Genomic DNA, 113,646 nt, shown 5'->3' with positions numbered 1-113,646 from the left:
CGGCTACCACCGACGACCCGTTGTAGAGCCAGTCGGCGGCGGCGTCGTCCGAGACGATCTTCGCGGCCTGCGCAAGCAGGTCGGCGGCCTGCGCTTCATCGGTCGCGCCGAGCGACTGCTGATAGAGCGCCTGGACCTCCGGATTGTCGTAGGTGAAGTAGTAGTCCGGGTTCGCCCAGTTCTCGAAGTCACGGGCCTCGGTGTGCAGGACGAAGCTCAGGTCGTAGTTCTTGTTCACGTACACGTCGTTGATCCAGGTGGGAAACTCGACGGCGTTGACCTTGAGGGTGATGCCGACGGCGTCGAGGTCGGAGACGAGGATCTGGGGGATCGTCGTGCCGTAGAAGGACGGGATCGTGAGGGTGAGCGTGATTTCGCTCGCCCCGGCGTCGGCCAGGAGCTTCTTGGCGGCGGCCGGATCGTACGGCGCGACGCCGGTGAGGTCTTCGTACCCGGGGTCGAGCTCGGGGATGGGGCCGTACAGCGTCTGACCCGACCCGAGCGCCTGGATGATCGCGTCGTGATCGATGGCCTGGCGGATCGCCTGCCGTACGCGCTTGTCGCTCAGGGGCGCCTTCGTCGAGTTCATCGCCAGCGTGCCCTTGTCGGTGGATGCCCCCACGACGAGCGAGAAGTTGCCGCCCGCCTCGATCTGGCTCTTGAGGTTCGCGTCGAATCCGGTCACGACGTCGATCTCGCCGGCGAGGGCGCCGTTCAATGCCGCCTGGTTGTCGGGGATGTAGGCGAACACGACCTGCGCGACGGGGGCCTTCGGGCCCCAATAGCCGTCGTACCGCGCGAACGTGATGCTGTCGCCCTGCTTCCAGGCGGTCAGCGAGTACGGGCCGGTGCCGTTCGCGGCGGTCTTGTAGTCGACCGTGTCGTTCTCTTTGAGGATCAGGCCCGCCCGGCCGGTGAGATTCCACAGCAGGCTCGAGTCCGGCTCGCTCAGCGTCAGCGTGATCGTCTGCCCGTCGGCGGCGATCGTGGACACACGCGACAGACGGGCCGAATCGCTCCACGCCGGGGTGTTCTTGCGCGTCGTGAGCGACCAGACGACGTCCTGTGGGGTCAGTGGCTGACCATCCTGGAAGGTCACTCCTTCGCGCAAGGTGAAGGAGTAGGTGAGTCCGTCGGATGAGACCTTCCAATCCGACGCCAGCGAGGGCACGATGTCCTGCTCGGGGGTACGCGCCACCAGTCCCTGGTAGACGTTGTCGATGAGGATCTGGTCCAGCGATGATCCGGCCGTCTGGCGGATGTCGAGGTTGCCCGGTTCGGCGACCAGCCGGATCGTCACGGACGCGGAAGGATCGGGTGTGCCCGATGCCGTCGGCGAGGCGGTGCCGCCCCCCGAGCAGGCCGAAAGGAGCAGGGCGCCCGCGGCGAGCACGGCCGCGGCGGCAAGGGCGGTACGGCGGAACATGGGGGGATCCTTTCGCAGGGCCGCGGAATCGCGGTTCGGGCCGCGATGCCGCATCGTGATGGTGAGTCACGATGGTGAGCCACGATGGTGCACCACGATGCCGGCGAGTTCGACGACTCGGGTGCGATAGACAAGCCTAAGGTCGCCGCGACGGGGGAGCGGTCCGCGTTACCCCGAACGACGCCGAAGCGTTAGGCGCTCGGCACCTGTGCGCGAAGGCGCCGGCCGAGCGCCACCGGCTGTTCCTCCTGCACGTTGTGACCCGATGCCATCACTTCGACGGATGCTGCCGGCACGCGCCGCGCGAACTCTTCGGCGTCCGCCGCGGTGACGTATCCGCGGTCGCCCCTGATGAGCGTGATCGGCGCGGTCACACCCGCGAGATCCTCCCAGCCGGACTCGCCCAGGACGGCCGTGACGGCGTCGGGCGCGGCGGGGACCTGATCGGACGGAGCATCGGCCATCGCGGCGGCGAGGTGTGCGAAGTGGTGCTTCCACTCGACGCGCCCATCGGATCGCACACGCGAGTTGAGGTAGACCCCCCGCTCCGCCGCCGCACGCGTTCCTCCGAGCCCGAAGGCCAGGGCCCGATCGACGAGCTCGTCGCGCGAGGCCCAGTCCGTCGGGCCCGCGAAGAACTCGCGGATCTGCGTCGGCCCCGCATCGGGATCGACGCCCGGCGTGATGTCGATCACCACCAGTTCGGCGACCAGGTCGGGGCGCGATGCGGCCACGGCGGCGGCGGTGAGGCCGCCGAGCGACTGACCGACCAGGAGCTGCGGAGTATCCGTCCACTCCTGGATCGCGGCCACCACGTCCGGCGCGAGCACGCGCGCCGTATAGGCGGCGTCGTCGCGCCACGACGAGTCGCCGTGACCGGCGAGGTCGATCGCAAGGGCGGGCAGGCCGAGCGCGAGGACCGTCGTGTCCCACGTGTGGGCGTTCAGCCCCGCACCGTGCAGGAGAGTGACCACCGGTGCCGGGTCGGTGGTGCCGGCCGGGGTGGAGCGGAGCGCGCTGAGTGCGCGTCCGTCGGGAAGCGTCAGGGTCAGACGCTCCGCGTGCGGGAGCGGCCCTTCGATCCCGGCGTCGGCGGCCTGCGCCGCGCGGAATGAGAATTCGTCGAACGTTGTGTCGGTCACGGATCCATTCTGTCGTCACGCCGCCGGCCCGGGCTCTTACCTCGTGCGCTGGCTAGGCTGGGCGCATGACCGATGAACGTCGTGTGCATCTCTCGCGCTCCGCACCGGAGGCGTACAAGGCCCTCGAGGCGTTCTCCAAGACGGTCGGCGCGCTCGCCGCGTCCCACGGGATCGACGACCGGCTCAAAGAGCTGATCCAGATCCACGCATCGCAGCTCAACGGCTGCGCGTACTGCGTCCGCGTTCATGTCGACCGGGCGGTCGCCGCGGGCCTCGGTGTCGACGAGATCGCGCAGCTGGCCACGTGGCGCGAGTCGGGCGTATTCAGCGAGCGCGAGCGGGCGGCGCTGGAGCTCGCCGAGGCCTTCACATTCATCCACGACGACGGCATCCCCGACGAGGTGTACGACCATGTGGGCGGCATCTTGAGCGAAGAGGAGTACGTCGCGCTCAGCTGGATCCTCATCTCGATCAACGCGTTCAACCGGGTGGCGATCGCGGGCCGGTACCCGGTTCCGCCGCGCCCGTCCGCATGACTGCCGGCTCGCTCGTCTCCGGCGCATACAACTTCCGCGATGTCGGCGGGCTTCCGGCCGGAAGCGGGCGCACCCGGTCGGGCGTCCTCTATCGCTCCGGCAATCTCGCCCGGCTCGACGACGCGGGGGTCGCGACGATGCGCGAGCTCGGCATCCGGAGCATCGTCGATCTGCGCGACGACGACGAAGTCGCGAACGCTCCGAGCCTCGTCGACGGGCTTGCCGTGACCACCGCGCGCGTGCCGCTGGTCCTGGGATCGATCGGATCGTTCTTCGAGAGGGACGCCTCGCTCGCCGACTTCTACCGGGAGCTCGTCGACGAATGCTCCGCCCAGGTGATCGCCGTCGTCCGGGGCATCCTCGTCGAGCAGCCCGTCCTGGTGCACTGCACGGTCGGCAAGGACCGCACCGGTGTCACCGTCGCCCTCGCGCTCGCCGCCGCGGGAGTCGACGAAGAGTCGGTGGTCGCGGACTATGCGCGCAGCGAAGCGCTGCTGCCCCCGTCGCGCAATGAGATGGTGGTCGCGAAGATCCGGGCGCGCCATCCTGACGCGGTGCATCTCGAGGAGCTCGCGACGCGGTCGCCGGCGCCCGTCATGCGCGGCCTGCTGGCCGATCTCACCGACAGGTACGGTTCGCCCGCCGAGTATCTCCGCGCGCACGGCCTCCGCGACGAGGAGCTCGCCGAGCTGCGCCGGGTGCTGATCGCCGTCGACTGAGGTCCAACGCACAGGTTAGGCAACCCTTGGTGAGGGTATACTGACTTCGTCATGACCACCTCCTCTCCGCTCGCCTCTACCGAGCACAACGCCAGCGTGTGCCGGGCGTCGCGTCATACCCGCGTACAGCACCTGATCACCGCAGACGAGACCTCGCTCGCCGACCTCGAGGTGCTCCTGGCGACCCTGCCGATGTGTTCGACGGGCCGCGTCTTCATCGAGATTCCGGATGCCTCGTGGCAGGCCGAGCTCGACATCCCGGCACGCATGACCGTGACCTGGCTGGATCGCTCGACGCGGTCGGGCGCCCCCGGCACCGGCCGGGGCTGCATGCCGGGCGAGGCGCTCGCTCGCGCGGTCACCGCATGGTCGGACGAGATGCTCTGCGGCGACGCGAGCCACACGCCCGGGGCGGCCCCCGGGGCGGCGACGCGCATCTTCCTCCTCGGCGGGTATCTCGGCACCGCCGACATCGTCGACCACCTCACCGACTCGCTCGGTATCGCGGCGGAGGGCATCCACACCCCCGAACGGTTCGGCCTGTCGACCGCGCGCTGAGCGGCCTTCCCACTACTCTCAGGGCCATGAGTGCCCCCCTCACCTCCGTCGAGACTCCTCGCCTCGTCGACCCGCGCGACCTGCGGCTTCCCACCTGGATCTTCGTCTGGCTGACGATCTCGGCCCTGATCCAGACCTACGACGCCTGCTACGTCCTCCTCGGACCGCTTTCGCACGCCGGCGGGCCACTGGCCGGATTCTGGCCCGGTCACGTCTTCTACTCGAGCTTCGACCACCGCTACGCAGGCTTCGACGCCTTCGGCAGCGCGCAGAGCTGGGCGAATCTGCTCGAGGTCATCGTGATCGTCTGGGCGCTGACGAGGGCGAGGCGCTACTCGGGTGTCGTGCTCGCCCTGATCGTCTCGGTCGCGACCTTCTGGAAGACGGTGATCTACTTCCTCGTGGAGGCCTCGAGCGGGCTCGAGATGACGCGTCAGTCGCTCGAGAGCGGCAACCTCGTCGGGTTCCTGATGGTCGCGATCCTGCCCAACCTGATCTGGATCGTCCTTCCGCTCGCGGTCGTGATCGCGCTCGGCCGGCAGGTGCACAGGGTCGGGACGGCTCAGGCTCCGCGCGGGACGTAGTTGCCGTCGGCCAGACCCGCCTCGATCTCGAACCTGTTGCGCAATGCATCCCGGCCGGCGAGACGGTAGAGCACCGGCATGAGGAATCCGTAGCGGCGCCACTGGCGCATGTGCGTCGCCTCATGCCTGAGGAGCGCGTCGGTGATCGATGCGTCACCGGTGAGGAAGCATCCTCCCGCGCACACCCCGCCGCGGGGGAACGCCCAGCCCGGCATCCCGCGGAACACCCACATGCCTGCGCGCCTCTCGATCCGGCCCGTGCTCCAGATCGACCCCCACACCCAGCCGACGGCGGTGCCGTACCAGTAGCCCACGAGACTGATCCGCGAGTCGAGCAGGAATCCGGGGATGAAGCGGTCGATTCGCTGCCCGCGTTCCACGGCGCGCTGCGCGACCTCGCGCCAATCGGCGGGGGGCGTCGGTATCTGGCTCATGCGAGCGCCCCCACGACGCGCAGGAGCGCGCCGAGGTCATCCTCCGCCGACGCGGCCGACGCGGGCGAGTATCCCGCCAGCGAGGAGCCGACCAGGGGGAGGGCGGCGCGGACGCGGGCGATGGATGCGGTGAGCTCGGCGACCGTGAGGCCGAACGGCTCAGGGTGCGCGTTGCCTGCCAGCTCGGCGGGGTCCAGGACATCCACATCGACGTGCACGTAGACGGCATCCGCTCCCGTTGCGCGCACCGCCGCGGCCAGCGCGTCGGGGTCGCGCAGGTCGTCGACACCGACGGTCGTGATGCCCGCCCGCTCGATCGCCTCGAGTTCGGCGTCGTCGAACGACCGCGCGCCGGCGATCACGACACGGGATGCCGGGACCGCCCCCGGCGCCAGCGACAGACGGGGTTCGCCCTCGCCGACGATGGCGCGCAGCACCATGCCGGCGAACGCTCCTGAAGGGGTCGCGTCGGGGGAGTTGAAGTCGGGATGCGCGTCGAACCACACCACCGCGACGGAGGAATCGCCGCCGACCACGTGCTCGACGGCGTGGTCAACGGCGGCGAGCGCGACGCCGCAGTCGCCGCCGACGGTGAGCACGGGCTCGGTACGGCCTGTCAGAGCTTCAGCGATGTGGTCGCGGATGCGCACGAGCGAGCTCAGCCGGTGGACCCCCGTACCCAGCGACTCGCCCGCCTCGGCGGGGATCTCGAGCAGCGTCGTCGCCGAACGCGGCAGGTCGCCGGCGATCGCCATCGCGCCGTCGATGAGCTGCATCGCCCGAGACGACGGGCTGCCCTGCCACTGGGGGACCACGAGGTAACGCGTCATGCCCCCTATCTTGGCCCAGCATCTCCGCGCGCGCCCCGAGGCACGTGCGGGGCTCCACGGCGAAGGGCGCCGCACCCGTGAGGATGCGACGCCCTTCGCTGCGATCGTGCTCTACGGCGTGTACGGCGCCCCGGGTGCATCGATGGCGACCTGCGGCGTGGTCGAGCCGCTCTTGAGCGCGGCCAGGCGCGCCTCGACCTCGGTCAGCTCGCCGAGATCCTCGAGGCTGTTGAACTGCGCATCCAGGCTCGACGCGGCCAGCTCCTGCTTTCCGGCGGCGAGGGCCTCCTGGCGACGGATCTTGTCTTCGAACCTGCCGAGCTCGCTCGTCGGGTCCATGACGTCGATCGACTTCACGGCGTCGACGACCTTGTTCTGCGCTTCGGCGGTCTTGGCCCGCGCGAGCAGTTCGGCCCGCTTGGACTTCAGCTGCTCGAGCTTGACCTTCATTCCGTTCAGGCCGTCCTTGAGCTGGTCGACGACCTGGGTCTGGGCGGCGATCTGCGGGGCGGTGGCCTTGGCCTGGTTCTCTTCGCTGATCTGACGCTGCAGCGCGATCTTGGCGAGGTTGTCGAACTTGTCGGCATCGGCGGTGCTGCCGGCCCTGCGCAGTTCGTCTGCCTTGCGGCTGGCGGCGATGGCCTTGTTGCCCCATTCCGCCGCCGCCTGCACATCTTCGGCGTTGTCGCGTTCGAGCAGGCGGAGGTTGCCGATCGTCTCGGCGATCGCGGATTCGGCATCGGCGATGTTGTTCGTGAAGTCGCGGACGAGCTGGTCGAGCATCTTCTCCGGGTCCTCCGCGGAGTCGAGCATCGCGTTGATGTTCGCCTTCATGAGGGTCGAGATGCGGCCGAAGATGGATTGCTTTGCCATCGTGGTTCCTTCCTATCGAGAGGGGTGTGACGTCGTCAGGGATGTTGTGTGCAGGTGCGGGTCGGCGGGCGTCAGAATCGTCCTCCTCCGCGCCGGCCGCGGGTGCCCCCGCCGCCGAAGCTCCCGGGGCTGAGGCGTCCGCCGCCACCGGAGCGGGATCCGCCGCCGAGCATGCCGCCCAGCGAACCGCCCGACGACCGCCCCCCGCCGCCCAGCATCGAGTTGATGACGATCCCGCCGAGCACGGCTCCGAGCATCCCGCCGCCGTTCGATCCGCCGCCGAGCATGCCGCCCGCACCGGGGTTCTGGAACGACCCGACGTCAGTCTGCGCGTACTGGATGGCCTGGCCGGCCAGCTGGTTCGCCCGCTGCGCCTGCTGCAGCGCCTGCGTGGGGTCGGACGCCTGCAGCTGCTGCGCCTGCACGAGGGATGCCCCGGCCTCCGCGAGACGGGTCCTGGCCTCTGCGCCGACCGCGCCGCGGCGGGCGGTGATGTAGTCCTCGGCCGCGGAGACCTGCGCCTGCGCCTGCATGATCGTCTGGCCGAGCATCTGCTGAGTGCGCTGGGCCTGGGCCGCAGCATCCCGCACACCCTGCACGACCCCGTCGATCTGGGCGTTCGCGGCCTCGAGCGCCCGCAGGATCGCGAGCGGTCGCTTGGCCGTGGAGGCAAGACCCGCCTTGGCGGCATCCACCTGCGCGCGTGTGGACGCGATCGTGGCAGCCACCCGGCCGTCGGGGTCGGGGAGCGCCGCGGCCGCTGCCATGTCGCCCTCCAGCTCCGCGATCAGCGCGGTGGCGCTGCGCTCGCCCTCTTCGAGATCGGCGCCGAGCTTGTCGACCGCCTGCTCCAGAAGCCCGGCTTGAGCAACGGATTCTTCCGCGGCACGGATGCTGACCGCCGCCGCTCCGCCGTCACCCGCGGTGATCGCCGTCTGCGCCTGGGCGAGCTGGGCGTCGGCGAAGGCGATGCGCTCGCGTGCCTGCGCGGGATTGTCTGCGACGGTCGAGAGGGCTTCAGGGGCATAGCGGGTCGACAGCTCGGCCAGACGTGCGTCCGCGGCGTCCAGCGCCGCGGACACGGTGACACGCTGCTGCTGCACCTGGGCGAGCGCCTGAGGTGCGTTCTTCTCCAGTTGGCGCAGCTCGTCGAACGCCGCGGCCTTCTCGTCGAGCCCGGCGTTGGCCTGCTCGCACAGCTGCAGGATCTGGACGTTCCACGCGCGCGTCTGCTCTTCGGTGTCCGGCACCGAGTCGTCGAGCTGCTGCTTGAGTGTGAACGCGTGGTTGAGGCTCTCTTTGGCTGCGGCCAGAGCCTGCGCGAAGTCGGCGGCCGCGGCATCCCCGAACTGGGCGCTCGCGAAGCCGAGCTCCTGCTCACTGGTCTTGACCGCGTCGTCGGTGTCGACGAGCGCGGAAGAGGCGCGGCGGGCGAGCTCGGCGGTGTCGAGCTGGTCGAGGGGGGAGCCCGGTCCGTCACCCGAGCGGACCGCGCCCGGCGCCTTGCGGCGCCGTCGGATGATCAGCCAGATGATGACAGCGGCGATGACGACGACGGCGATGACGACCACGATGGCCACGGGGAAGCCGCCCCCCGAACCTCCGGACCCGCCCAGGGCCGATTGAAAGCCGTCGGCGGCGGTCATGGCCGCCCCCGCGTAGTCGCCGGAGGTGAGTGCGGGCTTGATCGCCGCCTCGACATCAGCCAGCTGCTGGTCGCTCATCGGGCCCGCGCCGTCGGAGGAGATGTAGTACTGACGGCCGTCGACGGCGACCGCGAGGATGTACTGGGTCACGCCCAAGCCGTTGCTCTGCGCCACCTGATCGGCCCACTGCTGCCTGTCGGCCGGATTCGTGAAGGCGTCCACGTAGACGACGTACAGGTCGACGCCCGTGGAGGAGTACAGATCGGACATGCGCTGCTGGACCGACGCCTCCTGAGACGGGTCGAGCACGCCCGCCTGATCGAGGACGTAGCCGGATCCGAGCTGCACGGGATCGGTCGCCCACACCGCGGTCGGCGCAGCCATCAGCCCCACCGCGAGAGCCGCCGCGACCGCCATCCCCCATCGCGTGCGCATCGAACCCCTTCTCGGCGCAGAGAATCCTGCCCCCGTCCGAGTCTATTCACGCCGTCGCCTGCGGGCATAGGGCGAGGACATGTCGTGCACTTCCTGGCCGCCGCGCCCGGTGCGGCGGGTCGCCGCGGAGCGCGCCCGGCCTGCGCCTACGCTGGCCGTCCGGGAGGACACATGGACGATCGATACGGCACCGACGTGCTCGCCGCCGGATGGCGCGAGGCGCGCCGGCGCGAGATTCCCCGCGTGGAGGCGTCGCGCGGCACGGTCGTCGAGGTCGCGGACGACGGATTCTGCGGCGCGGTCATGGGGCTCACCTCGGGCCTGGTCGAGCTCGAGGACAGGGTCGGCCGCCGACGTCTGTTCCCCCTCGGACCGGGGTACCTCGTCGACGGGGCCGACGTCGTGCTCGTTGCACCCGCCGCCCCGACCGTCCGCGCGGCCCCAGCGCGCACGGCGTCGGGGTCGTTCGCTCCCGTGGAGGAGCGCGCGAGGGTCGCCAGGGCGAGCCGCATCTGGGTCGAGGGCAAGCACGATGCCGAGCTCATCGAGAAGGTGTGGGGCGACGACCTCCGCGCCGAAGGCGTGGTCGTCGAGTTCCTGCAGGGTGTCGACGTGCTGGGCGCCGCGCTCGCCGAAGATCCTCCGTCGGCGGAGCGCCGGTACGGCGTGCTCGTCGACCACCTCGTGCCCGGCTCGAAGGAGACCAGGATCGCGCAGGCCGTCGCCGCCGGCCCCCACGGCCGGTTCGTGCGCATCGTCGGACACCCGTACATCGACGTCTGGCAGTGCGTGACGCCGAAAGCCGTGGGGATCGCGCGCTGGCCCGAGGTTCCTCGCGGCATCGAGTTCAAGGCAGGGGTGTGCCGGGCGCTCGGCTGGCCGTCGCAGACGCCCGCCGATCTGGCGCGGGCGTGGCAGCGGATCCTCGGGTCGGTGTCGTCGTACCGCGATCTCGAGCCCGCGCTGCTGGGCAGGGTGGAAGAGCTCATCGACTTCGTCACCTGACCGGCACCGTCACCTGACCGGCACCGTCACCTGACCGGCACCGTCACCCGGTCGGCGCCCTTCCGTGTCGTGCGCCGTCGGTAGCCTGGGGTGGTGTCAGAACCGCGTCCCTTCCGTGACCGCCCCGTGTCGTTCGTCCGCCGGAGCGGCCGCATGACCGACGGGCAGGAGCGGGCGTGGGCAGACCTGTCGGACCGCTACGTGCTGGATGTGCCGAGGGATGCGGCGGTGACGAGCATCGCGCCCGGCGCCGCGATCGAACCGGTGGAGGTCTGGGGGCGACGCGCGCGACTCATCGCCGAGATCGGCTCGGGCCAGGGCCACGCGATCGTGCACGCCTCCTCGTCGCGTCCGGACGAGGATTTCCTCGCGATCGAGGTCTTCACCGCGGGCCTGGCCCGGACGATGCTCGAAGCCGACCGCGCGGAAGTGCGCAATCTCCGCCTCGTCGAGGCGAACGCGCCCGAAGTGCTGCAGCACCTGCTGCCACCGGCATCCCTCGACGAGCTGTGGGTGTTCTTCCCCGATCCGTGGCATAAGAACAAGCACAACAAGCGCCGCTTGGTGACGGCGGAGTTCGCCGCGCTGGCCGCGCGGAGCCTCACCGACGGGGGAGTGCTGCGCCTGGCCACCGACTGGGAGGACTACGCGAGGCAGATGCGCGACGTGCTCGACGGTGCCTGCGGATTCACGAGGGCTTTCGAGGGCGAGTGGGCGCCGCGTTTCGAGGGGCGGATCCTCACGGCGTTCGAGCACAAGGGAGAGCGGGCGGGTCGCAGCATCCGAGACCTGACCTATCGACGGATCCCCGAGTGACCGAGCCCCTCGAGCGGCAGACCGGCACGGCATCGCGGGATCCGGGCCCTGGCGACGCGAATCGCCGCCCCCGCGGGCGATTCGTGCGTCCGCTCCGGCACCGCGACTTCCGCATCCTGTTCGCGGCGGTCGTGCTCTCGATCCTCGGCGCGGGGATGTGGGCCGTCGTCATGGTCTACGCCGTCATCGGAGCAGGAGGCGGGCCCCTCGAGCTCTCGCTCGTGGCGTCCGCGAATGCCGTCGGCCTTCTGGCCTGCGCCATTCCGGGAGGGATCGTCGCCGATCGCGTGTCACGTCGCTGGGTGCTGCGCGGCATCGAGCTGATCAACGTCCTCGCGGTGTCGTCGGTGGTGGTGGCCGGGTGGTCGGGTCCCGTGCCGATCTGGCACCTCGCGATCGTCGCGTTCACCGTCGGTGCCGGCGCCGGGTTCTTCTATCCCTCCTACAGCGCGATCCTTCCGCGCATCCTGCCTCCCGAGCAGCTGCTGGCAGCCAACGGCCTGGAGGGGGCGATGCGCCCCGCACTGCAGCAGGCGGCCGGCCCCGCGGCAGCCGGGCTGCTTCTGGCGGCGCTCATCCCCACGCACGCGGCCGGAGTCGTCGTGCTCGCGCACCTGATCGCCCTCGTTCTGCTCATGTTCCTGCGGCCCGAGCCGGCGGCCGACCATGCCGCCCGTGCTCCGACGAGCGTTCTGCACGACCTCACCGAGGCCGTGCGATTCACGGTGCGCACGCCGTGGCTGCTGTGGACGCTGCTGTTCGCGACAGGGTGGGTGCTCGTCTCGATCGGGCCCGAGGAGGTGCTGCTGCCCTTCATCACCCGCGAACGCATCGGAGACGACCCGCGGTGGTTCGGCTTCCTGCTCGCCGCGCTGGGGCTCGGCGGAGTGCTCGGCTCGATCTTCGTCTCGTCGCTCCGGCTGCCCCGTCGATACCTCACGACGATGAACCTCGTGTGGGGCATCGGCACACTCCCCTTCGTGGTCATCGGGCTCACCGACCAGTACTGGCTGATGCTCGTCTCCTGCTTCGCGATCGGCTTCGCGTTCAGCTACGGGAACGTGATCTGGGGAACGCTGCTGCAGCGCCGGGTGCCGACCCATATGCTCGGGCGGGTCTCGAGCCTCGACTTCTTCGTCTCTCTCGCGCTCATGCCCGTGTCGATGGCCCTCGCAGGTCCCGTGGCGGAAGTCGTCCCCATCCCGGTGATCTTCATCGCCGCCGGCGTGCTGCCGTTGTGCTTCGGTGTCGTGGCGATCCTCGCCGCGCGGATGCCGCAGGACGAGCTCGCACATCCACTGACTGACTGACGCCTTCAGGCGCCTTCGTTATGCTGGGTCGTCCGGCGCGACGCACCCTGCCGCTCCTCGCAGGGTTCGTTCACCAGTCTCTCCACCCGCGTGTGCCAAGATCCGATCAGGGCGCCCGCACCGCGTCGCCGACACGGAAGGTGCCAGTGACCACGCAACCACAGCACGACCTCGACACCGCCCCGCGTCCGCGAACCGGCGACGCGGCCGTCTCCGGCGCCCTGGCGCGCGTCCGGCGCGCGGCCCACGGGTTCCGCACGATGCTGGTGGCTCTGCCGACGCCGCACCGCGACGTCGAGCCGATCGCCAGAGGCACTCTTTCGAAGGTGCTTCTGCTGTGGGCCGGGGGGCGCGCGATCAACCTGGCGCTGCTCGGGATCTTCTACCAGATCGCGCGGGTGAGCGGATGGGGGTTCGGCCCGGATAAGAATCCGATCACGACGTTCCTCAACTTCCTCTCCGATTGGGACGGCGCCCGCTACGGGCGCATCTCGCAGATCGGCTACCCGCCATCGCTGCCCATGAACGTGGCGGGCGTCATCCAGCCGAACGACTGGGCATTCCTCCCGGTGTTCCCCGGTCTCGAGCGCGCAGTGTCGGATCTGCTGGGAGTCCCGTGGCAGCTCGCGGGCGTCGCGATCAGCATCGCGGCGAGCGCCGGAGCCACCCTTCTGCTCTACATCCTGCTGCGCCGGGTCACGAGTGCGCACGCGTCGTGGTGGGCGGTCGTGCTCTTCACGCTGAGCCCGCTTTCGTTCATCTTCGTCCTCGCCTACGCCGAGTCGCTCTACCTGCTGATGCTTTTCGGGATGCTGATCCTCGCGGTCGATCGCAGATACGGCTGGATCGCGCCGATCGGTCTGATCGCGGCGTTCACCAGACCCGGAGTCCTCGCTCTCTCGCTCGGACTCGGCATCGTATTCGTCGTCCGCTTCGTCCGACGGCACATCGATCCGTTCCCGCTCCGCCAGATGATCGGGCTCATCGTCTCGGGCCTCGTCATGGCGATCGCGGGGCTGGCGTGGCAGTACATCGCCGAAGCGGTCACCGGAACCCCGCACGCGTACGTCCGCACCGAGACGGCCTGGTGGATTCCTTTCATCGGCCCCGGCGACTTCGTGCCGATGACCCCGTGGTTCCGCCTGTTCGGCACGTACATGGGATTCCTCGGCGTCCTGGTCGTGCTCGCGCTCATGATCGGATTCGTGCTCTGGATGCGCTCGCCACAGGTCCGCCGCCTCGGGCTCGAGATCGTCGCGTACTCGGCGAGCTACGGACTGTATCTGTTCGCCGTCTTCCTTCCGCAGCAGAGCGTCTTCCGGCTCGCGGTGCCCCTTGCGCCGCTGCTCGCGGACGAGCGACTGTCGAGTACGCCCGCGCGGCGCGGGTGGGGGATCGCGATCTGCCTGGTGGGTCAGGTCGTCGCCATCCTTCTGCTGTGGACGACCGGCTGGCCGTAGCCCCGGCTCGAGTCTCCGAGACGGCATGGCCACAGCACAGGGGCTGCTACCGTGATCACGCGCGGCCAGCGCCGGGCGTCGGCGCCCTCCTGAGGCCGCGGAATGCGCGAGCTGGTGGAGAGGAATATGGGAAGCCAGCACGCCGAAGCGGACGAGGCTGACGCATTCGCCTCCGCCCAACCACCGCGGTAACGGCGTGAAGCCGCCGTCTGCTCATTCCCGTTCTTGCTCCTCACGATCGAACATAACGAGCATAATGGTAGTTCGTCGGGTGTCCGAGCGGCCGAGGAGCGACTTCGCGCGGTGATATCCTCGGTCGGTACGCCTCCGTAGCTCAGGGGATAGAGCGTTGGTTTCCGGTACCAAAGGTCGCTGGTTCGATTCCAGTCGGGGGCACCAATCGAGACAAGGGGTCGCGGGTCATTCAGACCTCGCGGCCCCTTTGTCGTGACAACACTTTGACAACACTTGCCGCGCGCTTTGCCTCGTCGAGTCGGGTCGCGACATCTTCAAGGTCGTCGTCGAACAGGTCCGCGTAGACGTCTTGCGTATGAATCGGCCTGACTCTCGTTCCTATCGGGCGGTAGTTCGACCCATGATCGGCGTGATGGATCAGCCCGTCCGGGCGCCCGCCAGCGGCCCACGCGGCCATATCGAGTGCCCGGAGCGGCAGGATGTCGGATCGGAGCGTCGACGCGACGTTCCAGCCCACGATGCGACGCGAGTACACATCGGTGACGAACGCGGCGTAAGCGAACCCAGACCAAATCGCGACATATGTCACGTCGGCGACCCAGAGTCTGCGCGGGCCGGGAGCGGTGAACCGGCGCTGCACGAGATCCTCCGGCTTGTCCACTGCCGGATCGGACTTCGTCGTGAACACCCGCTTCGAGCGCTTCACGCCCTCCACACCGGCGAGCCGCATCAGCCGTTCCGTCTGATCGCGGCCGACATCCCACCCCTACCGGCGCATCAGGGCATGCATCGTCCGACGCCGTAGACGCCGTAGTTCTCCGCATGCAACCGCGCGACCTCCAGCAGCAGCAGCTCATCCTTCATCTGCCGCGCGGACGGAGCACGACCCACTGCGGCGCGATACCCGCGGGCGGTGAGGAACCCATGAACTGAGGAACTGAGGACCCGGCAGATGAGCTCGACCCCGAAACGATTCCGATGTTCGTTCATGAACAGGATCATCTCGGTCAGGGCCGGTCGAGCTCCTTCGCGAAGAACACGCTCGCAGCCTTGAGGATCTCGTTTGCCTTTCGTAGCTCAGAGACCTCCTTCTGCAGGCGCTTGATCTCCGCCGCGGCCTCGGTCGTGACACCGGGCTTGACACCTGCGTCGATCTCGTATCGGCGTTGCCATAACCGCAACGTCTCCGGGCTCATCCCCAGCAGTCCGGCCACATGCCGGACCGCGCTCATCATCGTGGGCGCGGGCGCGTCTCCGCGAGCATCCTGGGCGCGCGCTCACGCATCTCCGCCGAATACTTCCTGTTCATCGTGTTCCGCTCTTACGTGAAGAACGGAACGAAAGTCAGGCCGATTCAAGCGACGTCGACGTCGTCGTCGTCGTCATCGTCATCGTCATCGTCGGCGCCGTCCTCGTCGTCCTCGTCGTCATCCGCGTCCTCAAGGTCGTCATCTACGTCGTCGTCATGGGCATCGTCGATTGCATAGGCATCGGCAGCGACGCCCCAGGTGGATCACGGACTGAGGCTGGGCCAACAACCATCCCAAACGCGCACAAGCGCGGTGTTCAACTCAATGCGGCTTCCGCAGCCTTGAGTCGTGAGGTCATCACTTCAAGGGAGAAGACGTCTGCGCCGTGGGCTGCTGCAAAGCGGGGTAGCGCAGCCACCACCGGACGCAGATCTTCCAGGAAGGCGTTTGCGACTGTGGGCCTGACGCCGAAGAGGTCGAGCGCATCCTTCCCCGTGAAAGAGTCGAGCCCGAGTTCGCTGTTGCCCAGTAGCGCCAGCTGATGGTCATTCCCGTCGCCAACCGGCTCCGGGTTGACGTCGAACGCTGGAGAGAGCGCCCAAGCTGTCCCGCGGCGAAGAAAGCCATGGTTCCGCAGGTGGTCGTCGAGATTACCGACCAGTGCCCCGAACACAGCTCGTCGCCACAGCTGAGTCGGATCGGAGCCGGCAAGCTGCGCAAAGTCGACGACGTCAACCCAATCTCCGCCCTCACCGTCGGTGGCTTCCAGTGCGGTCATCGCGGAAATGTAGGGGATGCGTACACCGTCATCCGTACGATCGAATCGCCTCAGAAATAGCACGGTGCGTTCAGAGCCGTCGACCAGCACCCGTTTCGTCAAGTGCTGGGGGACGTCGATTCCTACCGTCCCCATGGCATCGAGCATCGCCGCTTCCCAGGCCATTACGTTCCAGTCGTCGCCGACCGGCTTGGGGAATTTTGCTAACCAGAGATCACCGCCGATCTTCACGTTCGCCTTGGGGCGGGCACCACCCAACGAGCCGGTCGCCCGGAATAGACGACGAACCGCGACGTCGTCGATCTCCGTCTCGCCGCGTTCGATCTGATCTGCAACGTGGATGATGTCAGCCAGATCCGCCTCAACTGGCACACCATTGCCAGACGTTACGGCGGCCCCGTCGCCCCAGAAACGTGTCGCTCCCTGACGACCCTCATCGTTGACACCAAACATAAGAGTGAGCTCGTCGAGCTGTCGGCCCGCCGCGCGATTCTGCACCTTCCGGCCCCATGTATCGGGTGCCGAGTCGCTAAATGGGTTAGTGGGCTGCAGCGGTTGTGCGCCCGGAAACAAGCCCAGGGCCGGAGCGAGCTCGAAGGCGTCTCGCCTGCGAAGGTAGTCGGAGTCGTACTCGAACGCGCCGGACGTTCTGGTGCGGTAGATCCTGCCGGCGAGTAGTTCCTTGCGACCGACTACCGTGGTCACCTCATAGACGTCAGTCATCGCTACGAACGCGCACTCGTTCGGGAAGCCTTTCGTCTACCATCAGTCGGCCACGCTCGGTACTGAACGGATCGCTGGCGGCTACGACGGCATCCATCAGCCCCAGGACTCGCATGACGCGTAGCGTGATCTCAAGGGTCGTGCCGTCGCCGTTCTCAAGCTTGCTTATCGTCTGCGGCGTGGTTCCGGCGCGCTCAGCAATCATTCTCGCGGTTAGTCCCAGCAGCTTTCGCTGGCTCGCAAGGTTCTGTCCGATCGTTCGCATAGACCGCTTGACGGGGATGGGAGTGATTGACATAAATCAATGTTAGATCAAAGAAGCTTGATCTAAAGCCTATTTAGATCAAGTTTCATTGATTTAATGATGGGCGCAGCCGGGCGACGACGCGCGAAGCAGCCGTGACGAATGTGCGGGCAAACGATCTGAACGACCCGGCTGGCCCCGGCCTTGCGGTTCCGACATCACTCGAGTCCATGACCTCAGCGCGAGGACCCGTGCTGATCCGCATAGTCAGGACGGGAGCGTTGACCGTGGCAGTTCTACATCGGAGTCTCGCCGTCCTGCCCTCCGTCCGCCGCTGCCTGCCACCCGCTCACCCGTCACCATGCGCCCTTCTTGAGTGCGGCGGAGGGCGTGTCGCGTCGGGTGGGCGGTGCGACGTCGGCGGCGTGCGGCATCACCGATCGCGCCCTTCTCGTGGCGGGCCCACCTGCATACGGTGGATCGATGGAGAACGCAGAGAACCACTGACCGGTCCCGCAATGGCTGGGGCCGTCGCACATGAAGAACCAGCGAGGGAGGGGTGACCGTGGGCAAAGCGGCAGCATCTGAACCGACAGCGGGCGACGTGGTGACCGCCGCGTTGCGCGACCTGGTGCAGAGTTTCGACCAGACCGAATCGGCGGCGCTGGCGGGCGAGCTCGACGGAGTGCATCAGCACAGGACCATCGTGCGCCGACTCCGCAGTGTGCTCGGCGTCTTCCGCGACCTGTTCGATCCCTTCGCGGTGAAGGAACTGCGCAGGTCCCTACAGGAATGGGGGACCGCGCTCGGCGTCGTGCGTGACCACGAGGTCGCCGCTCAGCTCGCCGATGCGCTCGTCGCCGACGTGGATGCCGCCGCCTCGGATGCGCGCGTGTCCACACGCCTGGCAGCGCCCGTGCGGGATGCCACGCTCGCCGCACACCATCGTGTCGTCGAGATCCACGATCTGGAGAGGCTGAGGCAGATGCGCCGACGGCTGCATGAATTCGCCGCCGACCCACCGCTCTCGGCCGCCGCGGCGGAGCCGGGCACGACCCTCCGGATTCTTCTGATCGACGAGGCCGAGCGGGTGGTGCGGGAAGCCAAGCGACCGACGGCGTCATTGCACGTGCAGCATGCCGTGCGGAAGCGGGCTCGGCGGGTGGCGCACGCGATCGAGGGCGCGATGACCGATCCGCCGGGGATCTTCGGCGATTCCCTGCGCGCGGTCGCCAAGGCTGCGCACCGCATCCAGTCGGCACTCGGGGATCACCGGGATGCCGTCTTGCTCGCCGACCGCATCGATCAGGCCCGCACCCTTGCTGGTCGAGCCGGCGAGGGCACGCTCGTCTACGACGAGCTCGACGCTCGTGCCCGCGCCTTCGCTGACGAGAGATTGCGCGCCGTGCGTCCAGCCCGTAAGAAGCTCGCGACGGCGATCGAGCGCGCCGCCCCCTAGATCCCTCGGCTCGACGGCACCGCGGAGGTGAACCCGATGAGGCCGATCGTGTTCAGGCCGACGAGGTCGAAGGGTCCACTTCGAGAAGAACTTCATTGTGACGCAGGAACGCGGGCATGAAGGGCGGATCGAAGCGGGCGGAGATGTCGGGGCCTATCGCCGTCAGGCCGGCCGCTCGCACGTCTGCGCGCAGCTTCTCCCGGTGAGCGCCATAGCGGGCTGCGCTCCAGCTTCCGCTGAACCGCGCCGCGGCGACGACGGATTCGGGCACGGTGCGCAGCTGAACCGTCGAGTCTGCGGGGACGGGAGCGGAGGCTGCCGTCAATGTCGCGGGGAGCACGAACGCGACCCGGTAGCGCTCGGGCCCCGAAGGAGCCGAAACGTCCTCGATGTCCGGCGAGCGGCGGACGCCGTCGATCATGAGATCGCTACTGCTCTGGAGAACGGGCGCGGTCATGGCGATCTTCGTGCGCGTGGCGTTGGCTCCCGTGATGTAGCCGAAGAGAAGCCCGAACGCACGATTTCCCGCCGACTCGAACGGGCCTTCCACTGTCACCTCCGCGAGGACGTGCTCCGGATAGCGACGCGTCTCGAACGTGCCGTAGTCGCGGACGACGTCGTAGGGCTGCTGCTCGGTCATCGGGATCTCGATTCTCTGGATTCGGCCGGCTCAGATGCCCACGTCACGTCACGTCCTGGGATGGGATGGGATCGACTAGGCGATGCCGGTCGCCCCGAGCAAGGTGCCGATGCCATATGTCGCGACAAGCGCGATCGCACCCCCGATCACGACGCGGAGGACTGATTTGGCCGTAGAGCTGCCGCCGAGGCGCGCAGAGATCCACCCGGTCAGGGCCAGCGCGACCAGCACAGCGATGAACGTCGCAGGGACCCGCCACTCCGCCGGGGGGAGGAGGATCGCCAGGAGGGGGAGCAGGGCACCGATCGTGAAGGCGACGGCCGATGCTCCGGCGGCATGCCAGGGGCTGACGACGTCTGTCTCGTCGATGTTGAGCTCGGCGGACAGGTGCGCGGCGACGGCGTCATGCGCGGTGAGCTCGACGGCGACCTGGCGGGCCGTCTCGGGGCGAAGCCCCTTCGCCTCGTACAGGCCGGCGAGTTCCTCCAGCTCCTCGTCGGGCATCTCCGCCAGCTCCCGCTTCTCCTTGGCGATGAGGGCGCGCTCACTGTCGCTCTGACTGCTCACCGAGACGTACTCGCCGAGGGCCATCGAGACGGCGCCGCCGACGAGCCCGGCGACGCCTGCCGTGAGGATGGGAGAGATGTCGCTCGTCGCACCGGCCACGCCGACCACGATCGCGGCGACCGACACGATGCCGTCATTCGCGCCGAGCACGCCCGCACGAAGCCAGTTCAGGCGCTGCGCGAGCCCCTCTCGATGCGGTTCGCCGACGTGTGCAATCGGAACGGGGTCGCTCATGATCGGATCTCCATCTGCGAGGTCGGGCGGTAGGACAATTCAACAGGACGAGCGGTCCGGCCACGAGACCGCCTCACGAGGGAGGCTGGTCTCCTTAGAGTGGTCTGGGAACGGATCGGCTGTGATCAACGGGTGCAGACGACCGACGGAATGGGGGCCGACGTGAGCGCACGGCGGAGCCTGCTGCCACGACTCCTGTATGTCGAGGATGACGCGGAGATCGCCGGCATGGTGACCGAGGTCCTTTCCGAGGTCTACGACGTCGATCATCTCGCAGATGGTGCGGCGGCTCTCACCACTGCGCTGCGAGAGAACTACGACGTCATGGTGATCGACCGGAGGCTCCCCGGGATGGACGGAGTCGCCCTGGTCGCGGCGGTGCGCACCGCGCGCATCACGACACCCATCCTCCTGCTCACCGCGCTCGGCGGCGTGAGTGACCGGGTCGAGGGGCTGGATGCCGGGGCCAACGACTACCTCGTCAAGCCCTTCGACTTCGAAGAGCTCCTGGCCCGACTCCGAGCGCTCGTGCGCGGATACCGCGCCGAGGGCGAGCGGCGCCACCTCGGCGACTGGCTCTTCGTCCCGCGCTCGGGAGTCCTGCATTCGCCGACGGGCCTGCGCGTCGCGCTGACCCCCACGGAGTCGTCGCTGCTGGATGTGCTCAGTCGCAGCCCGGAACACGTGTTCTCGCGGGAAGAGCTCGTCGGCGCCGTGTTCGCTGCGGGAGACTCGCCGGGGTCGGTCGACACGTACGTGCACTACGTCCGCCGCAAATCGGTGCCGGAGATCATCGAGACCGTCCGCGGAATGGGATACCGGATCGGCGTTCCGACGTGAGCGACGTCGACGACGCCCATCGGGTGCGTCGAACGGCCAGACGCATCGGGCTGTGGGTGGGGGCGGCCTCGGCGGTCGTCATCGCCGCGGGGGTCGCGATCCTCGTCGGCGTCATTCTGCTGACGTCCCGGCCCGAGCGCGATGGCGGCGGAGGAGCGGGTGGAGGAGGGGGCGAACGCGTGCCCGACGGGGACCACGTGATCGTGGACGTCGATCGCGTCGTGCCGGTCGTGATCGTGCTGGGCATCATCGGCGTGGTGCTGCTCGGGGTGGTGGCCTGGTTCGCCGCGCGACGCTCCGTGCGCCCGCTCGCGGAGGCGCTGACCCTGCAGCGCAACTTCGTGTCCGACGCCAGCCACGAGCTGCGCACACCTCTGACGGCGCTGACCAGCCGCATCCAGATCCTGCAGAGACGGCACGCACGCGACGAGCCGATCGACGAGACCATCCTCGATCTGCGTCGCAACGCGGCGCAGATGGACGATGTGCTCACCGACCTCCTGCTGTCGGCGGAGGCCGACTCGGCGCCGGTCGGCGAGGCGGCCGATCCCGCCGAGTGCGCGGCGACCGCGGCCAGATCGCTCCAGCCGATCGCCGCGGACCGATCGGTGGTCATCGATGTCGCGCCGGCGAAGGGAACGGCGGGTGCCGGCGCGACGGCGATGATTCCCGCCGTGACACTCACGCGGCTCTGCGTGGCCCTCATCGACAACGCGATCCAGCACGCGCCGACCGGGAGTGCCATCGAGGTCACGGTCGCTCGTGCCGACCACCGCGTCGAGATCCGGGTGAGCGATCGCGGCGGGGGCATCCGGCCGGAGGACCTCGAGCGGATCTTCGAGCGGTTTGCGCGTTCCGGCGAGACGGGCAGACGCCGAGGGTTCGGTCTCGGCCTGTCGCTCGTGCGGGAGGTCGCGACGCGCTACCACGGCTCGATCGCCGTGGAGCAGACATCCGCTGAGGGCACGACCTTCCTGCTCACGCTGCCCTCGAGCTGAGCGGCATCGACGTGAGGTGAGCGCGACCCGCGTCCACCATCCCGACCTCGATCTCGGTGGCACCGGTCCAACGCCGGACGGCGCCCGACGCTGAGATCACGATGCCCGTGCGGGTCGACGCATCCGCGATCCACGACAGGTCGTCGGCCCCCGCCACGACGGCGACCGTCGCCCAGACGTCGGCGGCGGTGAGCGAATCGGCAACGACGGTGGCGCTCGCGACCGAGGTCGCGGCAGCGCCGGTCCGCGGGTCGATGATGTGCGTGCCCCGTTCGGCGGTGCCGGACGTGGCGACGGCACCGTCGACGACCTCGAGCGTCGCGACGATCGTGCCGGGGCGGTGCGGGTCGGCGATGCCGACCGACCAGCGCCAGTCCGAGGCATCCGACGTGAACAGCTGCATGTCTCCGCCGGCGTTGATGCCGGCGGCGACCACCCCGGGGGTCGCGATGAGGGGCGCCAGGTGCTGCCGGGCGGCGGCCTCGACCGCCCAGCCCTTCACGTACCCGCTCGGGTCGAACGAGTGCCCCGCGTACGCGGTGAAGCGCCCCCGCGACGCGATCTCCCACGCGTCGCACGCGTCGGCGACGTCGCGCACGCGCGGGTCGAGCTCATCGAGGGGTGCGCCGCCGCGCAGGCGAGACACGTCCGACTCAGATCGGTAGGTCGAGAACACGCGGTCGATCTCGCGTAGGTGGGCGAAGCATGCCCTCGCTGCCTCCGATCCGGCCCGTGGCGATCCGGCTCGCGTGATCACGTGGATGCTCACGGTCGTTCCCATGATGTCCTCCGCCCATGCCCAGCGGGCGAAGCCCTGCCCGCTCATGCCTTCGCCCGATCGAGGGCGCTCTGGAGCGACTGCACGTAGCCCTCGCTCGTGTAGGTCGCTCCGGAGACCATGTCGATCTGCGCGTTCTGCGCGCTGAGGGTCTCGGACACGAGCCGCGGCAGCGCGATCGAGTTGATCTGACGATCGCGTGAGTCGCCGTTCGGGTACTCCGGCACCTGCACATCGGTGATCGCGCCGCCCGACACGGTGATCTGCACGGCCACCGGCCCGTAACGCGTGTTGACGGCGGAGCCGGTGAACGTGCCGTCCTTCAGCCCAGAGGCCGACGCAGCCGGCGCGGATGCCGATGCGGATGCGGACGCGGATGCGGACGCGGATGCCGATGGTGTCGACGATGCGGACGGCGACGGCGACGGGGCCGCGGACGTCGTCGGTGCGGGCGTCGGGGCAGCGCCGGGCTTCGCCGTCGTCGTGGTGGATCCCGATACCGGCGCGATGTCGGCCGCGACCGTCTCGCCGAGCGAGGTCCGGTAGCTGAACAGCAGCACGAGCCCGCTGATCGTGGCGAGGATGCCGTAGATGATCTTCTTCATGTCGCCTCGTTCCTAGACGGTGAATGCTTCGGTGTGGATGCGCTCGGCGGCGACGCCCGCATGACGGAGGTCGGCGCGCAGGCTCGCCATCCACGGGATCGGTCCGCACACGAACACGTCGTACGCATCGATGTCCCGAGCGAGCTGCCTGATCAGGTCAGCTCCTCGCCATTGCGCGTGCGTGGCAGGGAGCCACGACGACGCGCCTCCGGAACGGGGTCCGTTCAGCGTGTAGTACTGGACCCCCCGGGTGCGCATGAGGTTGTGGATCGCCCCGAGCCGCAGCACGTCGGCGTCCTCATGGTCACGCGTGAGCAGCGTCGCGGCGCCGGGGGCGTAGGCCTCCGACTCCAGGAGCGCCACGAGGGGGGCGACGCCGGCGCCGGCGCCGATCATGAGGAGCTTCGTCCCCGTCCGGACAGCCCCGGTCATCTTGCCGTAGGGCCCCTCGAAGACGACCTTCGTCCCCCGGCGGAGGGTGGTGAGGCGCCGCGTGCCATCGCCGACCAGCCGCGCCGAGATCGTCAGCTCGTTGCCGATGGGGGCCGCAGCGAGTGAGAACGGGTGCCCCCGCATCCATCCGGGCCCGTCGAGGAAGCGCCACACGAAGAACTGTCCCGCGGCGGCGCCCAGCCGCTGGATGTCACGGCCCCGCATGCGCACCGCGACCCCGCGCTGCCCGTCGCGCTCGACCGCGACCACGCGCACATCGTGCCGCATCGATCGCCACAGGGGCACGCCGATGCGGAAGACGAGGACGGATGCGGCCACCAGCGCCCACAACCCCCACCAGTACACCGTCGCGAGCGTCGAGGCGGTGAAGTCCGCGCCGGTCCACAGCATGTGGGGGATCGCGAGTCCGACGCCGAGGTAGCCATAGAGGTGCAGGAGGTGCCACGACTCGTATCTCAGGCGGCGCCGCGCCCGGCGGAGGGAGGTGATCACGACGAGAACCAGGAGGATCGTGGCCGCCGTGGCCAGCAGCATCCCCGGGTAATCCCAGATGAACTGCCACAGCTGCACGAAGGGGTTCAGGTCGGCCACGGCGGCATAGCCGAGCACCTGCAGCACGATGTGCACGAGGAGCAGCCAGAAGGACCAGAACCCGACGAGCCGGTGCATCCGCGTGATGCCGTCGCGGCCGAACCCGCGCTCGAAGACGGGCACCCTCGCCATCAGCAGCACCTGGTAGAGGAGGAGGTTCGCTGAGATCAGGCCGCTGAGGCGGCCGAGGGTGTTGAGGGTCTCGGCGTTGTGCGCGAGGACAGCGTCCACTCCACCGCCGTGGACCCACAGGGCGACCACCACCAGGCTCGTGAACCAGATCACGGTCGAGGCGGCGAGGTTCCAGGCGACGGCTGGACGGGAGCGCACCTCGGGATCGAGCAGGCGCCCGACCGGCTCGGGAGCACCGCGCGTGGCGCGGCGGGCGCCGGGGGGCGACACGGAGGTGAGAGAAGCCATGCTCCGATCGTGGGCATTCGATCCCCAGACAGGGCCAAGAATCCCGTGTCCTCAGGATTCGCATAGCCAACCCATCAGCTCGCAATCGCGATCCGTCGCCAGGCGTGCCGCACGATCGGCACGAGAGCGTCATCTGGTGCGTTCCAGGGGCACGATCCGGCGTGCGAGGATACTTCGGTGCAACGCGTCGTCACCGCCGAACTCGACCTCGAACTGGGGTCGTCCGTCGACCTCATCTTCTCGATCACGGCGGCCCAGCCCGTGCCGTTGTCGAGCGAGACGCTGACGTTCACGCAGGGCGATCGCGAATACACCCCGACCGAGATCGTCGACCAGTCCGGCAGCCGGCTGCACCGCCTCACGGGTGAGGCCGGGCTCCTGGAGGTCAGGTACGAAGCGACCGTCGAGGGCGTCGCGACCACCACCCGTACGAGCGACCTCGAGGCGATCACCTACCTTCGTCCGAGCCGCTACTGCCAGTCGGACGAGGTCTTCTCGCAGGCGCGGCGCCAGTTCCGCGGTCTGCACGGCGATGACCTCATCTCAGCGGTGACCGAGTTCGTCTCGTCGAGCGTCACCTACACGCCCGGCCTCAGCCTCGGGACCGACAGCGCCGTGACCACCCTCATGACCGGACAGGGCGTCTGCCGCGACTACGCGCACGTCGTGATCGCGCTCCTTCGGGCGATGGACATGCCGGCGCGGTACGCCGCGTGCTTCGCGCCCGGGCTGCAGCCGATGGACTTCCACGCGGTCGCCGAGGCCTACCACGACGGCGCCTGGTACGTGATCGACGCGACCCGCTTGGCCGACCGCCGGTCACTGGTGCGGATCGCCACGGGTCGAGATGCCGCCGATTGCGCGTTCCTGACGTATCACGGCGGCCACGTCGGTCTCTCGCGCATGCGGGTGGACGCGTGGACGATGCCCGAGACCGCTTCAGCGGACGGCATGGTCGGGGATGACAGCGGTACCGACGACGACCACCTCTCGCTGGTGCAGATCGCCTGACCCATACATCTCGAAGGATGCCCGGGGCTCGGGTCGACCCCGGGGGGCCAGGAACGGACGATGTCGCCCCCGCGATCCTTCGAGATGTTCGGTGATGCTCGGAGAACTCACCGGCACGACCCAGCCGAGCGCGGCCGCACCGGTCCCGCACCGGTCTGACCACAGCGGGCGGACAGATCCGCCGAACTAGACTGGTGCGGCTATGGATCCCGAAGAGCTCTCCGCCGCCCTGCTCACCGTCGTCGCCCCGCTGGTCGAGGCCCGACGCGAGGGCGCGAGCGCAGCGCTGACGGCATCGGATCTGCCGATGGAGCGCCCCAAGAACCGTGAGCACGGCGATTGGGCCTCGAACGCGGCGCTCAAACTCGCCAAGATCGCCGGGGCCAACCCGCGCGAGCTCGCCGCCGAGATCGCCGAAGGGCTTCGCGCCGTCGATGGCGTCGCCAGCGTCGAGGTCGCCGGTCCCGGCTTCATCAACATCCGGCTGGATGCCGCGGCCGCCGGATCACTCGCGCGCGCGATCGTCGAGGCCGGCGCCGCGTTCGGCACGAACTCGTCGCGCGTCGACGAGATCATCAACCTCGAGTTCGTCTCCGCGAACCCGACGGGTCCGATCCACCTCGGCGGAACCCGCTGGGCTGCGGTCGGCGACTCGCTCGCGCGCATCCTGTCGTCGCAGGGCGCCGCGGTCACCCGCGAGTACTACTTCAACGACCACGGCTCGCAGATCGACCGCTTCGCCCGCAGTCTCGTCGCCGCGCACGAGGGTCTTCCCGCCCCCGAGGACGGCTACGGCGGCGGGTACATCCTCGATATCGCGCGGCGGGTGGCGCTCGCCTACGACGGCGACCTGGCCGCCCTGAGCCCGGAGGACAGGCAGGAGGTCTTCCGCTCGATGGGCGTCGCCTTCATGTTCGACGAGATCAAGGCGAGCCTTCACGACTTCGGCGTGGACTTCGACGTGTACTTCCACGAGAACGATCTGCACGACTCGGGCGCGGTGGAGCGCGCCGTGACGCGGTTGCGCGATCTCGGGCACATCTACGAGTCGGACGGCGCGATCTGGCTGCGCACCACCGAGTTCGGGGATGACAAAGACCGGGTCGTCATCAAGTCCGATGGTCAGCCCGCCTATATCTCCGGGGATCTGGCGTACTACCTCGATAAGCGCGAGCGCGGCTTCAACCGGTGCATCATAATGCTCGGCGCCGACCATCACGGTTACGTCCGGCGTCTCATGGCGATGACTGCCGCGTTCGGCGACGAGCCGGGTGTCAACCTGCAGATCCTCATCGGGCAGATGGTGAACCTGGTCCGCGAGGGCCAGCCGATGCGGATGTCCAAGCGCGCCGGCACGGTCGTCACGATGGAGGATCTCGTCGAGATCGTCGGGGTCGACGCCGCGCGGTATTCGCTCGCTCGCAGTTCCGCCGACTCCAATCTCGACATCGACCTCGACGTCCTGCAGAAGCGTACGAACGACAACCCCGTCTTCTACGTGCAGTACGCGCACGCCCGCACGCACAACGTCGCGCGCAATGCCGCGGCATCCGGGGTCGACCGCTCCGAGTTCGCACCGGAACTGCTCCAGCACGAGACCGAATCGGCGCTGCTGGGCGCCCTGCAGGAGTATCCGCGGACCGTCGCGTTCGCCGCAGAGGTGCGCGAGCCGCACCGTATCGCCCGCTACCTCGAAGAGCTCGCGGGGCTCTACCACCGGTGGTACGACAACTGCCGCGTGATCCCGCTCGGCGACGATCCGATCGAGCCGGTGCACCGCACCCGGCTGTGGTTGAACGACGCCACGGGGCAGGTCCTGCGCAATGGCCTGGATCTGCTCGGCGTGAGCGCTCCCGAACGGATGTGACATGACCGACACGCAGCCCACGCAGCCCCTGCCGGACCCGGCGGCGCAGTGGGTGCTGTCCTCTTCGGGTGAGCCCCGGCGACGGCGGCGGGCGTGGCCGTGGATCGTGGCGATCGTCGTGATCGCTGTGCTCGCGGCGGCTGCGTGGTTCGCCGGCGAGTGGATCGCGCGCGACCTCGTGAGCAAGACGATCCGGCAGCAGGTCATCACGAGCCTCGCGCTCCCCGCCGACCAGCCGATCGACGTGACGATCGAAGGTGCGGTGCTGCCGCAGCTCATCGGCGGTCGTCTCGACGACGTGACAGTCGCGTCCGACGACGTCTCTCTCGGGCAGCTCACGGGCGATGTCTCGGTGCACGCGCAAGGGATCGGCCTGGGCGATCCGCCCACGGCGCGCGCAGCGACGGCGACGGTCTCCCTCGACGCGGCGCAGGTGCAGGCGCTCCTGACGAGCACTGCGGGCGGCAACACCACGATCTCCATCGATTCCCTTGCGCTGGCAGAGCCGAACGTGACGGCCGGCACGTCCCTCAGCGTGCTCGGCCTCCCACTGCCTGTCGCGCTCTCCCTGACACCGAGCGCGGCCGAGGGACAGCTCGTCCTGACGCCGGCTTCGGTGCAGGTCGCCGGGGCTGAGCTCAGCGCAGCGGACCTGCGAAGCCGGTTCGGCGGTGTCGCCGATACGCTGCTCGGCGGCTGGAACATCTGCGTCGCGAAGTACCTTCCGGTCGGACTGACCCTGACAAGTGTCGCGGTGCAGGGCGACATGCTCGTCGCGGGCCTGAACGTCGATCCGGCGATCGCCACCGATCCGGCCCTGAGCGCGAAGGGCACGTGCGCCTGAGTCGCGTTGTGCACAGCGCAGAAGCGACGGGATGCCGGTGCCCTAGACTGCTAGGACTGCCCGGCGCGTGAGCACACCGGCCCTGGCACCCCGCAGATCCCGGGCGAACCCCGGAAGACGCCGCGCCGAAGCATCCACCGATTGGTTCCCCACCGTGTCTGCCGCTACGTCCGCCGCTCCGTCCGGCCCGGTCGCGATCCCCTCGTGGCTGGTCGAGCCGGGCGACGCGAATGGCCTGGTCGACGGGGTCTGGCCGTCGTCGGCGGTGCGCGATGAGGACGGTGCGATCCGGATCGCCGGCGTCGCGCTCACCGCGCTGCGCGAACGCTTCGGCACCCCCCTGTACATCTTGGACGAGGACGAAGTGCGGGCCCACGCGCGAGCGGCGCTCGCCGCCTTCCGCACTGCCACCGCGGCGTACGGCGTCGGGGCACGCGTCTACTACGCGGGCAAGGCCTTCCTTTCGACCGAGGTGGTGCGCTGGGTGACCGACGAGGGCCTCGCCGTCGACGTGTGCTCCGAGGGTGAGCTCGCCGTCGCACTCGCCGCGGGCGCCGACCCTGCCCGGCTGGGCTTCCACGGCAACAACAAGTCCACCCGCGAACTCGAAAGCGCCGTCGATGCCGGTATCGGCTCGATCGTCATCGACAGCCATGACGAGATCGATCGGCTCGAGTCGATCATCGCGCGGCGGCGCGCCGCCGTGCCGCACGCGACCCAGGCCGTTCTCGTGCGCGTCGTCAGCGGTGTGCACGCAGAGACCCACGACTTCCTCGCCACGGCGCACGAAGACCAGAAGTTCGGCTTCGCTCTGGGGGATGCCGCGGCCGCCGTCTCCCGCATCCGCTCGATCCCGGGTCTGGTCTTCACGGGGTTGCACTGCCACATCGGCTCGCAGATCTTCGGCACGTCCGGCTTCGCCGAGTCCGCCGCGCGGGTCGTCGAGCTGCACGCCGCCCTGCTCGAGGGCGGCGACGTCCCCGTGATGAATCTCGGGGGCGGCTTCGGCATCGCCTACACCTCTGCCGATGACCCGACCCCCATCGCGGCACTGGCCACGGGCATCGTCGACGCCGTTGCACGGGAGTGCGCCGAGCGCGGCATCCCGATCCCGAATCTCGCTTTCGAGCCGGGGCGCGCGATCGTCGGTCAGGCCGGTGTGACTCTGTACGAGGTGGGCACGATCAAGCCGGTGCTGGTGTCGGACGACCTGGTTCGCACGTACGTCAGCGTCGACGGCGGTATGAGCGACAATGCCCGCCCCGCCCTGTACGGCGCGCAGTACTCCGCGCGCATCGCGTCCCGTGCGAGCGCCGCGGCGCCCACGCTCTCGCGCGTCGTGGGGCGCCATTGCGAGTCGGGCGACATCGTGGTGGACGCGGAGTACCTGCCTGCGGACATCGCACCCGGCGACCTTCTCGCCGTGCCCGCGACGGGGGCGTACTGCTTCTCGCTGGCGAGCAACTACAACTTTGTGCCCCGTCCGGCGGTCGTCGCCGTCCGCGGGGGAGAAGCGCGCGTGATCGTACGCGCCGAGTCGATCTCGGATCTGCTGGCCCGCGACACGGGCGCGTCCGGGGAGGGGAACACGTGACTGACTACCGTCGCCTCCGGGTGGCACTGCTGGGCGCGGGGGCCGTCGGGTCTCAGGTCGCCGCACTGCTGCTGCGTCACGGAGCCGAATTGGCCGATCGTGCCGGAGCCGAGCTCGAGCTCGTCGGGATCGCGGTGCGCGACCTCGACGCCCCGCGCGAGACCGACCTGCCGCGCGAGCTCTTCACCACCGACGCCGAGACGCTCATCATGGGCGCCGACATCGTGATCGAGCTGATGGGGGGCATCGAGCCGGCCCGCACCTATCTGCTGCAGGCCATCAACTCGGGCGCCGACGTCGTCACGGCCAACAAGGCGCTCCTGGCCACCCACGGCACCGAGATCTTCGAGGCCGCCGACCAGGTCGGGGCGCAGGTCTACTACGAGGCTGCCGCCGCTGGTGCGATCCCGATCATCCGCCCGCTGCGCGACTCACTCGCCGGCGACCGCGTGCAGCGCATCATGGGTATCGTCAACGGTACGACGAACTACATCCTCGACCGGATGGACACCGAGGGCGCCGACCTCGCCGACGTACTGGCCGAAGCACAGGCCCTCGGCTACGCCGAGGCCGACCCGACCGCGGATGTCGAAGGCTTCGATGCGGCCCAGAAGGCGGCGATCCTCGCGAGCCTCGCCTTCCACACGACCGTCCCGCTCTCCACGGTGCACCGTGAGGGCATCACGGGCATCGACGCGTCGATGATCGAATCAGCGCGACGCGCCGGCTACGTCATCAAGCTGCTGGCGGTGTGCGAGCGGCTGCAGGGCGAATCGGATGCCGCGGCATCCGGTGAAGCCATCTCGGTGCGCGTCTATCCCGCCCTCATCAGCCGGGCCCACCCGCTTGCGAGCGTCCACGGCGCCCACAACGCCGTCTTCGTGCAGGCCGAGGCGGCGGGCAGCCTCATGTTCTACGGGGCAGGGGCCGGGGGCGTGCAGACGGCGTCCGCCGTGCTGGGCGACATCGTCTCGGCGGCGCGCCGCCACATCGCCGGCGGTGTCGGGGTGGGCGAGTCGACCAGAGCGAATCTGCCCATCGTGCCCGTCGGCCGTGTCACGACCCGCTACCAGATCACGCTCGAGGTCGACGACCGGCCCGGAGTGCTGGCCACGGTGGCCGGCACTCTCAGCGACGGCCGCGTCTCGATCGCGACCGTCGAGCAGACCATCGTCGACGACGCCGACACCGCCGATGCGGTGGGCGTTGCACGACTGGTCATCGGAACCCACAAAGCCCGGGAGCAGGACCTGAGCGAGACCGTCGATCGGCTCGCGGCGAGCGGCGTCGTGGAGCGCGTCGTCTCGGTCCTGCGCGTAGAAGGAGACTGACAATGGCACACGTCTGGCGCGGAGTCCTCCGCGAATACGCTGATCGACTGGGAGTGACGGATGCCTCGACCGTCGTGACCCTGGGCGAGGGCGGCACGCCGCTCCTGCCGGCACCGGCGCTGTCGCGTCTGACCGGGGCCGACGTCTGGGTCAAGTTCGAGGGCATGAACCCGACGGGCTCTTTCAAGGACCGCGGCATGACCGTCGCGCTGTCGCGCGCCGTCGAGCACGGTGCGAAGGCGGTCATCTGCGCCTCCACGGGCAACACGTCGGCATCGGCCGCCGCGTATGCCGCGCACGCGGGCATCACGGCCGCCGTGCTGGTGCCCGAGGGCAAGATCGCGATGGGCAAGCTCAGCCAGGCGGTGATCCACAATGGTCAGCTGATCCAGATCCGCGGCAACTTCGACGATTGCCTCGAGATCGCCCGCGAGCTCGCCGACCACTATCCGGTTCACCTGGTCAACTCGGTCAACCCCGATCGCATCGAGGGTCAGAAGACGGCGGCCTACGAGGTCGTCGAGGTGCTGGGCGACGCTCCCGACTTCCACTTCATCCCGGTCGGGAACGCCGGCAACTACACCGCCTACTCGCGCGGCTACCGCGAGGAGGCCGAGCGCGGCGTGGCCACGCGCGTGCCGCGGATGTTCGGGTTCCAGGCCGAGGGCAGCGCCCCGCTCGTGCGCGGCGAGATCGTGAAGAACCCCGAGACGGTCGCCAGCGCGATCCGCATCGGCAATCCCGCATCGTGGGAGCTCGCCCTCGAGGCGCGCGACGCCACCGACGGCTGGTTCGGTGCGATCGACGACGCCCGCATCCTCGCTGCCCAGAAGCTTCTCGCCGGTGAGGTGGGCATCTTCGTCGAGCCTGCCTCGGCGATCAGCGTCGCGGGCCTCCTCGACCGCGCGGAGGCGGGGATCGTCCCCGCAGGTGCCCGCGTGGTGCTGACGGTCACCGGTCACGGGCTGAAAGATCCGCAGTGGGCGTTGCGCAACGCCGACGGCAGCGAGGTCGCTCCGACCGTCGTGGACGCGACGACCTCCGAGGTGGCGTCGGTGCTGGGCCTGGTGCCCGCGGTGGAACCGGCGTGAGCGCATCCGATCCGTCGCCCGCGTCCCCCGGGCGCACGGTCGCGGTTCGGGTACCGGCGACAAGCGCCAATCTCGGTCCCGGTTTCGACACGCTCGGACTCGCGCTGAGCGTCTACGACGAGCTGCTCGTCACGGCGCTCGACGATGATCGCGTCGAGATCGAGGTGACCGGCCAGGGGGCGGATGCCGTTCCGCTCGATGCCTCCCACCTCGTCGTACGGTCCATGGCGCACGCGTTCGCCTCTGTGGGGCGCCGCATGCCGGGTGTGCGACTTCGTGCGCACAACGTCATTCCGCACGGGCGCGGCCTGGGGTCGTCGGGCGCGGCGGTGGTCTCGGGCCTGCTCGCCGCGAAGGGTCTGCTCGAGCTCGGTACCGATCACACCGACGGAGTCGAGCTCGGCGACGAGGCACTGCTGCGGCTTGCGACCGAGCTCGAGGGGCACCCCGACAACGTCGCACCCGCGTTGTTCGGCGGCCTCACGATCGCCTGGATGGATGAGACAGGCCCCCAGCACAAGAAGCTCCTCGTGCATCGGGGTGTCTCGCCCGTGGTCTTCGTGCCCGAATTCACGATGTCGACGAGCGTCGCGCGCAGCCTGCAGCCGCTCCAGGTGCCTCGCGAGGACGCGGTCTTCAACGTGTCGCGCTCCGCACTGCTGATCGCCGCGCTCATCCAGAGCCCTGAGCTGCTGCTGGCTGCCACCGGCGACAGATTGCACCAGGATTACCGCGCTCAGGCCATGCCCGAGACCGATCGCCTGGTGCGCGCACTTCGTGCGCAGGGTTTCGCCGCGGTCATCTCCGGGGCAGGTCCCAGCGTGCTCGTGCTGGCCGACGGGCCGGGCCGGCGTCTGGAAGCGGCGGACGTCGCGGCATCCGTCACCGACACCCCGTGGGACGCGCTCATGCTGGCCGTCGACTTTAAGGGTGGTACAGTGAAAGAGTACGCGGAGGGTTCCACGTAACACGTGAATCTGGCCTCCGTCGCAAATCTGCGAAAGCACCGCATCACCCCCCACCCTTGACGCTCTTCGAGTGACCATCCGGTCCCTGAGTGCGTCGAATCGCGGTGGGGACCGGGTCCGTCCTGCACGGATCGGATGCGGTCGTGCACATCCACACGTTTCACAAGGGAGAACTCGTGGAGTCCATCTCCGAGATCAACACTGCCGATGCCCAGGCGGACGAGCGCGTCGACGCGCCCGCGTCCGGAGAAGGCGCCGCGCAGTCCGACGACACCATCGCCGTCAACACCGATAACGCCCCCGATGTCGCTGAGGCCGAGGCGCCCGTCGCCCAGGAGCCTGGCGACGAAGAGCCCGTCGCGCAGACACCTGGCGAGCAGCAGGCAGAGGTCGCAGCGGATGCTCCGGCTGACGCACCTGTCGACGCGACGCCCGCCGCGGCCGAGGCTCCGGTCGAGCCGGCACCCGCCACCGCGCCGCGCAAGCGAGCGCCGCGTCGGGCGAAGAGCACCGACGCCCCGGCCAAGGCGTCTCCGAAGGCGGCCGCCGAGTCCGCGGTCGATGCGCCCGCCGCAGAGCAGACGCCCGCCGCAGAGCAGACGCCCACCGCAGAGCAGACGCCCGCCACGGAGGCTGCCGTCGAGGCGCCAGCAGCGGAGACGCCCACTGCGGAGGCTGCCGTCGAGGCACCCGTCACGGAAGAGACCCCCTCGGCTGAGGCGCCGTCCGAAGCCGGTGCCGCGGAGGCACCTGCGCAGGACGTATCCGTCACCGACACCACCGCCGGGGCCGACACCACCGCCGGGGCCGACACGACCGCCGAGGCCGACACGACCGCCGAGGCCGACACGACCGAGGGCGGTGCCACAACCGAGGGCGAGGCCACGACCGAGGGCGAGCCCGGCACATCTGCGCGCAGCCGCAGCCGGAGCCGCAATCGCAACCGCCGCAACGGCCAGACCGCGCAGACGGGTCAGGGGGCGCAGCCCCAGGGCAACGCTCAGAACCAGAATCAGCCGCAGCAGGCCGAGACCGACGACGAGCCGGCACCGGCCGCAGGGCGCGGGCGCCAGCCCCGCAACGCCGCGCGTGAGAACAACCCCCGCGACAACGGTCCGAAGCGCCGTGGCCAGCAGGGCGCCGACGAGTTCGAGACCGAGATCAACGAGGACGACGTCCTCATTCCGATCGCCGGCATCCTCGACGTGCTCGACAACTACGCTTTCGTCCGCACGAGCGGCTACCTGCCGGGCGCAAGCGACGTCTATGTGTCGCTCGGCCAGGTCAAGAAGTACAACCTCCGCAAGGGCGACGCGGTCGTCGGCGCGATCAAGCAGCCGCGCGAGAACGAGCAGTCCAGCCGCCAGAAGTACAACGCGCTGGTCAAGGTCGACTCGGTCAACGGCCTGTCCGTCGAAGATGCGGCGACCCGCGTCGAATTCGGCAAGCTCACTCCGCTCTATCCGCAGGACCGCCTGCGCCTCGAGACGGCACCCGAGAAGCTGACCCAGCGCATCATCGACCTGGTCGCTCCGATCGGGAAGGGCCAGCGAGGCCTCATCGTCGCGCCGCCGAAGGCCGGCAAGACGATCGTGCTGCAGCAGATCGCCAATGCGATCGCGACGAACAACCCCGAAGTGCACCTCATGGTCGTGCTCGTGGACGAGCGTCCGGAAGAAGTCACCGACATGCAGCGCACGGTCAAGGGCGAGGTCATCGCCTCGACGTTCGACCGTCCGGCCGAAGATCACACGACGGTCGCCGAGCTGGCGATCGAGCGCGCCAAGCGCCTCGTCGAGCTCGGCCGCGACGTGGTCGTGCTCCTGGACTCGATCACGCGCCTCGGCCGTGCGTACAACATCACCGCGCCCACGTCCGGCCGTGTGCTCACCGGTGGTGTCGACGCATCGGCGCTGTACCCGCCCAAGCGCTTCTTCGGCGCCGCCCGCAACATCGAGAACGGCGGGTCGCTCACGATCCTCGCCACAGCGCTCGTGGAGACCGGTTCGAAGATGGACGAAGTCATCTTCGAAGAGTTCAAGGGCACCGGCAACAGCGAACTGCGCCTGTCGCGTCAGCTGGCCGACAAGCGCATCTTCCCGGCCGTGGACGTGAACGCGTCGAGCACGCGTCGTGAAGAGATGCTCCTGTCAGCTGACGAGGTCAAGATCACCTGGAAGCTGCGTCGTGCCCTCGCCGGCCTCGACCCCCAGCAGGCTCTCGAGGTCGTGCTCGGCAAGCTGAAAGAGACCTCGTCCAACGTCGAGTTCCTCGTGCAGATGCAGAAGTCGATCCCGGCGCCCACCGGCGGAAGCAGCCACGGGCACGAGAACAACATCCGCTGACCTCTGGCGGGAGCCACCCATCGTGTCCGACTCCGGCATGTTCGAATCCGTTCGCGGACTGATCGAAGAGCACAAGGCCGTCCAGGAGGAGCTTTCCGATCCTGCGGTGCACGCAGACGCGGCGCGCGCGAAGCGCGTCAACCGCCGCTACGCAGAGCTGTCTCGCATCGTGGCGGCCAATGACGCGTGGGTCGCAGCATCCGATGATCTCGAAGCCGCGCGCGAGCTCGCCCGTGAGGACGACGCATTCGCGGAAGAGATCCCGGGGCTCGAGGAGCGGGTCGCCACGACGCAGGAGCGTCTGCGGCGCCTGCTGATCCCGCGCGACCCCGACGACGCGCGGGACGTGATCATGGAGATCAAGGGCGGCGAGGGTGGCGCCGAGAGTGCGCTGTTCGCGGCCGACCTCCTGCGGATGTACCTGCAGTACGCGGCGTCGAAGGGCTGGAAGACCGAGCTCCTGGAGCGGACGGAGTCCGACCTCGGCGGATACAAGGACGTGCAGGTCGCGATCAAGGGATCATCCGCCGACCCCGCGCAGGGCGTGTGGGCGCACCTCAAGTACGAGGGCGGCGTGCACCGCGTGCAGCGTGTGCCGGCCACCGAGTCGCAGGGGCGGATCCATACGTCCACGACGGGCGTTCTCGTCTTCCCGGAGGTGGACGAGCCCGACGAGGTCGAGATCAACCCGAACGATCTCAAGATCGATGTCTTCCGATCCTCCGGCCCCGGCGGCCAGTCCGTCAACACGACCGATTCGGCCGTGCGCATCACCCACGTACCCACGGGGATCGTCGTGTCGATGCAGAACGAGAAGAGCCAGCTGCAGAACCGCGAGGCGGGCATGCGCGTTCTTCGCGCCCGCCTGCTCGCGAAGCAGCAGGAGGAGCGGGATGCCGTGGCCTCCGACGCCCGCAAGTCGCAGATCCGCGGGATGGACCGATCCGAGCGCATCCGCACGTACAACTTCCCCGAGAACCGCATCGCGGATCACCGCACCGGGTACAAGGCGTACAACCTCGACCAGGTGATGGACGGCGCGCTCGACCCGATCATCGAGTCGTGCATCGCCGCCGACGAAGAGGAGCGTCTGGCGGCGCTCGGCGCGGACTCCTGACCCGCTGCGCCCCTCACCGGCCCCGCAGGACGCTCACCTGTCGCAACACGCCCTCGCACGGCGCGCCGCCGGGCGTGTCGTGACAGGTGAGCGGATCGCCGAGTCCTCCCCCTGTGGAGAACTCCTGCACTTGTGCGGGCCCTGTGGCAGGTTTCAGGGATGCCGCGGCACGATCTCCCTGAAGACCTGGGTGACATGTTCCCCGTCCATCTCGCTCGCGCGAAGGGGGTCAGTCAGAAGCGTCTGCGCGGGAGCGACCTGGAGAAGCCGTTCCACGGCGTGCGCTCTCGTCTCCCGACGTCGGGAGACGTCGATGACCTCGAGGCGGCGTCGCCGCACGAGCAGCAGCGTCGCCGCATTATTCGTGCCGCTCGGCAGTATGCGCAACGGATGGGTCCCGGTGAGTTCTTCACCCACTCGACCGCCGCCGTGATCTGGGGCGCTCCGGTTCCGCTGCTGTCCGACGAGCGTCCGCATGTTGCCGTGCTGGCGCCCCAGCGGTTGGTGCGTTCCGCGGGAGTGCGTGCGCACGAGACACAGCCGCACTTGACGCGTGTCGCCATTCATCCGGATCACCGGCTACCGGTCGCCAGTCCGGCGACGACCTGGGCGTCGCTGGCCGCAGAGCTGCGCACCCTGTACGACCTCGTCGCGATCGGCGACTACTTCGTCCGGATCCCGAGGATGCCGGGCGGCTTCGACAAGCTGATGAAGCCGCCGTTGACGACTCTGGTCGCGCTCGAGGCAGCCCTGATCGCGGGACGTCGGATCGGTAAGCCGCTGCTCAGAGAGGCATTGCCCCGAGTGCGGACGGGGTCGTCCTCCCGGCCAGAGACATGGATGCGATGCCTCGTGGTGGATGCGGGTATGCCCGAACCCATCCTCGATCACGATGTCTACGACGCCGACGGCACGTTCGTCGGCTGCCTCGACGGCGCCTACCCGGACGTCAAGGTCGCGCTCGAGTACGAGGGCGACCATCATCGGACGGACCCGACGACCTGGAACCGCGACATCCGTAAGCATGACGCCCTGGCGGCGCTCGGGTGGCGCGTCGTCCGGGTCACCCGCGCCGATGTCTTCGCGGATCCCGCTGCGTTCCTTCTTCGCGCCAGCACCGCACTGCGGGCGCGTCGATGACGCCCTCTCCGGGCCCGCTCACCCGACGCGACACGCCCATCCAGGCCGCGTCGAAGGGCGTGTCACGCCGGGGGAGCGGGTTTGGAGCGGGCGAAGAGCATGCCGATATGATCCACACGTGATCACGTTCCTCATCCGCGCCGCGATCTTCATCGTCTCGGCCGCACTCGGCCTCATCGCCGCCGACCTGATCCTGCCCGGCTTCCGCATCGATTGGAGCGACTGGTGGGGATTCGTGCTCGCCGTCGTGATCTTCGCCGTCATCCAGAGCGTGCTCGCTCCGTGGGTCTTCAAAGTGACACGGCGTCATGCTCCCGCGATGCTCGGCGGCATCGGCATCATTTCGACGTTCGTGGCGATCGTCGTCGTCGTGCTCATCCCCGGCGCCGGTATCGGCATATCGAATGCGATCTCGTGGGTGCTCGCGCCGGTGATCGTCTGGCTGGTGACGGCGCTGGCGACCTGGCTGCTGCCGCCCCTGTTCATCAAGAAGAAAGTCAGCGACGCGAGGTCCTGACGGCGCCTCAGATGATGTATTCGGGGGCGGTGAGCAACGCGCGCGTGTCGATCCCCTCGCGTCTGGTGCGCGGCTTCGCCGGGACCCCGACGAGGATGCTGTCGGCCGGGGCATCCCGTGTGACAACGGCGTTCGCACCGATCACCGTGTCGGAACCGATCGTGATGGGGCCCAGCACCTTGGCACCGGCGCCGACCGCCACGCGATCGCCGAGCGTGGGGTGGCGTTTGCCGCCTTCTCTTTGACGGCCGCCGAGCGTGACGCCGTGGTACAGCATCACGTCGTCACCCACCTCGGCGGTCTCGCCGATCACCACGCCCATGCCGTGGTCGATGAAGAACCTGCGCCCGATCGTCGCGCCCGGGTGGATCTCGATCCCGGTCATCCAGCGAGTGACCTGCGACCCCGCACGAGCGGCGAACCGGAACCCGCGCACCCAGAGCGCGTGCCAGACGCGGTGCGCCCAGATGGCGTGTAGCCCCGGGTACAGCAGAGCGAGCTCGATCGAGGAGCGTGCTGCGGGGTCGCGGAGCTTCGCTGCTGCGATGTCCTCGCGGATCCGTGCCGAGGGCCGCATCGATCAGTCCTCCCGCAGGTGCTCGTACAGGGCGGTGCTGAGGTAGCGCTCTCCGGCCGACGGCACGATCACGACGATGTTCTTGCCCGCGTTCTCAGGCCGCGCCGCGACCTGCAGAGCCGCCCAGATCGCCGCGCCGCTGGACATGCCCACGAGGATGCCCTCGTCGGTCGCGACCTGACGCGCCACGCGGATGGCGTCGTCGAATTCGACGGCGATGACTTCGTCGAGGATGCTGCGGTCGAGGATCGCGGGGACGAAGTTCGGCCCGATGCCCTGGATCTTGTGCGGCCCGGGGTGCCCTTCGCTCAACACGGGTGAGTCCTTGGGCTCGACCGCGATGATCTGCACATCCGGGTTGCGTTCCTTGAGCACCTGGCCGACGCCCGTGATGGTGCCGCCGGTGCCCACTCCCGCGATGAAGATGTCGACCTTGCCGTCGGTGTCGCGCCAGATCTCTTCTGCGGTGGTCTTGCGGTGGATGGCGGGGTTCGCCTCGTTCTCGAACTGCCGCGCCCAGATCGCTCCGGGGGTATCGGCGACGATCTGCTTCGCGATGCTCACCGCCTCCGACATCCCCTTCGTCGGGTCGGTGAGCACGAGCTCGGCGCCGAAGGCTCTGAGCAGGAGGCGCCGTTCCTTCGACATCGACGCCGGCATGGTCAGGATCACCTTGTAGCCGCGCGCCGCGCCGACCATCGCGAGCGCGATGCCCGTGTTGCCGCTCGTGGATTCGACGATCGTGCCGCCGGGCTTCAGCTCGCCGGAGGCTTCCGCTGCGTCCACGATCGCGATCCCGAGGCGGTCCTTGACGCTCGAGACCGGGTTGTAGAACTCGAGCTTCGCCAGGACCGTCGCCCCCAGGCCAGCGGTGACACGGTTCAGCTTGACGAGCGGAGTATTGCCGAATGCGCTGGTGATGTCGGAGTGGATGCCGGACATGGGAGGGCCTTTCGGGAGACGGTCTGCAGGACGCCGATCCAGCCTAGGCGAGTGGACCCCCCGTCGGGGCTGTGTGACTTGCGGCTCGTCTCGTTGCCCCTAGGTGGCCCTGATGAGGCGCGGGGATCCGAGGTCGCACACGCGGAACTTCTGCGAGGCGAAGCCCGGGCCGTAGACGAGTGTTCGCGCGTACACCGTTCGAGACGGGTCGGCAGAGCATTCCCACCTGATCGTGGGGGTTCCGGTGCAGAACGCCGTCAGGTCTCCGCCGTTGGTGCGGTATTCGACGCATCCCCCCGCCGCATTCGCCGCTCCTGCGCCCGCCAGCGAAATACCTGCGGCGAGGAGCACCGCAACAGCTGAAGCTGACAGTGTTCTTCCGAGTCTTCTCATTCTTGACTTCCCGTTTCTCATGTCTTCCCTCAGCGTCGATGGCGCGCTGTCAAACCAATATATAGGAATATCAAAATGGCCGCACGCTCGATCGTGAGTGTGGGCGCGGCGAGATAGGCTGGCAGCCCGCGCTCGTCTATCTCTGGCGCGCCTCGATCGCTAGGAATCGCGTTGCTTCTTTCTGAGGCCCTCCACCGCTGCGTTGATCGGCTGGCCGCGGCCGGCATATCCGATCCGCAGGTCGACGCAGAGCTGCTCGCCGCCCATGTGCTGGGCGTCCGGCGCGGAGCAGTTCAGGCCGGCGCCATCCGGGGCGACCGGGTCGACGCCGCGCAGGCGGCGAACCTCGAAGAGCTGGTGGCGCGCCGTGCGGCGCGCGAGCCGCTTCAGCACCTGACCGGGGTGGCCCCGTTCCGGCACCTCGAACTCCGGGTCGGACCGGGGGTGTTCGTGCCGCGACCCGAGACCGAGATCGTCGCGCAGTTCGCTATCGACGCGCTCGCGGCCGCCGCATCCCCTTCTCCCATCGCCGTCGACCTCGGTACGGGGAGCGGCGCGATCGCGCTCGCACTGGCGACCGAGGTGCCTCGAGCGCGGGTCTTCGCCGCCGAGAACTCGGTCGACGCGTTCGCCTGGACGAAAGAGAACTTCGTCCGGGTGGGCGCCGAGAACGCGCATCTGGCTTTCATCGATCTCGAGCGCGCATTCCCCGAGCTCGACGGCACGGTATCGGTGGTCGTGTCGAATCCTCCCTATGTTCCGGATGCTGCCATCCCGCGCGATCCGGAGGTCCGCCTCTTCGACCCGCCGGTGGCGCTCTACGGCGGCGCCGACGGACTGGATGTCGTACGGGTGCTCAGCAGGGTCGGTCTGCGTCTTGCGCACCCCGGCGGGCTGCTGGTGATCGAGCACGGTGAATGGCAGGGTGCGCAGATCCGCGACATCCTCACTGCGGATGGATGGCGCGCCGCCGCGACGCACCCCGATCTGACCATGCGCGACAGGGCGACCACGGCGCTGCATCCGTGAGAGCATCCGCGCCCCCGACGTAGACTGGGGCCGATATGTCTGCCGTATTCGACTGCCGCGACGAGGCACAGCTGCTACCCGGAATGAGGCAGGCGCGTCAGGCGATCGGGCGCGGTGATCTCGTCGTGCTGCCGACCGACACCGTGTACGGCATCGCTGCCGACGCGTTCAACCCGCGCGCCGTGCAGGCGCTGCTGGATGCGAAGGGCCGTGGGCGCCAGTCGCCCCCACCGGTGCTCGTGGCAGGCGTCACAACGCTCCGCGCACTCGTGGCCGAGGTACCCGAGCCGGTCGAGCGGCTGATCGAGGCGTTCTGGCCCGGTGGTCTGACGATCGTGCTCCCCGCTCAGCCCTCGCTCTCGTGGGACCTCGGCGACACGCACGGCACTGTCGCGGTGCGCATGCCCGACCACCGCCTCACACTCGAACTGCTGGAGGACACGGGCCCGCTCGCGGTGTCCAGCGCGAACCTCACCGGCCAGCCGGCCGCCGTTCTCGTGCACGACGCGGAGGCGATGCTGGGCGAATCGGTGGCCGTGTACCTCGACGGCGGTCCATCGCGCAGCGGCATCTCGTCGACGATCATCGACGCCACCGAGCTGGTCGGCGATGTCCCGAACCCGATCGTGCGCGTGTTGCGCGAGGGGGCGATCGACCGCGTGGCCCTGGCCCGCGTCCTGGGCGACCTGCTCGAGCCCGATCCTCGCATCCAGGCTGCGGCCGACGACGCAGCCGCAGCCCAGGACGATTCAGCCGCGCAACAGGCCGTCGAGGGTGCGCCCGAGTGAAGCAGTACGTCTTCACGATCCTGCTGACGGCGACGATCACTCTCGTGCTGTCGTGGGCGGTGTGGCAGCTGAGCCTCAGATACAAGCTGTACCCGGGCATCCGTGAGCGCGACGTGCACAAGATGCCCACTCCGCGCCTCGGCGGGATCGCGATGTTCCTTGCGGTGGTGGCGGCCTTCGTCGTGTCCTCGCGCAATTCCTTCTTCTCGATCTTCTGGGAAGATCCCTCCGCTGTGCTGTCGATCCTCGTCGCGACCCTCATCATCGTCGCGATCGGCGTCGCCGACGACCTGTGGGACCTGGACTGGATGATCAAGCTCGCGGCGCAGTTCATCGCGGCGGGAATCGTCGCGTGGTTCGGCGGCCTGCAGATCTATTACCTTCCGATCGGGGGGTACACCGGGTTCTCGAGCGGGGTGGGCATCGCGATCACGGTGATCTCGATCGTCGTGGTGATGAACGCCGTGAATTTCATCGACGGACTCGACGGCCTGGTGGCCGGGGTGTGCCTGATCGCCAACGCGATCTTCTTCGCCTATTCGTACCTTCTGGTGCGCGACACGGGCTCGAGCACGTACTTCAACCTGTCGTCTTTCATCGCCGCCGTCTTGGTCGGTGCCTGCCTCGGATTCCTCCCGCTGAACTGGAGCCCCGCCAAGCTCTTCATGGGCGACTCCGGTGCGCTCATGCTGGGTCTGCTCATGGCGTGCTCTGCGATCGCCATCACCGGCCAGTTCCCGCCCGCTGTCCTCGATCCGAACCAGATCGGCCGCTCGCAGCTGGTCGGTGCCTTCATCCCGATTCTGCTGCCCATCGTCGTCGTCCTGCTTCCGCTCCTGGACTTCGGGCTCGCGGTCCTCCGACGCGTGCGTGCGGGCAAGTCGCCCTTCTCTCCCGATCGCAAGCACCTCCATCACCGGATGCTCGACATGGGCCACTCCGACCGCACCTCGGTTCTGATCTTCTACGCATGGGCGGCTGTGATCGGTCTTTCCGTCCTGTTGATGTACCTCGGCACGCGCCAGGACTGGTTCGGCCAGTACTGGATCGGCGTCGTCTTCGGAATCGTCGGCGCCGGCGCATGCCTCGTCGTCACCCTGCTCCCCGCCCGGCCGACCGTCCAGGCGCCCGAATCCGCCCTGAAGGAGTCTTCATGAGCACGCCCCCGACGCCGGATGCTCCGGCCCCCGCGAACCCGGGAGCGAGGATCTCGAGCACACCGATCCTTCGCACCACTCTGGTGTGGTCGGCGGGCGTCACCGGCGCGCTCGCGGTCGTCGGCGCGGTGGTCGGCTTCCTCGTCGCCGGCCCGAACGGTCTGTGGAGCGCCCTGGCCGGAGTGCTCCTCGCGGCGGTGTTCCTCGCGATCACCGGTGCCAGCATCCTGATCGCCAACCGCTGGTACGGTGACGCTCTCTACGTGCCGGTGTTCTTCGGAATCGTGCTGGGTGGATGGATCCTCAAGTTCGTCGTCTTCATCGTCGTGCTGATCGTGCTGCGTGGTCAGCCGTGGGTCGACACGACGGTCTTCTTCGTCGCCGTGGTCGCCAGTATCGTCGCGTCGCTCGTCGTCGATGTGGTGGTTCTCACCCGGATGCGCGTTCCGCACGTCAGCGATATCTCACTGCCGACGGAAGTTGCGGACGATGAGGCACCTTTATCTCGACGTCGAGACAATAAAGGGGTCTGAACGGATTTTCCGCACCCGCGAGTTTGCTAGGGTAGGGGGTGCGCCCGCCTGCTCGACCCGAGCAATTTGCGGAGTGACTCTCATCGACCATCGTCGCATCGGTTAACGCCGGAGCCCCGAAGCTGGAGCCAGCGCTGTTTACTCAAGCCGCGAGCCTGATCGCCATTGCCGCCGAATCGGACGATAGCGGATTCCACGCGCCGTCGATCTCGGAATTCTTCCCCGACGCCATCCTCTTCGAGGGCACCTGGTTCGAGATGACTCGGATCAATGTGATCCAGATCATCGCCACGATCGCCGTCGTGCTCATCTTCTGGCTCGGGACCCGACGCATGCGCATCGTGCCGGGGCGTTTCCAGAGCCTCGTCGAGATGGGGCTTGACTTCGTCCGGGTCAACATCGCGCACGACCTCCTCGGCAAGAAGGACGGCGATCGCTTCCTGCCGATCCTCACGACGATGTTCTTCATGATCCTGTTCATGAACCTCACGGGCATCATCCCGTTCATGAACATCGCAGGAACGAGCGTCATCGCCGTCCCGCTGCTGCTGGCGATCGTGTCTTACGTCACGTTCATCTACGCCGGCATCAAGAAGAGCCCCGGCAATTTCTTCAAGAACTCGCTGATGCCCCCGGGCCTGCCGTGGTTCCTGTACATCCTCATCATCCCGCTCGAGTTCCTGTCGACCTTCATCATCCGGCCCGTCACGCTCACGCTCCGACTGCTGATGAACATGATCGTCGGGCACCTCATGCTCGTGCTGTTCTTCGCCGCGACGCAGTTCTTCATCTTCGGTCTGAGCGGTTTCTGGTCTCTGCTCGGTGTCGGAACTCTCGCCTTCGGTTTCGCCTTCACCCTGTTCGAAATCCTGGTGGCCTTCCTCCAGGCATATGTCTTCGCAATCCTGACAGCGGTCTACATTCAGCTCGCTGTCGCAGACGAGCACTAGCGGGCCGGCGTCAGCCGCCCACAACGAAAGGAAAATCCCGTGGATGCAACTACGGTTCTCGCGCAGGTCACCGGCAGCATCGCGACCGTCGGATACGGTCTCGCCGCCATCGGCCCCGCTATCGGCGTCGGCATCGTCGTCGGCAAGACGATCGAGGGTGTGGCTCGTCAGCCCGAGCTCGCCGGCCGCCTCCAGGTCCTGATGTTCATCGGTATCGCGTTCACCGAGGCGCTCGCCTTCATCGGCATCGCCACCGGCTTCATCTTCGGCTTCTGATACCCACCACACGACGTAAGGAGACAGGATGCTGAACGCTCTTGTCACATTCGCCGCCGAAGGCGAGGCGGCGCCGAACCCGCTGCTGCCCGCCGTCTACGACATCGTGTGGTCGGCGGTGTGCTTCGTCGTCATCCTCTTCATCTTCTGGCGAGTCGCGCTGCCTCGCATGAAGAAGCTGCTGGACGACCGCTCCGCGGCCATCGAGGGCAACATCGCCAAGGCGGACGAGGCGCAGCGCAAGGCCGAGGCGGCACTCGAGGAGTACACCGCCCAGCTGGCCGAAGCGCGCAAGGAGGCCGGCGAGATCCGCGAAGCAGCCCGCGAGGACGGCAAGAAGATCGTCGCAGAGGCGAAGGATGCGGCCACCGCCGAGGCTTCGCGCCTCACCGCGACCGCGCACACGCAGATCGAAGCCGAACGCCAGACCGCGCTCGTGTCGCTCCGCAGCGAAGTGGGCACACTGGCGCTCGACCTGGCGGGTGGAGTGATCGGCGAGACCCTCTCCGACGACAAGAAGGCTCAGGCCGTCGTCGACAGGTTCCTGGCCGAGCTGGAAGCATCCGAGACCGCAGCACAGAAGGCGACGAACTGATGGGCAGCGCGACCACTCAGGCGCGGGCGGCAGCGGCGACGGTGCTGGACGCCGCCACGGCTGTGGATCTCCAGGTCGCCGGCGAGCTGTTCGCCGCCGGGCGTGCCATCGGAGACTCGACGCATCTGAGCGGCGCGCTCGCCGACTCGGCCGCACCGGCGGCTGCCAGGGCACAGGTGATCGCCGACATCTTCGGCAGCGCCGTTTCGCCCACCGCCCTGTCGCTGTTGACGATCATCGTCGAACAGCGCTGGTCGTCCGCATCGGATCTGGTGGAGGGGATCAACGAGGTCGCGATGCGCGCCGCGGCGATCGCCGCTCCGGACGCCGACATCGAGGAGGAGCTGTTCCGGTTCTCTCGCACAGTGGCGGGCAACCCTGAACTCGAGCTCGCACTCGGCAGCCGTCGTGGCGATTCCGCCGCGAAGGGCGCTCTCGTCGAGACGCTCCTGAGCGGCCGGGCGAGCGACGCGACGACCCTCATCGTGAGCTCGATCGTTCGTCAGGCGGGTGAGCGGCGCGTGCGTCAGCTCCTGACGTGGGCGATGCAGGCCGTGGCCGACCAGCGTGACCGCAAGGTCGCCACAGTCGTCTCGGCGGCGCCGCTCAACGACGCCCAGATCGAGCGGCTGGGTGCGGCCCTCGCGAAGAAGTACGGCACGCGCGTCTCGCTCAACTCGGTGATCGACCCCACGGTCGTCGGCGGGCTGCGGGTGCAGATCGCCGACGACGTGATCGACGCGAGCGTTTCGTCGCGTCTCGCCGACCTCCGCCAGCGACTGGCGGGCTGACACAGACTTCCCGCCCCGCAGGGGCGGAGTATTCGGGGCCTCGTCCCCACCGAACGAAGGAAGACAATGGCAGAACTATCGATCAGCCCCGACGTCATCCGTGACGCGCTGAAGGATTTCGTCGCCGCGTACGAGCCCACGGGCCCAGCGGCCACGGAGGTCGGCACAGTCATCGACGCGGCCGACGGCATCGCCCACGTCGAAGGACTCCCCGGCGTCATGGCCAACGAGCTCGTGAACTTCGCCGACGGCACCCAGGGCCTCGCCCTGAACCTCGACGAGCACGAGATCGGCGTCGTCGTCCTCGGTGAATTCTCCGGGATCGAGGCCGGCCAGGAGGTCACCCGCACCGGCGAGGTGCTTTCCGTCGCCGTCGGCGACGGCTACCTGGGTCGCGTCGTCGACCCGCTCGGCAACCCGATCGACGGTCTCGGCCCCGTGGCGACCGAGGGCCGCCGTGCCCTCGAGCTGCAGGCCCCGGGCGTCATGCAGCGCAAGTCGGTGCACGAGCCGCTGCAGACCGGCATCAAGGCGATCGACGCCATGATCCCCGTCGGTCGTGGTCAGCGCCAGCTGATCATCGGCGACCGCCAGACCGGCAAGACCGCGATCGCGATCGACACGATCATCAACCAGAAGTCCAACTGGGAGTCGGGCGACCCAGGCAAGCAGGTCCGCTGCATCTACGTCGCGATCGGCCAGAAGGGCTCGACGATCGCGGCCGTGAAGGGCGCACTGGAAGACGCCGGCGCGCTGGAGTACACGACGATCGTCGCGGCACCGGCATCCGATCCCGCGGGCTTCAAGTACCTGGCCCCGTACACCGGCTCGGCCATCGGCCAGCACTGGATGTACGACGGCAAGCACGTCCTGATCATCTTCGACGACCTGACCAAGCAGGCGGAGGCCTACCGTGCCGTTTCGCTGCTGCTGCGCCGTCCGCCGGGCCGCGAGGCGTACCCGGGTGACGTCTTCTACCTGCACTCGCGCCTTCTGGAGCGTTGCGCGAAGCTCTCCGACGAGCTCGGTGCCGGGTCGATGACGGGTCTGCCGATCATCGAGACCAAGGCCAACGACGTCTCGGCGTACATCCCGACCAACGTGATCTCGATCACCGACGGCCAGATCTTCCTGCAGTCCGACCTGTTCAACTCCAACCAGCGCCCCGCTGTCGACGTCGGCATCTCGGTGTCGCGCGTCGGCGGTGACGCCCAGGTGAAGTCGATCAAGAAGGTCTCGGGCACCTTGAAGCTCGAGCTCGCGCAGTATCGCTCGCTCGAGGCGTTCGCGATGTTCGCCAGCGACCTGGATGCCGCGTCCCGCCGTCAGCTCTCGCGCGGTGCGCGTCTGACCGAGCTGCTCAAGCAGCCGCAGTACTCGCCCTACCCGGTGGAGGAGCAGGTCGTCTCGATCTGGGCCGGCACCAACGGCAAGCTCGACACGATCGAGGTCGAGGACGTGCTGCGGTTCGAGCGCGAGCTGCTGGACTACCTGCGCCGCAACACGACGATCCTCGACACGCTTCGCGACACGAACGTGCTCGACGACGACACCGCCGCAGAGCTGGCCAAGAAGACCGACGAGTTCCTCCTCGAGTTCCAGGCCGGCGCCGACCAGGCGATCGACGCTCCCGGGCGCCAGGAGGTCGCAGCGGCGGATGCCGACGACATCAACCAGGAGAAGATCGTCAAGGGCCGCCGCTAGGCAGCCGAGGACTGAACCATGGGCGCACAACTGCGGGTCTACAAGCAGAAGATCAACACTGCTCAGACCACCAAGAAGATCACGAAGGCGATGGAGCTCATCGCCGCGTCGCGGATCCAGAAGGCGATGGCGCGCGTGCGCGCGTCCTCTCCGTTCGCGCGCGCCGTGACCCGCGCGGTCTCGGCGGTCGCCACCCACTCGAACGTCGAGCACCCGCTCACCCGGGAGCGCGAGGTCATCCGGCGCTCGGCCGTCGTGATCTTCGCCTCCGACCGCGGCCTCGCCGGAGCGTTCAATTCGCAGATCATGCGCGAGGGCCTCGAGCTCTCCGAACTGCTGCGCTCGCAGGGCAAAGAGGTCACGTTCTACCTGGTCGGACGCAAGGCGGTGGGGTACTTCCAGTTCCGCCGTATGCCGAGTGCCGCCGAATGGACGGGCGACACCGATACGCCGCACTTCCGCACGGCGGAAGAGATCGCCGACGTACTCCTGGATGCCTATGACCGAGGCGGCGAAGACGGTGGCGTCGACGAGATCCACCTCGTGTACAACCGCTTCGTCAGCATGATGACCCAGTCGCCCGAGCAGGTCCGCCTGCTCCCGCTCGAGGTCGTCGAAGCCGAGACGACCGCCTCGGCCCAGGTGTATCCGCTGTACGAGTTCGAGCCGGATGCCGAGACGGTCCTGGACGCGCTGCTTCCGGTGTACATCCAGAGCCGCGTCTTCAACGCTCTTCTGCAGTCGTCGGCCGCCAAGCACGCCGCGACGCAGAAGGCCATGAAGTCGGCCAGCGACAACGCCGACAAGCTCATCACCGACTACACGCGCCTGCGCAACAACGCGCGGCAGGCCGAGATCACACAGCAGATCGCCGAGATCGTCGGCGGCGCCGACGCGCTCTCGTCGGGCAAATAGACCTCAACCGAAAGACAGAACAATGACTCTCATCGCTCCCGCCGAGACGGCCGAGACCACGGCCGTCGGCCGCGTGGCTCGCGTCACCGGTCCGGTCGTCGACATCGAGTTCCCGCACGACTCGATCCCCGACATCTACAACGCGCTTAAGACCACGATCACGATCGACGGCGAGTCGAACGAGATCACCCTCGAGGTCGCCCAGCACCTCGGCGACGACCTCGTCCGCGCGATCTCGCTGAAGCCCACGGACGGCATGGTCCGCGGGCAGGAGGTGCGCGACACCGGTGACCAGATCACCGTTCCGGTCGGCGACGTCACCAAGGGCAAGGTCTTCAACGTCATCGGCGAGGTCCTCAACGCCGAGCCCGGCGAGACGATCGAGATCACCGAGCGCTGGCCGATCCACCGCAAGGCCCCCAACTTCGACCAGCTCGAGTCCAAGACGCAGATGTTCGAGACCGGCATCAAGGTCATCGACCTGCTGACGCCGTACGTGCTCGGTGGAAAGATCGGCCTGTTCGGCGGCGCGGGTGTGGGTAAGACCGTCCTCATCCAGGAGATGATCCAGCGCGTCGCGCAGGACCACGGTGGTGTGTCGGTGTTCGCCGGCGTCGGTGAGCGCACACGTGAGGGCAACGACCTCATCCACGAGATGGAAGAGGCGGGCGTCTTCGACAAGACCGCGCTCGTGTTCGGGCAGATGGACGAGCCGCCGGGAACCCGCCTCCGCGTGGCTCTGTCGGCCCTGACGATGGCGGAGTACTTCCGCGACGTGCAGAAGCAGGACGTGCTGCTCTTCATCGACAACATCTTCCGTTTCACGCAGGCCGGCTCCGAGGTCTCGACCCTGCTCGGTCGCATGCCCTCCGCCGTGGGCTACCAGCCCAACCTCGCTGACGAGATGGGTGTGCTCCAGGAGCGCATCACCTCGACCCGCGGTCACTCCATCACGTCGCTGCAGGCGATCTACGTCCCGGCCGACGACTACACCGACCCGGCCCCGGCGACCACGTTCGCGCACCTCGACGCGACCACCGAGCTCTCGCGCGAGATCGCGTCGAAGGGCCTGTACCCGGCCGTCGACCCGCTGACCTCCACGAGCCGGATCCTCGATCCGCGCTACATCGGCGCCGATCACTACCGGGTCGCGACGAACGTGAAGCAGATCCTGCAGAAGAACAAGGAACTGCAGGAGATCATCGCGATCCTCGGCGTCGACGAGCTGTCCGAAGAAGACAAGATCGTCGTCTCGCGCGCTCGCCGCATCCAGCAGTTCCTCTCCCAGAACACCTACATGGCGAAGAAGTTCACCGGCGTCGAGGGCTCCACGGTCCCGATCAAGGAGACGATCGAGTCGTTCGACGCGATCGTCAAGGGCGACTTCGACCACGTGGCCGAGCAGGCCTTCTTCAACGTCGGCGGCATCGGCGACGTGGAAGAGAAGTGGGCGCAGATCCAGAAGGAGAACGGCTGACATGCCGCTCCACGTGAGCCTGGTCTCGGCAGACGCCGAGGTCTGGACGGGAGAGGCCACCCTCGTGGTCGCCAAGACCGTCGAGGGCGAGATCGGCCTCATGGCCGGTCACGAGCCGATCCTGGCGATCCTGGCTGAGGGTCAGGTGCGCATCACGCGCGCCGACGGCTCGAAGATCCTCGCAAACGCTCAAGACGGCTTCCTGTCGATGGAGAACGACGATCTGACCATCGTCGCGGGAAACGCGGCTCTCGTCGCCTGACGTCTCTCTCGATCTGAGCGCAACCGACCGAGACAGGACCATTCCCCGGAATCTCCTCGTCTCGGTCGGTTCTCCTTTCCGATGGGTCCCTCGTGCTGATCCTGCTTCCCCCTTCCGAAACGAAGCGCGCCGGGGGCGCGCGTACTCCGCTGGCCGTCGGGGGGCTGAGTCTGCCCACTCTCGCTCCACAGCGCGAGACCGTCATCGACGCGCTCGTCGCGCTCTCCGCCGACGAGGATCACGCGGCGCGGGTGCTCAAACTCGGGCCTACGCAGCGTCACGAGGTGGCCGCGAACGCCCGCCTGCGCGACTCGGCGACGATGCCCGCCGTGGATCGGTACACCGGCGTGCTCTATGACGCCGTGGATGCTGCATCCCTCGACGGCGCCGCCCGCCGCTGGCTCGCCCACCATGTCCTGATCCACTCCGCCCCGTTCGGGCCGATCGGGGCGATGGACCGGATCCCGGCCTACCGACTCGGTGCGTCGGCGTCGATTCCCGGCATCCCGGCCCTGCGGGCGCTGTGGTCGGATGCGGTGAGCGCCGCCCTCGCGGAGGCGCGACCCGATTTCGTGCTCGATCTGCGTTCTGAGGCGTATGTCGCACTCGGACCCGTGCCGGACTCGCTCCGCTCGATCTACGTGCGGGTGGTGTCGGAGTCGTCCGATGGGGTCACGCGCGCGCTCAACCACTTCAATAAGCACGCGAAGGGCGCTCTCGTTCGTCGCCTGGCCGAGGAGCGTCCGCGCGTCGCGTCGCTCCCCGCACTCCTGCGCTGGGCCGACGGGGCGGGCATCGTCCTGCGTCCGGGCGCCTCCGGCGAGCTCGACCTGCTCGTCTGACCCCCGCCCCCCGCCCCCCGCCCCACGCCCCCGCCCGCCCGGCGCCCCCCGGCGAACCGCGAAACCGTATGGGAGCGACGAGACCGCAGGTTTTCGCTACGGTCTCGTTGCTCCCATACGGTCTCGCGAGGGTTCGGGGAGGGTTCGGCGAGGGTTCGGCGAGGTCAGCGGCGCGTGTTCTCGGCGGTGCGTTCGGTGTTCTCGGCGATCGCGATCAGGGCGACGATCGCTTCGATGAGGAATCGCAGCACGACGATCGCCAGGAAGGTCACGAGCGGCACGATGATGATCGTCACGATGAGGAGCGAGATCCCTGCGCCGGGGTTGTACCAGAGCGCGGCGATTCCGCCGACGATGCCCTGCACGAAGTACACGATGAAACCGATCGCGATGGCGATCAGTCCGACCAGGTAGAAGACGCTCGCCAGACGTCGCGTGATGAAGGTGCGGAACGAGAGATCGAACAGCGCGCGGAAGAATCCGCGCCCGATGTCGGCCGGATCGGCCTCCAGCGCGCTGGGGACCCCGGTGTCGTCAGGGTCGGTCGCCGCATCGTACGCGGCCGGCGTCGGCTGCCGGGCGGCTTCCGCCGCGGGTTGTGCGGGAACGGGCGGCACAGGTGTGGTGGGGGGAGTGGTGTCGCTCATCGGAATGTCCTTCGATCGGGGTCTCTGTCTGTGGTCAGGCTAGCGAAACGACACGCACCGGCGCGTTACGACGCGGTGGCAGACAGCGAGGCATCCGGCTCGCTAGCATGTGGTCCGTGGGTCGCCGTGACCCCCCGATGCCCATGCGAGCATCGACGACAGTTTCTGAGGGGACCTCATGTCCGACTACACCGACCCGGGCGTTGCATATGCCGTCGCGTGGCTCATCTTTCTGCCGTTCCTCCTGATCTTCGCGCTCGCGGGATACCTGCTCACCTCGTGGTTCCTGATGAAGATCTTCGACAAGGCGGGAGTGCAGGGCCGCTGGCGTGCCTGGGTGCCCGTGTACAACACCCTGATCTTCGTGAAGCTCGGCGATCTGAACCCGTGGTGGCTGCTGATCCTGTGGGGCGCCGGCGCCGTCCTGAGCTGGATTCCGGTGCTCGGCCAGCTCATCCTGCTCGCCGCGTTCGTCTATACGCTTCTCGCCGCATGGCGGGTGGGCCTGAAGCTGCAGAAGGAGGCCGTCTGGCTCATCCTCTACTTCTTCCTCTCGATCGTCTGGCTCGGCATCAACGCGTTCGACAAGTCGCGCTGGAACACCGCCATCCCGGCAGCGCCGTGGGCGACCAACTTCCTCGCCGACAAGACAGTGTGGCAGGGCGTGCCCGTACAGGCGCCCGCGGGCGGTTACCCCGCCAACCCCGTCACCCAGCCGGCTCCGGGTGCCTACCCGCCGCCGCCTGCCGGGTATCAGGCACCCCCGGCTCCGCCCGCCGGCTACACCCCGCCGGCACCGCCGGCAGGCGCTCCGGTCCCGCCGCCGGCAACTCCGCCGAGCACGCCTCCTGCGGCGACCCCGCCCACCGCTCCTGAGCCGCCCGCGGCTCCGCCGGTCGATCCGGACGCTCCGCGGATCTGACCTCGTGTGCACGAAGAGCCCCTCGCCCCGGCGAGGGGCTCTTCGTGTTGCATCGCGGGGGTTAGCGTGGAGGGGTGACATCGCATACTCGCCGGGTCGGAGCATCCGGACTCCTCGTCTCATCGGTCGGTCTCGGCTGCAATAACTTCGGCAGGCCCGGCACTCGCACCGAGACGCTCGAGGGCACGATGGAGGTGATCGACGCCGCGATCGACGCCGGCGTCACCTTTTTCGACACGGCCGACATGTACGGGGCCGAACCGGGGCTCAGCGAGAGCCTCATGGGTTCCGCCCTCGCCGGGAAACGCGACCGCGTCGTGCTCGCGACGAAGTTCGGGCACTCCGGTCGAGACATGGGCTACCCGAGCGCCGGGGCGAAAGGGTCGCGGTCGTACATCCGGGTTGCGGTCGAGGCATCTCTCGCCCGGCTTCAGACCGACTGGATCGACCTCTATCAGCTGCACACGCCCGATCCCGGCACACCGATCGACGAGACGATCGCGGCGCTGGACGATCTCGTGCGCGACGGCAAGATCCGGTACTACGGCCACTCGAACCTCGCCGGGTGGCAGCTCGCCGAGGCCGACGCCGCTGCATCCCGCGGCAGCCGTTTCGTGTCTGCGCAGAACCACTACTCGCTGCTTGCGCGAGGCGCTGAGCGTGAGGTTCTGCCGGCGGCGCGCCGCTTCGGGCTCGGTTTCTTCCCGTACTTCCCGCTGTACAACGGGCTTCTGACCGGCAAGTTCACCCGCGACGGCGGTCCAGAAGGCAGCCGCATCATGGCTCAGCGACCGCATCTGTGGCGGGATGCTCCCTGGGATGCTCTGGAGGAGTATCAGCGCTTCTGCAACCAACGCGGGATCACGATGCTCACCGCGACATTCGGATGGCTGCTCGCCCAGGACCCGATCTCGAGTGTGATCGCGGGTGCGACGTCGCCCGAGCAGGTCACAGCGAATGCGGAGGCCGCGCGGGGCTGGTCGCCGACCGCCGACGACCTCGCGGCCATCGACGCCATCTTCCCTCTCCCGGCCGATCCGGCCGCCTGAGCGCGGCACCCGCCCGGGCGAGCGAGGAGCCGTCCACTAGGATGAGCACGTCGCGCACTGTCGTGCGCGCGGAAACTGACCGCGAGCGGGAGGATGAGGGCGTGCCCGAGGTGTCCACCCGATCCCAGATCGTCGCGACGGCCAGTGGTGACATCGAACTCCGCTGGGCCGAGGTCACCGACACGGGCCGACGACGTGAGGCCAACCAGGACGCGGTTCTCGCCGAGTATCCACTCTTCGTCGTCGCGGACGGAATGGGCGGCCATATCGGCGGTGAGATCGCCAGCGCGAGCACGGTGGACCGGCTGCGCCCCGTCGCCGAGGCCGGGAACGTCTCGGCGAAGGCGATCGAGAAGGCCCTCTCCCGTGCGGTGAAAGACATCGCCTCCCATCCCGAGACGACCGACGACGGCACCGGCACCACGGTGACCGGTGTGTACCTCGACGTGAGCGGCCCCGTGCCGCACTGGGTCACCCTCAACATCGGCGACTCACGCGTCTACCTCTCGCGCGACGACTCGATCGTGCAGATCACCACCGACCACTCGGTCGTGCAGGAGCTCATCGCGGCCGGGCGGTTGAGTCCGGAGGAAGCGGAGAACCACCCCTACGGCAATGTGATCACGCGCGCCGTGGGGCCGAGCGACGGCGTCACCCCGGACTACGTGCGGCTCGACGTGCTCGACGGCGATCGCTTCGTGATCTGCTCGGATGGGCTCACCAAAGAGCTGACCGATTACGGGATCCAGCACTTCCTGGGCGAGCACGATGATCCGGCCGCGGCGGTCGAGGCGATGCTCGATGCCGCGCTGGAGAACGGTGGCCGCGACAACGTCACGATCATCGTGTTGAATGCCCGTCTCCGAGGGGCGGCGGGTGAGGCATCCGTCTTCGATCAGGATGCGGCCGTCACGGCGCCCACGACCACGATCGCTGGCGGCGTCGCCTCCTCCCCAGCCGCCGACTGAGCTCGCGCGTCCACAGTTTCGTGCCCGTGCGGTCTCGGCAGGGCGCGCGACCGGTTGAATCGGGGGATGCTCTCGCATCGACCCCTCTCGCCGCCTCCGGCGACTCGGGCCTGGGCGAGACCGCCGGCTCATGTGGACGCAGAGCCTCTCGTGCTCCCCGCCGCCTGGGTCGCACCCCGCCGCGCCGGGATCCCCTTGCTCGCGTCGCTCGTACCCGTGCTCGGAGCGGTCGCGCTGTGGCTGGTCACCGGGTCGGTCCTGTCGTTGTGGCTCGCGCTGCTGGGCCCGCTCATCGCCGCGGCGACGCTGCTCGACGCATCGCGCGGAACCCGTCGCGATCGGCGCCGGGCCCAGACGGAGGCTGACGTAGCCCGCGAACGAGTCATCGCCGAGGTGGCCGTCAGACACGAGAGCGAGCGAGAACGGCTCCGCGCCACGCATGCGGATGTGGCGACGCTGGCGACGTGCGATGACGAAGTCTGGCGGGCCGTTCCCGCCCGATCCGAAGCGCTGGTGGTCGGGGCGGGTGCTCGCGCGAGCGGCGTGCGCGTGACCGGCGGCGAGGGTGACGCTGCCTCGACGGCGGTCCGAGCGCGTGCCGCGACCCTCGAGGCTGCTCCGATCACGGTGCCGCTCGGGGCCGGCGTCGCCGTCGTGGGAAGGGCTCCCGTCGCACCCGCCGTGGTACGCGCGCTCGTGATCCAAGTGTGCTCGGCGCTCCCGCCTGGCCGCCTGCGCATCGTCGGAGCGCTCAGCGACGAGAACGCCTGGGCCGAAGAACTGCCGCACCGCCGCGCGAGAGAGGGCATCGCTCTAGGTCTGATCGGGCCGGATGAGGCTGTACCGGCGGGTTGCGACATCGTGATCGCACACGCGCGCGTTCCCGTTCCCGCGCGATGTGCGGCGGTCCTGAGTGTGACCTCACCCGTGCACGCACAGCTCGACTACGGCGGCGAGATGGTCGAGCTCGAGGTCGAGGCGCTGAGCGCGGTGCAGGCCGCCGAGATCGCGCGCGCGCTCGCCCAGAGGGCTCTCACGGTGCTCGATGAGGGTCAGGGCCCGTCCGGGCCCGTCCTGTTGGGGCCGCTGCTGGGCGGCGCGTTGGGCGACGCACGACAGGCGCACGAAGGTCTCCGCGCGGTGATCGCGACGCGTGCGGGCCGCTCGGTCACCGTCGATCTCGTCTCGGACGGGCCGCACGCCGTCGTGGCAGGCGTGACGGGCTCGGGTAAGAGCGAGCTGCTCATCACCTGGATCCTTTCGCTGTGCGCCGGCCACTCCACCGCCGAGGTCACGTTCCTTCTCGCCGATTTCAAAGGCGGGACGGCGTTCGACGCACTCGCAGAGGTCCCTCACGTCACCGGCGTGATCACCGATCTTGACGGCTCGGGTGCGCGCAGAGCGATCGAGAGCCTTCGGGCCGAGGTGCGGTGGCGCGAGGGCGAGCTGGCGCGTGTCGCAGCCCGCGACATCCGTGACCCGCGGGTGCAGCTGCCCAGGCTCGTGATCGTGGTGGACGAGTTCGCCGCGCTGGTGGGGACGCATCCGGAGCTGCAGGCCGTGTTCACGGACGTGGCCGCGCGCGGTCGTGCCCTGGGCATGCATCTGATCCTCGGGACGCAGCGCGTGGCCGGCGTGATCCGCGAGGCGCTGCTCACGAACTGCCCGCTGCGGCTGAGCCTTCGCGTCATCGATGAGGCCGACAGCAGGGCGGTGGTGGGGTCGCCGGAGGCGGCGGCTCTGCCGGGGGGGCCTGACGGCCGGGGGTTCGCGCTCGTGCGCCGCGCCGGAGACACCGCGCCCGAGGCGGTTCGGGTCGCGCTCAGCACGCCCGACGACATCGCGACGGTGTGCGATCGCTCGAGTGGCGCGCCTCCGCGCCGCCCCTGGTTGCCCGATCTGCCTGCGACGGTTCCCCTCGCCGAGCTGCGCAGTGAACATCGCCGCGTGCCGGGTGAGATCCTGCTCGGACTGATCGACGAGCCCGACCGCCAGCGTCAGCACGCGGCCGTGCTCGCCCTCGATGATCGCGGCCTTCTCGTGGTCGGCGGAGCCGGCACGGGCAAGACGGCCCTGCTGCGCACGATCGCCGCACAGTGCGCCGGCGACCTGTTCAGGATCACGAGCGCGGGCGAGCAGGCGTGGGACGCGGTGGCGCGGTTGGCTGCTCAGCCGGCAGCGCGCGGATCGGTCGTGGTCATCGACGATCTCGACGCGCTCACCGTGCGGCTTCCGCAGGACTATGCCCACGTCATCCTCGAACGCATCGAGCAGCTCATTCGCGGCGCAGGGGATGCGGGGGTCCTCGTGGTGGTCTCCGCGCGTCGATTGACCGGCGCCGTCGGTCGCGTCGTCGAGCTCGTGCCGCGGCGTGCGCTCCTGGCGATGTCTTCGCGCGCCGAGTACATCGGGGTCGGCGGAGACCCCGCACACCACCTCCCGAGCCCACCGCCCGGACGCGGGCGGCTCGACGGTCAGGCGATCCAGTTCGCCTGGTGCGACCCATCCGACGTCGGCGTCGGATCCGAGCCCGGCATCCCGCCCGAGCCGCCGGTGGGGTGGATGCCGGCGGCCCCGCTCACCGGATTCGTCGCACGACGCTCGGCGGCGACGCGTGCGGTGCTGGCACGGTGGCAGGACGCAGGCGCTGCAATCGTCAGGATCGACGACGCGCCACATGTCGGCGATGCCGCCACGGCAGGCATTCCGGTCGCCGTGGTCGGCGAGCCGGACGAATGGCAAAGGCACTGGGGCCTGCTGGCGCGCATCCGCGGCGAGCACGATCTCGTGATCGATGCGGCGTGCGCGCAGGAGTATCGCATCGTCGCGGGCGAGCGCGACCTGCCGCCGTACTGCGAACCAGGGCGGCGACGCGCATGGCTGCGACGGGAAGACTGCGCGGCGCAGCGCATCGTGCTTCCGTGCGCCGACGCCGCTGGGGGTCGGGCCGGTGACGAGTATCGGGGTGAAGCCACTTGACCGCTGATCATCGCTCACCGTACGTTCAGCATGTGTCTACCACTCCGATCGATCTCGCCCGCCCCGAAGGCAAGGGTCTCGCAGCCGGAACACTCGGCCTCTGGGGTTCGACCGTCATCGGTCTCGCCTCGACGGCTCCCGTCTACTCCCTCGTTGCGACGCTCGGCTTCGTCGTTCTCGCGGTCGGCGCACAGGCGCCGATCGTGTTCGTCCTCGCCTTCATCCCGATGCTGTTCATCGCATTCGCCTATCGCGAGCTCAACAACGCCGTCCCGGATTGTGGAACCACCTTCACATGGGGCACGAAGGCGTTCGGTCCCTGGGTGGGCTGGATGGGCGGCTGGGGCGTCGCGGTGGCCGGGATGGTGGTGCTGGCCAACCTTGCGCAGATCGCCGCGATCTACTTCTGGGCGCTCATCGACGGCATCGTGAGTTCGCCGGAAGACGCGTTGCTGTCGGACAACGTCCCGCTCGTCACTGCCACAGGCGTCGTCTTCATCGCCCTCATGACCTGGGTCAGCTATCGCGGGGTCGAGATCGGCGAGCGGATCCAGAACATCCTGCTCGGCATCCAGTATCTGGCGCTCGCGATCTTCGTGGTGGCGGCGCTCTGGCAGTTCTTCGCGGGGACCGCGCCCGGCGCGACGCCGTTCGACTGGTCGTGGTTCAACCCGCTGGCGTTCACCGATTGGGACGCCTTCATCCAGGCGATCCTGCTGGCGATCTTCATCTACTGGGGCTGGGACACGTGTCTGTCTCTCAATGAAGAGACCAAGGATCCCAAGCGCATCCCCGGTCGCGCTGCCCTCCTGACCACGATCGTGCTCCTCGTGACGTACGTGGGCGTGACCGTCGCGGCGATGATGTACGCCGGACTCGGCGACAGCGGCACGGGCCTGGGCAACGAGGCGAACGCCGATGACTTCTTCCTCGCCATCAAGGACGGGCTGCTGGGCCCCGTGGGATGGGTCCTCGTCGTGTCGGTGATGATCTCAGCGATCTCGTCCACCCAGACCACGATTCTGCCGACCGCGCGCGGCACCCTCGCGATGGCCGCCTACAAGGCGCTCCCGCGCCGCTTCGCCGTCGTGCACCCCACGTTCAAGACGCCGTCGTTCTCGACGCTCGTCATGGGGATCGTCGCTTCGGTCTACTACGTCGGCATGACTCTGATCAGCGACAACATCCTGCAGGATTCGATTCTGTCGCTCGGCCTCGCGATCGCCTTCTACTACGGCATCACCGGGTACGCGTGCGTCTGGTACTTCCGCAGAGAACTGTTCAATTCGCCGCGCAACTTCTTCTACCGGTTCCTGTTCCCCCTCTTGGGCGCCCTCATGCTCACCTACGCGTTCGTGCAATCGGCGATCGACATGTACGACGTCGACTACGGCAACACCGTGCTCCTCGGGGTAGGCGGCACGTTCGTCGTCGGGATCGGCGCGCTCGGCGTCGGCGTCGTCCTCATGCTCATCTGGTTCGCGTTCCCGCGATCCAAGGCGTTCTTCCGCGGCGAGGCGCTGAATCGCGATACCGAGGTTCTCGTCCCCGAGGACCCGGCGGACTTCGGTCGGTCGATAGACGGTGGACTGGCCTGACGCCGGAGGCGGCCGTACGGCCTCCGCGTCGCGCCCGTCTCAGGCGAGGACGTCCGCGAGGGATGCGGCAGCCAATCCATGTGCCGCGGCCACGCCCGCATTGACCACGGAGCCGCCCGACGTGTTGAGCCCGGCCGCGAGCGCGGCATCCGTCCGCAGGGCGTCCCGCCACCCGAGTCGGGCGATCTGGCGGATGTAGGGGAGGGTCGCGTTCGTCAGGGCTGAGGTCGATGTGTTCGGCACGGCACCGGGCATGTTCGCGACGCAGTAGAAGACGCTGCCGTGCACAGGGAACGTCGGGTCGGCGTGTGTCGTCGGATGCGTGTCCTCGAAACACCCGCCCTGGTCGACGGCGATGTCGACCAGGACGCTGCCGGCACGCATGCGTGCCACCATCTCGTTCGTGACCAGCTTCGGCGCCTTCGCCCCGGGGATGAGTACGGAGCCGACCACGAGGTCCGATCCGACGACCGCGCGGTCAAGATCGAGGGGGTTGGAGGCGGCGGTCTTGACCCGCCCCTGGAAGTGATCGTCGAGATAGCGCAGGCGCTGCACGTTCGTATCGAACACGGTCACGTCGGCACCGAGGCCGACGGCGATCACCGCCGCGTTCGCGCCGGCGACACCGCCGCCGATCACCGTCACCTGCGCGGGCCGGGTGCCGGGCACCCCCGACATGAGCAGGCCGAGTCCGCCCGCCGAGCGCATGAGGGTGGCAGCTCCGACAGTGGGTGCCAGGCGCCCGGCGACCTCGCTCATGGGGGCCAGGAGCGGGAGCCCGCCGCCGACCAGCTGCACCGTCTCATACGCGATCGCCGTGACGCCGTCGGCGACGAGCCGGTCGGTGAGCGGTCGATCCGCCGCGAGGTGCAGATAGGTGAAGATGAGCAGGTCGTCACGGAAATAGCCGTACTCGCTCGCGATCGGCTCCTTGACCTTGAGGAGGAGCTCAGCCCGAGCCCAGATCTCGGCAGGATCGTCGAGCAGCTGTGCACCGGCTTCCGCGTATTCCGAGTCCGTCATGGACGAACCGGCGCCGGCGCCGCTCTGCACGAACACCTCGTGCCCGGCGCGTACGAGATCGTGCACGCCGGAGGGGGTGAGGGCCACCCGGTACTCGTTGTTCTTGACTTCGGTGGGTACGCAGATCCTCATCGACTGGTCCTTCCCGCTCAGTGTGCGAGCGCTGTTCAGAAAGCGGGGCGGATCGCGCCCACATCGATCCCCCCGCCGGAGACCGACAGGGGGAGTGACGCCATCGCGTCGGCCACATCGCTCGACGCGAGCGCGCCTGCCCGCTCGAGCAGGCGCAGCGCGACCGCGGTGGCGGCGCGGCCGCTGCCGTCGAGCATCTTCAGGGCTGTCGTGGTGCCGTCGGGGGCGACCATCACCATGACGCCCTCGGCGCCGCCTTTGGCGAAGACGCCGAGACGCTCGATCACGATCGTGTCGGCGCGGCCGGGCCCATCGATCGTCCACGGGTTCTCGCGCACCGCGCGCACGAGCGCACCGGCGCTGCGGTGCAGGGCGAAGGGCGAGGTCTCGGACGCCGTGCCGATCCGGTGGATCGCCCTGGCGAGCCCGGCCAGGCTGGTCGTGTGCACCGGTGCGCCGCAGCCGTCGATCGCGGTCGCGACCGCCTTCTCGCCGGTGAGGCGCTCGACGAGTTCCTTGATCTGCACCTGCAGCGGATGCTGCGGGTCGAGGTAGGTCGCTGCATCCCACCCGTTCGTCACGCAGGTGAGGAGCATGGCCGCGTGCTTGCCGGAGCAGTTCATCCGCACGCGTGCGGGGGGCAGACGCTCGCGGATCAGCTCATCGCGTGCGTCGGAGTCACCCGGCCAGGCCGGCGGACAGCGGAGGGCCTCTTCGGTGAGGCCCGCCGAATCCAGGATGTCGCGAACCACGCCCACGTGACGATCGGTGCCGGAGTGGCTCGCCGTCGCGAGGGCGAGGCGCTCGCCTTCGAGCGGAGCGCCGGCGGTGAGGCACGTGAGGGCCTGGAGCGGCTTGAGGCTCGACCGCGGGAGGATCGGAGAGCTGGTGTCGCCGAGCTGCGTCGCGACCGTCCCATCCGGATGGAGCACGATCGCCGCGCCCGCGTGCCGGGACTCGACGAACCCGCTCCGCTCGACGACGGCGAGCTCCACGGCATCAGAGACGGTGAAGGTCTGCGGCACGACGCAAGCCTACCGCCGTGCCGGCTGAGCGCCGGGCGGCGCGTGTCAGACTGGGGATATGTTCGGCGAGCATCTCTACGCGTTGCACACCGTGTGGACCGGGGACCGGGGCACGGGCACGAGCGGGTACCGCGACTACGACCGCGCTGTGACGATCTCGATCGAGGGCAAGCCTCCGCTGGAAGCATCCGCCGACAAGCCGTTCCGCGGAGACGCGGGTCGCTGGAACCCGGAAGACCTCCTGTTGGCCGCCCTCAGCGAGTGCCACCTTCTCTCCTACCTGCACGCGTGCGTGCAGACGGGAGTGGTCGTGGTCGGCTACGAGGACGACGCGAGCGCAACGATGGTCGAAGACGGCAGGGGAGGGGGCGCCTTTCGCGAGGTCGTGCTGAGGCCCGTCGTCACGGTGGCGGACCCGTCGATGGTGGATGCGGCGGCCGCCGCGCACGCCCAGGCGCGAGAGTGGTGCTTCATCGCGAACTCGGTCAACTTCCCCGTCCGCCACGAGCCCGTCACCCGGGTGGCGGGCCGAGACGGCTAGCGCCGCTCGTGCGGAAGCACCTGTTTGATGCGTTCGATCGGGGTGCTCGCGGGCGCCTCGTTGTAGGCGCCGGCCAGCTCTTGGCCGGACAGGCCGTGGATCGCATCCATGATGTCGTCGGTGGCGAGCCGGCGCGCCTTGCCCGAATCTGCCGAGCCGTGCCGGGACAGGTCGAGCGGTTCTCCGAACCGGACCGTGATCTTCGCATTCAGCGACGGCATCCGCGCGCCGACCGGCATGGCCTTGTCCGTGCCGATCAGACCGACCGGGACGACGGGGGCGCCGGTCTGCAGCGCGAGGAAGGCGACTCCGGTACGCCCCTTGTAGAGTCGCCCGTCGAGTGACCGCGTGCCCTCGGGGTAGAGCGCGACCGCATTGCCCTCCTCGAGGAGCATGCGCTGCTGATCGAGCGCTGCGAGGGCTGCTTGACCGGCACCGCGCTGAACGGGAACCGCTCCGATCGCGGTGAAGAACTCTCGGGACGCCCATCCCGACACGCCCGTGCCGTCGAAGTAGCTCGACTTCGCGAGGAAGTGCACGGGGCGCGGGGACGCGATCGGGATCGCGATCGAGTCGATGAACGAGAGATGATTGCTCGCGAAGATGACCGCGCCGGAACGCGGGACGTTCGCCTTGCCTTCCACCCTCGGCCGGTAGATCAGACGGGCCAGCGGAGCGAGCACGAAACGGCCGAGAGCATATGTCGCACCCATGCGCCGCACGGCGGGGGGAGGATCGGATGCCTCGGCTTCTTCGGGGTCGGGATTCTCCTCGGAAGTCACCCGTCGAGGGTACTCCGCTTTCTATTCCGCCCCGTGCATGGCCCGCTCCCAGCCAGGACAGAGGAAATGTACGCGAGGATGGGGGTTCTCCCCTTCGCAGCCCAGTGCTTATCTGATGAGGTCCGTCGTGCGCATTCGTCCTATCGTCACTCTCTCCGTGATCGCCGCCGCAACGGCGCTCGTCCTGTCCGGATGCAGCGCATCCAGCACTCCCGACAGTTCCGCGAGTCCGTCCGCAACGGCTGCGGCCGATCTCTGCGCGGCGGCTGCCCCCTCGGGTCCCGCGTCGGAGTCAGTCAAGGTCGACGGTGCATTCGGGACGGATTCGGCCGCGACGTTCAGCTCGCCGCTCACGATCGACTCGATCCAGCGCACTGTCGTGACCGAGGGGAGCGGTACGCCGATCAAGGCGGGCGACCTGGTCGCCTACGGTCTGTCTGCGTACTCGGCAGATACGGGCGAGAAGCTCGGTGCGGTCGGCTACAACCCCGGTGAGGTCCTGCCCGCACAGGTGTCGACCACGAGTCCTCTCGGTCAGGTGCTCGGCTGCGCGACCCCCGGTACGCGGATCGTCGCCACGTTCCCGGCAAGCGAGAACTCCGCCGGCGAGGTCTACGTGTTCGACCTGCTGTCGGTCGTCCCCAACGCCGCGTGGGGCGCCGACCAGCCCCCGGTCGCCGGCATGCCCACCGTCACGCTCGATGGCACCGGAGCACCGACCATCACGCTCCCCGGCACCGCCGCACCCACCGAGGTCCAGCTCGCAACCCTCAAGAAGGGCGACGGGCCGGTCGTGGCATCCGGTGATCAGGTCCTCGTGCAGTACACCGGCGTGAAGTGGTCGGACGGCAGCGTCTTCGACTCGAGCTGGACCAAGGGTGCGCCGGTCGCGTTCGCGACGACAGGCGTCGTCGCCGGCTTCCAGCAGGCGCTCGAAGGGGCGACCGTCGGCTCCCAGGTTCTCGTCGTGATCCCCCCCGCTTTCGGCTACGGTGCGGATGCAACCAGCGAGCTGAAGGACGAGACGCTGGTGTTCGTCGTCGACATCCTCGGCGTGCAGCACGCCGCCGCTGCGCAGTAGCCCGCTGACACGCGACACGACGCGGCGCATGCAGTCACTAACATGACTGCATGCGCCGGCCGTGCCTTTCCGCGGCTTCGCGCGACACGACGCGGCGCATGCAGTCACTAACATGACTGCATGCGCCGCGTCATAGTTCTGGGTTCCACGGGTTCGATCGGCACGCAGGCGCTCGAGGTCATCCGCTCCCACCCGCGCCGCTTCGAGGTCGTCGGGCTGTCGGCGTTCACGAGCCGCGAGGCGATGGCCGCGCAGGCCGCCGAGTTCCAGGTCGATGACACCGCGATCGGGGCGGTCGAGGCCGAGCAGCTCGTGCGCGACATCGATGCCGACGTCGTCCTCAACGGGATCACCGGCTCGGTGGGGCTCGGTCCGACGCTCGCCGCGCTCGAGTGCGGGCGCATCCTGGCTCTGGCGAACAAGGAGTCGCTCATCGTCGGCGGCGAGCTGGTCACCGCGATCGCGCAGCCGGGGCAGATCGTACCCGTCGACTCGGAGCACTCCGCCATCGCGCAGGCCCTGCGCTCCGGCGAGAAGGCCGAGGTGCGCAGACTCGTGCTGACCGCCTCCGGCGGACCGTTCCGTGGCCGCTCGCGAGAGTCGCTGGCCGCGGTCACCCCCGCCGAGGCACTCGCCCATCCGACATGGGACATGGGCCGCGTCGTCACGACCAACTCCGCAACACTCGTCAACAAGGGGCTGGAAGTCATCGAGGCGCACCTCCTGTTCGATGTCGACTACGAAGACATCGACGTCGTCGTGCACCCGCAGTCGATCGTCCACTCCATGGTCGAATTCATCGACGGGTCCACGATCGCCCAGGCCTCACCTCCCGACATGCGCCTGCCGATCTCGTTGGGCCTGGATTGGCCGCAGCGCATCGGCGGCGTCGGTCGTCCGCTCGATTGGACGACGGCGTCGTCGTGGACGTTCGAACCGCTCGACCAGGTCGCATTTCCCGCAGTCCGGCTCGCCAAGAGCGTAGGGCGGGCCGGGAGCACGTACCCGGCCGTCTTCAACGCCGCCAATGAGGAGGCCGTGGACGCGTTCCATGAGGGTCGGCTCGCCTTCACCGGCATCGTGGAGACGATCGAGCGTGTCGTGGACGCGCACGAGCCGCCGGAGCAGCTCACGCGCGAGGCGCTGACGGCGGCGGAGGAATGGGCGCGGAGGGCCGCGGAGCGCGTGATCGCCGCATCCGACTGAGGCGTTCGTCTCTCGGAGACCTGCACTGAGCGAGCGTACTGACCCACCGGTCGTCGAGCGACGAGCGAAGCGAGGGGACGAAGCGCTCTATTCCGGGTAGACCGGGCGCAGCGGATCGGATGCGGGGGTCTCGTCGTCGGGGTAGGGCACCGGCCAATGCGGCTCGGGTACGGGCCACCCCGCCTCGCGCAGTGCGCGCCGCGACAGCTCGCGGGCGGAGTAGGGGGTGCGGACGCCGCGGATGTCGCGATAGTCCTGGTGTCCTGGCCCGGCCCAGAGGATCGCATCCCCCTCGCCGACGAGGGCGACAGCCTCGATGATGGCGCGCTCCGGGGGCGAGTACTCGTGGATCTCGGCGTCCGGACGCGCGAGACGCGCTCCCTCGATGAGGGTGGCCCTGATCGAGTCGGGATCCTCGAACCGCGGGTGGTGGTCGGTGATGACGAGGATGTCGCTGCCCTCCACGCCGGTTCGCCCCATGTCGTGCCGCTTCGTGGCGTCGCGATCGCCGTCGGCGCCGAACAGCATCACGACCTTGCCGGGCGTCACACGACGGACGGCGCCGAGCGTCTTCTCGAACGCGTCGGGGGAGTGGCCGAAGTCCACGTAGACGGCCGGGCCGTGGTCGCCCGAGACCCGTTCGGTGCGGCCGGGGAGGTACGCCTCGATCGCGCCGTCGCGGGCGAGCGCCGATGCGATGTCGTCCCACGCGTAGCCCGCCTCGAGCATCATGACGATCGCGAGACCGGCATTGGCGGCCATGTGCCGCCCAATGACGGGCACGATCGTGGTCAGCGAGCGGCCGTCGACCGATGAGGCCAGCGTGAACTCGGTGCCGGTCTGTCGCTCGGCGACGATCTCGACCGTCCAATCGGCTGCGGCCGCAGCGACGGGATCCGCCGCGATCGCCGGCGCTCCCACGGTGACATACGGGACCTCGCACCGGGCGACCACCTCGGTGCCCGAGGCGGAATCCAGCGATATGACGGCACGCTTGGCGCGGTCGGGGCGGAAGAGCGGAAGCTTCGCCTCGAAGTACTCCTGCATGTCTGCGTAGTCGTCGAGGTGATCGTGCGTGAGGTTGGTGAAGCCCGCGACATCGAAGAGGATGCCGTCCACGCGGCGCCGACTGAGCGCCTGCGCGCTCACCTCCACCGCGACGGCCTCGACTCCGCGCTCGCGCATGAGCGCCAGCAGAGCGTGCATCTCGGACGCCTCGGGCGTCGTGAGGCGTGACACGATGACCTGGCCGGCGATATGACGTTCGGCCGTCGAGGACAGGCCGGCGGTGACGCCGATCTGCGTCAGGATGCCCTCCAAGAGGTGCGAGACGCTCGTCTTGCCGTTCGTGCCGGTCGTGCCGAACAGGAGCGGCAGATCGTCGCCGGGTCCGGTGCCGTAGACCCAGGCCGAGAGCTCGCCGAGCACGCCGCGCGGATCTCCCACGACGATGATCGGGATGCCGGCCTCTGCCGCGATGTCCGCTCCGGCCGCGTCCGTCACGATCGCGACGGCGCCCTTCTCGGCCGCGGCAGCAGCGAAGTCCGCTCCGTGGCGGTTGGCGCCTCGGATCGCGACGAATACCTCACCCGGTCGCAGATCGGCGGTCGCGAGGGTGACTCCGCTGACCTTTCGCCCGGCCGTCTCACCGCGCACCTCCTCGGCGAATCGCGCGGCGAGGTCGTCGAGCGCGCGCACGGGCGGTGCGTCGGGTCGCAGGACGGGCGGGAGGTTCGAGGGCGCGGCATCGGTCGGCATGGCCCGTCCATCCTCTCATCCACCGGTCCCGGCCAACGGTTCGGCGAACTCAAAGCCAACCGCGAGTACCGTGAGCTTGTGACCGTCGTCGCCTACATCATCGGCTTCGTCCTGCTCTTCGTGGGACTCGGGGTCTCGATCGCGCTCCACGAACTCGGTCACCTCTTCCCGGCCAAGAGATTCGGCGTCCGGGTCGGTCAGTACATGATCGGCTTCGGTCCGACGCTGTGGTCGCGTCGGATCGGCTCGACGCAGTACGGCTTCAAGGCGCTCCCGCTCGGCGGATACATCTCGATGGCGGGCATGTACCCCCCTTCGCCCAAGGAGCGGGCGGCCGCAGCCGCCGGATCTGCGTCGGGGCGCGCGGGCGGCGGATTCTTCGCCACGATGGTGCAGGACGCGCGGGTCGTCAATGACGAGACACTGATCGCGGGCGAAGAGACCGGCGTGTTCTACAAGCTGCCGGTCTGGAAGCGCGTCGTCATCATGCTGGGCGGGCCGATCATGAACCTGCTGTTCGCGATCGTCCTCTTCGCGATCCTGTTCAGCGGTATCGGTGTGCAGACCGCATCGACGACAGTCGCGAGCCTCAGCGCGTGCGTGATCCCCGCCGACGCCGGGCGCACCGACTGCGTCGCGAGCGACCCGACCGCCCCGGCCGCCGCCGCGGGCCTTCTTCCCGGTGACACGATCGTCTCGATCGACGGCACCGCGGTGACCACCTTCGATGAGGCATCCTCGATCATCAAGGCTTCCCCCGGGCGCACCCTCACCTTCGTGATCGATCGGGGCGGCAACGAGATGTCGATCGCCGTCACGCCGCTGCTGGCGACCCGGCCCGTGCTCGATGCCGACGGGAAAGCTGTGCTGAACCCCGACGGCACCCCGCAGACCGTGGATGTCGGTTTCGTCGGCATCAGTCCGCAGTCCACTCTCGTGCCGCAGCCGATCTGGGCGGGTCCCCAGGCGGCGTTCGAGAATGTGGGCGCCGTGGCGGGGATCATCTGGCAGCTCCCGGTCAAGGTGTACGACACGGCGGTCACCCTCATCACCGGTGGGGAACGCGACCCGAACGGGCCGCTGAGCGTTGTGGGTGCGGGAATCATCGCGGGCGAGGTCGCCGCTTCCGACGCGCCGATCCTCAATCGCGTGTCCGGATTCCTCGGCCTGCTCGCCTCGCTGAACATCGCGCTCTTCGTCTTCAACCTCATCCCGCTGCTGCCCCTGGACGGCGGTCACATCGTGGTCGCCGTGTGGGACGGCATCAAGCGCGCGTGGGCGAAGCTCTTCCGGCGCCCGCCGCCCCGGCCGGTGGACGCGACCAAGCTCGTGCCCGTGACCTTCGTCGTCGTGATCCTCCTCATCGGGATGGGGGCGATCCTGATCCTCGCGGACATCATCAACCCGCTGTCGATCCTCAGCCCGTAGCCGCGGCATCCGGTGCGCCGGGAATCTTTTTCCGGGCCAGTGTCGATTTCGGGCTTGCCCGTTCGCTGTGGGGATGAAACGGTTCCCATGACGAAAGGACACGACCGTGAAGTACGTCATCATGTTCACCTCCACACCTGAGCTCGACGCTGCGGTGTCGCCCGAGCACGCCGAGCAGGTCTACCGCCGGGTCTATGAATGGTTCGGAACACACGGCAGCGTGATCTCAGACGCCGGGGCCGAGCTGCAGCCCGTGACCACCGCGACCACCGTCCGGCAGGGCGACGGGGCGCCTGTGGTCGTCGACGGCCCGTTCTCCGAGTCGAAAGAGGTGATCGGTGGATTCAGCGTGCTGGACGTCGCCGATCTCGACGCTGCCATCGCGATCGTCAAGACGTGGCCGATGCTCGAGCTGCCCGGCACGTCGGTCGAGATCCGCCCGATGGTGGTCGACTACAGCCACATGGAGCAGTGAGCGGAGAGGATGCCGCGGCGCCAGGTCGCCCAGATGACCGGGCCGCGGCATCCGATCGCCTCCTCGCCCGTGTGCTGCGGGAGGAATCCGCACGTATCGTCGCGGCGCTCACGAGCTGGTCGGGCAGTCTCGACGTCGCCGAGGAAGCGGTCGCGGGCGCGATCGAAGTCGCCCTGCGCGAGTGGCGGGTGCGCGGAGTGCCGCCGAACCCGGGCGCGTGGCTCACGCAGACGGCCCGGCACGACGCACTCGACCGGATGCGGCGCGAGAAGCGCTATCGCGAGAAGCTCGTTCTTCTCGCCGAGCCCGAGGATATGCCTTCCTCGGCGGCCGACGCCGGGCCCGACGAGCGACTGCCGTTGCTGTTCGGATGCTGCCACCCGGCCCTCTCGCCGGACGCCCAGCTCGCGCTCACCCTGCGTGCGATCTGCGGGTTGACGACCGCACAGATCGCCCGTGCGACGCTGACGCCCGAGGCGACGGTCGCTCAGCGGATCGTCCGTGCGAAGCGCAAGATCGCCGCCGCGGGGATTCCCCTCCGGATTCCGGAGGGCACGGAGCGGGCGGGACGCCTCGACATCGTCTTGACCGTCGTCTCGGTGATGTACAGCGAGGCGCACCTGGTCGCGGGCGGCGATGCGGCGGCCGATCGCGATCTCGCGGAGGACGCGGTCTGGCTGGCGCGGGTGGTGGCCCACGAACTTCCGCAGGAGGCCGAAGCGCAGGGCCTGCTCGCGCTGCTGCTGTTCCACCGGGCGCGCGAAGGCGCCAGGGCCGTGGACGGAGAGCTCGTGCTGCTCACGGACCAGGACCGCAGCCGCTGGGATCCGCGTCTCATCGCAGAGGCGCAGCGCGCGCTCGAGAGGGCGGCGATGCTTCGTCGCCCGGGGCGTTGGCAGCTGCACGCGGCGATCGCCGCGTGCCACTCGGACGCTGTGAGCGACGAAGCCACCGACTGGCTCCAGGTGCTGACCCTCTACGACATGCTCCTCGCGTACGACCGGTCGCCGATCGTGCTGCTCAACCGAGCGGTCGCCGTCTCGCGCGTAGACGGCCCCGCTCGCGCACTGGTGGAGGTCGACGCGCTCTCCGAACCTCTCTCCGGGTATTACCTCTGGCATGCCGCGCGCGCCAGGATGCTGCACGCAATCGGTCGGGCAGACGAAGCGCTCGCCGAGGACCTGTGCGCCCTCGAGCTCACCGCGAACGCTGCCGAGCGGCGGCTCCTGGAACGACGGATCGGCGAACGCTAGGGACCTCGTCAGGCCTCGACGGGGGTCAAGGCGTGCGTGACGAGTCTCTCGAGGGTCGTCATGCCGTCGCGGGACAGGATGGACTCGAGGTGACCCTGCACAGACGCGAAACCCGGCCCGCGCAGCGCGTAGACGTCGCCCGATGCGTCGGCGGCGACGTCTGCGACCCCGACCCGCGTGGTCCCTGCCGGCACACGGGCGGTGAACGTGTTGTAGAACCCGATCGAGGCCGGTGCATCGAATACGTCCACGGTGCGCTGCAGTCCCTGATGCGGCGAGGCGAGCGGTGCGAGCTCGATGCCCAGGGAGTCGGCGAGGATCTGATGACTCAGGCACACTGCCAGCAGCGGGCGGCCCGCTGCCCTGCGCCGTGACACGACCTCGCGCATGCGGCGCATCCGCTCGCTGTCGGGGTCACGGGGATCACCCGGCCCCGGGCCGCACACCACCAGCTCGGCATCGTCGACCTGCTCGTCGGTGACCTCGCCCCACGGCACGATCGCGACGTCCAGCCCGAGGTGGCGCAACTGGTGCGCCAACATCGTCGTGAACCGGTCCTCGGCGTCCACCACGATCGCCCTCCGGCCCTCCAGGGGTCCGCCGGTATCGGCATCCTGCGGATTGAGCCAGAACGCCGCCAAGCGCGCGTTGCGCGATTCCAGGAGCGCTGCGATCGCGGGATCGTCGGCGAGCCGCCCCGCGGGTGCCGGCGCGTCGGGATCCGTCGCGCGGACATCTCCGGCCGCGTCGCGTGCGACCGCGCCGATCGCGCCGAGCACCCCGGCCGCCTTGCCGTGCGTCTCGCCGACTTCGCCAAAGGGATCGGAATGGCGCACGAGCGTCGCTCCGACCGGCACCCGCAGCCGGCCGTCCTGAAGATAGGCGGTGCGGATGAGGATCGGCGCATCGAGGTCGTGCGTGGGTCCGTCCGTGTCGGCGGCGGGGGTGAACAGCGCCGCGACGCCCGAGTAGTAGCCGCGGGGCGTCGTCTCGTGGCGGGCGATCACCGTGCACGCGTTCTGCATCGGAGACCCCGTCACGGTCGGCGCGAACATCGTCTCGCGCAGGATGTCGCGCGGATCGAGCCGGCTCCGCCCCCGCAGCACGTACTCGGTGTGCGTCAGGCGCGACATCTCCTTGAGGTGGGGCCCGGTGATGCGGCCGCCGTCCGAGCAGACCGCGCTCATCATCTTGAGCTCCTCGTCGACGACCATGAAGAGCTCTTCGGTCTCTTTCGTCGACTCGAGGAACTCCGTCAGCGTCTCGACCGTCGCGCCTCCGGCAGGATGCCGGAATGTGCCCGAGATCGGGTTCATGCTCACAACACCCGCGCGCGCGCTGACGTGCGCCTCAGGGCTCGCGCCCACCGCGACGTGCCCGGGGGTGACGACGGCGAACGTCCAGTACGCCCCGCGTTCGTGCTCCAGCAGTGCGCGGAACCACGTCAGCGCGGTGACGCGCTCGTCGGCGTCGACCGTCGCGGTGTAGTCGCGGCGGATGACGAAGTTCGCTCCCTCGCCGTGCCCGATCTCGTCGGCGATCACGCGGCGGACGATGGCGGCGTAGTCCTCGTCGGCGATGTCGAAGCCGGCATCCTGCAGCGCAATGGGGGTGGTCGGGAGCTGCGCGAACGCCTCCGCCCGGCTGATCGACTCGTGGCGGTCGACGACCAGGCAGCGCAGCGGCGCCCCGTCGTCGTGGCACACGAAGCCGCGCTCGCGCACCTGTCGGAACGGAACGAGCGCGAGCACCTCACGGCGGTTGCCCGCGGCATCCGTCAGCGGGATGTCGGCGAGCAGGTCGACGTCCACCACGTCGCCCGTGAGGATCTCGACGGTGTCGCGATCACGGGCGATGAGGGCGAACGGCGCGTCGCCGATGGCGAGAGCTGTGAGCGAGAGGGGGGCGGTCATCGTCGTCTTTCGTCGTGGGGCGGTCGCCCACAAGCGAAGAAGACCGCCCGGAAGCGGTCTGTTGCGTACGAACACACACCGCGTTATGCGCAGTGCCACCAGGTGCGGTTCGCGGACATGGGGCCGAACCTACCACACGCTCCGAGGGCTTCGTCCGCCTCGTCCGGCGTCCGGCGGCGTAGGCTGGATGCTGTGCCAGCAGTGAATCTCGGGATGCCCAAGGTCGCCCAAGTCCTCGCCCCCCGACGCAAGTCCCGGCAGATCCGCGTCGGCAAGGTGCTGGTCGGCGGTGACGCGCCGGTGAGCGTGCAGTCGATGTGCACCACGCCGACGACGAACATCAATGCGACGCTGCAGCAGATCGCCGAGCTGACCGCATCCGGGTGCGAGATCGTCCGCGTCGCCGTGCCGTCGCAGGACGACGCCGACGTGCTGCACATCATCGCGAAGAAGAGCCAGATCCCGGTGATCGCCGACATCCACTTCCAGCCGAAGTACGTCTTCCAGGCGATCGATGCCGGCTGCGCCGCTGTGCGAGTGAATCCGGGCAACATCCGCAAGTTCGACGACCAGGTCGGCGCGATCGCGAAGGCCGCGAAAGACGCCGGTGTGTCGCTCCGCATCGGCGTGAACGCCGGCTCGCTCGACCCGCGGCTGCTCGAGAAGTACGGCAAGGCCACACCCGAGGCGCTGGCCGAGAGCGCGCGCTGGGAGGCGAGCCTCTTCGAGGAGCACGATTTCCACGATTTCAAGATCTCGGTCAAGCACAACGATCCGGTGATCATGGTGCAGGCCTACCGCCTCCTCGCCGAGATGGGCGACTGGCCGCTTCACCTGGGGGTCACCGAGGCCGGTCCCGCGTTCCAGGGCACGATCAAGAGCGCGACCGCCTTCGGCATCCTCCTTTCCGAGGGCATCGGCGACACCATCCGGGTCTCGCTGTCGGCGCCCCCGGCCGAAGAGGTCAAGGTGGGCCTGCAGATCCTGCAGTCGCTGAACCTCAGGGAGCGCAAGCTCGAGATCGTCTCGTGCCCCTCGTGCGGTCGCGCGCAGGTCGATGTCTACTCGCTCGCCGACAGCGTCACCGAGGGCCTCAAGGACGTCACCGTGCCCCTGCGCGTCGCGGTCATGGGCTGCGTCGTGAACGGCCCCGGCGAGGCCCGCGAGGCCGACCTCGGTGTGGCCTCCGGTAACGGCAAGGGCCAGATCTTCGTCAAGGGCCAGGTCGTCAAGACCGTGCCCGAGTCCGAGATCGTCGCGACGCTGATCGAAGAGGCCCGCCGCATCGCCGACGAGATGGGCCCGGACGCCGCGCTCGGCACGGCCCAGGTCGTCACGGCCTGAAGTCGTCCCTTCGCACGTCGGAGGATCGGGCTCGGGTCGGAGGATTACGCCCGGATCGTCCGACATCGGGCACATCCTCCGACGTTCCGATTGACCCGGTGGAGCCGGCCGGTCAGTCCGCGACGTAGCTGAGCGAGAGCCAGTTCTCCCGGCTCAGGGTTGCGGCAGCATCCGCGTCGCCTGCACGCGCGGCGGCGATGATCGCCGCGTGTTGCGCGACCGAGTCGCGCGCACCGAACGACGCGAACCTCAGGCGCTCGACACGGCGCAACAGGGGAGTGGCGATCTCGAGGACCTCGGCGACCATGGTGTTGCGGCCGACGCGCACGAGCACCTCGTGGAATCGGTCGTCCTCGTGGAGCGCCGCCTCGGTGTCTCCGTCTGCGAGCGCCCGCTCGAGTGCCGAGTTGGCGTGCTCGAGCTCGGAGAGTTCGCTCTCGGTGAGCAGGGGGACGGCCAATCGCGCGGCGAGCTCGTGCATGGATGCGGCGACCTGCTGTGCACTGACGGTCGAGGCGGCATCGAACGGCGCGACGGTGGTCGAACGACCAGGTCGCGAGACGACGAGGCCCGCGCGCTCCAGTCGCAGGAGTGCCTCACGGATCGGGGTGCGACTGACCCCGAGCCATGACTCGATCTCGGTGTCGCGGAGGCGCTCTCCTGGCGCGAGCGTGCCGTCGACGATCGCGTCGCGCAGCGACATGTAGACGTTGTCGCGCAGGAGCTCTCGCGGCTGCACGCGCACGGCGGACGGGATCGGCATCTGGCTCCTCGAGGTTCTGCGCCCAGACTATCCGAGGTGCGCGATGAGATATGCAATATCCAACATGTTGCGATAGCGTGGCGCACACGATCTCGCCCAGCGAAAAGGACGACCATGGCCATCACCGACTTCGAGCGCTACCCCCTCACCTTTGGGCCGAGCCCGATCCAGCACCTGCCTCGGCTGACGCAGCACCTCGGCGGCGCCCAGGTGTGGGCCAAGCGCGAAGACGTCAACAGCGGCCTCGCGTTCGGCGGCAACAAGGTGCGCAAGCTCGAGTACCTGGTGCCGGATGCTCTGGCCCAGGGCGCCGACACGCTCGTGTCGATCGGCGGCTACCAGTCCAATCACACGCGTCAGGTCGCCGCGGTCGCCGCCAAGCTCGGGCTGAAGGCGCGCCTCGTGCAGGAGAACTGGGTCGACTGGCCCGACCCCCTGAGTGATCGGGTGGGAAACATCCAGCTGTCGCGGATCATGGGCGCCAAGGTCACACTCGACTCCGCCGGTTTCGACATCGGCATCCGCTCGAGCTGGCAGCAGGCGATCGACGAGGTCATCGCCGAGGGCGGAAAGCCCTACGCGATCCCCGCCGGAGCATCCGAACACCCCCTCGGTGGCCTCGGCTTCGCCAACTGGGCCTACGAGGTGGAGCAGCAGGAGCGCGAGCTGGGCGTCTTCTTCGACACGATCATCGTCTGCACCGTGACGGGGTCGACGCACGCCGGCATGATCGCCGGCTTCGCCGGCCAGGATCGCTCGCGTCGCGTGATCGGCATCGACGCGTCCGCCACGATCGACAAGACCCGCGCCCAGGTGGAGCGCATCGCCCGGCACACCGCCGAGCTGATCGGCCTCGGGCGCGACCTGCGTGACGACGAGATCACGATCCTCGAGGGGTGGGCGGGTGATCTGTACGGCATTCCGGTCGAAAGCACCCTCGACGCGATCCGCCTCGGCGGCTCGCTGGAGGCGATGATCACCGACCCCGTCTACGAGGGCAAGTCGCTGGCCGGCCTGATCGACCTGGTGCGCTCGCGCGAGATCCCGGCGGCGAGCAACGTGCTCTACGCCCACCTGGGCGGCCAGCTCGCCCTCAACGCCTACAGCGGCCTGTTCCGGTAGCCGCACGCATCGCCTGCGTCGATCGGTCGGCGTGGAGTGCGTAGGCTCGGCCCATGGGAAAGACCTTCGACGGGATCGATGACACACTCGCCGGCTGGATCACGGCGCAGCACATGTTCTTCGTGGGCACGGCGCCCCTGGCGGCCGAGGGACACGTCAACATCTCGCCACGCGGCCTGGACTCGCTCAGCATCCTCGATCCACACTCGGTGGCATGGCTCGACCTCACCGGCAGCGGCGCCGAGACGATCGCGCACGTGCGCGAGAACGGGCGGATCTGCCTCATGTTCTGCTCTTTCGACGCCCGGCCGCGCATCGTGCGTCTGCATGGGACGGGCCGGCTCGCCCTTCCGGGTGACCCGCTTTTCGAGCTGGTCCAGGCTGAGCATCCCGATCATCTCGGCGCTCGAGCGGTCGTCGTCGTCGACCTGGACCGCATCTCGGACTCGTGCGGCTGGGGCGTGCCGCAGATGGACTTCGTCGCCGACCGCGACATCATGCGACCGTGGGCAGAGAAGAAGGGCCCGGATGGCCTCGAGCGCTACCAGGCACAGAAGAACGCGCGGTCGATCGACGGGCTGCCCGCTCTGGTCCCGGATGGCGGCTGAGCCGAAGGAGCGTGACTCCGCGACGTTGGCGAGCGTTTGTGTCATCTGTTGTGTACTGATATACTACTGACATGAACGCGACAAAGAAGGTTATCGCCCTCGGGCTTGGTCTCTCCCTCAGTGCAGCCGCTGCGGTGGCATGCGCCGTGCCCGCATCCGCGGCTACGGCGGCCCCCGCCCCGACCAGCAGCACTGCCGAAGGAACGACCAGCGAGTCCGAGGGGCTCATCTCGATCGCCGATCTCGAGCGCCGTGCGGGCCAGCCGCTCGGGGTCTCGGTCGGCACGGACGACTCGGGCGGGGTATCGTTCGACTTCCTGCCGCAGAGCCTCGAGGGCAACGTGAATCTCGTGTGGACCTCCGACCTGAATCAGGGGTATCTCCAGGACCCGGCAGGCTCCGATGAGGTGACTCCGTCGACGGGGGTCACTCCCACGTCCGCGGCGCCCACCCCGAACTAAGGCTCCACGATCACGCTCCCGCGGTGGGCGCCGGTCCGACCGCGGGGGCGTGATCCCCGCGGTCGGACTCGTCCTGCCGCCGTCATCTTCTGAGTACTGCGCCGTCTGGGGTGTGGGCGAGGCCCTCGATCGAGTCGCAGCGCGCACTCGCCGCATCCGTAGACTTGGCTCTTGTGGTTACCCGTCTCTCGCACTTCTTCCTCCGCACGCTCCGTGAGGACCCCTCCGACGCCGAGGTCGCCTCGCACCGGTGGCTCGTCCGCGCCGGCTACATCCGTCGCCAGGCGCCGGGGATCTTCGCGTGGCTGCCGCTCGGCCTGCGGGTGAAGGCCAAGATCGAGACGATCATCCGCGAAGAGATGACGAACGCGGGGGCGTACGAAGTGCACTTCCCCGCGCTGCTCCCGCGCGAGCCCTACGAGGTCACCGGCCGGTGGGAGGAGTACGGCGACGGCATCTTCCGCCTCAAGGACCGCAAGGACGCCGACTACCTCCTCGCGCCGACGCACGAAGAGGTCTTCACGCTGCTCGTGAAAGACCTGTACAACTCGTACAAAGACCTGCCCCTGTCGATCTATCAGATCCAAGACAAGTATCGCGATGAGGCGCGTCCGCGCGCCGGTCTCCTGCGTGGCCGCGAGTTCACGATGAAGGACGCCTACTCGTTCGACTACACGGACGCGGGCCTGGATGCCTCGTACATGAGTCAGCGAGACGCGTACGAGCGCATCTTCCAGCGCCTCGGGCTCGAGTACGTGATCGTGCAGGCGGATGCCGGGGCCATGGGCGGATCGCGGTCCGAGGAGTTCCTGCACCCCACCCCGATCGGCGAAGACACCTTCGTCCGTTCGGCCGGCGGCTACGCCGCCAACGTCGAGGCGTTCACGACCGTCGTGCCGGAGCCCATTCCGTTCGACGGGCTTGCGGAAACCGTGATCTTCGACTCGCCGAACACTCCGACGATCCAGACGCTGGTCGACCACGCCAACGCGGTCCTCAGCGCTCCGGAGGGCGGCGATTTCACCGCTGCCGACACGCTCAAGAACGTGGTCCTCGCCCTCACCCACCTCGATGGAACCCGTGAGCTCGTCATCGTGGGTCTTCCCGGTGACCGCGACGTCGACGACAAGCGGGTCGAGGTCGCGTTCGCCCCGGCAGAGGTCGAGCAGGCGACTCCCGAGGACTTCGAGCGCAACCCTCTCCTCGTGAAGGGGTACATCGGGCCCTGGTCCGAGACGGGTGCGATCCTCGGCGAAGAGTCGGCCACCGGCATCCGGTATCTGCTGGATCCGCGGGTCGTCGACGGCACCTCGTGGATCACGGGTGCCAACATCGACCAGATGCACGTGCACTCGCTCGTCGCCGGGCGCGACTTCACGGCAGACGGGTACGTCGAAGTCTCCACCGTGCGCGCCGGTGACCCGGCGCCCGATGGGTCCGGGCCCGTCGAACTCGCGCGCGGCATGGAGATCGGGCATGTGTTCCAGCTCGGCCGCAAGTACGCCGAGGCGCTGGGACTGAAGGTGCTCGACGAGAACGGCAAGCTCGTCACCGTGACGATGGGCTCGTACGGCATCGGCGTGACCCGCATCCTCGCAATCATCGCCGAGCTCAACAACGACGAGAAGGGCCTCATCTGGCCCGCCTCGGTCGCGCCGTTCGACGTGCACATCGTGGCGGCGGGGAGGGATGCCGTCGTGTTCGACGTCGCCGAGGCGTTGTCGGCCGAACTCGAGGCAGCCGGGCTCGACGTCCTCTACGACGATCGGCCGAAGGTCTCGCCCGGCGTGAAGTTCGGCGACGCCGAGATCGTAGGCGTGCCGAAGATCGTCATCGTCGGCCGCGCAGCGGCCGAAGGCCAGGTCGAGCTCTGGGACCGCCGCACCGGCGACCGCGAGGTCGTCCCTGTGGCCGAGGTCGCGCAGCGCCTGAGGGCGCGCTGACCCACTGTGCAGCATCCGTACGTCGGAGAATCAGCCGCATGTCGGAGGGTTTCCAGGGAAATCCTCCGACATTGCCGTGATCCTCCGACGTACGACCGGACGCCGGCGCCTCAGCAGCTGATCTTGCCGTGGTTCATGATGTCGTCGTCGGGCGTGTCCTTGGTCACGAAGGCCTTCAGCATGCCGGCGGCCATGGCCACCTTGCCCTTGGACGGCTCCCAGAACTCGGTCTCGACCGGTGTGACCTTGAGCAGGGCGATACCCGGGGTCTCGAGCCCCTCCTCGAACCAGATGTCGAGCGAGGGCGTGTAGAGCTCTTGCATCTTCGCGGTGTCGTGCACGACGCTCGCGCGTCCGGCCACCGAGACGTATCGCATGCCCTTGGCATCGCAGTACGACAGCCCGACGTCGCGGTGGGACGTGGCCTCTTCGACCTTCTCCGAGTCCTCGGCAGTGAAGAACCAGATGTCGCCGCTCGCGTCCATCTGGCGTGTGCTCATCGGGCGGCTGACGAGGTTGCCGTCGTCGTCCTGGGTGGTGAGCATCGTGAAGTCGATGTCTTCGACGAGCTCTTTCACGCGGGCGAGCGCGTCTGTTCCGGTCAGTTCAGTCATGACACCACGTTCGCCCCGCGAGGCTCGGAACGGCAGGGGATTGACAGTGCGGATGTCACGCCATAGATGGCGAGCGCCGGGAGGGCGGACAGAGTCAGAGCCGGGCGAACCGGGCCCGGAAGAAGCAGAACACCCCGTAGGCGATGAGCCCGACGCCCACAGTGCCCGCGAGCCATGGGCCGTAGGGGAGAGCGAGCAGTGCATCGAACGCGGCATCCAGCCCGCCCGCCGCGTTCGGGTCGACCTTCACGGCGGCCACGAGCAGCAGGATCCCGACGATGGCCAAAGCGATCCCCTTTGCGATGTACCCGACGATCCCCAGTCCTTTCACCGCCGGGCCGATTCCACCCGAGGGGATGCTCATCTTCTTCTCGAAACTGCGCATGACGCCCATCACGATGAACGCGATCCCGCCGATCCCGATCCCGAGACCGATCAGCCCCAGCACGAAGGGGCCCCCGGGAACCGAGAGCAGACTGCGGCTCGCATCCTGGGCGGACTGGTCACTGCTATTCACCTTCGCTCCGAGGGCGACCGATGCCGCGATGACGCCGAGCGCGATGAACACCAGGCCCTGGCCCCATTCCGACAGTCGACGACCCCACTTCGAACCCTGCTTCTTCGCCGTCTCGGACGCCCCACCACCCGCGCCGGGCGCCGCACGCACGAGGAAGCCTTCCAGCGCGTGCCACAGCCCGAGCGCGCCGAGCGCGACAGCGAGCACCCACAGCGCGACGAAGCCGAAGGGGGCGCCGGCGATCGCCTTCAACGCTCCGGATTGGTCGCTCTGGCCCTCACCGCCGAGTGCGAGGGCGATCACGATGACCCCGATGAGGATGTGCACAACGCCGTTCGCGGCATACCCCGCGCGCGCGGTCACCTCGAAGGCCTTGCTCGACTCCGCCGTCCGCGCGGCATTCTTGGCGGTGTTCTTCACAGAGTCCAGAGGGGCCACGACGTCACCCTAGACCGACGCGCCGTCCTGGGCGGGGGCTTGACGTGGATTCGATCCGGGCTCGACCCGGCGCACATCCGGTAACGTAGGGGGGATGCCGGCGGGTAGGACGCGCCGGCGAGAGCTGAATATGGAGGGCCACTGTGGACATCGATCTCGGATTGCTGAGGACGGTCGAGCGTGAGAAGGAGATACCCTTCGACGAACTCGTCCGCATCATCGAACAGGCGATTCTGACCGCCTACGGCCGGCACACCTCCGCCACCGGTGAACTCCCGGAGGGCGCTCGCGCGAAGATCGACCAGAAGACCGGCCATGTCGCCGTCTTCGTGCCCCTCCTCGATGACGAGGGCGCGATCATCGGCGAGGAGGAGACCACTCCCGACGACTTCGGCCGCATTGCGGCCTTCGCCGCGAAGCAGGTCATCAGCCAGAGGCTGCGCGACATCGCCGATGACGCCGTGCTCGGAGAATTCCGCGGCAAAGAGGGCGACATCGTCGCAGGCATCGTGCAGCAGGGTCCGAACCCTCGCATGGTGCACGTCGACCTCGGCACGGTCGAGGCGATCCTTCCCCCCGAGGAGCAGGTCGCGGGTGAAGACTACCCGCACGGCTCACGGCTGAGGGTGTATGTCACGTCGGTGTCGAAGGGCACGAAGGGTCCGCAGATCACCGTCTCGCGCACGCACCCCGGTCTCGTCCGCAAGCTCTTCGCGCTGGAAGTGCCCGAGATCGCATCGGGCCTCGTCGAGATCGTCTCGCTCGCCCGCGAGGCCGGCCACCGCAGTAAAGTCGCCGTTCGCGCCACCGACCCGTCGATCAACGCCAAGGGCGCCTGCATCGGCGAGCTCGGCCGTCGCGTGCGCGCCGTGACGGAAGAGCTCGGCGGCGAGAAGATCGACATCGTCGACTACAACCCCGAGCTGGCGAAGTTCGTCGCGAACGCCCTCTCCCCGGCGAAGGTCACTTCGAGCTTCATCCTGGATGCCTCGTCGAAGGCCGTTCGCGCGCTCGTGCCCGACTACCAGTTGTCGCTGGCGATCGGCAAGGAGGGGCAGAACGCCCGCCTCGCCGCCAAGCTCACCGGTGCGAAGATCGACATCCAGCCGGACTCCATTCTCGAAGAGGGCTGAGCGCTCCACATGCCACCTCCTCGCGGAGTCGGCACGGAGGAGGGGTGTAACATGGAACCTGTACGAACGTGCGTCGGTTGTCGCGCCCGTGCTTCCCGCTCCGCCCTGCTCAGGGTGGTGGCCATCGATTCCCACCTCATCCCCGATGAGAAGGCGACGATGCCCGGAAGAGGCGCGTGGGTGCATCCGACGCGTGAGTGCGTGGATGCCGCCCTTCGGCGCCGCGCCTTCGTGCGAGCAATGCGCGTGTCGGGTCCTCTCGATTCGCAGACGTTAGAGAACAGGCTGAACGGCTATGGAAACAAAGTGAACGGCTCGAAATGAGTCCCTTCAACTAACGGTCTGCCCTGCCTGGGTAGACCCCAGACAGGAGAATTGTGGCAAACGCCAAACCCCGCGTTCATGAGATCGCCTCCGAGCTCGGAGTCGACAGCAAGATCGCCCTCGCCAAGCTGAAAGAGCTCGGCGAGTTCGTGAAGAGTCCTTCATCGACCATCGAGCCCCCCGTGGCTCGCAAGCTTCGGGCCGCCCTCGAGGCGGATGGCGCGGCCAAGCCCGCCGCCAGCGCCCCGGCCGCGTCCGCTGCTCCCGCGCGCCCGGCGGGTCGCCCCGGCCCCGTGCGCCCGTCGGCTCCGGCCGCCCCGGCTCCGGCAGCGCCCGCCGCCCCGGCGACGAGCGCTCCGGCACCCGCGGCTCCCGCTCCGTCGGCTCCTGCTCCGTCCGCTCCCGAGCCGGCCCGAGCCGCCGCATCCGCTCCCGCGCCCGCTGCACCCGCCGCGCCGGCCCCCGCTGCTCCTGCTGCTTCCGCGCCTTCCGCCCCCGCGGCGGACGCAGCGGCAGGAGCGCCCACTCCCGGTGCTCCCCGCCCCGGTGGTGCACCGCGTCCGGGTAACAACCCGTTCGCGAGCGCCCAGGGCATGGGTCAGCGCCCCGCGGGGCCGCGCCCGGGCAACAACCCCTTCGCGAGCGCCCAGGGCATGGGCCAGCGTCCCGCTCCGAGCCCCGGCAACATCCCGCGCCCGCAGGCGCCTCGCCCCGGCGCGCCGCGTCCGGGTGCTCCCGGCGCGCGCCCGGGTCGCCCCGGTGGCGCAGGTCGTCCGGGTGCCCCGTTCCAGCAGCGTCCGGGTGGTCCCGGTCGCCCCGGTGGTGCGGGTGGCGGTTTCCAGCGTCCGGGTGCTCCGGGTGCGGCTCCGGCCGGCGGTTTCGCAGGTCGCCCCGGTGGCGGCGGCGGTCGCGGTCGCGGACCCGGCGGCGGCACGGCCGGTGCATTCGGCAAGGGCGGCGGCAAGTCCAAGCAGCGCAAGTCGCGCAGGGCGAAGCGCCAGGAATTCGAGATGAGGGATGCGCCGACGGTTGGCGGCGTCAACGTCTCGCGCGGCAACGGCGAGATCATCCGGATGCGCCGCGGCGCGTCGATCTCGGACTTCGCCGACAAGATCGAGACGATCACCGGCTACACGGTGCAGCCCGGCACCCTCGTGACGATCCTCTTCAACCTCGGCGAGATGGCCACGGCCACCGAGTCGCTGGACGAGGCGACGTTCGAGGTTCTCGGCGCCGAGCTCGGCTACAAGATCCAGATGGTCTCGCCCGAGGACGAAGACAAGGAGCTCCTGGAGAGCTTCGGCCTCGACCTCGATCGCGAGCTGGAGGACGAGAACGAGGACGACCTCGAGATCCGTCCGCCGGTGGTGACCGTCATGGGTCACGTCGACCACGGTAAGACGCGACTGCTCGACGCCATCCGCCAGACCAACGTGGTCGCGGGCGAGGCCGGCGGCATCACGCAGCACATCGGTGCGTACCAGGTCTGGACCGAGCACGAGGGCATCGATCGCGCGATCACCTTCATCGACACTCCGGGTCACGAGGCGTTCACCGCCATGCGCGCCCGTGGTGCGCAGGTCACCGACCTCGCGATCCTGGTGGTCGCCGCCGACGACGGGATCATGCCGCAGACGGTGGAGGCGCTCAACCACGCCCAGGCGGCGAACGTGCCGATCGTGGTCGCGGTCAACAAGATCGACAAGCCCGACGCCAACCCGGCGAAGGTGCGCCAGCAGCTCACCGAGTACGGTCTGGTCGCCGAGGAGTACGGCGGAGACGTCATGTTCATCGACGTGTCGGCCCGCAACAACATCGGCATCCAGGACCTCCTGGACGCGGTGCTGCTGACGGCCGACGCGGGCCTGGACCTCACGGCCAACCCGAACAAGGCGGCGCGAGGCGTCGCGATCGAGGCCAAGCTCGACAAGGGTCGCGGCTCGGTCGCCACGGTGCTCATCCAGTCGGGCACGCTCCGGGTCGGCGATGCGATCGTCGCAGGAACGGCCTACGGCCGTGTGCGGGCGATGGCGGACGAGAACGGCGACGCCGTGCTCGAGGCGGCTCCTTCGCGTCCTGTGCAGGTGCAGGGCCTCAACTCGGTCCCGCGCGCGGGCGATACGTTCATCGTCACCGAGGAAGACCGTCTGGCCCGTCAGATCGCCGAGAAGCGCGAAGCGGCCGAGCGCAACGCTCAGCTGGCCAAGGCCCGCAAGCGCATCTCGCTCGAGGACTTCACCCGTGCCCTGCAAGAGGGCAAGGTCGAGTCGCTCAACCTCATCATCAAGGGCGACGTGTCCGGTGCCGTCGAGGCGCTGGAGGAGTCGCTCCTCAAGATCGAGGTCGACGAGTCGGTGCAGCTGCGCATCATCCACCGCGGTGTCGGTGCGGTGACCGAGTCCGACGTGAACCTGGCGACGATCGACAACGCGATCATCATCGGCTTCAACGTCCGTCCGGATGCGAAGGCCCGCGAGCGGGCGTCGCGCGAAGGCGTCGACATCCGGTTCTACTCGGTCATCTACAACGCGATCGACGACGTCGAGCAGTCCCTCAAGGGCATGCTCAAGCCGGAGTTCGAAGAGGTGCAGTCGGGTGTCGCCGAGATCCGCGAGGTGTTCCGCTCCTCGAAGTTCGGCAACATCGCCGGTGTCATCGTGCGGTCGGGAACGATCACGCGAAACGCGAAGGCTCGCGTCATCCGCGACGGCGTGGTGGTGGCCGATGGCCTGGCCATCGAGTCGCTGCGACGCTTCAAGGACGACGTCACCGAGGTGCGCACGGACTTCGAAGCCGGTATCGGCCTCGGCAAGTTCAACGACATCCAGATCGGCGACGAGATCGAAACGACCGAGATGGTCGAGAAGCCCCGCGGCTAGAAGCCGACGCGGTACAGGATGCCCCGCCCTCACCGGGGCGGGGCATCCTGCCATTCACTGCTCATCGAGCGTGCACGAACAGGGAGAGAAGACATGGCAGGCGAACGACAGGCCCGAGTGGCCGACCGCATCCGCGTCGTCCTGGCGGAGCGACTCGAGAAGGGGCTGCGTGATCCGCGCCTCGGCTTCGTGACGATCACCGACGTGAAGGTGACCGGAGACCTGCAGCACGCCTCCGTGTTCTACACGGTGATGGGCGACGAGGCGCTTCGCGCCGACACCGCTGCCGCGCTCAAGTCGGCGACGGGTCTCCTCCGCACCGAAGTGGGCAAGCACCTCAACACGCGACTGACCCCGTCGCTGGAGTTCTTCCTCGACGCGATCCCCGAGAACGCCGACCACATCGCGGCGCTCCTTCAGGAGGCGCGCCAGCGCGACGAGGCAGTGGCGGCGCTCGCGGCCGCCGGCAACTACGCCGGCGACGCCGACCCTTACGTCAAGCCGCGCGAGCTGGAGGACGACGATCTCGAGGACGACGATCTCGAGGACGACGATCTCGAGGACGACGATCTCGAGGACGACGAGGACGACGGTATCGACGAGAGCGTCGACACCAAGTAGGGCGTCAGGTCGGCAGCCGGAGCAGTCCTTCGGATGCTTCGGCCAGCCCGTCCGCGATGAGGGAATCGACCGCGCGGTCACGCTGACGCGCATCCGGCCAGTCCGCGATGACCTCGGCGAGTGGGATCGGGGTGGGCGCAGCATCCCTGAGCATTCTGAGTACCGCACCCCGCGCCTGCCGGTCGCTGCCCTCGTATCGGGCCTGCCGACGTCGGTTGTCACCGGTGTCGGGGTAGCCGGCCGCCCGCCATGCGCACGCGGCCGCGAGGGGGCATGCGTCGCAGCGCGGAGCGCGTGCCGTGCAGACGGTCGCGCCGAGCTCCATCGTCGCGGCGTTCACGATCGTGGATGCGGTCACCTCGTCGGGGAGGATCGCGGTCATCGCGATCAGATCGCGACGAGACGGCGGATCGGGCTGTGCACGACCGTCGATCGCGCGCGCCAGCACGCGCCGGGTGTTCGTGTCGACCACGGGGTGGCGCTGACCGTAGGCGAAGACCGCGACGGCGCGCGCCGTATAGTCGCCGATACCGGTGAGCGCGAGCAGCGCGTCGACGTCGGCCGGGACATCGCCGTCGTGCCGCGCGACGATCTCGACCGCCGCCCGGTGCAGCCACAGGGCACGACGCGGGTACCCGAGGTTCGCCCACTGGTGCACGGCCTCGGCCGGTGCGTCGGCAGCCAGTGCCGCCGGGGTCGGCCATCGTGCGAGCCACGCCTGAAGGTGGGGGATGACGCGGTTCACGGGCGTCTGCTGGAGCATGAACTCGCTCACCAGCACGCCCCATGCACCGAAACCCGGGTGGCGCCACGGCAGGTCGCGAGCGTGGGTGCGATACCAGGCGATCAGCGGCGTCGCCAGGTCGGGCATAGGTGCCAGCCTAAGCGTTGATCCAGTGGTTCACGGGCTGGAGCCGCCCTCAGCACGTCCACTCCCGCGTATTCTCTCCGTGCTCCTTAATATACTGCTATATTGAGGAGCACGGAGAGGATTCCATGAGCGCTTTTCTTACCACTCTGCTTTTCGCAGCGGTTGTCGCGAGCCAGCCGACGGCGAGTCTGCATGCGACGACCGCGGAGGTTCCGACGGAGGTTACGCGCACGATATACGCGGGTAGCTTCACGACCCTGTGGCAGACCGAGCCCATGCCGGACTTTCAGTGCCCGGGCACGCACCCGTATCTACTCGACCAGAACCTGTCCGAGGGCCGGTCTGTGCCCGCCGGAGTCCGTGTGACCGAGAGCGGCCGCGTCGCGGTGAATATCGCGCCCACCTATACGCGCACTTGGGCGGATGAGCCGCGGCGACTGTTGAAGACCGGTTGGATCTTCGATTCGAGTCCGTTCACCTTCGCGTCGGCGACCAATTGGAACCCTGATGGCGCCACCCTGACCGTCGAGGCGACGTGCACGAGTGATGCATCCAGGGGTGCGCCCTACTGATCCGAGGCGACCGAGCGCCCCGCGGCTTTACGCTGGTGACATGCGTCTTCCCACGAACCCCGTCACCACCCTGTGGCGGTCGCTGCGCGATGAAGTGCGGCTGAACCACCGCGGCGGCCGGGTGATCCTCGCCGTCGATGGGATCGACGGATCGGGCAAGACGGTCTTCGCGGACGGGCTCGCCGAGGCCTTCGCAGAAGAGGGCGACGCGGTGTTCCGCGCGTCGATCGATGATTTCCATCGGCCCCGCGCGGAGCGCTACGCGCGCGGCCGCAACTCGCCTGAGGGGTTCTACGCCGATTCGTACGACTACTCCACGTTCCGGCGCGTGCTGATCGACCCTTTCCGCGACGGAGCCCGCACGGGCGCCACGACCGGCTTCCAGCTGACGTCGTTCGATCTCGGTCGCGACACGGCAACCCTCTCGCAGTGGGTCACCGCGCCTGCCGACGCCGTGCTGATCGTCGACGGGGTGTTCCTGAATCGCCCCGAGCTGCGGGGGATCTGGCACTGGTCGCTCTGGCTCGAGGTGCCGTTCACGGTCGCGTACGCCCGGATGGCGCTGCGCGACGGGTGCTCGCCCGACCCGGACGCGCCCTCGAATGCGCGCTATCGGCAGGGTCAGGAGCTCTACCTCCGTGAGGCGAAGCCGCGCGAAGCCGCATCCGCGATCGTGGAGAACAGCGATCTGGAGCATCCGATTCGCATCTTCGGGGACTACTGCTGATGGCGGCACCGTCCGGCATCCTGCTCGTCGACAAACCCGGTGGCATCACAAGTCATGACGCCGTCGCGCGGGCACGAAAGTCGTTGGATACCCGAAAGATCGGCCACGCGGGCACGCTCGACCCGATGGCGACAGGGCTGCTCGTGCTCGGAGTGGGCCCCGCCACCCGCCTGCTCACGTTCATCGTCGGGCTCGACAAGACCTACGAAGCGACCATCCGGCTCGGCTCGTCGACCGACACCGACGACGCCGACGGAACAGAGACGGCGAGAGCGGATGCGGCGACCGTCGCCGCGGTCACGTCAGAGCAGATCCGCGCCGGCGTCGACGCGCTGACCGGCACCATCTCGCAGGTGCCGAGCACCGTGTCGGCGATCAAGGTCGGCGGGCGGCGCGCATACGACCTCGCCAGGGCCGGCGAAGAAGTGCAGCTGCGCCCTCGTACGGTGACGGTGTCGCGCTTGGACGTGCGTGCCGAACGTCGCACCGCCGGCGCGATCGACCTGGATGTGGTGGTGGACTGCACGAGCGGAACCTACATCCGCGCGCTCGCCCGCGACCTCGGGGTCGCCCTCGGCGTCGGCGGCCACCTCACGTCGCTGCGACGCACTCGCATCGGTCCGCTGCCGGTGGAGGGCGCGGCACATGTCGATGCGCTCGGCCCCGACGCGCTGCGTTCGGCCGCCGAGATCGCCGCCCTCGTGCTCGGTCGCTTCGACGTGAGCGCCGATGAGGCGCGCGACCTCCGCCACGGCAAGCGGCTGCCCGGCGCTGCGGGCCGGATCGGGCGAGCAGAACGGGCGGCGGCGATCGATCCACTGGGCGGCCTCGTCGGCGTCGTCGAGCGGCGCGGCGACGACGTCAAGAGCGCGATCAACCTCCCTGAGGAGCCGGCGGCATGATCCTCTGGTTCACGTTCGTCCAGATCGGCGTGGCGACCGCGGGCGGGCTGCTCTGCATCGTCCTGGGGCTTGCCGGTCGGCGCCCGAGCGACCTGTCGGTGGGAGCGATGGCGCTGCTCGAACTGCTCCTGATCGCGCAGATCGTCATCGCCATCGTGGCGCCGCTGGCGGGCAATCCGCCGACGGGAAGCCTGCTGGAGTTCTGGGTGTACCTCGTCTCAGCCGCTCTGCTGCCGCTCGCGGGCGTCGCGTGGGCGCTGCTCGAACGCAGCAGGTGGAGCACCGTGATCCTCGGGATCGCGGCCCTCTCGGTCGCGATCATGCTGTGGCGGATGCAGGTCATCTGGACCGTGCAGGTGGCCTGAGCGGCCCGAACCCCGAAGCCCGGGCTCTCGGCGCACGTAGGATTGGGAGGTCATGTCCTCCGCTTCTCGCCCCCGCCGCCGCATGTCCGGCATCGGACGTGTGCTCGTCGTCGTCTACGGCATCCTGGCCCTGGGCGCCTTCGGCCGTTCGCTCGTGCAGATCATCGAGCGATTCGACCATGCGCCCCTCGCGTTCACCCTCTCGGCCGTATCCGCCACGGTCTACATCGTCGCGACCCTCGCGCTCGTCTTCGCCGGTTCGCGCGTCTGGTACCGCATCGCCTGGATCACGATCTCGTTCGAGCTCGTCGGCGTCCTCGCGATCGGCACCCTGAGCCTGATCCGGCCCGACCTGTTTCCTGAGGCGACGGTCTGGTCCTTCTACGGCATGGGCTACCTGTTCATTCCGCTCGTGTTGCCCTTCCTGGGCATCTGGTGGCTCATCACGCATCCGCCTGTGCCGCAGGACCCGCCGCCCGACGGCGCCACGACGGAGGATGCCGCCGTTCAGGTGAGGTCATGATCGTCTTCCGCGACCCGGCAGAGGTGCCGGCAGGGTTCGGTCCGTCCGTCGTGGCGATCGGCAAGTTCGACGGCGTCCACGCCGGACATCGTGCGGTGATCGATCGCGCGAAAGTGGATGCTGCGGCCAGCGGCGCACGCGTCGTGGCTGTCACGTTCGACCGCAATCCGCTCAGTGTGCTCCGCCCCGATGTGTGCCCCGAGAACCTGATCGGCGTCACGCAGAAGCTGCAGATGCTCGCCGAGACGGGAGTCGACGCGACCCTCATGCTGACCTTCGACCGCGCGCTGGCCGACCTCACCGCCACGGAGTTCGTGCGGCACGTCCTCGTCGGGGCGCTCGGTGTTCGTACCATCCTCGTCGGGGCCGACTTCCGATTCGGGCGCGGGGGAGCGGGCACCCCGGAGCTCCTCCGTGAACTCGGCGCCGAGTACGGCTACCGCGTCGATGTCGTCGACGACGTCCGCGCGATCGACGACGATCGCCGCGTCTCGTCGACGTGGATCAGAGAGCTTCTCGCCGAGGGCGATGTGGAGGCGGCCGCCAAACTGCTCGGTCGCACCCCGTCGGTGTGGGGCGAGGTCGTTCACGGAGCCAAGCGCGGGCGTGAACTGGGCTATCCGACCGCGAACCTCTCCCCGCAGCTGGAGGGATTCATTCCCGCCGACGGCGTATACGCGGGGTGGCTCGTCGACGAGGGCCCGGAGGGGGCCCTGCGCTCCGGCATCCGGTATCCGGCGGCCATCAGCGTCGGCCGCAACCCCACGTTCGACGACGTCGAGGTGCGTCAGGTCGAGGCGTATGTGCTCGATGAGGTGGGGCTCGATCTCTACGGTCACCTCGTCGAGGTGCAATTCGTCTCGCGGATCCGGGGCATGGTCGCCTTCGAGGGGATCGAGGCGCTGGTCGCTCAGATCGCGGACGACGTCGCGAAGGCGCGCAGCGCGCTCACCTGAACATCCAGCGCCCGCGAGGGGTCCGCTAGATCCCGCGCGGGTGCCACCGTACGATCGTTCTCATCCCGGGAGCGAATCCTGGATCACTCACCCCGGGCAGCGGTCCAGGACGGCACAGCAGACAGATGACACAGAAACAGACACAGGAGCCCCGATGAGCCGCACCGAATTGCAGACGCTCCCCGAGCGCGCGGTCGAGTTGCTCGGCGGACAGCCGGATGACGCGACACTGAGCCGCTACCTGCACGGCCTTCCGGGCGTGGACGCCGTCGGACTCGAACAGCGCGCGGCGGCGCTCGGCACGCGCTCGATCAAGACCACCTCCAAACGATGGGCGATCGACAAGATCATCGAGCTGATCGACCTCACCACGCTCGAGGGCGCCGACACTCCGGGCAAGGTGCGCTCGCTCGTCGCGAAGGCGCTGCGGCCGGATGCTGCCGATCCCACCTGCCCGCGCGTCGCGGCCGTCTGCGTGTACGGCGACATGGTGCCCGACGCTGTGGCCGCACTGGGCGCTGCGCACGGTGACCCCGATGACGGCCTGGTGAGCGTCGCGGCCGTCGCGACAGCGTTTCCGAGCGGTCGATCGTCGCTGGCGATCAAGCTGCAGGACACCGCGGACGCCGTGGCCGCCGGCGCCGACGAGATCGATATGGTCATCGATCGCGGTGCCTTCCTCGCGGGCCGGTACGGGCTTGTCTTCGACCAGATCGCGCGCGTGAAAGAGGCCTGCCGGCGCCCGGACGGGACGTCCGCCTCGCTCAAGGTGATCCTCGAGACCGGCGAGCTGAACACCTACGACAACGTCAAGCGCGCCTCGTGGCTCGCGATCCTCGCCGGCGGCGATTTCATCAAGACCTCCACCGGCAAGGTGCAGCCCGCAGCGACGCTGCCGGTCACGCTCCTCATGCTGGAGGTCGTTCGGGACTGGCATCGGATGACCGGCGAGAAGATCGGCGTGAAGCCCGCCGGCGGCATCCGCACCTCCAAGGATGCGATCAAGTACCTGGTGACCGTCGCCGAGACCGTAGGAGAGGAGTGGCTGCAGCCGCACCTCTTCCGGTTCGGAGCGTCGAGCCTTCTCAACGATGTGCTGCTGCAGCGCCAGAAGATGCGCTCAGGGCACTACTCCGGTGCCGACTACGTCACGATCGACTAAGAGCCGGCGACGAAGAACAACCTGCGACTGAGGACACACATGAGCTTTCTGGAATACGCGCCCGCCCCCGAGTCTCGATCGATCCTGCGGCTGCGCGACGCATACGGCCTGTTCATCGACGGAGAGTTCGTGGAGGGACACGGCACGCCCTTCGCCACGATCTCGCCCGCCGATGAGTCGCACATCGCGACGATCGCGTCGGCGGATGACGCGGATGTCGCACTCGCCGTGGCTGCGGCGCGGCGCGCGTACGACAAGACCTGGTCGAAGCTGAGCGGGCGCGACCGCGGCAAGTACCTCTTCCGGATCGCGCGGCTGGTCCAGGAGCGCGCGCGCGAGCTCGCCGTCGCCGAGAGCCTCGACAACGGCAAGCCGATCAAGGAGTCGCGCGACGTCGATGTGCCGTTGGTGGCCGCGTGGTTCTTCTACTACGCGGGCTGGGCGGACAAGCTCGACTACGCCGGCTTGGGGGCCAATCCCCGTGCGCTCGGCGTGGCCGGGCAGATCATCCCGTGGAACTTCCCGCTGCTCATGCTGGCGTGGAAGATCGCCCCGGCCCTCGCCGCGGGCAACACCGTCGTGCTGAAGCCGGCCGAGACCACCCCGCTGTCGGCGCTCATCTTCGCCGAGATCCTCCAGCAGGCCGATCTGCCGCCGGGGGTCGTCAACATCATCACGGGCGCGGGCGAAACGGGCGCAGCCCTCGTCGGGTCCGGCGTAGACAAGATCGCGTTCACCGGATCGACGGGGGTCGGCAGGGCGATCGCCAAGCAGATCGCCGGCACGGGAAAGAAGGTGACGCTCGAGCTCGGGGGCAAGGCCGCCAACATCGTGTTCGACGACGCGCCGATCGATCAGGCCGTCGAAGGCATCGTGAACGGCATCTTCTTCAACCAGGGCCACGTCTGCTGCGCCGGGAGCCGGCTGCTGGTGCAGGAATCGATCCACGACGAGGTGGTCGACCGTCTCAAGGAGCGCCTTTCGACGCTGCGCATGGGGGATCCCCTCGACAAGAACACCGACATCGGCGCGATCAACTCCCGCGAGCAGCTCGATCGGATCCGTGAACTGTCGAACGTCGGAGAGGCTGAGGGTGCCGAGCGCTGGAGTGCGCCGTGCGTCATCCCCGACGACGGCTTCTGGTTCGCGCCCACGATCTTCACGAATGTCCAGGCGAGCCATCGCATCGCGCGTGAGGAGATCTTCGGGCCGGTGCTCTCGGTCCTCTCGTTCCGCACTCCGGCCGAAGCGGTCGCCAAGGCCAACAACACCCCGTATGGGCTCTCGGCGGGCATCTGGAGCGACAAGGGCAGCCGCATCCTCGCCGTCGCCGACAAGCTTCGCGCCGGCGTGGTCTGGGCGAATACCTTCAATCGGTTCGACCCCGCGTCGCCGTTCGGCGGCTACAAGGAGTCCGGGTACGGACGCGAGGGAGGACGCCACGGACTGGCCGGCTACCTCGCCCCCGCAGCATCCGCTCCCGCGCTGACGGCGCGACCCGCCCGCCCCGCGAAGAAGGAGGTGGCCAAGTGACCCGTCTGGCCGTACCCAAGACCTACAAGCTCTACATCGGGGGAGCGTTCCCCCGCAGTGAGTCGGGGCGCACGTTCGAGGTCGCGACCTCCAAGGGCGAGTTCGTCGCGAATGCCGCGCAGGCCTCCCGCAAGGATGCGCGGGACGCGATCGTCGCGGCACGCTCCGCGGTGAAGGGCTGGAGCGGGGCGACCGCGTACAACCGCGGCCAGGTGCTGTACCGCATCGCCGAGCTCCTCGAGGGTCGTCGCGCGCAGTTCATCGACGAGATCGTCCAGGTCGAGGGGGTGTCGGCGGCGAAGGCCGCCGCTCAGGTCGACGAAGCGATCGACCGGTGGGTCTGGTACGCCGGATGGACCGACAAGCACGCCCAGGTCGCGGGCAACGCGAACCCGGTCGCGGGGCCTTACTTCAACATCTCGGTGCCCGAGCCGACGGGTGTCGTCGCCGTGATCGCCCCGCAGGACTCGTCGCTCCTCGGGCTCGTCTCGGCGATCGCGCCGCCGCTCGTGACCGGCAACACGGTCGTCGTGGTCGCCAGCGAACGCTTCCCGCTCTCGGCGATCTCGCTCGCCGAGGTGCTGGCGACATCGGATGTGCCCGGGGGAGTCGTGAACGTCCTCACCGGATCGCCGGCGGAGATCGCACCGTGGCTCGCGGCGCACGCAGATGTGAACGCTCTCGATCTGGTCGGGGCCTCGGCGCTGGACTGGGTCGACCTTCAGATCGCCGCCGCGGACACCCTCAAGCGGGTGCTGCCCCCGGAAGAGGGTGCGGATGCTGCGGCCCCGAGCCTGGAGCGGATCACCGCGTTCACCGAGACCAAGACCGTCTGGCACACCAAGAGCATGCTCTAAGAGGGCTCGGACTGCGATGCGCCCGAAGCGGATCGGGGCGGGTTGCGGATGCCCGCGAACGAGACGACGGCGCCGATCACCATGAAGATCGCCGTGACGATCGCCGCGCGGTGCAGCCCGGTCAGATCCAGCGCACCGCCGACGATCGCGCCGAGCATGGCGATCACCAGGAGCCCGGCCACCCGCGAAACGGCATTGTTGACGGCTGAGGCGATCCCGGATCGCGACGGATCCATCGACCCGAGGATCGCCGAGGTGAGCGGCGAGACCGTCAGGACCAGGCCGAGCCCGAAGACGATGACGCTCGGCAGCACTTGCGTCCAGTACGAGAACTCGCTCGACACCGTCAGCAGGAGCAACGCTCCGACCGCCATGATCGCCGGACCGATCGTCATGAAGAGCCGCGGTCCCCATCGACCCGCGAGGGTTCCGACTCGAGAGCTGAGCGCGATCATCAGGAGAGTGCTCGGCAGCATGGCGAGGCCGGCCAGTGTCGCGGGAAGGCCGGCGCCCTGCTGCAGATAGACCCCGACGACGAAGCCGTTCAGCGACAGCGCGCCGTAGATGAACGCCGTCGCGACGTTGCCCGACCAGAAGTTGCGGATCCGGAACAGGCCCAGCGGCATCATGGGTGCGCGGGCCAGCGCCTGGCGAACGAGAAAGCCCGCGAACGACAGGACGCCGACCGTGAGCGGAATCCAGATCTGGGGCGAGCCCCACCCGAGTGTCGGCTGCTCGATCAGGGCGTACACGGCGCCGCCGAGGCCCAGGGTGCACAGTGCGGCTCCGAGCCAGTCGATCGCCACTTTCGAACGGTGGGTGTCGCTGTGTCCCAGCACGGCGAGCAGCCACATCGCGATCGCGATCGGGATCACATTGATGACGAACACGTACCGCCAGGACAGCACGTCGACGAAGATGCCGCCGAGCAGGGGCCCTGCGATCATGGCGCTCGTGGTCGCGGCCGTCCAGATCCCGATGGCTCTGGCCTGGGCGGGTCCCCGGAAGTTCGAGGTGATGAGCGCCAGCGAGCTGGGCACGAGCAACGCGCCGGCGACGCCCTGGAACGCGCGCGCGATGATCAGGAACTCGGCGGTCGGCGCGACGGCGATCGCGATCGACGTGATCCCGAAGAGGATCAGGCCGATCCGGATGATCAGGATGCGACCGTACACATCACTCAGCGAGCCGGCAACGAGGATCAGCGCGCCCAGGGTGATGAGGTAGGCATCGACGATCCACTGCTGGGTCGTCAGACCGCCGCCGAGGTCTCGCTGGATCGCCGGAAGCGCCACCGTCACGACGGTGCCGTCCAGGAACGACACGAACGATGCCAGGATGGCGATGATCAGCACCAGGCGCTGCTCGCGATTCATCGGCGCAGGTCGGCCGCTCTCCGTCTTGAGGTTCACGTTGCTCATCGTCGCCAACCTACTCCCCGCGCGCGGGGAGGCAGGGCGATGTCGTGCGATCGATCCGCCCGGCTGCACGGACGACATCGTCGGCGTGCTCTGGGGCTGATCGGCCCACATGCTCTAGACTGTATGCCGGGGCCCGGTCGGGTGAAGGTGCACCTCGCTGAAGCGAGTTCATGCACATCACGTCGATAAAGCCCCGCCCCGCGCCCGGCACTCGTCGCCCACGGGTCACTCAGATCTTTCCGGCCCGACCGGCGATCGCCGGAGCATCCGGCACACACAGCTCAGGAGGAGCATGCCGACCACGGCACCCGCAGCCCAGAGGGCCGCGCAGCGGCGCAGGAAGCCGCAGACATCTCGTCGTGACGACGAGGCCCCGATCATCCCGATCCTCGCCCGCAAGGTGCGCGAGGTCGAAGCCAAGGCGCAGCGCGGGAAGCTCGGCCCGACCAACCGCGTCAAGTTCCAGGTCATCGCCTTCCTCGTGCGCGAAGAGCGTGCGCGGGTCAAGGCCGATACCGAGATCGCCGACGGCGCACGCGCCGAGCTGCTCAAGCGACTCGACGGTGTCGCGACCATCCTTGCGAAGACCGCTGCACGCGACACGTCCCTGATCCAGCTGCTCGAGGTCGATCAGGCGGCGTCCCCCGTCGCGCGGCGCATGCGCAGGGACTGGCTGCTCGAGTCCGGTGCGGACCTCGCCGACGATGAGTTGATCATCACGGACGTCGCGCCAGCTCCGGCCACCGTCGTTCCTCCGGCCCTCGCAGAGCGTCAGGTCGTCCCTGTGGCGATCGAGGCCCGCCAGACCGCGAATCCGTTCCTCGCCCCCGATCTCACGGTGCGCGCACCCAAGGAGACCCCCCGCCGCCGCCTGGACGGCTGGGAGCTCATGGGACCGCTGTACAAGGCCTTCGAAACCGGTGCAGGCGGGTCTGCGGCATCCATGGATCTTCCTGCCGTTCCCGAGTTCGATCGGCTCTCGCCGCGCGGACTGGAGATCATGCCCCACCAGTCGCGCTTCCTCGAAGCCGTGCGCGAGGGTCACCGGACCTTCCTCCTCGCCGACGAACCCGGGCTCGGCAAGACGGCGGAGTCGGTGATCGCGGCATCCGTCGCGAATGCCTACCCGCTGCTGGCCGTCGTGCCCAACGTCGTGAAGATGAACTGGGCGCGCGAGGTCGAACGCTGGACCCCGCAGCGACGCGCCACCGTGATCCAGGGCGACGGTGAAGACATCGACGCGTTCGCCGACGTGTTCATCGTCAACTACGAGATCCTCGACCGTCACCTCGCGTGGCTGAGCTCGATCGGGCTCAAAGGCATGGTCGTCGACGAAGCCCACTTCATCAAGAACCTCACCTCCCAGCGTTCCCGCAATGTGCTGGCGCTCGGCGCCCGCATCCGCGAGCAGGTGCGCGATCCGCTCATGCTCGCCCTCACCGGGACCCCGCTGATCAACGACGTCGAGGATTTCGATGCGATCTGGCGCTTCCTCGGGTGGACCAACGGTGAAAAGCCCGGCCCCGAGCTCATGGAGCGCCTCGACCAGACCGGCCTCACCCCGGCGGACAAGGCCTTCTACCCCGAGGCGCGCGAGGCCGTCATCTCGATGGGAATCGTGCGGCGCAAGAAGAAGGATGTCGCCGCAGACCTCCCCGACAAGCTCATCGCCGATCTTCCGGTGGAGCTGGACGACGAGTTCGGCAAATCGATCCGCCAGGCCGAGCGCGAGCTCGGAGAGCGTCTGGCCGCGAAGTACCGCCGAATCATCGAAGCGCGCGGCGACCGCGTGCAGGTGTTCGACGGCCCCGACGAAGACATCGTGCGACTCGTCGCCCACGGCGAGCTCGAAGAGGCCAAGGCCGCCGGTACCGGTGGTGACAACGTGTTCACGATGGTCCGCAAGATCGGTCAGGCCAAGTCGCTGCTCGCAGCGGACTACACGGTGCAGCTGCAGCGCTCCGTCGGCAAGGTCGTGTTCTTCGCGAAGCACATCGACGTGATGGACGCCGCAGAGGCGCATTTCGCCGCCGCGGGTGTGCGCACGGTGTCGCTGCGAGGCGATCAGACCACGGCCGCGCGCCAGCAGGCGATCGACGCGTTCAACAACGATCCGGGTGTCGGGGTGGCGGTGTGTTCGCTGACCGCGGCCGGTGTCGGCGTGAACATGCAGGCGGCTTCCAACGTCGTGCTCGCCGAGCTGTCGTGGACTGCTGCCGAGCAGACCCAGGCGATCGACCGGGTGCATCGCATCGGCCAGGACGAGCCTGTGACGGCGTGGCGCATCATCGCCGCGCACACGATCGACACGAAGATCGCCGAGCTCATCGACTCCAAGCAGGGGCTCGCGGCGCGCGCTCTGGACGGCGACGCCGTCGACCCGCAATCGAGCGACTCCGTGCAGCTGTCGGCGCTCATGCACCTGCTGCGCCAGGCGCTCGGGGCGGCGTAGTCGGCCGATAGCCTGCGGCGTCGCGGGGGAGCGGCATCCGGCGATAGTGTCGGAGCAGGCAACGGCGCCGGCCTGTTCACCCGACAGCAAGGACCACAGCATGAAGATCGGAATCCTCACCAGCGGCGGCGACTGCCCCGGGCTGAACGCCGTCATCCGCGGTGTGGTTCTCAAGGGGATCACCAACTACGACATCGAGTTCGTCGGCATCCGCGACGGCTGGCGCGGTGTGGTGGACGGCGACTTCTTCCCGCTCACGCGTCACGAGGTGAAGGGACTGTCGAAGGTCGGCGGCACGATTCTGGGCACGAGCCGCACCAACCCCTATGAGGGTCCGCGGGGTGGTGCGGAGAACATCTCGAAGACGCTCTACGGCCACCACATCGACGGCATCATCGCGATCGGCGGCGAGGGGACCCTCGCGGCGGCCGACCGCCTCTCCAAGGACGGCATCAACGTGCTGGGCGTCCCCAAGACGATCGACAACGACCTGCGCGCCACCGACTACTCGTTCGGGTTCGACACGGCGGTCAACATCGCGACCGACGCGATGGACCGCCTGCGCACGACGGGGGATTCGCACCAGCGGTGCATGGTCGCCGAGGTCATGGGTCGCCACGTGGGCTGGATCGCCCTGCACGCCGGCATCGCCGCGGGCGCTCACGCCATCCTGATCCCGGAGGTGCCCCAGTCGATCGACGAGATCGTGGACCTCGTCACGAAGGCGCATGACCGCGGCCGGGCTCCGCTGGTCGTCGTGTCCGAGGGCTTCACGCTCACGGGCATGGAAGAGGCGTACAGCGACAAGGGGCTCGATGCTTTCAACCGCCCGCGGCTGGGCGGGATCAGCGAGGTGCTGGCCCCCGAGATCGAGCGCCGGACCGGCATCGAGACGCGAGCCACCGTACTGGGTCACATCCAGCGCGGAGGGTCGCCCTCAGGCTTCGACCGGGTGCTCGCGACGCGCCTAGGGCTGCACGCGGCCGACGCGGTGGTCGATGGCGCGTGGGGCCAGATGGTCGCGATGCGCGGCACCGACATCGTCCGCGTGCCGTTCGCCGAAGCACTCGGCGAACTCAACACGGTGCCCCTGTACCGCTACGAAGAGGCCGCCGCGCTCTTCGGCTGACCCGGGACGGCCGGCCCCACGGTCGGCTCCGCGCGCACAGGACGAATCACCCAGGCAGGTCGATCCCGGCCGGTATCATCCTGCGCTGGTGACTCCTCCTGTCTTGGTGCGGGCCGCGAGCTGCATCCGCTCCTTCCCAGGGCGGCCCGAGATCGGACTCTCCACCGATCGCCTGCGGCGGTCGGCGAAGGTGCCCCAGTCCCACCAGGCTCTCTCTCATGCGTTCGATCGAAGAGCTCGTCGAGTGGGTGGCGGCGAAGGGCGGCGTGGTTCACTCCCACGCCGTGAAGGCTGAGGGTTTCACCGTCCACGCGATCCGGACCGCTGTTCATCGCGGCGCCCTGTACCGTATTCGCCGCTCGTGGCTCGCGCGTCCCGGCTGCGACCCGCTGCTCCGGCGAGCCGCCGAGCTCGGAGGTCGAACAACCTGCCTGACCGAGGCGCAGCTGATCGGGTTGTGGACGCCCGATCACACGACTCCGCACTTCGCGGTCCCGCCGACCGCCTCGCGGTTGGATGCGGATGGAGCGCGACTCCACTGGTCCCGCGGCCCGTCGCCCCTCGCCGCGACCGGCATGCGCGATCCGCTGGTCAACGTGCTCCATCACGTCGCTCATTGCGCCCCGCCGGCAGACGCCCTCGCCGTATGGGAGTCGGCGATCCGCAAGAAGCATGTCGCGCCCGACGTGCTTGCTCGGGTCGAATGGCGTGGCGATGTCGCGCGCCGAATCGCCCGCGAGGCGTCCGACCTGTCGGACTCCGGCATCGAGACCCGATTCCTCGTGCTCATGCGAGGCATCGACGTCATCGTCCGACAGCAGGTGTGGATCGACGGGCACCCGGTGGACGCGCTCGTCGGTGCACATCTGGCGGTACAGCTCGATGGATTCGCGCATCATCAGGCGGGCGACCGGCGCCGAGATCTCCGTGCGGACGCACGCCTCCGCCTTCGCGGCTATACCGTGCTCCGATTCGATTACCACCAGGTGCTCTTCCAACCCGACTACGTCGTTGAGATCATGTCGGCGGCTCTCGCGCAGGGGCTGCACCGCTGATCTCCGCGAACGTGCGACCGCCCCAGCGCCGCCCGGGCGCAGGAGAACGCATGAGGACAGGACCGATCCGCCTAGGACATCCTGTGGCCGTGTGTTCTCCTGTATTCGTGCGATAGTCGACGATGACCGCGCGGGCACAGGAGAACGCGCCGGTGCAGCACGGATGAGGCGCCCAGCATCCTGCGGTGGTGATTTCTCCTGTTGCCGTGGGGCGAAAACAGTGGATGCTGGGGCTCAGGCCTCCGAGAGGCCCAGGACGTCGAGCAGCCAGGCCAGCTCCAAAGCGCGTTCCTTCCACGCGTTGTAGCGGCCCGAGACGCCGCCGTGCCCGGCCACCATCTCGCACTTCAGCAGCGCGTCGGCGCCGACCTCGCGCAGGCGCGCGACCCACTTCGCGGGTTCCACGTACAGGACGCGCGTGTCGTTCAGCGACGTCACCGCCAGGATCTTCGGGTAGGCGACCTCTCGCACGTTCTCGTACGGCGAGTACGACTTCATGTACGCGTACACCTCCGGATCGTGCAGGGGGTCGCCCCACTCGTCCCACTCGATGACGGTGAGCGGAAGATCCTCGTCGAGGATCGAGGTGAGCGCATCGACGAAAGGCACCTCCGCGAGGATTCCGGCGAAGAGGTCGGGTGCGAGGTTCGCGACGGCGCCCATCAGCAGACCGCCGGCTGACCCGCCCTCGGCCACGAGCCGGTCGGGAGACGTGTAGCCCTCGGCGACGAGGTGGGATGCAGCATCCACGAAGTCGGTGAACGTGTTGCGCTTGTGCAGAAGCTTGCCGTCTTCGTACCACTGCCGGCCCATCTCACCGCCCCCGCGCACGTGCGCGACCGCGAACACGACGCCGCGGTCGAGCTCGGAGAGCCGGGCGACGGAGAATCGCGGGTCGATCGAGGTCTCGTACGAGCCGTAGCCGTACAGGTGCACGGGGCGCGGCGCGGCGCCGACATCGCCGAACGAGCGCTTCCAGACGAGCGAGATCGGCACCTGCGTGCCGTCCTTCGCCGTGGCCCATACGCGCGCCTGCGAGTAGTCGCCGGGCCGGTAGCCACCCAGCACGGGTTGGCGCTTGCGCAGCAGCAGGTGACGCGTGGCGAGGTCGTAGTCGTACACGGTGTTCGGAGTGACGAACGAGTCGTACCCGAGTCTCAGAAGCTTCGGCGCCCACTCGCGGTTGCCGCCGAAGCCTGCTGTATAGAGGGGCTCGTCGAACTCGAGCTCATCCACGGCCCCCGTGCGGTAGTCGAGAAGGCCGATCCGAGCGAGTCCGCCGCGGCGGTACTCGATCGTCGCGAAGTCCCGGAAGCAGTCGACATCCAGCAGTCGAGTGCCGGGGGTGTGCGGCAGCAGCACCGTGCGTTCACCCTGCGGATCGGATGCCGCGACCCGCACCAGCTCGAAGTCCAGCGCCTCGTCGTTGTGCAGGATGAGCAGCACGTCTTCGCCGTCGACGATCGCGTGATCGACCGAGTACTCCACGCCTTCCTGTCGGGGCCAGACGACCTGCGGCTCGGCCGACAGGTCGGAAGCCGGAACGAGCCACTCCTCGGAGGTGATCGAAGATCCCATCCCGATCACCAGATAGCGGTCGCTCCGGGTGAACCCCGCGCCCAGCCAGAACCGTTCGTCGGGCTCGTGGAAGAGCGTCACATCGGACGCCGCATCCGTTCCCACCGTGTGCCGCCAGACGGTGTCCGGCCGCCACTTGTCGTCGACGGTGGAGTAGATGATCGTCGCGCCGTCGGGAGAGAACTGCGCGCCGGCGAACACGTCGGCGATCACGTCCGGGAGTGTCTCGCCGGTCTCGAGGTCGCGAACGCGCACCGTGTAACGCTCGTCGCCGGTGGTGTCCACGGCGAACAGCATCCGCCGGCCGTCGTCGGAGACGTCGAAAGCTCCCAGCGAGAAGAACTCGAACCCGTCCGCTTCGATGTTGCCGTCGAGGAGCACCTGCTCGCCGGGTACGGCGACCTCGGGCGAGAGCTCCGGCGGCGTCCAGTCCTCCGGTCCGGCGATCGGTGCCCGGCAATGGATGCCGTACTGCTGCCCTTCGACGGTGCGGCCGTAGTACCACCAGTTCCCGCGCCGCGAGGGCACGGACAGATCGGTCTCGAGGGTACGGCCCTTGATCTCTTCGAAGATGCTCTGGCGGAGCGGCTGGAGGTGCGCGGTGCGCGCCTCGGTGTAGTCGTTCTCGGCGGCGAGATGGGTGATGACCGCTCTGTCGTCCTTGTCGCGGAGCCACTCGTACGGATCGTCGAACACGTCGCCGTGGTGAGTGCGGACGAACGAGGCGCGAGCGGCGACGGGCATCGAGCCCGACGCAGCAGCCGGCTGAGCGGTGCCGTCCTGCTCCGCGGCCCTGAGGCCTGTGTCGTCGGCCGAATTGTGGGATGCCAAGGTGCGGGAGGTCTCAGTGTCGTCGATGCTCACGCACCAACGCTAGTCGAGCCCCCTCAGCCGCGGCTCACGAGACGGTGATCAGCTGGCGCTGCCAGCCGCTCGAGCCGTTCGGGGCGATCGGTGCGCGATCCTCGATCTGCAGCATGCCGTTCTTATCAGTGGCGCGCACCGCCACGTAGTGCACTCCGGGCGTCGCGTCCCAGTCCATGTGCCATTGCACCCAGGTGTCGGCGTTGAGCGGGGTCGAGAGCGTCGCGGGCTGCCACGGAGCATCGTCGATCGAGACCTCCACGCGGTCGATCCCGACCGTCTGCGCCCACGCCATGCCGGCGATCGGCACGGTTCCGGCCGGTACGGGAACGCCCGACCGCGGTGTGTCGACGCGGGAAGAGAGCTTGATCGGAGCCCGGTCGCTGTAGCCCCGCGGCGTCCAGTAGGCCTGATCGGCGGCGAATGTGGTGACTTTGAGCTCGGTGAGCCATTTGGTCGCCGATACGTAGCCGTACAGCCCGGGCACGACCATGCGTACGGGGAAGCCGTGCTCGACGGGCAGTGCCTCTCCGTTCATCCCGACGGCGAGGATCGCATCGAGACCCTGATCGGTGAGGGATTCCAGCGGAGTGCTCGCGGTGAAGCCGTCGACGCTGCGCGAGAGCACCATGTCGGCGCCGGACTGCACGCCGGCCTTGGCGAGGACGTCGCGCACCGGCACGCCCAGCCAGATCGCGTTGCCCAGCAGCGGTCCTCCGACTTCGTTCGAGACGCACGTCATCGTGATGGCGTACTCGTCGACGCCCATCCCGACGAGGTCGTCGAAAGAGAGCTGCACCGGCGAATCGACCATGCCGGTGACAGTGAGGCGCCAGGTTCCTGGATCGACCGACGGCACCGTGAGGGCCGTGTCGACGCGGTAGAAGTCGGCGTTCGGAGTCACGAGGGGAGACAGGCCGGGGATGCTGAGCTCGGCATCCGGCGGAATCGCCACCGTCGTTCGGGGTGCGGGCAGCCGCAGGGCCTTTCGCGCCGCGTCGATCGAGGAGGTGGCCGCGCTGACCACGCGGGCGCCGACTCCGACGACGAGTGCTGCGGCCCCGGTGATGCCGGCGAGGGCGAGGAAGCGGCGCCTTCCGACGGTGGCGGGGGTCGCGACGGTGGCGGGGGTCGCGACGGCGGCGCCCTCCGCTCCCTGATCCTCGTGCGGCTCGCGATCCGATACGGCACGGCGGTCGGGCTCGGCACCGCCCGCGCTGACGGCGTCACGCCAGGCGCGAAGCCGCCGGACGATGAGATGCAGCATGACAGCCCCGGCGACGGCGCCCACGACCGGAACGATGAAGGCGAGGGGAGTGGCACCCGCGCGAGTGACGATGGCGGCCAGGGCCAGAGCGCCCGCGATCCCCATCGCGATGACGCCGAGCGGCGGGCGAAGGTACTGCACGACCCCGGCGAGCGCAGCAGCGATCACGACGGCCAGGCCCAGGCTTCCCAGAAGCACGATCTTGTCGTACGCGCCGAAGGTGGTGATCGCGAATTCCTTCAGCGGTCTGGGCACGATGTCGATCACGAACGAGCCGACGGCCACGAGCGGACTGCTTTCCCGTGCGATCAGCAGTGCGGTCAGTTCGGCCGCGGCGAGGAACACGAGGCCGCTGATCACGCCGGCTGCGGCGCTCAGGGTCAGGAAGCCGAGAGTCCGGCGGCGGTTGTGGGTCGACATCTGGGGTCTCCTCCTGGCCGGAATGCTGTGCCGTCCGCAGATGATTCGCCACGGCGACCGTTTCGGATTGCCGATTCGTGACACCGTCCGCCCCGGCGAGCGCCGCAGGGCCGGATATGCGAGGATTCTCGTGCCCCGGTGAACAGGGGCTGACGCCATGATGAACAATTGGTTCATCGCGCCGAAGCGCTCGGCATCCTCTTCCGATCTCGCAGGAAAGCGCACGGTGGACACGGCAGCACTCATCATCGTCCTCGTCATCGTTCTGGCACTCTTCTTCGATTTCACGAACGGTTTCCACGACACCGCCAACGCGATGGCCACCCCCATCGCGACGGGGGCTCTCAAGCCGCGCGTCGCCGTGCTGCTTGCGGCGAGCCTGAATCTCGTGGGCGCTTTCCTCTCGACCGAGGTGTCGCAGACGATCTCGCACGGGATCATCCAGGAAGACCAGATCTCGTCGACGCTGTTCCCGGAGCTGATCTTCGCCGGCCTGATCGGGGCGATCACCTGGAACATGCTCACGTGGCTCCTGGGGCTCCCGTCCAGCTCGTCCCACGCGCTGTTCGGCGGTCTGATCGGCGCCACGATCGTCGGAGTGGGCGTGGCGGCGATCGACTTCTCCGTCGTTCTCAGCAAGGTCGTGCTGCCGGCTGTCATCGCGCCGTTCACGGCCGGTCTCATCGCGTTCGCCGTCACCCGGCTCGCCTACGCGGTCACCCGCAGGTACGACTCGAAGCCGGACGGCCGCGACGGGTTCCGCTGGGGTCAGATCTTCTCGTCGTCGCTCGTCGCCCTCGCGCACGGCACGAACGACGCGCAGAAGACGATGGGCATCATCACGCTCGCCCTCATCACGGCGGGATGGCAGAACGCCGATGATGCCGAGCCGCAGACGTGGGTGATCTTCGCGTGCGCTCTCACGATTGCGCTCGGCACCTACATGGGCGGCTGGCGCATCATCCGGACCCTCGGCAAGGGTCTCACCGACATCAAGCCGGCACAGGGGTTCTCGGCCGAGACCTCGACCGCCGCGACGATCCTGGCATCCACCGCGTTCGGTTTCGCGCTGTCGACCACTCAGGTCGCATCGGGATCCGTCATCGGATCGGGGCTCGGCAGGCGCGGGTCCACCGTGCGATGGGGGACGGCGGGCCGCATCGGGATCGGATGGCTGCTGACCCTGCCGGCATCCGGCGCCGTCGGCGCCTTCGCCGCACTGTTCGTCGTGTGGTGGGGCACGTGGGGAGTCCTCGCCGACGCGGTGCTGGCGCTCGCGATCATCCTCCTCATCTTCCGTCGGTCTCGAATCAATCGCGTCACGGCGTCCAACGCCATGAGCGAGGTCGCCGATTCGGGCGCGGCCGTGAAGGTCACGCGCAATCCGCCGCCGACGCGCCGTCAGCGCGCCGAGGCCAGGAGCGGGCAGGGGAAGGACGAGCAATGACCCCCTTCATCGATTGGCTGGCCTTCGTCCAGGTCTTCGTCGCGGCCATGGTCGGTTCGCTCGTCGTCGTCGGCTTCTACGCACTCGGCCTCCGGTTGCTCGTGCGCGGCGGCCGAGCGCCGGTGGTGGCGCCGGCGGAATTCACCGACGCGATCACGGTGGTCTCCGAGAAGGATGTCCGCCGCGCCGCGAAGGCCGCCGCCAAGGCGGCGCGCAAGAGCCCGCTCACCGAGGGCGCGAAGCGGCTTGCGCTGGCGGGCGCCTACGCCTGCTTCACGGTGTGCGCCCTGGCCGTGCTGGGCGGGATCCTCCTCATCGTGTACCGCTGAGGACACGGATGACCGGGTTCGTTCGGCTCATCCGTGACGCGGGCGCGGGGGAGGGGGTCCCTAGGCTGGAGCCATGAGCGCAGCATCGGAACCCGTTCAGTTCGGGCAGCACAGGCCCGCCCGGCGAACGATCGTGCACCTGAGCGACACGCACCTCCTCGATGGCAACACTCCACTCGGCGGCCGATACGACACCGAGGCGAACCTGCTACGCACGCTGGAGGCGGTGGAGCGCCTGGGGGTGCGCCCCGACGCCATCCTCTTCACGGGCGATCTCACCGATCTCGGCGAACCCGATGCCTACCGCAGACTTCGCGCCGCGGTCGAACCGGTTGCCAAGCGTCTGGGCGCGCCGATCGTCTGGGTGGCGGGCAACCACGACGAGCGCACGTCCCTGCGTCGGGATCTCCTGGACCTCGAGCCGACGGAGGAGCCGGTCATCGGTGTCTGGGATCTCGGCGGCCTGCGCGTGATCGCGCTGGATTCGAGCGTGCCCGGCTGGCACCACGGTGATCTGGATGCCGGTCAGCTCGCGTGGCTGCGAGAGACCCTCGCGACCCCGGCACCCCTGGGCACCCTCATCGCCCTGCACCACCCGCCTCTGCCCAGCCACGTTCCGCTGTTCGACATCCTCGAGCTCCGGGATCAGGGGCGGCTGGCCGATGCGATCGCCGGCACCGACGTGCGCGGCATCCTGGCCGGTCACCTGCACTACTCCACGAGCGGCATGTTCGCCGGCATCCCGGTGAGCGTGGCCGCAGCCACGTGCTACACGATGAACCTCCAGCGGCCCCCCTCGCAGGTGAACGGTATGGACGCCGGGCAGTCGTTCCATCTCGTGCACGTCTACGACGACACGATCACGCACTCGGTGGTTCCGGTGGTCGAGGCGCCGACCGGCGACTTCTTCTCCGAGGAGTGGGTCGCGCACATGGCCTCGCTCACCGCCGAAGCGCGACTCGAGGCGTTCTCTCGCAAGCCTCCGAGGCTCGACCGAGACTGACCTGCCCCGGTGTACACCAGCGGTCATTGGTGTGTCCGCGGTGTACAGTTCCGTTGGCCTGTGCCGCGAGTAGGGTCGGAGGATCCCCTTCTCCACTCACGATGATGTGACCCAAAAGGACGCTCTCATGGCTTTCGACCTCGAATCCGAAACGATCACCCGCACCGCAACGCGTACCGAACGCGACTCGCTCGGCTCGCTCGAGATCCCCGCGGACGCCTACTGGGGCATCCACACCGCACGCGCGCTCGAGAATTTCCCTGTTTCGCAGCGGCCGATCTCGGTCTACCGAGACCTCGTATGCGGCCTCGCGATGGTCAAGCAGGCATCGGCTCGCGCCAACCTCGAGATCGGCGTCCTCGATGCCGAGCGAGCCGACCTCATCGATCGAGCCTCGCAGCGGGTCATCGACGGTGAATTCCACGATCAGTTCGTGGTGGGCGTCGTACAGGGCGGCGCCGGCACCTCGACGAACATGAACGCGAACGAAGTCATCACCAACATCGCGCTCGAGATGTCAGGTCGATCCAAGGGCGACTACGCGTTCCTCTCGCCCATCGACCACACCAACCGCAGCCAGTCGACGAACGACGTCTACCCGACCGCCATCAAGGTCGGTCTGAGCCTCGACCTGAAGACCCTCCTCGAAGAGCTCGACCTGCTCCGTTCGTCGTTCCTCGCCAAGGCTGTCGAGTTCCACGACGTCCTCAAGGTGGGCCGCACCCAGCTCCAGGATGCGGTGCCCATGACGCTCGGGCAGGAATTCCACGGCTTCGCGACCACGCTCGGCTACGATCACCAGCGCCTGACCGAGAATGCCACGCTCCTCTTCGAGATCAACATGGGGGCGACGGCCATCGGCACCGGGATCACCGCCCATGCCGGCTACGGAGCCGCGGTGCTGCATCACCTGCGCGAGATCACCGGACTCGACCTCGCCACGGCCGACGATCTGGTGGAGTCGACCAGCGACACCGGCTCGTTCATGTCGTTCTCCGCGTCGCTCAAGCGCAACGCGATCAAGCTCTCCAAGATCGCGAACGACCTGCGCCTGCTCTCCAGCGGACCGCAGGCCGGCTTCGGCGAGATCAACCTCCCTCCCCGTCAGGCGGGCTCGAGCATCATGCCGGGCAAGGTCAATCCGGTGATCCCGGAGGTCGTCAATCAGGTCGCGTTCGCGGTGGCGGGCGCCGACCTCACCGTGACGATGGCCGCGGAGGGCGGTCAGCTGCAGCTGAACGCGTTCGAGCCGATCATCGCGCACTCGCTCTTCCAATCGATCACCTGGATGCGGCGCGGAATGCGCACTCTCCGCGTCAACTGCGTCGACGGGATCACCGCCAACCGCGAGCGGCTCAGCGCGATGGTCGGAGCATCGGTCGGCGTGGTCACCGCTCTCACTCCCTTCATCGGTTACGCGGCGTCTGCCGCTCTCGCCAAGACGGCGCTCCTCACCGGCCGGAACGTGGCGGACCTCGTCGTCGAAGCCGGCCTGATGTCGCGCGACGAGGTCATGAAGCAGCTGTCACCCGCCCGTCTCTCGGGGCTCGAGGCCATCACGACGGCGATTCCGGTCGTGCAGCCGGCCGAGAACGTGGTCGCCGAGATCGACCGCACCGGTAGCTGACCAGGGCGACACCGCAACGCAATCGGCCTGACGTATATCGCTCGGGCGCTCGGAACCGCTACGGTCGAGTCACATGCCCAGCTACTGGAGGAGCTCACATGACCAACCCACCTGGCCCCGAAGTGCCGCAGCCGCCCGCGTACCAGCCCCCACCGGCTGCCGCGACGCCGCCCGCTGAGCCCGCGCCGCCCGCATATGCGGCACCCGCCGCACCTGCGTACGCGGCACCTGCCGCGCCGGCGTACGCCGGACCTGCGACGGCTGCGCCGGTTCCGGGGAAGACGCTCGGAATCGTGGCGCTCGTCGTCGCGATCTTCTTCAACATCATCGGCCTGATCCTCGGCATCGTCGCGCTCGTCCAGAGCCGCAAGGCCGGGGTGAAGAACGGTCCCGCCGTCGCCGCGATCATCGTCGGTGCCGTGCTGTTCGTCATCGGCGTGATCATCGCGATCGTGGCGTTCGCCGCGATCGCTGCCGGTGCGAGCGAAATCGCGCGGCTGTGTGCCGAGTACGGCTCCGGTGTGCACGAGGTCAACGGAGTCGCCGTCACGCTGAACTGCGGCTAGAGCGCGCTGCCAAGACAACGGCGCCGATCCCCGGGGGGATCGGCGCCGTTGTCGCGTGCCGCGTCGTTCAGTCGAGGATGCGGCAGTGTGTCGTGAGTGCCCCGATGCCGTCGATGCCGACCGTGACCGTGGAACGGTCGCGCAGGAAGATCTGCGGGTCGCGAGAATAGCCGGCCCCGCCCGGGCTGCCCGTCGAGATCAGCGTGCCCGGCAGCAGCGTCGCCGAGCGGGACAGATGCGAGATCAGTTTCGCGACCGGGCGTACCATCTGGCCGGTTGAGGCATCCTGCACCGTCTGACCGTCCACGACCGTCCAGATGTGGAGGTCTTGAGGATCGGGGATCTCGTCGGCCGTTACGACGAACGGTCCTGTCGGGGTGAATCCGTCGAACGACTTGCAGCGCGACCACTGCGCCTCGGAGTACTGGATGTCGCGCGCGGTGATGTCATTGACCACCGTGTACCCCCAGACGTGGTCGAGCGCATCGGCGGCAGAGACATCCTTCGCCGGAGTGCCGATGATGACGCCCAGTTCTGCTTCGTAGTCGACGGATTCGCTCAGCGCTCGCGGCCAGCTCGTGGTCGCGTCGTGGCTGCTGAGAGAGTTCGGCCAGAGCACGAAGACCGTGGGCGTCGAGTCGGTCTTCAGCCCCAGCTCGGACGAGTGCGCCGCATAGTTCAGGCCGATCGCCAGGATCACCGGGGGAGCGAGCACCGCGGAGGCGAACCCGAGGTCGTCGAGCGGCAGCCCCGCGTCGGCCGCGTCGGCCGCGATGCGTACCCGTTCCCGCAGAGCGTCGCCGCCGGCGATCAGCTGCTCCAGGCGGGCGGGAGCACCGGCGAAGAGGGTGTCGACGAGGATCGCACTTTCGTCGCGGATGACGGCGAGCCGCGGATCGTCGGCGCCCGGACGGGTGACATGGGCGAAGCGCATGCTCCCACGCTACCCGGGCAGGGCGCCAGGCGCGGACGCGAGCTGGGCCCGGCGGTCGGCGATGACGCAGGCGAACGGGGCGACAGCATCCCACGCGGCGAGAGGGGATGCTCGTTCGATCGACGCCACCGGGTACCCGGATCGGCTGTGCCGCACTGCGGTCGCGATGACGTGCAGCAGCACGATCAGCGGGCGCGCGATCGGATCAGAAGTATGCATAGTTGTACAACAGTATATCTTACGGAGTCGCGACAGGGCGACGGAGGGTACGGCGCGGGAGGGTCTCGATGCGGCGCCGGCCCGCCTCGGCTGACCCAAGACTCAGCGCCCGGTGTCGCGGCGATGCCTGCGTAACGACCGGGCGCTGAGTTGGCCTGACCTCAGCATGCCGACGACGCTCATGCGCTGTCAAGACCCCTCACGTTGACCCGCATCGCGACCCGCGGTTGGATGGACTCATGACAGATGACCGTACGAAGCCCGAATTCGACGCCCCACAGGGCCCGGCCCCCACCGAACTGGTCATCCGCGACCTGATCGTCGGCGATGGCCCCGAAGCCAAGCCCGGAGACACCGTCACCGTCCACTACGCCGGTGTCGAGTACGAGTCGGGCGAGGAGTTCGACTCGTCGTGGGGCCGCGGCGAGAGCATCCAGTTCCCCCTGCGCGGCCTGATCCAGGGCTGGCAGGACGGCATCCCCGGCATGAAGGTCGGCGGGCGCCGCGAGCTCGTCATTCCGCCGGCGCTGGCCTACGGACCGGCCGGAGGGCACTTCCTCGGAGGGAAGACCCTGATCTTCATCATCGACCTGATCTCGGTCGGCTGAGCCGCATCCATACCCGGGGAGGACGGGCGCCGCGGGGCGCCCGTCCTCCTTTTTCGTGCGGCAGGAGTTTCCTTTACATTCATGGGAATAGAACCGAGCACCGGCAGGGTTGCACCCACCAAGCTGCCGGAACGCCGGCCTCCGACTCACGAGAGAAGAAAAATGACTGAGACCACCCTCGACATCCCCGGTTACAAGAGCGGCACCTGGGTCCTCGACCCGTCGCACAGCGATGTCAGCTTCGTCGTTCGCCACATGATGATCTCGAAGGTCCGCGGCACCTTCAACGTCAAGGAGGCGACGCTCGTCGCTCCGGAGAACCCCCTCGAGGCCACCCTGACGGCGCACGTGGACGCGACCTCGCTCTCGACCAAGGACGAGGGGCGCGACCAGCACCTGCGTTCGGCCGACTTCTTCGACGTCGAGACCTACCCGACGATCGACTTCGTCTCGACCGGCGTGCGCATCGAGAAGGGCGAGTTCCTCGTCGACGGCGACCTGACGATCCGCGGCACGACCAAGCCGGTCACGTTCGACGTCGACTTCGGCGGCTTCGGCCAGGACCCGTGGGGCAACTACAAGGCGGGGGCCACGGCCAAGACGGTCATCAACCGCGAGGACTTCGGTCTGACCTGGAACGCCGCGCTCGAGGCCGGTGGCGTGCTCGTGGGCAAGGACGTCACGATCGAGCTCGACCTGCAGGGCGCGCACCAGGCCTGATCCGGGAGCGTTTCTTCACAGAGGGACGGATGCTGCGGCATCCGTCCCTCTGTCGTTTCACGCAGTGCGGTCAGAGGCGCGCACCCACCGCCCGGAGCGTCACCGACGCCCACGTGCGGAAGGGTCGCCACGTCTCGGCGCGAGCGACGAGTTCAGCGTCGCTGGGCAGGTGGTCCAGGCCGTACAGATCGCGGATGGCCTCGCGCGAATGCGTCTCCTGCGTGGAGAGCACGTCGGTGAGCCCGCACGCGCGGATGACGATGAGCGCGCTGTAGAACGGGCCGATCCCAGGAAGCGTCTGGAGCTCTGCCATGGCTTCCTCAGGATCGAGCGCGACGAGGCGGTCGATGTCGAGGAACCCATCGATCGCCGCCTCCGCGATCGCGTGCAGGCGGGGCACGCGGTCCGCCGGGAGACCTGGGAACGCGTCGATCCCGATGAGCTGGGCGGGTGTCGGCAGCGCGGATTCAGCGCGACCCGCGATCTCGAACGTCGCGCCGTGCGCCTCGGAGAGCCGCCGGCGCAGGCCGATGCCCTGGGCGCGGGCGCGGCGGGCCGAGATGACCGACCACACGGCCGCTTCATAGGGGGAGTGGAAGTTGGCCGGCCGGAAGCCGGGTGCGAGGTCGTGGAGTCGGCGCAGCACGGGGTCGGCTTGGCACACCGCAGCCCAGGCAACACCGTCGTGATCGGCGGACACGATGCGGGCGACCTGGCGCGCCACCACCGCGACATCGACGTCGACGTCGCCCGGAGCGAGATGGACCCGCAGATCGAGTCGGTCGTCGACCTGGCGCACTTCGACTCCCACCTGACGCTCGAGGTCGTCGGTGCAGAAGGCGAGTCGCATCACTCCGTCCCACGACTTCTCGTCGCGGTGACCGAAACCCATCAGCGCGACCTCGCGCAGATCGTACGGTCCGCGCAGCGGCACGATGATCTCGAGCGGCTCGCGAGTGGTCATGAAGGCATCATGGCGAGGGGATCCGACATCCCCTTCACGCGGTGACGCGGGAGCGCGCCCGGCGCAGCCGGTTCTGAGCGAGCAGGATGCCGGCGAAGACGACGAGCACGCCCACCGGCTCGTTCCAGCTGAGCGGTTCGCCCAGCACGATCATCCCGAGCGCCACGCCCACGATCGGCGTGATGTAGGTGACGGTCGAGGCGCGGGTCGGGCCCCACGCGCGCAGCGTGTTCTGGTTCCAGATGTACGCGACGCCCGTGCCGAGGCATCCGAGTGCCACGACCGCGGCGACGATCGACGGCGACAGCGTCACGGGCTCGACGACGAGCACCGGGGTGAGCGCGACCATGACGGCGGCGCCGAGCCCGATGTTGAGGAACGAGAACACCAGCGCGCTCATGCCCGTGTTCGACACGAACCGTCGCATGTACGCGAGGCTGAAGCCGTAGCAGGCGGTGGCGCCGAGCATCGCGAGCTGGGCGGGCACGCTCTCGGCGAGGTCGATGCCCTGCCAGGGCGCGATGATGACCATCACCCCGAGGATTCCCACGAGGATCCCCACGAGCTGCACCGGCTGGAGCTTCTCCACGCGGAAGACGAGTCCGGCCATCACCGCCGTCATGATCGGTGTGGTGGCGTTGTAGATGCTGCCGAGCCCCGAGGTGACGTGCTGCTCGGCCCAGGCGAAGAGCAGGAACGGCACGGCGCAGAACGATACGCCCAGGACGAGCATGTGGCCCCAGATCCGGATGCTGCGGGGCAGCGCCTCGCGGCGCGCAAGCACGAAGATCCCCAGCGTGATCGCACCCAGGACCAGTCGCGACCAGGCCACCTGCGCCGGGCTGAGCCCGTCGAGGGCGACCTTCATGAAGAGGAAGCTCGAGCCCCAGATGAGCCCCAGGAGCACGAACTGCACGGTCACCCACGGCGCCGTCACGGTCGCGCTGCTCGGGGTGCGGAGGGGCTGGTTCACCCTGTGACTCTAGACCGGCGCTGGTGCCGACGGACCGGCCTCCGGGTGCCTCGTCCGAAACCCGCTGATGAGTGGCAGTCGCGCGCGCGAGAGGTCAGGGAACCGGGTTCTCGGCGTCGTAGGCGCGGAACCTGGGATGGCGTCGTACGAGGAGCCCGACGAGCCCGATGATGACGAAACCACCCAGCAGGGGAGGGAACCACAGCGCTGTCAAGGTGGCGAGCGTGCCCGCGTAGAGCGCTCCGATGCGGGGTCCGCCGGCGACCACGACGATGAAGACGCCCTGCAGCCGGCCGCGGATCGCGTCGGGGACGGCGGACTGCATCATCGTCGACCGATAGATCGCACTGACGTTGTCGGCGGCACCCGCGATCGCGAGGAACACGACCGCGATCGCGATGAGGACGAGGTTCGGGGATGACGCGTCGACCACGGCCGGGGCGAACAGGC

111 protein-coding genes and 1 tRNA gene (2 of these 112 running past the window's edge) are annotated in these 113,646 nt (G+C 68.6%); 75 read left to right on the top strand and 37 right to left on the bottom strand.

What is annotated here, in order from left to right:
* A protein-coding gene (locus F6B43_RS06040) for an ABC transporter substrate-binding protein (RefSeq protein WP_150447933.1) crosses the window boundary here: on the bottom strand, window positions 1–1,426 show its 5' portion. 83 nt of this gene lie to the left of the window's left edge; only the first 1,426 of its 1,509 coding nucleotides appear in the window; it begins with the start codon at window positions 1,424–1,426; the stop codon falls past the left edge of the window.
* 191 nt (window positions 1,427–1,617) lie between these two features.
* On the bottom strand, window positions 1,618–2,568 hold the full coding sequence (locus tag F6B43_RS06035; RefSeq protein ID WP_150447932.1) for an alpha/beta fold hydrolase: 951 nt from the start codon (window positions 2,566–2,568) through the stop codon (window positions 1,618–1,620).
* Window positions 2,569–2,633: 65 nt separating this feature from the next.
* Between F6B43_RS06035 and F6B43_RS06030 the strand changes: the two genes are divergently transcribed.
* Genes F6B43_RS06030 through F6B43_RS06015 form a run of 4 tightly spaced genes read left to right on the top strand, consistent with a single transcriptional unit; the run spans window position 2,634 to window position 4,965 of the window.
* Window positions 2,634–3,104 (top strand): carboxymuconolactone decarboxylase family protein, encoded by a 471-nt coding sequence (locus tag F6B43_RS06030; RefSeq protein WP_150447931.1) that lies wholly within the window; start codon window positions 2,634–2,636, stop codon window positions 3,102–3,104.
* Window positions 3,101–3,823, top strand: coding sequence for a tyrosine-protein phosphatase (locus tag F6B43_RS06025; RefSeq protein ID WP_150447930.1), 723 nt, complete (start codon window positions 3,101–3,103; stop codon window positions 3,821–3,823). Before F6B43_RS06030 ends, F6B43_RS06025 begins: the two co-directional genes overlap by 4 nt.
* Window positions 3,824–3,874: 51 nt before the next feature.
* Window positions 3,875–4,381 carry an SIP domain-containing protein gene (locus tag F6B43_RS06020; RefSeq protein WP_150447929.1) on the top strand — a complete coding sequence of 169 codons (507 nt, stop codon included), beginning with the start codon at window positions 3,875–3,877 and terminating at the stop codon, window positions 4,379–4,381.
* A 26-nt stretch (window positions 4,382–4,407) separates the two neighbouring features.
* Window positions 4,408–4,965, top strand: a complete 558-nt coding sequence (locus F6B43_RS06015; RefSeq protein WP_150447928.1) for a G protein-coupled receptor family protein — start codon at window positions 4,408–4,410, stop codon at window positions 4,963–4,965.
* Here F6B43_RS06015 and F6B43_RS06010 read toward each other — a convergent pair.
* From F6B43_RS06010 to F6B43_RS05995, 4 genes are all read right to left on the bottom strand, one after another.
* Window positions 4,944–5,399, bottom strand: a complete 456-nt coding sequence (locus F6B43_RS06010; protein WP_150447927.1) for a Fe-S oxidoreductase — start codon at window positions 5,397–5,399, stop codon at window positions 4,944–4,946. The two genes, F6B43_RS06015 and F6B43_RS06010, sit on opposite strands and share 22 nt — an antisense overlap.
* A complete protein-coding gene (locus tag F6B43_RS06005) occupies window positions 5,396–6,229 on the bottom strand; it encodes an arginase family protein (RefSeq protein ID WP_150447926.1) in 834 nt (277 codons plus the stop codon). Before F6B43_RS06005 ends, F6B43_RS06010 begins: the two co-directional genes overlap by 4 nt.
* 111 nt (window positions 6,230–6,340) lie before the next feature.
* A complete protein-coding gene (locus tag F6B43_RS06000; protein ID WP_150447925.1) occupies window positions 6,341–7,102 on the bottom strand; it encodes a PspA/IM30 family protein in 762 nt (253 codons plus the stop codon).
* Between the two features lie 71 nt (window positions 7,103–7,173).
* Entirely contained in the window at window positions 7,174–9,183 is a 2,010-nt protein-coding gene (locus tag F6B43_RS05995) for a TPM domain-containing protein (RefSeq protein ID WP_150447924.1), read from the bottom strand.
* Window positions 9,184–9,354: 171 nt separating this feature from the next.
* Between F6B43_RS05995 and F6B43_RS05990 the strand changes: the two genes are divergently transcribed.
* The 5 genes from F6B43_RS05990 (at window position 9,355) to F6B43_RS05970 (ending at window position 14,173) form a co-directional block, all read left to right on the top strand.
* Window positions 9,355–10,188: a DUF3097 domain-containing protein gene (locus tag F6B43_RS05990; RefSeq protein WP_150447923.1), complete on the top strand. Its 834-nt coding sequence runs from the start codon at window positions 9,355–9,357 to the stop codon at window positions 10,186–10,188.
* A gap of 153 nt (window positions 10,189–10,341) precedes the next feature.
* Window positions 10,342–11,004, top strand: a complete 663-nt coding sequence (trmB, locus tag F6B43_RS05985) for a tRNA (guanosine(46)-N7)-methyltransferase TrmB (RefSeq protein WP_246159872.1) — start codon at window positions 10,342–10,344, stop codon at window positions 11,002–11,004.
* Window positions 11,005–11,087: 83 nt separating this feature from the next.
* Complete coding sequence (locus F6B43_RS05980; RefSeq protein WP_150448455.1) at window positions 11,088–12,314, top strand: MFS transporter; 1,227 nt, start codon at window positions 11,088–11,090, stop codon at window positions 12,312–12,314.
* A 146-nt stretch (window positions 12,315–12,460) separates the two neighbouring features.
* On the top strand, window positions 12,461–13,774 hold the full coding sequence (locus F6B43_RS05975) for a hypothetical protein (protein WP_150447921.1): 1,314 nt from the start codon (window positions 12,461–12,463) through the stop codon (window positions 13,772–13,774).
* A 323-nt stretch (window positions 13,775–14,097) separates the two neighbouring features.
* Window positions 14,098–14,173 (top strand) — tRNA-Arg (locus F6B43_RS05970).
* Window positions 14,174–14,198: 25 nt separating this feature from the next.
* Here F6B43_RS05970 and F6B43_RS05965 read toward each other — a convergent pair.
* From F6B43_RS05965 to F6B43_RS05940, 5 genes are all read right to left on the bottom strand, one after another.
* Window positions 14,199–14,699: a DDE-type integrase/transposase/recombinase gene (locus tag F6B43_RS05965; protein WP_150447920.1), complete on the bottom strand. Its 501-nt coding sequence runs from the start codon at window positions 14,697–14,699 to the stop codon at window positions 14,199–14,201.
* Between the two features lie 47 nt (window positions 14,700–14,746).
* Entirely contained in the window at window positions 14,747–14,959 is a 213-nt protein-coding gene (locus tag F6B43_RS05960) for a hypothetical protein (protein ID WP_150447919.1), read from the bottom strand.
* 17 nt (window positions 14,960–14,976) lie between these two features.
* Complete coding sequence (locus tag F6B43_RS05955; RefSeq protein WP_281349511.1) at window positions 14,977–15,201, bottom strand: transposase; 225 nt, start codon at window positions 15,199–15,201, stop codon at window positions 14,977–14,979.
* Window positions 15,202–15,535: 334 nt separating this feature from the next.
* Window positions 15,536–16,720, bottom strand: a complete 1,185-nt coding sequence (locus tag F6B43_RS05945; protein ID WP_150447917.1) for a type II toxin-antitoxin system HipA family toxin — start codon at window positions 16,718–16,720, stop codon at window positions 15,536–15,538.
* Window positions 16,713–17,018: a helix-turn-helix domain-containing protein gene (locus tag F6B43_RS05940; RefSeq protein ID WP_150447916.1), complete on the bottom strand. Its 306-nt coding sequence runs from the start codon at window positions 17,016–17,018 to the stop codon at window positions 16,713–16,715. The genes F6B43_RS05945 and F6B43_RS05940 overlap by 8 nt, the downstream gene beginning before the upstream one ends.
* Before the next feature lie 505 nt (window positions 17,019–17,523).
* Here F6B43_RS05940 and F6B43_RS05935 point away from each other — a divergent pair.
* On the top strand, window positions 17,524–18,423 hold the full coding sequence (locus F6B43_RS05935; protein ID WP_150447915.1) for a CHAD domain-containing protein: 900 nt from the start codon (window positions 17,524–17,526) through the stop codon (window positions 18,421–18,423).
* A 52-nt stretch (window positions 18,424–18,475) separates the two neighbouring features.
* On the opposite strand, the gene F6B43_RS05930 is transcribed toward F6B43_RS05935, so the two are convergent.
* Window positions 18,476–19,063, bottom strand: a complete 588-nt coding sequence (locus tag F6B43_RS05930) for an SOUL family heme-binding protein (protein ID WP_150447914.1) — start codon at window positions 19,061–19,063, stop codon at window positions 18,476–18,478.
* A gap of 75 nt (window positions 19,064–19,138) precedes the next feature.
* Complete coding sequence (locus F6B43_RS05925) at window positions 19,139–19,864, bottom strand: VIT1/CCC1 transporter family protein (protein ID WP_150447913.1); 726 nt, start codon at window positions 19,862–19,864, stop codon at window positions 19,139–19,141.
* A gap of 132 nt (window positions 19,865–19,996) precedes the next feature.
* Here F6B43_RS05925 and F6B43_RS05920 point away from each other — a divergent pair, with 132 nt between their 5' ends.
* On the top strand, window positions 19,997–20,704 hold the full coding sequence (locus F6B43_RS05920) for a response regulator transcription factor (RefSeq protein WP_343030076.1): 708 nt from the start codon (window positions 19,997–19,999) through the stop codon (window positions 20,702–20,704).
* Window positions 20,701–21,702: a sensor histidine kinase gene (locus tag F6B43_RS05915; protein WP_150447912.1), complete on the top strand. Its 1,002-nt coding sequence runs from the start codon at window positions 20,701–20,703 to the stop codon at window positions 21,700–21,702. The genes F6B43_RS05920 and F6B43_RS05915 overlap by 4 nt, the downstream gene beginning before the upstream one ends.
* Here F6B43_RS05915 and F6B43_RS05910 read toward each other — a convergent pair.
* Genes F6B43_RS05910 through F6B43_RS05900 form a run of 3 tightly spaced genes read right to left on the bottom strand, consistent with a single transcriptional unit; the run spans window position 21,683 to window position 24,549 of the window.
* Window positions 21,683–22,528: an FAD:protein FMN transferase gene (locus F6B43_RS05910; protein ID WP_150447911.1), complete on the bottom strand. Its 846-nt coding sequence runs from the start codon at window positions 22,526–22,528 to the stop codon at window positions 21,683–21,685. The genes F6B43_RS05915 and F6B43_RS05910 overlap by 20 nt on opposite strands.
* Window positions 22,525–23,085, bottom strand: a complete 561-nt coding sequence (locus F6B43_RS05905) for an FMN-binding protein (protein WP_150447910.1) — start codon at window positions 23,083–23,085, stop codon at window positions 22,525–22,527. The genes F6B43_RS05910 and F6B43_RS05905 overlap by 4 nt, the downstream gene beginning before the upstream one ends.
* 12 nt (window positions 23,086–23,097) lie before the next feature.
* Window positions 23,098–24,549 carry a ferredoxin reductase family protein gene (locus tag F6B43_RS05900; RefSeq protein WP_150447909.1) on the bottom strand — a complete coding sequence of 484 codons (1,452 nt, stop codon included), beginning with the start codon at window positions 24,547–24,549 and terminating at the stop codon, window positions 23,098–23,100.
* A 177-nt stretch (window positions 24,550–24,726) separates the two neighbouring features.
* Here F6B43_RS05900 and F6B43_RS05895 point away from each other — a divergent pair, with 177 nt between their 5' ends.
* The 11 genes from F6B43_RS05895 (at window position 24,727) to F6B43_RS05845 (ending at window position 38,374) form a co-directional block, all read left to right on the top strand.
* The gene (locus F6B43_RS05895) at window positions 24,727–25,560 is read left to right on the top strand and encodes a transglutaminase-like domain-containing protein (protein ID WP_150447908.1); all 834 of its coding nucleotides are present in this window, start codon (window positions 24,727–24,729) and stop codon (window positions 25,558–25,560) included.
* Window positions 25,561–25,762: 202 nt separating this feature from the next.
* Window positions 25,763–27,427, top strand: coding sequence for an arginine--tRNA ligase (argS, locus tag F6B43_RS05890; RefSeq protein WP_150447907.1), 1,665 nt, complete (start codon window positions 25,763–25,765; stop codon window positions 27,425–27,427).
* A 1-nt stretch (window position 27,428) separates the two neighbouring features.
* Complete coding sequence (locus F6B43_RS05885; RefSeq protein ID WP_150447906.1) at window positions 27,429–28,271, top strand: LmeA family phospholipid-binding protein; 843 nt, start codon at window positions 27,429–27,431, stop codon at window positions 28,269–28,271.
* Between the two features lie 154 nt (window positions 28,272–28,425).
* Window positions 28,426–29,865, top strand: coding sequence for a diaminopimelate decarboxylase (lysA, locus tag F6B43_RS05880; RefSeq protein WP_150447905.1), 1,440 nt, complete (start codon window positions 28,426–28,428; stop codon window positions 29,863–29,865).
* Entirely contained in the window at window positions 29,862–31,196 is a 1,335-nt protein-coding gene (locus F6B43_RS05875; protein ID WP_150447904.1) for a homoserine dehydrogenase, read from the top strand. The genes lysA and F6B43_RS05875 overlap by 4 nt, the downstream gene beginning before the upstream one ends.
* Window positions 31,197–31,198: 2 nt before the next feature.
* Window positions 31,199–32,287, top strand: coding sequence for a threonine synthase (gene thrC / locus F6B43_RS05870; RefSeq protein ID WP_150447903.1), 1,089 nt, complete (start codon window positions 31,199–31,201; stop codon window positions 32,285–32,287).
* Window positions 32,284–33,255 carry a homoserine kinase gene (gene thrB, locus F6B43_RS05865; protein WP_150447902.1) on the top strand — a complete coding sequence of 324 codons (972 nt, stop codon included), beginning with the start codon at window positions 32,284–32,286 and terminating at the stop codon, window positions 33,253–33,255. The genes thrC and thrB overlap by 4 nt, the downstream gene beginning before the upstream one ends.
* A gap of 176 nt (window positions 33,256–33,431) precedes the next feature.
* Window positions 33,432–35,600 carry a transcription termination factor Rho gene (gene rho / locus F6B43_RS05860; protein ID WP_246159813.1) on the top strand — a complete coding sequence of 723 codons (2,169 nt, stop codon included), beginning with the start codon at window positions 33,432–33,434 and terminating at the stop codon, window positions 35,598–35,600.
* Window positions 35,601–35,637: 37 nt separating this feature from the next.
* Window positions 35,638–36,717: a peptide chain release factor 1 gene (prfA, locus tag F6B43_RS05855; protein ID WP_150448453.1), complete on the top strand. Its 1,080-nt coding sequence runs from the start codon at window positions 35,638–35,640 to the stop codon at window positions 36,715–36,717.
* A 159-nt stretch (window positions 36,718–36,876) separates the two neighbouring features.
* A complete protein-coding gene (locus F6B43_RS05850; protein WP_150447900.1) occupies window positions 36,877–37,857 on the top strand; it encodes a hypothetical protein in 981 nt (326 codons plus the stop codon).
* A 118-nt stretch (window positions 37,858–37,975) separates the two neighbouring features.
* A complete protein-coding gene (locus tag F6B43_RS05845; RefSeq protein WP_150447899.1) occupies window positions 37,976–38,374 on the top strand; it encodes a hypothetical protein in 399 nt (132 codons plus the stop codon).
* 7 nt (window positions 38,375–38,381) lie between these two features.
* Here the strand turns inward: F6B43_RS05845 and epsC are convergent, their stop codons facing one another.
* The 3 genes from epsC to F6B43_RS05830 form a co-directional block, all read right to left on the bottom strand.
* On the bottom strand, window positions 38,382–38,951 hold the full coding sequence (gene epsC, locus F6B43_RS05840) for a serine O-acetyltransferase EpsC (protein ID WP_150447898.1): 570 nt from the start codon (window positions 38,949–38,951) through the stop codon (window positions 38,382–38,384).
* 3 nt (window positions 38,952–38,954) lie between these two features.
* Window positions 38,955–39,893, bottom strand: a complete 939-nt coding sequence (gene cysK, locus F6B43_RS05835; RefSeq protein WP_150447897.1) for a cysteine synthase A — start codon at window positions 39,891–39,893, stop codon at window positions 38,955–38,957.
* 99 nt (window positions 39,894–39,992) lie between these two features.
* A complete protein-coding gene (locus F6B43_RS05830) occupies window positions 39,993–40,244 on the bottom strand; it encodes a hypothetical protein (RefSeq protein WP_150447896.1) in 252 nt (83 codons plus the stop codon).
* Between the two features lie 207 nt (window positions 40,245–40,451).
* On the opposite strand from F6B43_RS05830, the gene prmC reads away from it, so the two are divergent.
* The 13 genes from prmC (at window position 40,452) to F6B43_RS05760 (ending at window position 51,605) form a co-directional block, all read left to right on the top strand.
* Window positions 40,452–41,315, top strand: coding sequence for a peptide chain release factor N(5)-glutamine methyltransferase (prmC, locus tag F6B43_RS05825; RefSeq protein ID WP_150447895.1), 864 nt, complete (start codon window positions 40,452–40,454; stop codon window positions 41,313–41,315).
* A gap of 35 nt (window positions 41,316–41,350) precedes the next feature.
* Complete coding sequence (locus F6B43_RS05820; RefSeq protein WP_150447894.1) at window positions 41,351–42,103, top strand: L-threonylcarbamoyladenylate synthase; 753 nt, start codon at window positions 41,351–41,353, stop codon at window positions 42,101–42,103.
* Complete coding sequence (locus tag F6B43_RS05815; RefSeq protein WP_150447893.1) at window positions 42,100–43,260, top strand: MraY family glycosyltransferase; 1,161 nt, start codon at window positions 42,100–42,102, stop codon at window positions 43,258–43,260. The genes F6B43_RS05820 and F6B43_RS05815 overlap by 4 nt, the downstream gene beginning before the upstream one ends.
* Complete coding sequence (locus F6B43_RS05810; protein WP_150447892.1) at window positions 43,257–43,793, top strand: Cg1360 family ATP-synthase-associated protein; 537 nt, start codon at window positions 43,257–43,259, stop codon at window positions 43,791–43,793. The genes F6B43_RS05815 and F6B43_RS05810 overlap by 4 nt, the downstream gene beginning before the upstream one ends.
* A gap of 134 nt (window positions 43,794–43,927) precedes the next feature.
* Window positions 43,928–44,743: a F0F1 ATP synthase subunit A gene (gene atpB / locus F6B43_RS05800; RefSeq protein ID WP_170285597.1), complete on the top strand. Its 816-nt coding sequence runs from the start codon at window positions 43,928–43,930 to the stop codon at window positions 44,741–44,743.
* Window positions 44,744–44,782: 39 nt separating this feature from the next.
* Window positions 44,783–45,019, top strand: coding sequence for a F0F1 ATP synthase subunit C (gene atpE / locus F6B43_RS05795; protein ID WP_077050257.1), 237 nt, complete (start codon window positions 44,783–44,785; stop codon window positions 45,017–45,019).
* A gap of 28 nt (window positions 45,020–45,047) precedes the next feature.
* Window positions 45,048–45,614 (top strand): F0F1 ATP synthase subunit B, encoded by a 567-nt coding sequence (locus tag F6B43_RS05790; protein WP_150447889.1) that lies wholly within the window; start codon window positions 45,048–45,050, stop codon window positions 45,612–45,614.
* Window positions 45,614–46,405 carry a F0F1 ATP synthase subunit delta gene (locus F6B43_RS05785; RefSeq protein ID WP_150447888.1) on the top strand — a complete coding sequence of 264 codons (792 nt, stop codon included), beginning with the start codon at window positions 45,614–45,616 and terminating at the stop codon, window positions 46,403–46,405. The genes F6B43_RS05790 and F6B43_RS05785 overlap by 1 nt, the downstream gene beginning before the upstream one ends.
* A 66-nt stretch (window positions 46,406–46,471) precedes the next feature.
* Window positions 46,472–48,109, top strand: a complete 1,638-nt coding sequence (atpA, locus tag F6B43_RS05780) for a F0F1 ATP synthase subunit alpha (protein ID WP_150447887.1) — start codon at window positions 46,472–46,474, stop codon at window positions 48,107–48,109.
* Between the two features lie 18 nt (window positions 48,110–48,127).
* Complete coding sequence (locus F6B43_RS05775; protein WP_150447886.1) at window positions 48,128–49,024, top strand: F0F1 ATP synthase subunit gamma; 897 nt, start codon at window positions 48,128–48,130, stop codon at window positions 49,022–49,024.
* 22 nt (window positions 49,025–49,046) lie between these two features.
* Window positions 49,047–50,501 (top strand): F0F1 ATP synthase subunit beta, encoded by a 1,455-nt coding sequence (gene atpD / locus F6B43_RS05770; protein WP_150447885.1) that lies wholly within the window; start codon window positions 49,047–49,049, stop codon window positions 50,499–50,501.
* A 1-nt stretch (window position 50,502) separates the two neighbouring features.
* Window positions 50,503–50,763 carry a F0F1 ATP synthase subunit epsilon gene (locus tag F6B43_RS05765; protein ID WP_150447884.1) on the top strand — a complete coding sequence of 87 codons (261 nt, stop codon included), beginning with the start codon at window positions 50,503–50,505 and terminating at the stop codon, window positions 50,761–50,763.
* A 92-nt stretch (window positions 50,764–50,855) separates the two neighbouring features.
* A complete protein-coding gene (locus F6B43_RS05760; RefSeq protein WP_150447883.1) occupies window positions 50,856–51,605 on the top strand; it encodes a YaaA family protein in 750 nt (249 codons plus the stop codon).
* 164 nt (window positions 51,606–51,769) lie between these two features.
* On the opposite strand, the gene F6B43_RS05755 is transcribed toward F6B43_RS05760, so the two are convergent.
* On the bottom strand, window positions 51,770–52,252 hold the full coding sequence (locus tag F6B43_RS05755; RefSeq protein ID WP_150447882.1) for a DUF4282 domain-containing protein: 483 nt from the start codon (window positions 52,250–52,252) through the stop codon (window positions 51,770–51,772).
* Window positions 52,253–52,430: 178 nt separating this feature from the next.
* On the opposite strand from F6B43_RS05755, the gene F6B43_RS19545 reads away from it, so the two are divergent.
* From F6B43_RS19545 to F6B43_RS05730, 5 genes are all read left to right on the top strand, one after another.
* A complete protein-coding gene (locus F6B43_RS19545) occupies window positions 52,431–53,174 on the top strand; it encodes a DUF5684 domain-containing protein (RefSeq protein WP_170285566.1) in 744 nt (247 codons plus the stop codon).
* A 74-nt stretch (window positions 53,175–53,248) separates the two neighbouring features.
* Window positions 53,249–54,223 carry an aldo/keto reductase gene (locus F6B43_RS05745; protein ID WP_150447880.1) on the top strand — a complete coding sequence of 325 codons (975 nt, stop codon included), beginning with the start codon at window positions 53,249–53,251 and terminating at the stop codon, window positions 54,221–54,223.
* A gap of 101 nt (window positions 54,224–54,324) precedes the next feature.
* On the top strand, window positions 54,325–55,191 hold the full coding sequence (locus F6B43_RS05740; protein ID WP_150447879.1) for a PP2C family protein-serine/threonine phosphatase: 867 nt from the start codon (window positions 54,325–54,327) through the stop codon (window positions 55,189–55,191).
* A gap of 132 nt (window positions 55,192–55,323) precedes the next feature.
* The gene (locus F6B43_RS05735) at window positions 55,324–58,170 is read left to right on the top strand and encodes an FtsK/SpoIIIE domain-containing protein (protein ID WP_170285565.1); all 2,847 of its coding nucleotides are present in this window, start codon (window positions 55,324–55,326) and stop codon (window positions 58,168–58,170) included.
* 32 nt (window positions 58,171–58,202) lie between these two features.
* Entirely contained in the window at window positions 58,203–59,768 is a 1,566-nt protein-coding gene (locus tag F6B43_RS05730) for an APC family permease (protein WP_150447877.1), read from the top strand.
* 39 nt (window positions 59,769–59,807) lie between these two features.
* Here F6B43_RS05730 and ald read toward each other — a convergent pair whose 3' ends face one another.
* Entirely contained in the window at window positions 59,808–60,923 is a 1,116-nt protein-coding gene (gene ald, locus F6B43_RS05725) for an alanine dehydrogenase (protein WP_150447876.1), read from the bottom strand.
* 35 nt (window positions 60,924–60,958) lie between these two features.
* The gene (locus F6B43_RS05720) at window positions 60,959–61,948 is read right to left on the bottom strand and encodes an asparaginase (RefSeq protein ID WP_150447875.1); all 990 of its coding nucleotides are present in this window, start codon (window positions 61,946–61,948) and stop codon (window positions 60,959–60,961) included.
* A gap of 58 nt (window positions 61,949–62,006) precedes the next feature.
* Between F6B43_RS05720 and F6B43_RS05715 the strand changes: the two genes are divergently transcribed.
* Window positions 62,007–62,489, top strand: coding sequence for an OsmC family protein (locus F6B43_RS05715; protein ID WP_150447874.1), 483 nt, complete (start codon window positions 62,007–62,009; stop codon window positions 62,487–62,489).
* Here the strand turns inward: F6B43_RS05715 and F6B43_RS05710 are convergent.
* The gene (locus tag F6B43_RS05710) at window positions 62,486–63,271 is read right to left on the bottom strand and encodes a lysophospholipid acyltransferase family protein (protein ID WP_425486800.1); all 786 of its coding nucleotides are present in this window, start codon (window positions 63,269–63,271) and stop codon (window positions 62,486–62,488) included. The genes F6B43_RS05715 and F6B43_RS05710 overlap by 4 nt on opposite strands.
* A gap of 127 nt (window positions 63,272–63,398) precedes the next feature.
* Between F6B43_RS05710 and F6B43_RS05705 the strand changes: the two genes are divergently transcribed.
* Together F6B43_RS05705 and dxr are read left to right on the top strand one after the other, a co-directional pair.
* On the top strand, window positions 63,399–64,352 hold the full coding sequence (locus F6B43_RS05705; protein ID WP_150447873.1) for an FKBP-type peptidyl-prolyl cis-trans isomerase: 954 nt from the start codon (window positions 63,399–63,401) through the stop codon (window positions 64,350–64,352).
* Window positions 64,353–64,472: 120 nt separating this feature from the next.
* Window positions 64,473–65,558, top strand: a complete 1,086-nt coding sequence (gene dxr, locus F6B43_RS05700; RefSeq protein ID WP_150447872.1) for a 1-deoxy-D-xylulose-5-phosphate reductoisomerase — start codon at window positions 64,473–64,475, stop codon at window positions 65,556–65,558.
* A gap of 87 nt (window positions 65,559–65,645) precedes the next feature.
* Here dxr and F6B43_RS05695 read toward each other — a convergent pair whose 3' ends face one another.
* Complete coding sequence (locus tag F6B43_RS05695) at window positions 65,646–67,316, bottom strand: Mur ligase family protein (RefSeq protein ID WP_150447871.1); 1,671 nt, start codon at window positions 67,314–67,316, stop codon at window positions 65,646–65,648.
* 78 nt (window positions 67,317–67,394) lie between these two features.
* Here F6B43_RS05695 and F6B43_RS05690 point away from each other — a divergent pair, with 78 nt between their 5' ends.
* The 3 genes from F6B43_RS05690 (at window position 67,395) to F6B43_RS05680 (ending at window position 70,472) form a co-directional block, all read left to right on the top strand.
* Window positions 67,395–68,744, top strand: coding sequence for a M50 family metallopeptidase (locus F6B43_RS05690; RefSeq protein ID WP_150447870.1), 1,350 nt, complete (start codon window positions 67,395–67,397; stop codon window positions 68,742–68,744).
* A gap of 106 nt (window positions 68,745–68,850) precedes the next feature.
* Complete coding sequence (locus F6B43_RS05685; protein WP_150447869.1) at window positions 68,851–69,219, top strand: YciI family protein; 369 nt, start codon at window positions 68,851–68,853, stop codon at window positions 69,217–69,219.
* Complete coding sequence (locus F6B43_RS05680; RefSeq protein ID WP_150447868.1) at window positions 69,216–70,472, top strand: RNA polymerase sigma factor; 1,257 nt, start codon at window positions 69,216–69,218, stop codon at window positions 70,470–70,472. The genes F6B43_RS05685 and F6B43_RS05680 overlap by 4 nt, the downstream gene beginning before the upstream one ends.
* 8 nt (window positions 70,473–70,480) lie before the next feature.
* Here the strand turns inward: F6B43_RS05680 and F6B43_RS05675 are convergent, their stop codons facing one another.
* The gene (locus F6B43_RS05675; RefSeq protein ID WP_150447867.1) at window positions 70,481–72,385 is read right to left on the bottom strand and encodes an anthranilate synthase family protein; all 1,905 of its coding nucleotides are present in this window, start codon (window positions 72,383–72,385) and stop codon (window positions 70,481–70,483) included.
* A 192-nt stretch (window positions 72,386–72,577) separates the two neighbouring features.
* On the opposite strand from F6B43_RS05675, the gene ispG reads away from it, so the two are divergent.
* Window positions 72,578–73,729 carry a flavodoxin-dependent (E)-4-hydroxy-3-methylbut-2-enyl-diphosphate synthase gene (gene ispG / locus F6B43_RS05670; RefSeq protein WP_211368026.1) on the top strand — a complete coding sequence of 384 codons (1,152 nt, stop codon included), beginning with the start codon at window positions 72,578–72,580 and terminating at the stop codon, window positions 73,727–73,729.
* Window positions 73,730–73,841: 112 nt separating this feature from the next.
* Here ispG and F6B43_RS05665 read toward each other — a convergent pair whose 3' ends face one another.
* Window positions 73,842–74,492 (bottom strand): GntR family transcriptional regulator, encoded by a 651-nt coding sequence (locus F6B43_RS05665; RefSeq protein WP_150447866.1) that lies wholly within the window; start codon window positions 74,490–74,492, stop codon window positions 73,842–73,844.
* Window positions 74,493–74,606: 114 nt separating this feature from the next.
* Here F6B43_RS05665 and F6B43_RS05660 point away from each other — a divergent pair, with 114 nt between their 5' ends.
* From F6B43_RS05660 to F6B43_RS05645, 4 genes are all read left to right on the top strand, one after another.
* A complete protein-coding gene (locus F6B43_RS05660; RefSeq protein WP_150447865.1) occupies window positions 74,607–75,614 on the top strand; it encodes a 1-aminocyclopropane-1-carboxylate deaminase in 1,008 nt (335 codons plus the stop codon).
* 53 nt (window positions 75,615–75,667) lie between these two features.
* Complete coding sequence (locus F6B43_RS05655; RefSeq protein ID WP_150447864.1) at window positions 75,668–76,222, top strand: pyridoxamine 5'-phosphate oxidase family protein; 555 nt, start codon at window positions 75,668–75,670, stop codon at window positions 76,220–76,222.
* 71 nt (window positions 76,223–76,293) lie between these two features.
* Window positions 76,294–76,683, top strand: coding sequence for a hypothetical protein (locus F6B43_RS05650; protein ID WP_150447863.1), 390 nt, complete (start codon window positions 76,294–76,296; stop codon window positions 76,681–76,683).
* Between the two features lie 173 nt (window positions 76,684–76,856).
* Window positions 76,857–78,626, top strand: a complete 1,770-nt coding sequence (locus tag F6B43_RS05645) for a proline--tRNA ligase (protein ID WP_150447862.1) — start codon at window positions 76,857–76,859, stop codon at window positions 78,624–78,626.
* Between the two features lie 110 nt (window positions 78,627–78,736).
* Here F6B43_RS05645 and F6B43_RS05640 read toward each other — a convergent pair whose 3' ends face one another.
* Entirely contained in the window at window positions 78,737–79,240 is a 504-nt protein-coding gene (locus tag F6B43_RS05640; protein ID WP_150447861.1) for a pyridoxamine 5'-phosphate oxidase family protein, read from the bottom strand.
* A gap of 94 nt (window positions 79,241–79,334) precedes the next feature.
* The gene (locus tag F6B43_RS05635; protein WP_150447860.1) at window positions 79,335–80,195 is read right to left on the bottom strand and encodes a DUF1206 domain-containing protein; all 861 of its coding nucleotides are present in this window, start codon (window positions 80,193–80,195) and stop codon (window positions 79,335–79,337) included.
* Between the two features lie 143 nt (window positions 80,196–80,338).
* Between F6B43_RS05635 and nusA the strand changes: the two genes are divergently transcribed.
* From nusA to rbfA, 4 genes are all read left to right on the top strand, one after another.
* On the top strand, window positions 80,339–81,328 hold the full coding sequence (nusA, locus tag F6B43_RS05630) for a transcription termination factor NusA (RefSeq protein ID WP_150447859.1): 990 nt from the start codon (window positions 80,339–80,341) through the stop codon (window positions 81,326–81,328).
* A 9-nt stretch (window positions 81,329–81,337) separates the two neighbouring features.
* On the top strand, window positions 81,338–81,652 hold the full coding sequence (locus F6B43_RS05625; RefSeq protein ID WP_343030075.1) for a YlxR family protein: 315 nt from the start codon (window positions 81,338–81,340) through the stop codon (window positions 81,650–81,652).
* A gap of 53 nt (window positions 81,653–81,705) precedes the next feature.
* A complete protein-coding gene (gene infB / locus F6B43_RS05620; protein ID WP_150447857.1) occupies window positions 81,706–84,531 on the top strand; it encodes a translation initiation factor IF-2 in 2,826 nt (941 codons plus the stop codon).
* A gap of 93 nt (window positions 84,532–84,624) precedes the next feature.
* Entirely contained in the window at window positions 84,625–85,152 is a 528-nt protein-coding gene (gene rbfA, locus F6B43_RS05615) for a 30S ribosome-binding factor RbfA (RefSeq protein WP_150447856.1), read from the top strand.
* 4 nt (window positions 85,153–85,156) lie between these two features.
* On the opposite strand, the gene F6B43_RS05610 is transcribed toward rbfA, so the two are convergent.
* A complete protein-coding gene (locus F6B43_RS05610) occupies window positions 85,157–86,023 on the bottom strand; it encodes an HhH-GPD family protein (protein ID WP_150447855.1) in 867 nt (288 codons plus the stop codon).
* A 275-nt stretch (window positions 86,024–86,298) separates the two neighbouring features.
* On the opposite strand from F6B43_RS05610, the gene F6B43_RS05605 reads away from it, so the two are divergent.
* From F6B43_RS05605 to F6B43_RS05565, 9 genes are all read left to right on the top strand, one after another.
* Window positions 86,299–86,595 carry a hypothetical protein gene (locus F6B43_RS05605; RefSeq protein ID WP_150447854.1) on the top strand — a complete coding sequence of 99 codons (297 nt, stop codon included), beginning with the start codon at window positions 86,299–86,301 and terminating at the stop codon, window positions 86,593–86,595.
* 40 nt (window positions 86,596–86,635) lie between these two features.
* Window positions 86,636–87,322 (top strand): nucleoside/nucleotide kinase family protein, encoded by a 687-nt coding sequence (locus F6B43_RS05600; RefSeq protein ID WP_150447853.1) that lies wholly within the window; start codon window positions 86,636–86,638, stop codon window positions 87,320–87,322.
* Entirely contained in the window at window positions 87,322–88,224 is a 903-nt protein-coding gene (truB, locus tag F6B43_RS05595) for a tRNA pseudouridine(55) synthase TruB (RefSeq protein ID WP_150447852.1), read from the top strand. Before F6B43_RS05600 ends, truB begins: the two co-directional genes overlap by 1 nt.
* Entirely contained in the window at window positions 88,221–88,589 is a 369-nt protein-coding gene (locus F6B43_RS05590) for a hypothetical protein (RefSeq protein ID WP_150447851.1), read from the top strand. Before truB ends, F6B43_RS05590 begins: the two co-directional genes overlap by 4 nt.
* A gap of 52 nt (window positions 88,590–88,641) precedes the next feature.
* Window positions 88,642–89,112 carry a hypothetical protein gene (locus tag F6B43_RS05585; protein ID WP_246159812.1) on the top strand — a complete coding sequence of 157 codons (471 nt, stop codon included), beginning with the start codon at window positions 88,642–88,644 and terminating at the stop codon, window positions 89,110–89,112.
* Window positions 89,109–90,068, top strand: coding sequence for a bifunctional riboflavin kinase/FAD synthetase (locus F6B43_RS05580; RefSeq protein WP_150447850.1), 960 nt, complete (start codon window positions 89,109–89,111; stop codon window positions 90,066–90,068). The genes F6B43_RS05585 and F6B43_RS05580 overlap by 4 nt, the downstream gene beginning before the upstream one ends.
* Before the next feature lie 154 nt (window positions 90,069–90,222).
* Window positions 90,223–91,230, top strand: coding sequence for a deoxyribose-phosphate aldolase (deoC, locus tag F6B43_RS05575; RefSeq protein ID WP_150447849.1), 1,008 nt, complete (start codon window positions 90,223–90,225; stop codon window positions 91,228–91,230).
* A 39-nt stretch (window positions 91,231–91,269) separates the two neighbouring features.
* Window positions 91,270–92,763 (top strand): aldehyde dehydrogenase family protein, encoded by a 1,494-nt coding sequence (locus F6B43_RS05570; protein WP_150447848.1) that lies wholly within the window; start codon window positions 91,270–91,272, stop codon window positions 92,761–92,763.
* A complete protein-coding gene (locus F6B43_RS05565; protein ID WP_150447847.1) occupies window positions 92,760–93,620 on the top strand; it encodes an aldehyde dehydrogenase family protein in 861 nt (286 codons plus the stop codon). Before F6B43_RS05570 ends, F6B43_RS05565 begins: the two co-directional genes overlap by 4 nt.
* On the opposite strand, the gene F6B43_RS05560 is transcribed toward F6B43_RS05565, so the two are convergent.
* On the bottom strand, window positions 93,617–95,041 hold the full coding sequence (locus tag F6B43_RS05560) for an MFS transporter (protein ID WP_246159811.1): 1,425 nt from the start codon (window positions 95,039–95,041) through the stop codon (window positions 93,617–93,619). The two genes, F6B43_RS05565 and F6B43_RS05560, sit on opposite strands and share 4 nt — an antisense overlap.
* Window positions 95,042–95,333: 292 nt before the next feature.
* On the opposite strand from F6B43_RS05560, the gene F6B43_RS05555 reads away from it, so the two are divergent.
* The 3 genes from F6B43_RS05555 (at window position 95,334) to F6B43_RS05545 (ending at window position 99,677) form a co-directional block, all read left to right on the top strand.
* Window positions 95,334–97,493, top strand: coding sequence for a DEAD/DEAH box helicase (locus F6B43_RS05555; protein WP_150447846.1), 2,160 nt, complete (start codon window positions 95,334–95,336; stop codon window positions 97,491–97,493).
* Window positions 97,494–97,593: 100 nt separating this feature from the next.
* Window positions 97,594–98,622, top strand: a complete 1,029-nt coding sequence (locus tag F6B43_RS05550; RefSeq protein ID WP_150447845.1) for an ATP-dependent 6-phosphofructokinase — start codon at window positions 97,594–97,596, stop codon at window positions 98,620–98,622.
* A gap of 218 nt (window positions 98,623–98,840) precedes the next feature.
* Window positions 98,841–99,677: a DUF559 domain-containing protein gene (locus F6B43_RS05545; RefSeq protein WP_246159810.1), complete on the top strand. Its 837-nt coding sequence runs from the start codon at window positions 98,841–98,843 to the stop codon at window positions 99,675–99,677.
* Between the two features lie 234 nt (window positions 99,678–99,911).
* On the opposite strand, the gene F6B43_RS05540 is transcribed toward F6B43_RS05545, so the two are convergent.
* Entirely contained in the window at window positions 99,912–101,999 is a 2,088-nt protein-coding gene (locus F6B43_RS05540; protein WP_150448448.1) for a S9 family peptidase, read from the bottom strand.
* A 154-nt stretch (window positions 102,000–102,153) separates the two neighbouring features.
* The gene (locus F6B43_RS05535; protein WP_150447844.1) at window positions 102,154–103,806 is read right to left on the bottom strand and encodes a molybdopterin-dependent oxidoreductase; all 1,653 of its coding nucleotides are present in this window, start codon (window positions 103,804–103,806) and stop codon (window positions 102,154–102,156) included.
* 226 nt (window positions 103,807–104,032) lie between these two features.
* Here F6B43_RS05535 and F6B43_RS05530 point away from each other — a divergent pair, with 226 nt between their 5' ends.
* The 5 genes from F6B43_RS05530 (at window position 104,033) to F6B43_RS05510 (ending at window position 108,778) form a co-directional block, all read left to right on the top strand.
* Window positions 104,033–105,253 (top strand): inorganic phosphate transporter, encoded by a 1,221-nt coding sequence (locus F6B43_RS05530; RefSeq protein ID WP_150448447.1) that lies wholly within the window; start codon window positions 104,033–104,035, stop codon window positions 105,251–105,253.
* A complete protein-coding gene (locus F6B43_RS05525) occupies window positions 105,250–105,582 on the top strand; it encodes a peptidase (protein WP_150447843.1) in 333 nt (110 codons plus the stop codon). The genes F6B43_RS05530 and F6B43_RS05525 overlap by 4 nt, the downstream gene beginning before the upstream one ends.
* A gap of 73 nt (window positions 105,583–105,655) precedes the next feature.
* On the top strand, window positions 105,656–106,585 hold the full coding sequence (locus tag F6B43_RS05520) for a phosphodiesterase (RefSeq protein WP_150447842.1): 930 nt from the start codon (window positions 105,656–105,658) through the stop codon (window positions 106,583–106,585).
* 127 nt (window positions 106,586–106,712) lie between these two features.
* Entirely contained in the window at window positions 106,713–108,212 is a 1,500-nt protein-coding gene (locus F6B43_RS05515; RefSeq protein ID WP_150447841.1) for an aspartate ammonia-lyase, read from the top strand.
* A gap of 98 nt (window positions 108,213–108,310) precedes the next feature.
* A complete protein-coding gene (locus tag F6B43_RS05510) occupies window positions 108,311–108,778 on the top strand; it encodes a DUF4190 domain-containing protein (RefSeq protein WP_150447840.1) in 468 nt (155 codons plus the stop codon).
* 67 nt (window positions 108,779–108,845) lie between these two features.
* On the opposite strand, the gene F6B43_RS05505 is transcribed toward F6B43_RS05510, so the two are convergent.
* Both F6B43_RS05505 and F6B43_RS05500 read right to left on the bottom strand, forming a co-directional pair.
* Window positions 108,846–109,712, bottom strand: a complete 867-nt coding sequence (locus F6B43_RS05505; protein ID WP_150447839.1) for a fumarylacetoacetate hydrolase family protein — start codon at window positions 109,710–109,712, stop codon at window positions 108,846–108,848.
* Between the two features lie 9 nt (window positions 109,713–109,721).
* On the bottom strand, window positions 109,722–109,931 hold the full coding sequence (locus F6B43_RS05500; protein ID WP_150447838.1) for a hypothetical protein: 210 nt from the start codon (window positions 109,929–109,931) through the stop codon (window positions 109,722–109,724).
* 239 nt (window positions 109,932–110,170) lie between these two features.
* On the opposite strand from F6B43_RS05500, the gene F6B43_RS05495 reads away from it, so the two are divergent.
* Both F6B43_RS05495 and F6B43_RS05490 read left to right on the top strand, forming a co-directional pair.
* Window positions 110,171–110,539, top strand: a complete 369-nt coding sequence (locus F6B43_RS05495) for an FKBP-type peptidyl-prolyl cis-trans isomerase (protein WP_150447837.1) — start codon at window positions 110,171–110,173, stop codon at window positions 110,537–110,539.
* Window positions 110,540–110,701: 162 nt separating this feature from the next.
* Window positions 110,702–111,259, top strand: a complete 558-nt coding sequence (locus tag F6B43_RS05490) for a YceI family protein (RefSeq protein WP_150447836.1) — start codon at window positions 110,702–110,704, stop codon at window positions 111,257–111,259.
* Window positions 111,260–111,329: 70 nt separating this feature from the next.
* Here the strand turns inward: F6B43_RS05490 and F6B43_RS05485 are convergent, their stop codons facing one another.
* From F6B43_RS05485 to F6B43_RS05475, 3 genes are all read right to left on the bottom strand, one after another.
* A complete protein-coding gene (locus F6B43_RS05485; RefSeq protein ID WP_150447835.1) occupies window positions 111,330–112,223 on the bottom strand; it encodes a DNA-3-methyladenine glycosylase family protein in 894 nt (297 codons plus the stop codon).
* A 34-nt stretch (window positions 112,224–112,257) separates the two neighbouring features.
* Window positions 112,258–113,196 (bottom strand): DMT family transporter, encoded by a 939-nt coding sequence (locus F6B43_RS05480; RefSeq protein ID WP_281349503.1) that lies wholly within the window; start codon window positions 113,194–113,196, stop codon window positions 112,258–112,260.
* Between the two features lie 94 nt (window positions 113,197–113,290).
* A protein-coding gene (locus tag F6B43_RS05475; protein WP_246159809.1) for an MFS transporter crosses the window boundary here: on the bottom strand, window positions 113,291–113,646 show its final stretch. The gene runs 955 nt beyond the window's last position; the window shows 356 of its 1,311 coding nt (coding positions 956–1,311); its start codon lies beyond the right edge, outside the window — the gene reads right to left on this strand; the stop codon is at window positions 113,291–113,293.

The sequence above is a fragment of the Microbacterium rhizomatis genome (assembly GCF_008710745.1).
In the GTDB taxonomy this organism is placed as follows: Bacteria; Actinomycetota; Actinomycetes; order Actinomycetales; family Microbacteriaceae; genus Microbacterium; species Microbacterium rhizomatis.
The sequence above is the reverse complement of the archived record's forward strand: the minus strand, read 5'-3'. Positions and strand labels throughout refer to the sequence as shown.

Bases quoted from the DNA above. Each gene is read 5' to 3' on its own strand.
- F6B43_RS05940 (WP_150447916.1), bottom strand. From the start codon at position 17,018: ATGTCAATCACTCCCATCCCCGTCAAGCGGTCTATGCGAACGATCGGA.
- F6B43_RS05590 (WP_150447851.1), top strand. From the start codon at position 88,221: ATGATCCTCTGGTTCACGTTCGTCCAGATCGGCGTGGCGACCGCGGGC.
- F6B43_RS05580 (WP_150447850.1), top strand. From the start codon at position 89,109: ATGATCGTCTTCCGCGACCCGGCAGAGGTGCCGGCAGGGTTCGGTCCG.
- F6B43_RS06005 (WP_150447926.1), bottom strand. From the start codon at position 6,229: ATGACGCGTTACCTCGTGGTCCCCCAGTGGCAGGGCAGCCCGTCGTCT.
- F6B43_RS05585 (WP_246159812.1), top strand. From the start codon at position 88,642: ATGTCCTCCGCTTCTCGCCCCCGCCGCCGCATGTCCGGCATCGGACGT.
- F6B43_RS05810 (WP_150447892.1), top strand. From the start codon at position 43,257: ATGAGCACGCCCCCGACGCCGGATGCTCCGGCCCCCGCGAACCCGGGA.
- rbfA (WP_150447856.1), top strand. From the start codon at position 84,625: ATGGCAGGCGAACGACAGGCCCGAGTGGCCGACCGCATCCGCGTCGTC.
- F6B43_RS05790 (WP_150447889.1), top strand. From the start codon at position 45,048: ATGCTGAACGCTCTTGTCACATTCGCCGCCGAAGGCGAGGCGGCGCCG.
- epsC (WP_150447898.1), bottom strand. From the start codon at position 38,951: ATGCGGCCCTCGGCACGGATCCGCGAGGACATCGCAGCAGCGAAGCTC.
- F6B43_RS06020 (WP_150447929.1), top strand. From the start codon at position 3,875: ATGACCACCTCCTCTCCGCTCGCCTCTACCGAGCACAACGCCAGCGTG.
- F6B43_RS05990 (WP_150447923.1), top strand. From the start codon at position 9,355: ATGGACGATCGATACGGCACCGACGTGCTCGCCGCCGGATGGCGCGAG.
- F6B43_RS05955 (WP_281349511.1), bottom strand. From the start codon at position 15,201: ATGAGCGCGGTCCGGCATGTGGCCGGACTGCTGGGGATGAGCCCGGAG.
- F6B43_RS05660 (WP_150447865.1), top strand. From the start codon at position 74,607: ATGGCCATCACCGACTTCGAGCGCTACCCCCTCACCTTTGGGCCGAGC.
- F6B43_RS05490 (WP_150447836.1), top strand. From the start codon at position 110,702: ATGACTGAGACCACCCTCGACATCCCCGGTTACAAGAGCGGCACCTGG.
- F6B43_RS19545 (WP_170285566.1), top strand. From the start codon at position 52,431: ATGTCCGACTACACCGACCCGGGCGTTGCATATGCCGTCGCGTGGCTC.
- F6B43_RS05555 (WP_150447846.1), top strand. From the start codon at position 95,334: ATGCCGACCACGGCACCCGCAGCCCAGAGGGCCGCGCAGCGGCGCAGG.
- argS (WP_150447907.1), top strand. From the start codon at position 25,763: ATGGATCCCGAAGAGCTCTCCGCCGCCCTGCTCACCGTCGTCGCCCCG.
- F6B43_RS05900 (WP_150447909.1), bottom strand. From the start codon at position 24,549: ATGGCTTCTCTCACCTCCGTGTCGCCCCCCGGCGCCCGCCGCGCCACG.
- F6B43_RS05520 (WP_150447842.1), top strand. From the start codon at position 105,656: ATGAGCGCAGCATCGGAACCCGTTCAGTTCGGGCAGCACAGGCCCGCC.
- F6B43_RS05650 (WP_150447863.1), top strand. From the start codon at position 76,294: ATGAACGCGACAAAGAAGGTTATCGCCCTCGGGCTTGGTCTCTCCCTC.
- F6B43_RS05550 (WP_150447845.1), top strand. From the start codon at position 97,594: ATGAAGATCGGAATCCTCACCAGCGGCGGCGACTGCCCCGGGCTGAAC.
- F6B43_RS05765 (WP_150447884.1), top strand. From the start codon at position 50,503: ATGCCGCTCCACGTGAGCCTGGTCTCGGCAGACGCCGAGGTCTGGACG.
- F6B43_RS05960 (WP_150447919.1), bottom strand. From the start codon at position 14,959: ATGAACGAACATCGGAATCGTTTCGGGGTCGAGCTCATCTGCCGGGTC.
- F6B43_RS05515 (WP_150447841.1), top strand. From the start codon at position 106,713: ATGGCTTTCGACCTCGAATCCGAAACGATCACCCGCACCGCAACGCGT.
- F6B43_RS05885 (WP_150447906.1), top strand. From the start codon at position 27,429: ATGACCGACACGCAGCCCACGCAGCCCCTGCCGGACCCGGCGGCGCAG.
- F6B43_RS05600 (WP_150447853.1), top strand. From the start codon at position 86,636: ATGCGTCTTCCCACGAACCCCGTCACCACCCTGTGGCGGTCGCTGCGC.
- F6B43_RS05695 (WP_150447871.1), bottom strand. From the start codon at position 67,316: ATGCCGACCGATGCCGCGCCCTCGAACCTCCCGCCCGTCCTGCGACCC.
- F6B43_RS06015 (WP_150447928.1), top strand. From the start codon at position 4,408: ATGAGTGCCCCCCTCACCTCCGTCGAGACTCCTCGCCTCGTCGACCCG.
- F6B43_RS05605 (WP_150447854.1), top strand. From the start codon at position 86,299: ATGCCGGACTTTCAGTGCCCGGGCACGCACCCGTATCTACTCGACCAG.
- trmB (WP_246159872.1), top strand. From the start codon at position 10,342: ATGACCGACGGGCAGGAGCGGGCGTGGGCAGACCTGTCGGACCGCTAC.
- F6B43_RS06000 (WP_150447925.1), bottom strand. From the start codon at position 7,102: ATGGCAAAGCAATCCATCTTCGGCCGCATCTCGACCCTCATGAAGGCG.
- atpA (WP_150447887.1), top strand. From the start codon at position 46,472: ATGGCAGAACTATCGATCAGCCCCGACGTCATCCGTGACGCGCTGAAG.
- F6B43_RS05655 (WP_150447864.1), top strand. From the start codon at position 75,668: ATGGGAAAGACCTTCGACGGGATCGATGACACACTCGCCGGCTGGATC.
- F6B43_RS05525 (WP_150447843.1), top strand. From the start codon at position 105,250: ATGACCCCCTTCATCGATTGGCTGGCCTTCGTCCAGGTCTTCGTCGCG.
- F6B43_RS05905 (WP_150447910.1), bottom strand. From the start codon at position 23,085: ATGAAGAAGATCATCTACGGCATCCTCGCCACGATCAGCGGGCTCGTG.
- ald (WP_150447876.1), bottom strand. From the start codon at position 60,923: ATGAGGATCTGCGTACCCACCGAAGTCAAGAACAACGAGTACCGGGTG.
- F6B43_RS05775 (WP_150447886.1), top strand. From the start codon at position 48,128: ATGGGCGCACAACTGCGGGTCTACAAGCAGAAGATCAACACTGCTCAG.
- F6B43_RS05925 (WP_150447913.1), bottom strand. From the start codon at position 19,864: ATGAGCGACCCCGTTCCGATTGCACACGTCGGCGAACCGCATCGAGAG.
- F6B43_RS06025 (WP_150447930.1), top strand. From the start codon at position 3,101: ATGACTGCCGGCTCGCTCGTCTCCGGCGCATACAACTTCCGCGATGTC.
- F6B43_RS05495 (WP_150447837.1), top strand. From the start codon at position 110,171: ATGACAGATGACCGTACGAAGCCCGAATTCGACGCCCCACAGGGCCCG.
- F6B43_RS05785 (WP_150447888.1), top strand. From the start codon at position 45,614: ATGGGCAGCGCGACCACTCAGGCGCGGGCGGCAGCGGCGACGGTGCTG.
- F6B43_RS05570 (WP_150447848.1), top strand. From the start codon at position 91,270: ATGAGCTTTCTGGAATACGCGCCCGCCCCCGAGTCTCGATCGATCCTG.
- F6B43_RS05930 (WP_150447914.1), bottom strand. From the start codon at position 19,063: ATGACCGAGCAGCAGCCCTACGACGTCGTCCGCGACTACGGCACGTTC.
- F6B43_RS05540 (WP_150448448.1), bottom strand. From the start codon at position 101,999: ATGCCCGTCGCCGCTCGCGCCTCGTTCGTCCGCACTCACCACGGCGAC.
- dxr (WP_150447872.1), top strand. From the start codon at position 64,473: ATGCGCCGCGTCATAGTTCTGGGTTCCACGGGTTCGATCGGCACGCAG.
- F6B43_RS05995 (WP_150447924.1), bottom strand. From the start codon at position 9,183: ATGCGCACGCGATGGGGGATGGCGGTCGCGGCGGCTCTCGCGGTGGGG.
- F6B43_RS05820 (WP_150447894.1), top strand. From the start codon at position 41,351: ATGTCTGCCGTATTCGACTGCCGCGACGAGGCACAGCTGCTACCCGGA.
- F6B43_RS05755 (WP_150447882.1), bottom strand. From the start codon at position 52,252: ATGAGCGACACCACTCCCCCCACCACACCTGTGCCGCCCGTTCCCGCA.
- F6B43_RS05675 (WP_150447867.1), bottom strand. From the start codon at position 72,385: ATGACCGCCCCCCTCTCGCTCACAGCTCTCGCCATCGGCGACGCGCCG.
- atpD (WP_150447885.1), top strand. From the start codon at position 49,047: ATGACTCTCATCGCTCCCGCCGAGACGGCCGAGACCACGGCCGTCGGC.
- F6B43_RS06030 (WP_150447931.1), top strand. From the start codon at position 2,634: ATGACCGATGAACGTCGTGTGCATCTCTCGCGCTCCGCACCGGAGGCG.
- prfA (WP_150448453.1), top strand. From the start codon at position 35,638: ATGTTCGAATCCGTTCGCGGACTGATCGAAGAGCACAAGGCCGTCCAG.
- F6B43_RS05545 (WP_246159810.1), top strand. From the start codon at position 98,841: ATGCGTTCGATCGAAGAGCTCGTCGAGTGGGTGGCGGCGAAGGGCGGC.
- F6B43_RS05610 (WP_150447855.1), bottom strand. From the start codon at position 86,023: ATGCCCGACCTGGCGACGCCGCTGATCGCCTGGTATCGCACCCACGCT.
- F6B43_RS05945 (WP_150447917.1), bottom strand. From the start codon at position 16,720: ATGACTGACGTCTATGAGGTGACCACGGTAGTCGGTCGCAAGGAACTA.
- F6B43_RS06010 (WP_150447927.1), bottom strand. From the start codon at position 5,399: ATGAGCCAGATACCGACGCCCCCCGCCGATTGGCGCGAGGTCGCGCAG.
- cysK (WP_150447897.1), bottom strand. From the start codon at position 39,893: ATGTCCGGCATCCACTCCGACATCACCAGCGCATTCGGCAATACTCCG.
- F6B43_RS05665 (WP_150447866.1), bottom strand. From the start codon at position 74,492: ATGCCGATCCCGTCCGCCGTGCGCGTGCAGCCGCGAGAGCTCCTGCGC.
- F6B43_RS05965 (WP_150447920.1), bottom strand. From the start codon at position 14,699: ATGCGGCTCGCCGGTGTGGAGGGCGTGAAGCGCTCGAAGCGGGTGTTC.
- F6B43_RS05485 (WP_150447835.1), bottom strand. From the start codon at position 112,223: ATGACCACTCGCGAGCCGCTCGAGATCATCGTGCCGCTGCGCGGACCG.
- F6B43_RS05850 (WP_150447900.1), top strand. From the start codon at position 36,877: ATGCCGCGGCACGATCTCCCTGAAGACCTGGGTGACATGTTCCCCGTC.
- thrC (WP_150447903.1), top strand. From the start codon at position 31,199: ATGGCACACGTCTGGCGCGGAGTCCTCCGCGAATACGCTGATCGACTG.
- F6B43_RS05625 (WP_343030075.1), top strand. From the start codon at position 81,338: ATGCCACCTCCTCGCGGAGTCGGCACGGAGGAGGGGTGTAACATGGAA.
- F6B43_RS05640 (WP_150447861.1), bottom strand. From the start codon at position 79,240: ATGACTGAACTGACCGGAACAGACGCGCTCGCCCGCGTGAAAGAGCTC.
- F6B43_RS05560 (WP_246159811.1), bottom strand. From the start codon at position 95,041: ATGAGCAACGTGAACCTCAAGACGGAGAGCGGCCGACCTGCGCCGATG.
- F6B43_RS05535 (WP_150447844.1), bottom strand. From the start codon at position 103,806: ATGTCGACCCACAACCGCCGCCGGACTCTCGGCTTCCTGACCCTGAGC.
- F6B43_RS05500 (WP_150447838.1), bottom strand. From the start codon at position 109,931: ATGCATACTTCTGATCCGATCGCGCGCCCGCTGATCGTGCTGCTGCAC.
- F6B43_RS05910 (WP_150447911.1), bottom strand. From the start codon at position 22,528: ATGAGCGGGCAGGGCTTCGCCCGCTGGGCATGGGCGGAGGACATCATG.
- F6B43_RS05505 (WP_150447839.1), bottom strand. From the start codon at position 109,712: ATGCGCTTCGCCCATGTCACCCGTCCGGGCGCCGACGATCCGCGGCTC.
- F6B43_RS05510 (WP_150447840.1), top strand. From the start codon at position 108,311: ATGACCAACCCACCTGGCCCCGAAGTGCCGCAGCCGCCCGCGTACCAG.
- F6B43_RS05715 (WP_150447874.1), top strand. From the start codon at position 62,007: ATGTTCGGCGAGCATCTCTACGCGTTGCACACCGTGTGGACCGGGGAC.
- deoC (WP_150447849.1), top strand. From the start codon at position 90,223: ATGAGCCGCACCGAATTGCAGACGCTCCCCGAGCGCGCGGTCGAGTTG.
- truB (WP_150447852.1), top strand. From the start codon at position 87,322: ATGGCGGCACCGTCCGGCATCCTGCTCGTCGACAAACCCGGTGGCATC.